The following is a 115343-nucleotide window of genomic DNA, read 5'->3' as shown; positions in this document are numbered from 1 at the left end:
TGCAATTGGTATCGGCCGTGAGGTGAATGAGGATTATCTGCGTTTCTTTGATAATACGAATGTCTCTGGCATAGGGAGTGAACAGTTTGTAGTAGGAAGAGAATGGGTTCCGACGTGGGCTGGCGGCTATTGGCGTGATGTCACTAAAACAGTGTCAGGGCCTACTGGCGAAGCTTTAAAAGTCACTCAAGCTGATCAGTTGAAGGCAGCATTAGAAGGCGGTTCTACTAGTTATGATCCAGCAGTAGTGGGCGCAGATATTATTGATGCTACGGCAGGAGGCGACAATATCATCTTCGGTGATGCTATCAATGTGCAAAATCTTGATTGGAATGTAATCAGTGGTGGTAAACCCGGCGACGTATCCGATAAAGGGCTGGATGCATTGAAGCATTATCTATTCTTGTTGCATGGTTTAGATAACCAGTCCGATGTCACGTTAAATCATATTTATGATTTTATTCGTGAAAATCCTGATGTATTTAACGTTGTGGGTGAAACTCAAGGCGGTAATGATGTGATTACAACGGGTGATGGTAATGACATTATTTATGCTGGTGGTGGTAATGACATTATTCATGCTGGTGCTGGGGATGATGTGATTTATGCCCAGTCTGGTACTAATCTTATCGTTGGTGGTAAGGGCAATGATGTGATGTACAGCGGGTCGGGTGATGATACTTTTGCGTGGTTGCTTGGCGATGAAGGTACTGTGGACGTCCCGGCGCATGATGTGATTTACGACTTTGGTACTGGTTCCGGTAGTGAGTTCGGTAGTGATGTAGTGGATCTAAGTGGCATGTTAAAAGGATCAGGTATTAGCCCAGACAACCTAGAGCATTATTTGCAGGTGAGTTTTGATAGTGCAACAAACAAAACTATCATGAACATTAATACTAAGGGTGACTTAGATGTAGACGGTGGTAATGCTAACCAGATTATCGAACTTGATGGCGTGGATCTTGTTGGTGCTGCTGGACAATCTCAGGCTGATTTGATTAATAGCTTGATTCAGCAAGGTAAGTTGAATATAGACTTATGATAGATATTTAAGAACAAACCCCGCATTTCCAAAAGAAATGTGGGGTTTTTTTATATTCAACCTGTCGTCTCCGCCAATAGGCTAGCAATGTTATTACTAGCTATCATATTGATATGCTAGGCTAAATGTAGCCCTGCAATGGGAGCTTTTTTTTGCTGGTGTGAACAGAAATTTATGTACAACCAACCATAAAAAATAGACTTAGATAGTCGTTAAGAATTATTTAGCCATCTGTTGTTATAGTCATGTTGTCCTGCTTAACACGTCGCATCATTGTTGTGCTGTTTGCCTTGCTGGCAGGCATGATGCTGTGTTTTGCACCGTGGGTGCAGGGGAGACTGACTTTTGATGAGGCAAAAGTACGTCAATCCATACCGCATCAGTACGGTGCGGCAGGGGTACGGAACGCAGAAAAATGGCTAGATTTGTTGACGCAGTTAGATGGGCTACCTGATCAACAATTGTTAAGAGTCGTTAACGATTTCTGGAACACCCATGTAATGGGCGGTGAGGATATTACAATCTGGGGCAGACCAGATTATTGGGCAACCCCTCTGGAAAGCCTTACCAAACAAGCCGGAGACTGTGAAGACTACGTGATTGGGAAGTATTTTTCCCTGTTGCATGCAGGTATCCCTGCGAGCAAATTACGATTGATTTATGTGCGTGCTCAGGTGGGTACTAGCAGTATTGCGCATATGGTATTAGGCTATTATTCGACTCCCGACGCTGAACCACTGCTATTGGATAATTTGACCAGTATTATTCGTCCAGCGAGTCAGCGCCCGGATCTCACCCCCGTATTTAGTTTTAATTCGGAAGGGGTGTATGTAGCAGGTGCGCCAGCATCATCGGTAGACAAGATTAGTAATTGGCGCGGGTTGTTGGAAAAAATGCGGCGTGAGGGGTTTAATCCTTGAGGCATTCGTTCTCCAAGATAAATCCCACAGAAATATTGAAGACCACAGAAGGTGGAGTATGTCATTACTGAAGCATTTGCTGTTAAGCGTGAGTCTGGCCATTACGGTGATTCTGGTCGGGACGGTATGGCTGAGTGTGGATTCGGCAAGAGCGTATTTATCAGCGCAGTTGCAAGCACAAAGTGATTCCGCTGCAACGTCATTGGCATTGACGCTTTCACAGCCTTTCAACCAAGACCCTGTGACGCAAGAGTTATTAATTACGGCGCTTTACGATACGGGGCAGTTCTATCGCATTGAGTTGTATGGCACTAAAGGCGAACAAATCGTTTCTCGCGTAGGCGATGAAAGCCTGCCTACGATAGTGCGTGGCGCGCCAGCTTGGTTTACCGATATGCTGCCGCTGCGTCAGGCTGTGTCTATGGCTCAGGTGAGTGATGGGTGGCGTCAAACCGGTCGTCTAGTGATAGAGGCGGATGCTGGGCAGGCACGCGACACGCTGTGGGCCAGTTTCATGCAAATCCTGATGGTGGTGTTGATTGCCGGCTTGGTATGGGCGTGTTTTGTCTGGGTGCTAATGCGCTGGTTGCGCCAAGCGCTGCGTGAAGAAATAGAAATGCGCGTAGAAGGCATGCTGACCAATAAAGTACAGATAGGTAATTGGAAGCGAGCCCGTTTTAGCGAACTGCGCGAAGTCACCCGCACTATTGATGAGGTGCGTGAAAAAGTGATGGTGACGCAGCAGGAGCAAAATGCACGTATAGAGTCGCTGCAATTAGAGCTGCACCAAGACGAAGTGACTGGTCTTGCGAATCGTAAGTATTTCATCAATGAAATGCGCCGAGTGCTAGATGAAGACAAGAACGGCGGTTACGTACTGTTGTTCCGCCAGCGCGATTTGGCTGCGATCAATACGATCATGACGCGTGCTAATGTTGATAACTGGTTGCGTAATGTGGGTGAGCAGGTCAGCCAAGTCTTTTTGCAGGATCACAATCAGCCAGTGCAATTGGCGCGGCTGAATGGTTCTGATTTTGTCGTGCTATTGCCTAATCTGGAAGGTCCAGACATTGCGCCGCTTACCGATATGCTGCTGACGGTGTTGGCAAGATTGCGTGTGCAGCTACCCTCAGGGCAGTTTTGCCGATGGGCGTTGGCGCTGACTGACTATAGGTTTCAAGAAGATATTGCTACTGTATTGAGTCGTCTGGACAGGGCGCTGATGCGCGCCGAAAGCTCAGGCCATAATACGGTGGAGTTTGTGTCGGGTAGCGACGATGGTGGCGTTGGCTTGAATGCTGCGGGTGAAACACAGTGGCGTCAGTTGCTGCAAGAAGGGTTGGCGGAGCGCCGTTTCTTGTTATCGGTGCGTCAGCAGCCAGACCACTTGAAGCAGCATCCTTATACACGCTATGAAGCCACTTTGATGCTGCGACACACAGCTCACAGTGAAGGCCAAGACGAGAAACCGATTTCGGCGTATTTGTTTATGCCTGTGGCGGCAAGACTAGGGTTGTCGGCTGTGTGCGATTTGCGTGCAGTAGAGCTGGCGCTAGAGTGGTTGGCAGACAATCATGGTGACTTAGTGATACGTATGTCATTGCCTACCATTGTGCAGCCCCGTTTCTTGCAAGAGATTCAATCCTGCCTGTCGCGCAGCAATGTGGATTTATCACGCCTCTATATAGAGTTGGATGCTTATGGGGTAGAAGCGCATGGCGAAGAGCTAGAGGTGTTTTGTTCGGCCATGAAAGAAATGGGCGTGCGTGTGGGCTTACGTAGATTGTTAGAGCACATCGGTGTTTTACGTCATTTGCAGCCTTTGCAACTGTCGTACGTGAGCTTTTCGGCGGATGTGATCAAAGAGATGGTCGTCAGCCCCGGTGGGATGGAATTGCTGGTTGCAGCGTGCAATACCTGCGCAAGACTGGACATTCAAATACAGTTGAATGCACCGATTACTGAGATTCCGCTAGAGGCACAAAAAGTTCTACGAGCGTGAGTCTATGCCAACAGTAAGTGATTGATGTGCTTGTTGTAAAAGCAGTTTTTTGGTATTATTGAATGCTTACCTGTACATTTTCGCGAAGGTACAGGTAATAACACGTTTTGTATATCGCAAGATTTCAACCCAGGGTACGGTAAAAAACCTTTTAAGCACACAAGCTTGGTTGGAGGGTTACCGAACCTGACGGGACCAAAACTGGTTGCGTGCCTAGCAGGTTTTTTGCTTGTTGGGTTTATCGCGGTTAAGTTGGAACAGGAATAATCATGATTCAAATGCAGACCACGCTGGATGTGGCCGACAACACGGGTGCACGTTCCGTAATGTGTATCAAGGTGTTGGGCGGCTCCAAGCGCCGTTATGCCGCTATTGGTGACATTATTAAAGTCACTGTTAAAGAAGCGGCACCGCGCGGACGTGTCAAAAAAGGCGAGATTTATAACGCTGTGGTAGTTCGCACTGCCAAAGGCGTACGCCGTAAAGACGGTTCGCTGATCAAATTTGGTGGCAATGCCGCCGTTTTGCTGAACGCAAAACTGGAGCCAATCGGCACTCGTATCTTCGGACCCGTTACACGCGAATTGCGTGGCGATAAGTTCATGAAGATCGTGTCTTTGGCACCAGAAGTGCTGTAAGGAGCCGAGGATATGCAAAAAATCCGCAAAGGCGACGAAGTTATCGTACTGACAGGCCGTGACAAACGACGCCGTGGCACAGTACTAACCGTTGATGGCGACCGCGTAATCGTGGAAGGTATCAACGTGGTGAAAAAACACGTGCGACCCAACCCAATGGCTGGCTCTCAAGGTGGTATCGTAGACAAAACTATGCCTATCCACGTTTCTAACGTGGCGCTGTTTAACGCTGAGACCGAAAAGGCCGATCGCGTTAGCATTAGCGAAGTAGATGGCAAGAAAGTACGCGTGTACCGTTCCACTGGCAAAGTTGTTGGTGCGAAAGCTTAAGGGGCATAGACATGGCACGTTTACAAGATTTTTACCGTGAAAAAGTGCAGGCTGAGCTGCAAGGCAAATTCAATTACAACAGCGTAATGGAAGTGCCACGCATCACCAAGATCACTCTGAACATGGGTGTATCTGAAGCTGTTTCCGATCGTAAAGTGATCGAGCACGCTGCTGGTGACCTGGCTAAGATTTCTGGCCAGAAGCCTGTAATCACAAAAACCCGCAAAGCTATTGCTGGTTTCAAGATCCGCGAAGATTATCCAATTGGCTGCAAAGTAACTTTGCGTGGCCAACGCATGTATGAATTCCTGGACCGTCTGATCGCTGTGGCTCTGCCTCGCGTTCGTGACTTCCGTGGTATTTCAGGTCGTGCGTTTGATGGACGCGGTAACTTCAACCTTGGGGTGAAAGAGCAAATCATTTTCCCTGAGATTGAGTACGACAAAATTGACGCAGTGCGTGGTCTGAACATCAGCATCACAACTACTGCCAAGACTGACGACGAAGCTAAAGCGCTGTTGAAAGCCTTCAGTTTCCCGTTCCGTAACTAAGGGGTGATGACGTGGCTAAACTTTCACTCATCAATCGCGATATTAAACGCGCAAAACTGGTTGAGAAATTTGCAGCTAAGCGCGCAGCGCTGAAAGCAATCATCGATGACCAGTCCAAGTCCGACGAAGAGCGCTACGAAGCTCGTTTGCAGTTGCAGCAATTGCCTCGCAACGCAAACCCAACTCGTATGCGTAACCGTTGCGTTGTTACAGGCCGTTCACGCGGTGTGTACAAACAATTCGGCTTGACCCGTCACAAAGTCCGTGAAATGGCTATGCGTGGCGAGATTCCCGGTATGACCAAGGCTAGCTGGTAGGAGAAACATAAATGAGCATGAGCGATCCAATCGCCGACATGTTGACTCGCGTTCGTAACGCACAAATGGTCAACAAAACGTCGGTTAGCATGCCCTCCTCGAAGCTGAAAGTAGCTATTGCTGCTGTGCTGAAAGATGAAGGCTATATCGATAATTTCCAAATCGTTGGCGAAGCCGCGAAGCCAGTTCTGGAAATTCAATTGAAGTACTACGCAGGCCGTCCTGTGATCGAACGCATCGACCGCGTTTCGCGTCCAGGTTTGCGCGTCTACAAAGGCAGTAACCATATTCCTCAAGTGATGAATGGTTTGGGCGTTGCAATCGTGTCCACCTCTCGTGGTGTGATGACCGATCGCAAAGCTCGCGCAGCTGGCGTGGGTGGCGAAGTACTTTGCTACGTGGCGTAAGGAGAATCATCAATGTCACGTATTGCTAAATACCCCGTTACTTTGCCTAAAGGCGTAGAAGCGACTATTGCAGCAGATCAGATCACTGTTAAAGGTCCTTTGGGCACAATGACCCAAGAACTGACCGGTGATGTTGCTATCGAGCTGAATGACGGTCAACTGACATTTGCACCAGCTAATGACTCACGTCACGCTAACGCAATGTCCGGCACCATCCGCTCTTTGGTAAACAACATGGTTACTGGTGTGAGCGAAGGCTTTGCTCGCAAACTGAACTTGGTTGGTGTGGGTTTCCGCGCTCAAGTTCAAGGTAACGCTCTGAAACTGCAACTGGGTTTCTCTCACGACGTTATTCACAACCTGCCTGCTGGTGTTACAGCAGAGTGTGCAACTCCTACAGAAATCGTTCTGAAGGGTTCTAACAAGCAGGTTGTTGGTCAGTGTGCCGCTGAAATTCGCGGTTACCGTCCACCTGAGCCTTACAAAGGTAAAGGTGTTCGTTACGCTGACGAACGCGTCGTCTTGAAAGAAACCAAGAAGAAGTAATCGCACAGGCAAGGACGAATTATGGACAAGAAACAATCCCGTTTGCGTCGTGCAGTGGCAACCCGTCGAAAAATCGCCGAGTTGCGCGTTCATCGCTTGGCGGTGCATCGCACGAATTTGCATATTTATGCCAACATCATTTCGCCAGAAGGCGATCGCATTTTGGTCAGCGCTTCGTCGCTGGAACCAGAAGTACGCAAAGAACTGGCCAATGGCGGCAACGTCGCTGCAGCCAGTTTGATTGGCAAGCGCGTGGCCGAAAAAGCGAAAGCAGCCGGTATCGAATCCGTTGCTTTTGACCGCTCTGGCTTCCGTTATCATGGCCGCGTCAAGGCGTTGGCTGATGCCGCGCGTGAAGCCGGCTTGAAATTCTAAGCAAGGAATTGTCAAATGGCTAAAGCACAAGGCAGAAACAATGCCGAACAAGAGCGCGATGACGGCCTGCGTGAAAAAATGATTGCGGTTAACCGCGTCAGTAAAGTCGTTAAAGGTGGTCGCACCATGAGCTTCGCTGCATTGACAGTAGTAGGCGATGGTGATGGCCGTATCGGAATGGGCAAGGGTAAAGCCCGTGAAGTACCAGTTGCTGTTCAGAAAGCTATGGAACAAGCCCGTCGTGGTCTGTTCAAAGTTGCTCTGAAAGACGGTACTTTGCACCACACAGTTGTGGGCAAACACGGTGCTTCTACAGTGTTGATCTCTCCTGCTGCTGAAGGTACTGGCGTTATCGCTGGTGGTCCTATGCGTGCAGTGTTCGAAGCAATGGGCGTGCGTAACGTTGTTGCTAAGAGCTTGGGTTCTAGCAACCCTTACAACATGGTTCGCGCAACTTTGAACGGTTTGCGTGCTTGCTCCACACCATCTGAAATTGCTGCTAAACGTGGCAAGACAGTTGAAGAAATTCTGGGGTAAATCATGGCACAGAAGCAAATCAAGGTCACACTCGTGCGCTCTGTTATCGGTACTAAACAAGACCACCGCGACACAGTACGCGGCTTGGGCTTGCGCCGAGTAAACAGCAGTCGCGTTCTGGTTGATACGCCCGAAGTGCGCGGTATGATCCGTAAGGTTGATTACCTCGTTACGGTTTCGGAAGCCTAAAGGAATCGCGATGTCAGAATTGCAACTAAATTCGATCCAACCCGCAGAGGGCGCTAAACACGCTGCTCGTCGCGTTGGTCGCGGTCCAGGTTCCGGCCTGGGCAAGACCGCAGGTCGCGGTCACAAAGGTCAGAAATCACGTGCTGGTGGTTTTCATAAAGTCGGTTTTGAAGGCGGTCAAATGCCTTTGCAACGCCGTCTACCGAAGCGTGGTTTCACGACTCCTGGTGGTCACCTGCATGCTGAAATCCGTTTGTCCGACTTGCAAGCTTTGACTGTTGAAGAAGTTGATATCAACGTTCTGAAACAAGCAGGCGTAGTTGGTCAATTGGTACGTTTCGCCAAAGTCATCAAGTCTGGTGAGCTGTCTCGCAAAGTAGTGCTGAAAGGCATTCGTGCAACAGCTGGTGCCCGCGCTGCAATTGAAGCAGCGGGCGGCTCGTTGGCTGAATAAAAGGGGTTACGGTGGCAAAAGCACAGGCACAGAGTAAATCAGGTTCGGGCTACGGCGATTTACGTCGTCGTATCATTTTCCTGCTGCTCGCGCTGGTTGTTTATCGCTTGGGAACACACATTCCTGTGCCAGGTATTAATCCTGATGCACTGTCCGAGCTGTTTCAACAAAACCAAGAAGGTATCTTGGGCTTGTTCAACATGTTCTCGGGTGGTGCTCTGCAGCGTTTCTCCGTATTCGCGCTAGGGATTATGCCCTACATTTCTGCATCGATTATCATGCAGTTGGCATCGGCAGTGGTGCCCACGCTTGAAGCAATCAAGAAAGAGGGCGAGTCGGGTCGGCGTAAAATTACGCAGTACACCCGATATGGGACAGTGTTTCTGGCGTTATTCCAGGCAGTAGGTATTTCTATTGCATTGGAAACACAACCAGGTTTAGTCATTGATCCAGGTATGTTGTTCCGTTTCACTACAGTGGTAACACTAGTGACCGGTACGATGTTCTTGATGTGGCTAGGTGAGCAGATTACCGAACGAGGCATAGGGAATGGTATTTCCATTCTGATTTTTGCCGGGATTGTTGCAGGTCTGCCCAGTGCAATGGGTGGTTTGCTGGATCTGGTCCGTACCGATGCGATGTCTATTTTGTCGGCATTGTTCATCTTGGTGCTGGTTGCTGCCGTTACTTACTTTGTCGTGTTTGTTGAACGTGGGCAACGTCGTATCACGGTTAACTACGCAAAACGTCAAGTGGGTAACCGCATTTACGGTGGACAAAGTTCGCACTTGCCGCTGAAACTGAATATGGCTGGGGTGATTCCTCCAATCTTCGCCTCCTCCATCATTTTGTTGCCAGCGACTATTGCTAGCTGGTTCTCTGCAACGCCAGGTTTGTCTTGGCTGCGCGATTTGGAAGCAGCGCTTTCACCTCGTCAACCGTTGTACATAACGCTGTTTTCAGCACTGATTATTCTGTTTTGTTTCTTCTATACGGCGTTGGTGTTTAACAGCCGTGAAACTGCAGACAATCTGAAGAAGAGCGGTGCGTTTGTGCCAGGTATTCGTCCAGGCGAACAGACAGCTCGTTATATTGATCGTATTTTGACTCGCTTAACGCTAGCCGGTGCTATCTATATCACGATCGTGTGTCTAGTACCTGAATTCCTGCAAATGCACTGGAACGTACCCTTCTACTTTGGTGGTACATCTTTGCTGATTATTGTGGTGGTTACTATGGACTTCATGGCACAGGCTCAGGCCTACATGATGTCTCAACAATATGACTCGTTGCTCAAGAAGGCCAACTTCAAGGGTGCGGGTTTGCCAATGCGATAAATAAACACGATGGCAAAGGACGACGTCATTCAGATGCAGGGGCAGGTTTTAGAAAACCTGCCGAACGCAACATTCCGTATCAAGCTAGAAAACGGCCATGTGGTGTTGGGCTATGTTTCGGGCAAGATGCGTATGCATTACATCCGGATTCTTCCGGGTGACAAGGTCACAGTGGAGCTCACGCCCTATGACTTGTCCCGAGGCAGAATTGTGTTCCGCTCCAAATAAGCGGCCCGGATAAAGGAACCTAGGAGTCAAACCATGAAGGTAATGGCATCAGTAAAGCGGATTTGCCGCAACTGCAAAATTATTAAACGTCATGGCGTGGTACGTGTAATTTGCACAGACCCCCGCCACAAGCAGCGTCAAGGCTGATACGCCGAAACGCAACCGATTTAACAAGGAAAAACCATGGCCCGTATTGCTGGCATTAATATTCCGCCGCATCAGCACGCCGAAATCGGTCTTACCGCGATTTTCGGTATCGGTCGTACTCGTGCTCGTCAGATTTGTGATGCTTCCGGTATCGCTCACGATAAAAAAGTGAAAGATCTGACAGATGAGGAACTCGAAAAAATCCGCGAGCAGATCTCTCAGTTTTTGGTTGAAGGCGACCTGCGTCGTGAAGTTCAACTGTCTGTGAAACGTCTGATCGACATGGGTAGCTACCGTGGCATGCGCCACCGTCGTGGCTTGCCTGTACGCGGTCAACGTACCCGTACCAATGCACGTACCCGTAAGGGACCACGTCGTGCAGCGCAGGCTCTGAAGAAATAATCGAGGATTAGAAGATGGCTAAAGCTTCTAGCGCATCGCGCGCTCGCAGAAAAGTTAAAAAGAACGTTTCGGACGGGATCGCTCACGTCCAAGCTACTTTTAACAACACAATCATTACCATCACCGATCGTCAAGGCAACGCGTTGTCTTGGGCGACCTCTGGTGGTGCGGGCTTTAAAGGCTCGCGTAAGTCCACTCCATTTGCTGCTCAGGTTGCTGCTGAAGCTGCCGGTCGTACAGCAATGGAATACGGTATCAAAAATCTAGAAGTTCGCATTAAAGGGCCCGGTCCTGGCCGTGATTCGTCGGTGCGTGCGTTGAATGCTCTTGGTATCAAAATCACCAGCATCGCTGACATCACGCCGATTCCGCACAACGGCTGCCGTCCGCCCAAGCGTCGTCGCATTTAAGGGGAAGCTACGTGGCTCGTTATATTGGACCTAAATGTAAGCTCTCGCGTCGCGAGGGTACTGATCTGTTCCTGAAGAGTGCTCGTCGCTCTTTGGATTCCAAATGCAAACTGGACTCTCGTCCAGGTCAGCACGGTCGCACTTCTGGTGCCCGTACATCTGACTACGGTTTGCAGTTGCGTGAAAAGCAGAAACTGAAACGTATGTACGGCGTGCTGGAAAAACAGTTCCGTCGTTACTTTGCTGAAGCTGATCGCCGCCGTGGTAACACTGGTGAAACGCTGATTCAGTTGCTGGAATCCCGTCTGGACAACGTTGTATACCGTATGGGCTTCGGCTCCACACGTGCAGAAGCTCGTCAGCTGGTTACTCACCGTGCAATCGAAATCAACGGTCACACCGCTGATATCGCTTCCATGTTGGTTAAACCCGGTGATGTAGTTTCTATCCGTGAAAAATCTCGTGCACAAGGCCGTATCAAAGAATCTTTGGAATTGGCTTCCAGCACAGGTTTCCCACAATGGGTTGAAGTTGACAGCAGCAAACTGAGTGGTGTGTTCAAACAAGTTCCGGACCGCGCTGACGTGGCTCGTGACGTGAACGAATCACTGGTTGTTGAGTTGTACTCCCGTTAATCAGCTACATTACGTATCTGATTTAAGCACCCATTATTGGTTTCGTACTGATAATGGGTGTTGCTGGTTTTTAGAGCTGGAATTTCCAGCGTTTTCCCATCAGCCTTATCGGTGTAACGAGCCGAGGGTATTGAAAAGGAATTTACATGTCTCAAGCTTTTTTGAAGCCTCGTTCCATTGAAGTTGAAGCAGTCAGCAAAAATCACGCTCGCGTGATTATGGAGCCTTTCGAGCGCGGCTACGGCCACACTCTGGGTAACGCACTGCGTCGCATCTTGCTGTCTTCCATGACTGGTTTTGCACCTACAGAAGTGCAGATCACAGGCGTGGTACATGAATACTCCACACTGCCAGGCGTACAAGAAGATGTCGTAGACATCATGTTGAACCTGAAAGGTATTGTGTTCAAACTGCACGGTCGCGAAGAAGTGACACTGACGCTGAGCAAATCCGGTCTGGGCCAAGTTTTGGCTAGCGACATCGATTTGCCACATGACGTGGAAATCCTGAACCCCGATCACGTTATTGCCAACCTGACCGACGACGGTAAGTTGGAAATGACGATTCGTGTGGAAGAAGGTCGTGGCTACGTTCCTGGTAACGTGCGTGCGTTGTCTGATGATCGTCAACATACGATTGGTCGTATTGTTTTGGATGCATCTTACAGCCCAGTTCGCCGTGTTAGCTATGCAGTTGAAAGCGCACGTGTGGAACAGCGTACTGACTTGGACAAATTGGTTCTGGACATCGAAACCAACGGCGTGTTGAACCCAGAAGAAGCTGTACGTCAGGCTGCTCGCATCCTGATGGATCAGATCTCTGTGTTTGCTGCTTTGGAAGGTGCTGAAGAAGCACAAGAAACTCCAGAGCGCGCTACACCTCCAATCGATCCAGTATTGTTGCGTCCTGTGGACGATCTGGAATTGACTGTTCGTTCCGCAAACTGCCTGAAAGCCGAAAATATTTACTACATCGGCGATCTGATCCAGCGTACGGAAAACGAACTGCTCAAGACACCAAACTTGGGCCGCAAATCTTTGAACGAAATCAAAGAAGTGTTGGCTTCCCGTGGTTTGACCTTGGGTATGAAACTGGAAAACTGGCCTCCTCTGGGGCTAGAGCGTCCATAAATAGTTGTAACTGGGGCTTTAGCAGCGTATAAAAACGTGCTAAAGTCCCATGTCTCAGTTGGCCCGCAGCAATACCGATAGAAGAGCCAACGCAGATGAAATCCTTTCATCTGATTTAAGATTTATTTTTTAGGAAGAAATATCATGCGTCATCGTCATGGTTTACGTAAGCTGAATCGTACCAGCAGCCATCGTTTGGCTATGTTCCGCAACATGTCCGTATCGTTGATTACTCACGAAGCAATCAAAACAACTTTGCCTAAAGCTAAAGAGCTGCGTCGTGTAATCGAGCCTCTGATCACTTTGGCTAAAGATGACACTGTTGCAAACCGTCGTTTGGCTTTTGCACGTCTGCGCGATCGCGACGCTGTGACCAAACTGTTCAACGACTTGGGTCCTCGTTTCCAAGTACGTAACGGTGGTTACACACGTATTCTGAAAATGGGCTTCCGCCAAGGCGATAACGCTCCCATGGCTTTCATGGAATTGGTAGACCGTCCTGACGCTGTTGCTGACGAAGCAGCTGCTGAATAATACGGCACACAGAATAAGAAAAACGGACCTAATCAGGTCCGTTTTTTTATGCGTGTTGACTTGCTGTATATAGAGCAGCGTTAGCCTAGTCCAAATCTAAAGTCACTAACACGCAAGCTTGATGTATAACTTCAGCGTGTGTTGTGATGCGTGTGAACAGTGGGCTTACACAGAATAGTAGTAATACATTATCTGGCTAGCCTGGCATCGTGCCTGATACTATAGGCCGACTCTATCGATTAACAGGAAAAGGGAAGCTCATGATCCCCTTAACACAGGATGCTTTGTCGTCGTTTAGCCCTGATGCCGTCGTGTTGGTGCTGAGCAATGCCCCCGACGAGTTGTTGGCAAAACGTATTGCCCACTACGTAGTGGAAGAAGGTTTAGTCGCTTGTGCGAACCTTGGCGCACCTTTGTTGTCTATGTACATGTGGCAGGGTGAATTAGAAGGGGCGACTGAGGTGCCGTTGCAGTTTAAAACAACAGTGCGCCGCGTAGAAGCGTTGATTCAACGCATTACGTCTCTACACCCTTATGACGTACCAGAGGTGCTGGTGGTGCCAGTCGTGGCGGGGTTAGGCAGTTACATCAAGTGGGTTCAGGATGAAACCGCAGCCCCTCCTGTGTTGAAAAAATCATAACTGAGAGTGACACATGCAGTGTGTAGCGGCAAAGACGGGTAGAGAGCAAAGCAAACTAAGCGCAGTGGTAGGGTGGTTAATGCTGCTGGTCGTGGCTTGGGCCATGCTGATGCAGCCCGCACGCGCAGAAGAAGACTACCTAGACCCTGAAGACGCGTTTCAGTTCAGTGCTGCTATGCATAGCCCTACCGAGCTGGATATACACTTTGTCATTGCTCCTGAGTACTACATGTACAGGGATCGCTTTGTGTTTGAGGCGATCCCCAGTAGCGATTGGCTAGGTGAGGCGGCCTATCCGCCAGCGGCTATCGTCTATGATCCCACCTTTGAAAAAGACATGGCGATTTATCGCCGTGAAGTCACCATACGCTTGCCTGTCAAAGAAGGCTCTATGCTGCCTTTGCAGCTAGAGATCACGAGCCAAGGCTGTGCGGATGCTGGGTTGTGTTATTCACCCAGCACACACGAACTAACGCTGTCACCCACAGAGGGTGGCTATAAGGTAAGTGGTGAGGGCGTGGTGAAGAGTGTGCCGGCCCCACTCACCGAAGTTATAACTACGGACGCCGCCCTACCCGCAGACGCTGCGGTGGGTACGTCTACAACCAGTTTCTTGGATCTGAGTGATACAGGTCTAGCGGCTTACTTGCTCGATGCATCGTGGTGGCAGATTATGCTGCTGGCATTTGGTTTGGGTATGCTGCTGTCCTTCACGCCATGTGTGCTGCCGATGGTGCCTATTTTGTTGGGCATTATTGCAGGCCAGGGTACTCCGGTTAAAAGCGTATCGCGTAAACGCGGGTTGGGTTTGGCGGCCATCTATGTATTAGGTGTGTCGTTGGTCTATACCGCATTGGGCGTCGTGGCAGGGTTGCTTGGGGCCAGTTTGGCGGTATGGCTGCAGAATCCGTGGATACTGAGTACTTTTGCCGTCCTGTTATTCATCTTGGCGCTGTCCATGTTTGATGTGTACCAGTTGCAAGTACCGTCGGGTATGCAATCACGGTTGCAGGGTGTGTTGAGCCGTATTCCTGGTGGGCGTTACAGTGGCGTGTTCTTAATGGGCATGTTGTCTGCGTTGATCGTTGGCCCGTGCGTGGCCGCGCCACTTGCCGGTGTGCTGCTGTTTATTTCGCAAACGGGCAACGTACTGATTGGTGCGATGGCATTGTTTGCGATGGCATGGGGCTCTGGTGTGCTGCTGTTATTGGTAGGCGCTACTTCAGGTGTGTTGATGCCTAAAGCGGGCGCATGGATGAACACCGTGAAGCAGATCTTTGGTTGGCTGTTGATTGCTACCGCACTATGGATGCTGACGTCGGTGTTGCCTACGGTTTGGTTTATGTTGGGCTGGGCTGTATTGGCCGCTTGGCTAGGTTTGCTGTTGGGCGTAGGGCGCGCGCACGATGCCGCCGCGTCGGCAGGCAAACTGTTCTTGAAAGCCTTAGGATGGCTGTCGCTGTGTTGGGCGGTGTTGATTCTGGTGAGTGTAGCCAGCGGCGGGCGCAGCGTATTAGAACCCTTAGCGCATTGGCAAGGTGGCAGTGTAGGCACGGGTAGTGCCGTTACCGCACCTGCTTTTCAGAAAGTAGAAAACCTTGCTGAGCTGGAAGAGAAACTGGCTAACAGTGGTGGCAGAACCGTTATGTTAGATTTCTATGCCGATTGGTGTGTGTCGTGCATAGAGATGGAGAAATTTACCTTTAGTGATCCGGCGGTAGCGCAGAAGATGAGCACAATGCTGCTACTGCAGGCAGACGTGACAGCCAATACTGCCGAACACCGTGCGCTGCTTAAACGGTTTAACTTGTTTGGGCCGCCCGGCATTATTCTGTTTGATGCAGACGGTCGTGAGTTGAAGGATGCGCGTGTGGTTGGCTTTATGCCAGCAGAGCGTTTCTTGCAGGTACTAAACTCAGCACGTTAAGACATCATCGTGATAACAAAACAGGCCATGCTTCTGCATGGCCTGTTTGTTTTGGTGGACTACCTCTGTTAGTTTTGCAGTGTTTGGTAAATGGACTCAATCACTTCTGGCCCAATACGTGAGGCCATTTGTTCGTGTACAGGGCGCAGTGCTGCTACCCATTCACTCTGCTCTTCGGGGGAAAGTTCGTAGATGGTGGTGTGCCCAGCGGCGCGAATGGCGGCTAACGCCTCATCGTTTTCCAACTGCGAGATTTCGTTCGCGTACGTGGTGGCGTCTGCCATGGCACGTTCTAGCTGCTCGCGCAGTGTAGGGTCTAGCTCATCCCAGAACTTCTTGTTCACAATTACGGCATAGCCGATGTAACCGTGGTTGGATAAGGTGGCGTGTTTCTGTACCTCATGCATTTTCTGGGTGTAGAGGTTGGACGGTGTGTTCTCTGTACCGTCTACTACGCCAGTTTGTAGTGCTTGGTAGGACTCAGAAAATGCCATCACTTGTGGAATAGCCTCTAAGGCCTGCATTTGGGCCTCTAGCACTTTGGAGGACTGTATACGCATCTTCAAGCCCAGAAAATCATCTGGCGTGTGGAGCGGCGAGTTAGCGCTCATGATTTTGAAACCGTTATCCCAGTAGGCTAGGCCTTTAATGCCTTTGGGTTCTAGCATGGCCATCAGGTCTTTACCTACTTGGCCTTGGGTCACTTTGTTGAGGTCATCTTTATTTTGGAAGATGAATGGTAGGTCAAATACCTCGAAAGCACGTACTCCTAAGGGGCCAAACTTAGCCAGGGAGGGGGCCAGCATCTGTACAGCTCCTAGCTGTAGAGCTTCCAGTTCTTCTTTGTCTTTGTAAAGCTGGGAGTTAGGGTACACCTCTACCAGCACTTTGCCATCGGTATATTGTTCAGCCAATTCTTTGAATTTGTCAGCACCTTTGCCTTTGGGTGTGTCGGGTGAGACGACGTGGCTAAACTTGATGACCAGGGGGTTAGCCAGAGCAGGCAGACTGAAACAGGTGGCTGCCATAACGGCAGCGGCCAGTACTTTTTTCATAGGCATTGTTGTCTCCAGGAATAGTTATGATTGGAATAAGCCTCTGGTTAACTGTACTGAATGCCTAGCGCAGAATGAATTTTTATTTGACGAATCAATACTTAATCAGCTGTGAACCGGTGAGTGGAATGGGGTTATGGCAGGGGTGCAGTAGCGTTTAGTGCCATGTGCTGGCTGAGTAAGTCGTACACATGACGGGTGTGGTTATGCAGTGGGGCGCGCCGCATCCACAAAAAGTAGCTCACGTCAGGGAGAGGCGGTAGTTGTTCACTGGTCCCTAACACACGAAAATCCGTACTAATGAGCTCGATGTTGCGTGCTGTGATACCTAATCCAGCATGTAGGGCCGCTTTGATGCCTGACAGGTTTGGGGCTACATAATTGGTTTGCCATGTGGCGTGGGCCTGTTCTAGCGCCGTTAGGGCGATTTTTCGGTATAGGCTGGGCTCATCCGCCAAGATCAAGGGTACGGGCTTGCTAGGGTCGTGTACGTAACGTGCAGAGGCTAGCCAGACGGTAGGCGAGCGGCGTATGACAAAACCAGCGAGTTCTGAATCAAATCGGCTAGAGATGGTGAGGTCCAGTTCACCTCTGTGCAGAGCTTCCATTAATATAGGGCTGCGATCCACCTGTATTTCTAACTTGATGCGGGGCAAGTTACGTACCACATGCGCCAAAACGGTAGGGAAGATGGAGTCAGCCACATCGTGTGGCGCGCCTATGCGTACGATGCCTTCAGGGTCTGCGCTGTGTAGTGTGCGTACACATTCATCGTGTAAGGCCAGAATTTGTTGTGCATAACGTAGCAGTAGTTCGCCATGCTCTGTCAGCGTTTTGTTGCGGCCTTCTTTGGTGAAAATGGCTTTATGTGTCAGGCTTTCTAGTCGCTGCATCTGCTGCGTAATAGCAGATTGTGTGCGGCATACCGCTTCTGCTGCGTTGGCGAACGTGCCGTGTTTAGCAATGGCAACCAAGGTGCGTAAGAGTTCTATATCCAAATTAATCATATTAGTTTTTCTAATGTGTTTTCGTAAAACTCTGTATTGTTGATGGCCATATCTGTGCGTAAAGTAGCATTAATTTCGTTGAAAACAAACAATGCTGTAGGGGATAAGAATGGGTGTATCCGAGATTCGTGCCGACGCTGTAGGCCACCGCATAGAAAACATAAGAAATATTGTAGAAACAGAAGGGCTATCTACGGCCTCGTTAGAGCAGGTGTTGCAGCAGGTACTGGCATTAGCTGAGCATAAAGAATGGTGGTCTAACATCCATTTTCCTGCCCCTGAAGAGGGTGAGCTACAGGCTCGTTATTTGATTTCCGAAGAAGCGGATCAGTCGTATGCGTTGTACTTAAATGTGATGCGTCCGGGTAAGAAAATCGTGCCGCACAATCACACGACGTGGGCCTGTATTGCGGCTGTAGACGGGGTGGAATACAACTATTTATACACGCGAACGGATGATGCTCAGGTGCCTGGTGTTGGGCAGGTAGAGCGCACGGCGAAAGTTGTGGTTGAGCCGGGTACAGGCATTGCCTTAATGCCAGATGATATCCATGCCGTAGAAATCGAGGGTAATAACGTGATTCGCCATTTGCACATGTATGGGTTAGCGCTAGAAACCCTAGATCAGCGTTTGGCTTTTGATGTGGAACAGGGCACCTGCTCGGTGATGCCTGTGGGTGTAAAAACCAGACGGTAATCACGACTATGACGCAGTCTATACAGAGGAATGCAGAGGTATCGGTAGCGGTCTTGCGGCAGTGGTTGGCTGATGGTGCTGAGATTGCTTTGCTGGATGTGAGAGAGCATGGACAGTATGGCAGTGGTCATCTGTTTTATGCCGTGAATGTACCGTATAGCGTGTTAGAACACCGTGTGCAGCAACTGGTGCCAAGACGCAACGTGCGCATGGTGCTCTATGACCAAGGGGGCGGTATTGCAGAGCAAGCGCAACAGGTTTTGCAGGATATGGGTTACACGCAAGTCATGGTGTTGGCAGGTGGTGTAAAGACGTGGAGGCAAGCAGGGCATAACGTATTTGCTGGGGTAAATGTGCCTAGCAAAACCTTTGGTGAACTCGTAGAGCAGCTCTGCCACACACCACACATTAAGGCTGAAGACCTTGCTGCTAGCCAAGCGGCGGCAGAGCCGTGGTTGCTGCTGGATGGTCGTCCGTTTGAGGAGTATCAAAAGAAAACCATTCCGGGTGCTATATGTTGCCCAAATGGTGAGCTGGCGTTACGTGCTACTACCTTGCTGAGAGCAACAAGCTCTGCGCGCATTGTGGTGAACTGCGCGGGCCGTACTCGCAGTATTATTGGTGCTCAGACCTTGATTAATTTAGGGGTTCCGTATGAGGTAGTGGCACTAGAGAATGGCACGCAAGGCTGGTTTCTGGAAGGGTTCGTGCTAGAGCAGGGGGCTATGCGCGATGGGGAGGCTGTGCAGCCCGATAACGTAGACGTAGGGGCGTTGCAGCAGCAGGCTCAACGTATGGCGCAAGAGATGGGAGTGAAGCTGGTTACTGCAGCGCAGCTACAGCAGTGGTTAGCTGAAGCACATCGCACTACGTATGTGTGCGATGTGCGCACGACTGCAGAATATCAGCGTAATACCTTGCGTGTGGCAAAACATACGCCGGGAGGCCAGTTGGTACAGGCCACGGATCATTACATAGGTACACGGGGTGCCAGAATTGTTCTATGGGATGACCTGCATGTGCGCTCATGGGTGACAGCGAGCTGGTTGTTGCAAATGGGGTGGGACGTGACGGTGCTGGAACGCGATGCGGGTGTACTATTAGGGTGCGTGCCGGGCGTGGCAGCAGATGACCCTGTGGGGTTTGAGTTGCCGCACATGACAGTGGAGCAATTGGCAGCCAGCGTGCGCCTTAACGCTGCGCAACTGATCGATATACGTCCTAGTCAACAGTACCGTGCTGCACATTTGCGAGGTGCGCAGTGGTCTATCCGCTCACACTTACGGTACGCCACACTGAAGACCAATCAGTTGGTGGTGATCATCGCATCAGAGGGGCCTAGCGCAGCATTAGCCGCTAAAGAGTTGCAGAGTTTAGGTGTACAGCACGTGTGCTGGCACCATGGCACTACCGCACAGTGGCTAGAGGCTGGGCTGGTGCTTGAGAAGAGTCCTGATCAGCCCGCCGATAACGATTGCATTGATTATGTGTTCTTTGCGCATGATCGGCATGAGGGTAACCGACAGGCAGCGCTGCAATATCTGGCGTGGGAGACTAACCTGCTACAGCAGGTTGATGAATTGGAGCTGCAGTATTTTAAGGTGCATGTGGCCCCCTAACGGGATAGGGGGCCACACCTACACTGCTTAGTTGTTTTGCAGTTTCAGTTGCTTAGCAGCGTCAATCGCGAAGTAGGTCAAGATACCATCGCCACCGGCGCGTTTGAACGCCAACAGGGACTCCATCATGACTTTATCGTGATCTAACCAGCCATTGGCAGCCGCCGCTTTGATCATCGCGTATTCGCCGCTGACTTGGTAGGCAAAGGTAGGCATACCAAAGGCTTGCTTGATGTCGCGCAGTACGTCTAGGTAAGGCATACCAGGTTTCACCATGACCATGTCGGCACCTTCACGGATGTCGGCAGCTACTTCACGCAAGGCTTCGTCGCGGTTGGCAGGGTCCATTTGGTAGCTGGCTTTGTCGGATTTACCTAAGTTGCTAGCAGAACCTACCGCATCACGGAATGGGCCGTAGAAGGCACTGGCATATTTGGCAGAGTACGCCATGATACGTGTATCGATGTGGCCGTTTTCATCTAGGGTGTGACGAATCGCGCCTACACGGCCATCCATCATGTCACTAGGCGCAACGATGTCTACACCAGCGTTGGCTTGTGTCAGCGCTTGTTCACGCAGCACTTCCACTGTAGGGTCGTTCAGCACGTAACCATCTTCGTCGATGATGCCGTCTTGGCCGTGGCTGGTGTAAGGGTCTAGCGCCACGTCAGTCAGAATGCCCAGTTCAGGGAAGTTCTGTTTCAAGCTGCTCACTACACGAGGGATCAAGCCGTCGGGGTTAGCTGCTTCGCTACCATCCGGTGTTTTCAGGCTAGGGTCTATCACAGGGAACAGTGACAGTACCGGAATACCCAGTTTTACACACTCTTCAGCAATCGCCAGAATGGTATCAGGCGAGTAACGGTATACGCCGGGCATAGACTCTACAGCTTCGCGTATGTTGTTGCCTTCACGCACGAACACCGGGTAAATCAGGTCATTGACGCTTAATGCGTGCTCGCGTACCAAGCGGCGGGTAAAGTCGTCGCGGCGGTTACGGCGTGGGCGGCTAAGAGGGTAGTTAACGGGGGGTAAAAATTGAGTCATGGCACAACCTTTGGAGAGATCCAGTTTTCAATAAGTAATGTCGCTTCCTCAATGCCAATACGGTGCGTGGCCGAAAAAGGGATGGCTTGAATATTCCCCATGGCAGCGAGTTGTTTACGGGCTTCAGCAGCCGCTTGTATACGTTTACCATACGCGAATTTATCCGCTTTGGTGAGCAGTACCAGCAAGGGCTTGCCTGTGGGAGCGATCCAGCGCGCTAATTGCACGTCTAGGGCGGTAACGCCTCGTCGTATATCCAGCATCAATACAACACCAGCTAGCGAGCTGCGTTGGCGCAAGTAGCCGCCTAGCATTTCATCCCAGTCTTGTTTTTCTTGACGCCCTACCGCCGCATACCCATAGCCAGGTAAATCGACGAGGTAGCCTAACGATTCGTCAGGCTCTAACGGGTCAGGAATGCCGAACATGTTGATCAGACGTGTTCTACCCGGTGTTTTACTGGAAAACGCCAAACGTTTTTGGTTCGCCAGTACGTTAATAGAGGACGATTTCCCTGAGTTGGAGCGACCAACAAAACAGACCTCTGGTGGGCCGGGGGGCGGGAGCTGGTCCAGCTTTGCGGCAGAAATAGTGAAGCTCGCGCGATGTAAGATTGACATGATTAAGGCAATTTCCCGTTTAAATCCAAGCTCTATTGTATAATCTTGGGATTTGAAACAGTAACCGTCGTGTTCCGTGCAGATCCCTTACAGCAGAAATAATACGGTATACGACGACCAGTGACTTACAAATACTGCGGTATTTGTGTCTAAATCGCGATCGTCGAGGACTACATGAAGCTGAAGCGCGTGCTTTCCAGAATCGTTATTGCCAGCGGCCTTGTGGCAGCCTGTTCCACCTTCTCTTTGGCGCATGCTGCAGATACTGCTGCAAAACCTGATGCAGCTAAGGGTGAGCAACTCTACTTGAACGGTGAACTGTCCCGTGGCGTACTAGCCTGTGTGACCTGTCACGGTGCAGCAGGGAATAGTGTCATTGAAATGTACCCTAACATTGCTGCTCAACCCTTTGAGTATGTGGTGAAACAGCTGCACGACTTCCGCCCCGGTGCAGATAATACCCCTCCATTACGCAGTGCCGCTAATGGTACGCCTGCCGTGATGACCAGCATTGTGACTGGCATGACTGAGCAAGAAATGCGTGATGTGGCGTTTTACGTGTCCCAACAAAAAATGGATTGGGAATTGGCTGCTCGTGCAACCAACGAAGAAACATTCGAGCGTGGCCAACAAATTTGGCGCGGTGGTTTGCCTGACCGTAACGTAGCGGCCTGTGCGGCCTGTCACTCGCCTAACGGCGCAGGTTTACCCGGTAAATACCCACGTTTGGCTGGCCAACACGTTCCATACTTGCTAGAGCAGTTGAAATTGTTCCGCAATGGCGACCGTAACAACGAAGAAGCCATGCACGAGTTGGCAGATCGCATGAATGATGCGGATTTGTCTGCCGTAGCGGATTACGCTGCTGGCTTGCGCTAGAGCAAAACGCTTGTTTTTAGCGACTGCTATATTCAGTGTTGTGGCCTGTAATGCTTACAGGCTGCAGTGTTGATACCTAAGCTCCCCTCTTGGGGAGCTTTTGTTGTCTGGGCGGGAAACTTTAGTCTTAAAACAGACTCTAATAGCTCAGACTTATAAGACCCTGAATTTTCTGTTTAGTTTCTACCTGAGATTGTTGTGACTACCAAACGTCAATTTGGCGCTGCTGAACTGTTTGAGCTTCTAGGTTCCATGCGTTTCGCAGTGAGCCTGCTCATGTTCATCTGTGTGGCCAGTATCATTGGTACTGTGCTGGCGCAAAATCAGCCTATGAACATCTATGTGGACCAGTTTGGGCCATTTTGGGTAGATGTGTTTGATAGGTTCTCGATTTGGACCATCTATAACACGTGGTGGTTTTTGGTCATCATGGGGTTCCTGGTGGTGTCCACCACGGTCTGTGTGATCCGGCATGCACCCAAGATGCTGAAAGATGCACGCAATTTCAAAGAATACATGCGCGGCAATAGCTTGCGTGCCTTCCCTCATAAAGTAGAACTCAGCAACCACAATAATCCTGAGAAAAATGCTGACGATGTACAAGCGTGGTTGAAGGTCAAAGGCTACCAATACAAAGTACGTAAAGATGCCGATGGCAGCCTGATGTTGGCGGCTAAAAAAGGTAGTTCCAACCGATTAGGCTACATTTTTGCGCACGTTGCCATCGTGGTGATCTGTATTGGCGGGTTACTGGACAGCGAATTACCCACGCGATTACAGGTCTGGCTAGGTGGCAAAAAACCTATTACTGAAAACATTCTAATTTCCGAAGTTCCACCAGAGGGGCGTTTGCCAGCAGGCAACCCTAGCTTTAGAGCGAACCTTCTGGTGCCAGAAGGCGTGCGCACGGCGACTGCTGTTGTGAACGTGGATGAAGGCGTGTTGGTGCAACCCATGCCCTTTGTACTGGAACTCAAACGTTTTCTGATCGAATATTACTCTACGGGTATGCCTAGCAGCTTCAAGAGTGAAGTGCGCATTACTGACCCGGATACGGGTGATAGTTTTGACCGAGTGATTGAGGTAAACGAACCCCTACGCTACAAAGGCGTGACGGTGTATCAGTCGGGTTTTGATGATGGTGGCTCTACGGTTGAGCTGTTGGCATACCCATTGCACGGTACACAAAGCCGTCCGTTCCCGGTATCAGGCAAAATTGGTGAAAACACACGCTTTGTCGTGGATGACGCAGGTACCGAGGTTAGTGTGAATTTCACCGAACTACGTACCATCAACGTGGAAGATATGCGGGATGGTGCTGATCCACAGCCCAAAGCGTTGGCTGAACACGTGGCGGCAGTCTCTGGCAGTGCAGCTGGTAAGCGTAACGAGAATCTGGTTAACGTAGGCCCTAGCGTGCATTACAAACTGACGGACAGCAGTGGTCAGGCGCGTGAGTACACGCATTACATGTCCCCAGTGGTATTGGACGGTTTCCCCGTATTCTTGGCGGGTATGAATGTGTCGCCGCAAGTGGGCTTCCGTTATGTACGTATTCCTGCCGATGACCAGCTATCCATGCAAGAATTTATGCGCTTGCGCGCTGCACTAGAAGACCCCTCTTTAGTGCGGCTAGCGGCATTGCGCTTTGCGGAGCGTAACGGTGATGATTCACCCGACTCATTACTGCATACCGCTGCACAGAATGCGTTGACTAGCTTCGCTCGTGAAGGTTTTAACGGTTTGATCGGGCGTGTCCCCGAAGCAGAACGTGAGAAAATTTTGGGTTTCACGGTACCCATGATTCAGCTTTCGTTGATTGAGTTACGTGATATTCTGCGAGAACGAGCAGGCGAAAAAGAAATTGTGTATGAAGGCGAAGAAGGTATGCGTGCCCAACAATGGACACAGCTTGCCGTATTAGCCTTGGCCAATTTGCCCGAATACCCTGCACCAGTCATGTTGGGCCTGCGTTCGTTTGATCACGTACAGGCCAGTGTGTTCCAAGTGGCACGCAGCCCTGGTATGTATATTGTGTATACCGGTTCGCTGTTCTTGGTGATAGGCGTCTTTACGATGTTCTATGTTCGTGATCGACGTATTTGGGTGTGGATACGAACACAAGAGGGTGGCAGCTCTATGCAGGCTGCGATGACCTCACAACGGCGCAATTTGGATTTCAACCGCGAGTTTGACGAGTTCAAACAGAGTTTCCAGCGCTTGTCCGCATAGAGAGGAGTCTAAAAAATGTCTGAGTCAGCGATGCTTTCCCAGTCACAACAGTGGCAGGCTTCCATGGCAGCAAGCGGGGATTCCCGTGGTGTGCGTGGTCGCTTACAACTGAGTGACTATCTGTACTTTATTGTGTTGTCGCTTGGGGTGGCCTACTGTTTGACCGCCTATGCCGACTTTATGGATGGCTACGAGAAGCTTATTCTCTGTGGTGCCGTGCCACTACTGGTCTGGATGGGCTGGTTGTGGCGTCCACTACGTACATTAACTGTACTAAGTGGTTTAACCGCGATTTTGGCGATCTGGCTTTACAGCCCTGATGGCAGCTTATTAAGCGGTGATCTCTCCCGCGCAGACAGCGTATTTCTGTTGCGCTATTTGTTCTCGTCACAGTCCGCTATTTTGTGGATGTGCGCGCTGTTCATGATCGCCATGGTGTGCTACTGGATAGGCTATGTGAGTAAAACCGCTGCATGGCTGGGCACGGCTCTTACCTGGGCTGGTGTGTACGCTGGTACGGTAGGTATGTTTGTGCGCTGGCGCGAAGGCCACTTGTTGGGGCCAGGTTTGGGTCATATCCCCGTCAGTAACTTGTACGAAGTGTTTGTGATGTTTGCGTTGATCACCGCCATGTTCTACCTGTATTACGAGCGTCGTTATGCGACCCGTAGCTTGGGTGGTTTTGTGCTGATGGTGATTAACGCTTCGGTGATTTTCTTGCTGTGGTACTCGTTTGCCCGCGATGCGCACCAGATTCAACCGTTGGTTCCTGCGTTGAAAAGCTGGTGGATGAAGATTCACGTGCCTGCTAACTTTATTGGTTACGGTACCTTCGCCTTAGCAGCGATGGTGGGCTTTGCTTACCTGATCAAAGAAAACGGTCAAACGCGCTCGTGGAGCAAACTGTGGCCGGTATTTGTGCTGGGTATGCTGCTCTGTGCGGAGCCCATGATCTTTGGTTCACGCAGCGAGTTTTCAGTCACATGGATGCTGTTCTTCGGTATTAGTGCACTGATCGTCGGGGCCATTTTGGCGCTACGTGGCCCAATTTCTCGTCAGTTGCCAGACCTAGAAGTGCTGGATGACATCATGTACCGCGCGATTGCCATCGGTTTTGCGTTCTTCACTATTGCCACCATTTTGGGTGCGCTGTGGGCAGCAGATGCATGGGGTACATACTGGCAGTGGGACCCTAAAGAAACTTGGGCCTTGATCGTGTGGTTGAACTACGCAGCTTGGCTGCACATGCGCTTGATGAAAGGCATGCGCGGCACTATTGGTGCTTACTGGGCGTTGGGCGGCTTGCTGATCACCAGTTTTGCCTTCCTCGGTGTGAACATGTTCTTGTCCGGTTTGCACTCGTACGGCGAGTTGTAAGTACCCAGTACGTTTAGCTAGTCAGATTTACCGGGAGTGTTTGTCTATGAACGACAGCACTTCCGGCGATTTCACCAAGTCTCGTATATCGCGGGCGGCCAATATTTCGGTTGGTGCTCTAGCACCCGACACCACAAACCCCTGCACGTAATCTACGCCTATATCGCGCAGTATATGCAGCGTTTCTACGTCTTCCACCCATTCGGCAATACTCACCATGCCCAAGTTGCGTGCCAGTTCTACGATGGTGCGTACGATGGCCACATTGGTATTTTTCAACAGCATGTTGTGGATGAGCGAGCCGTCTATCTTAATCGCGTCCGTCGGTAGCTCTTGCAGGTACGAGAACGAGGTATAGCCGGCACCAAAGTCGTCCAGAGCTATGCGTACCCCTTTCTGCTGCAAACGCTGCATGAACAAGCGTGTGCGTTCTAAATCTTGCAGTGCCACACCTTCGGTGATTTCTACACACAGCCTGTTGGCGAGGTGATCGAAGTTTTCCAGAATGGTAAACAGTTCATCAATGAACTTGTCATCATTTAAGGACACGCCGCTTAGGTTGATATTGATTTGCTGGGTACGTGGCAGTTGTGTGTGATGCTTGTTTAGCCACTCTAAGGTCGCCGCAAACACCCATTTGTCGATAATAGATACTGTGCCGCTTTCTTCGGCTGCCGCAATAATCTTGCCCGAGGGCATCAAGTTGTTTTGCGAGTCACGCACCCGTAGCAGCACTTCTACGTTCAGCGAGTTTAAGGGGTTTTGCAGAGCCATTAACGGCTGCATCTCTAGGTACAAGCCACCCGATGCACCGTCTTCCAACTCTTTGAACAAGCGTAGTTCTTCAGCGTGTTGGTACATCTCAGTAGAGCCTTGTTTGTACAGCACGGATGGCAACTGTGTGCGGCGAGCATCTCGGCAGGCACGGTTAGCAGCGGCCAAGGCATCTTCGGCACGGGTGTCGGGGGACAGCTCTACCAACCCAATCGCACTTTGCAGGTTAAAGCTACGATTGCCAGCGTAGATACTGCCTTGATTGAGAGACTTAATGATCTTCTCGGCAGTGGCTTGGGCTTGTTCTGGTGTGGTGTCGTTAAACAGAATCAGGAACTCATCATTACCCAGTCTACCCAGCTCTTGGCCAGGATGCAGCGTGGTTTCAATGCGATGGCTAACCTCTTTGAGTAACGCGTCGCCTGCGGCGTGACCGTAGGCGTCATTCACGTGTTTGACGTAGTTGAGGTCCAGATAGGCCAAGATACAGTTATTGCCCTCACGTACCTTGTCCAGTGAGAAAGACAGGGCTTTCTCTATACCCCGCTTGTTGAGTACGTCAGTAATGGGGTCATGGTTAGCCATTTGTTTTAGTTTACGAATGGTTTCTGACCGCTTGCTGATGTCTTGCAGTGAGCCTTCAATGAGTTCGGCTTTGCGCAACGCACGTAAGCCAAATTGTTGTGGCAGTCCGGGGTGTGAGGCGGTTGATAAGCGGCTGATGTCAGTGTCTTCGCCGCTTAAGCTGGTTTGTATGATGGCTTCCCAGTCGGTGGTGCCGAAGAACTGCTCCCAATGGTAGTCTTCGATGTCATCGTGTTCAGAGAGTCCTAGAAAAGCGTAGAACACGCTATTTGCGTAGACAAACTGGCCGCTGTCATCCAGCGTAAAAATACCAAATGGGCTGATGCAGTGATTGGCGCGTAGGGTTTGTTCAGCTAAGGCACGGTTATAGCGCTCTTCGCGTAAGCGTTCACCCAATAAAATAGCCACCATCAGACCAGAGAGTGGCAGGGCCAGTACGCTGTGGAAAGTGTCCAGAAAATTGCTGGATAGTCCCAGCAACATCAGTAGCATCAAGACCAGCACACACAGCGATGCACTGAGCAACATGATGTGCCACAGCGATAGGGGGGCGGGTTGTTGTTCGGCATGCATCATGGCATAGCACACGACAACAATGCAGCTTACTAAACCTATGCCACTGAATAGCAGCATAGCGGGCATGAATAGGGCGCGCTCTAGGAGGAAGGCGGCTGGCAACAGGGCGAGCCCACCCCATTGCAGGGCACGTAATAGCGGCGTAAAAGGCAGCGGTTGTACGACGGTACGCAGTAACTGGGTAAAGAGGGTGTAGCTCACTACGAAGTAGGCAGCGAGGGTAGCGTGTCGGATAGTGGGGAGCCAGGCGGCGGGTAGTTCATGACCTAGCCAGAGGTTATCCCACCCCATGGCCATAGCACCCAACCGTAGGTTGCCTACCAGCCAGACCGCAACCAGTAAATACAGGCTTTGTTTATTGAGTAAGGCAATCACCAGCAACAAGGCGGCTAAGGTGAGTAGACCACCTTCTAGCAGAGCGATGTAACGCGTGTAGCGCTGGCTGGCTAGAGCCCATTCGGTGCTGGTCCAGTTTTGAATGCTGAATGGCCCAGCAACGCTAGGTAAGACATTGCAGTACACCGTGTCTAGTGGCGCTAGGCCATCGCTTTGCAAGGCATAACCGTGACTAGAGCCTAAGGCTGAGGTAGGCAGTAGGCTGAGTTCTTCTTGCTCGGGTTGAGTACCGTAGCAGTGCAGCCCTAGCAAGGGGCTGGTAGCAAAACGTATGTCGTGGGCGGTGCTGTCAAAGTCTTCTGGTAGAGAGAATCGCAGCCAAAAAGGATCGTGTGTAGAAAGGCGTAATTCAGAGGGCTGTTTTGCCAGTGCGGTTTGTATGGCTGATGATGGAGGCGTTTGCGCGTAGGAAGCCGGTAGCGTTTGCAGGCTTAACGAAAAACCCGCAGCACTGGGGTAGTGTGCGGGTAGTTGCAACAATGCCACCAGCGATAGCAGGCAAATACACAGCGGCAGCATATAGATGCTGAGTACTTCGGTGATACGTTGGCTTACGCCAGACCGTGTACGATCATTGGGTGTGATAGTGGAATCCATCATGAATTTAGACAGCCTTAATCACCACGACAGACACGGATCAGCTGTCGCGGTAAATTGTTATGCTTTGTTAACGGTGAGGCGTCTGCGTTCTTTAAAAACTAAGCCCTGATTTTCAGGGCTTAGTGGTGATGCTTAGGGTAGTAGGCGTTCTGAAGCAAAGAGGCTGTGTAGATCTTCGCGAGGACGTACTACATGCACTGTGCTGCCATCTACAATAATTTCGGCTGCACGTGGTCTGGTGTTGTAGTTGCTAGCCATGGTGAATCCGTACGCACCAGCTGACATAATTGCCAATAGATCGTGCTGTTCTAAGGCCAGTTTGCGGCCACGGGCTAACCAGTCACCGCTTTCGCAGATAGGGCCAACGATGTCGTATTCCAAGGCTGTAGTGCCGTCTTGGCGAGGGCGTACAGCTTCTACATCGTGCCACGCATCGTAGAGTGTGGGGCGAATAAGATCATTCATGGCCGCATCAACGATGGCGAAGTTTTTGGCTTCAGAGGGTTTCAGGTATTCCACTTTGGTCAGCAATACACCAGCGTTACCTACCATCGAGCGGCCAGGCTCCAACACCAACTGCAAGTGAGACAAGCCACGAGCATCCAGTGCTTTGAAGACTTCTGTCAGCAGCATGGTTGGGGTAGCAGGCGTTTCGTCGGTGTAACGAATACCCAAGCCGCCGCCCAAATCAAGGTGCGATAACTGCACGCCTTGCTGTGATAGGGTGTCAATCAGGTTTAGCAGTTTATCCAGCGCATCCAAGTAGGGGCTGATCTCAGTGATTTGAGAGCCGATGTGGCAGTCCACACCAACGATTTTCAGTTGTGGGTGCTGTTTGGCCAGCGCGTAGACGTCAGGCGCATCTTCGATTGCAATACCGAATTTGTTGTCTTTCAGGCCTGTGGAAATGTACGGGTGGGTGTGTGCATCCACGTCAGGGTTCACGCGCAGCGAAATCGGTGCCACACAGTTTTTGTCGGCAGCGATTTGTGCAATGTGTAGCAATTCGCTTTTGGATTCCACGTTAAAGCATTTGATTTGGGCATCCAGCGCGGCTTCAATTTCCCAACGCTGTTTGCCTACGCCAGAAAACACCACTTTGCGTGGATCGCCACCTGCGGCGATAACACGTGCTAACTCGCCGCCAGACACAATATCAAAGCCTGCACCGTGGTTGGCCAGTTCACGCAGAATAGCCAAATTGGAGTTGGCTTTCATGCCATAACATACTAAGACATCACGACCTTGTTTAGCCTTCTCATAGCTGTCCCAAGCGTCTTTCAGCGCTTGTCGCGAATAGACATATAAAGGGGTGCCGTGCTCTTTGGCTAAGTCTTCCAGAGAGCATTGTTCGGCATGCAGTACGCCATTATGAAATTGAAAATTCGGAGCTACGGTCATGATGGTAAATAGAGGTCATGAAAAAAAGCAGGGGACTGATCCAGTAACTGGGTCAGGCAGTAGGTGCAGCGTTAGTGTTGAGGCTAGTCGCTGCAGCTTGTTCGGGTAACACGAGGGGGCCTTTATAGCCACAGCCTCCAAGTACGACACTTGCACCCACTAAAAGGAGAAGCACCGCACGTTTAGGTGAGAGTTTTGGCTGCATGGTGTGGTATGAACAGTGTTAAGTTTGAAGTATGACAGCCTGTGTGTAGACGTCAAACCTCCAGACAACAATGGTGCCATCAGGCACCATTGTGTGTTGTTAATTACGGCTGAGCAAAGGTTTGCGGACTGTCGTCATAGACGTTGTCATCGTTTTGCAGGCCTTGTAGCAACGAGTTGATACCATCGTCAGGCACATCAGAAACGAAGTTGTCCATGGCGCTAGACAAGCCCACGCGCTCAATGGCTACCCCAGGCGGGAATTCGCTGTAGTAGTAATCCCCATTGGTTTTAGTCAGACCGCTAGGCATTGGGCCTAATGGCACGTTGGGTTTACCCGCCAGCGCTTCGCGCATGAAATTGATCCAGATAGGCATGGAGATCCCGCCACCCGTCTCACCAGAGCCTAGTGATTGCGGACGGTCAAAGCCCATCCAAGCAATGCTGACTAGATCCGGTGTGTAACCCGCAAACCAGGCATCCAACGAGTTGTTGGTGGTACCGGTTTTACCGCCAATGTCATTGCGTTTGAGTGTGGCTGAAGCACGGGCACCTGTACCCGATGTGGCTACACCGCGCAGCATGTCGTTCATGACATAGGCGGTACGTGGGTCTATAACTTGTGCTTTGGAATCGCCAGCGACTACGGGTTTGGCGCGCATAACCACTTGGTCATTGCTGTCAGTCACGTAATCAATCAGGTAAGGCTGTACTTTGTAGCCGCCATTTGCGAATACTGAGTACGCACCTGCCAATTGCAATGGCGTTACGCTACCGGCACCCAATGCCAACGGCAATACGGCAGGGTTACGTTCACGATCAAAACCAAAGCGGGTGATGTAATCCTGAACATATTGTGGGCCCACCGCTTGCATAATGCGGATAGAAACCATGTTCTTGGATTTGTACAAACCTTGACGCATGGTCAGCATAGGTTCGTAGCGGCCACCATAGTTTTTAGGATTCCACGCTCTGGAACCCGTTTGTTCGCGGGTGAGCTGGAACGGGGTATCTGCAATCTGTGTGCCAGGTGTTAAGCCTTTTTCTAGCGATGAGGCATAGATAAATGGCTTAAAGGCAGAACCAGGTTGACGCCATGCTTGGGTCACACGGTTGAACTTACCATCAGCAAAGTGGAAGCCACCGACCATGGCTTGAATCGCACCATCTTGAGGGCGGATTGCAACCAGTGCGGCTTGTACGGCAGGCATGTTCACGACTTCCCAAGACTCAGGGTTCTTGAACAGGTACACCACAGAGCCACGGCTTAGGCGTTGGCCTTCAGCAGCATTGGGAACTAGCGCGCGCGCTACAATACCCAGAGCACGTTTGTCGGTAATGTCGATGATGTTATCGGCACTACGGGCAACGGTGAGTTTGGTTGGGCTAGCCGACAACACCACACCAGTGAGTAGATCGCCGGTGTCAGGGTAGTTACGTTGTACGTCGTCCAGAATGTCGTTCAGTGCATCAGCATCTTGCTCAATACCCTCTGCCAAGCTGACTTGACCTTCAGGGCCTGGGAAAGGCTTTCTGCGGGTGTAGTTCAGAATGCCGTCACGTACGCTCAAGTACGCGGCTTCTTGGTCTTTGGAATTGATGGTGGTGTAGATATTGAAACCACGGCTGTAGATGTTGTCTTGGTACACGTTGTACAGCAGTTGGCGTGCCAATTCAGCGGCGTATTCACCGTGAATCGCGTAACCACCGGCTGGTGTGCCTAGTGCCGAGCGGATTTCAATTTTCTGTGCACGAGCAGTGTCGTATTCGTCTTGTGTGATGTAACCCAAATCCAGCATACGACGCAGCACACCCTGTTGTTGACGGGTAGATTCTGCGAAGTTAGTGATGGGGTTGTAGCGAGAAGGCGCACGCTGAATACCGGCTAACATGGCGGCCTCAGCCAGTGTGACTTCTGTCAGGCTTTTACCGAAGTACGTACGCGATGCAGCAGGGAAACCGTAAGAACGATGCCCCAGATAAATCTGGTTCATGTACAGATCGAGAATCTGGTCTTTGGTCAGCGTGGCTTCAATCTTGAACGTCAGCAACAGTTCGTAGAACTTACGTGTGTACGTTTTCTCGGACGATAGATAGAAGTTACGCGCCAGCTGCATGGTGATGGTACTGGCACCCTGCGACTTGCGCATGCTGACCATATTCATGATCGCAGCACGAGCAACCCCGCGCAGATCAATACCACCGTGCTGATAGAAACGATCGTCTTCAGCAGCCAGCAAGGCCGATTTCATGACGTCGGGGATTTCGTTGAACGGCATCACATTGCGCCGTTCTTCACCGAACTCACCAATCAACACCTTGTCTGCGGTATAAATGCGCAAGGGGATACGAGGACGATAATCTGTCATGGCTGTGAGGTCAGGCAGGTTAGGCCATGCCAAGGCAAGCGCTAGCACAACCAGCAGCACGCCACTGACGGCCAAGCCAGTCAGTACCACGATAGATTTCACGATGAACCGGCGTAGCCAGGATCCGGAACGTTTAGTAGAAGTTTGGGCGGAAGAACTCATTGCGGGTGATTTTTAGGCCCTAGGAACAGAATGTAGAGCGTGTGTACCAGTTTACTGTGTTAACAGACGCCATAAAACTCGGATAGTGTACTTTTTTTTGGGTGCGCTAATGGGATAATACACAAATGACAGACTCTTTACCCACAGAACTCATGCAAATTGACCCTTTACCCCCTTTGGGGGAAAGAGAACTGCAACATTTACGGCAACCCAATCAACGCCCTATTTTTCTGGTCGGTATGATGGGTGCTGGTAAAACAACTATAGGCAAACAACTGGCTCGCAGCCTGAATCGCAGTTTCACAGATTTGGATCACGAACTGGAAGCACGCTGCGGAGTACGCATCGCAGATATCTTTGACATAGAAGGTGAAGAAGGGTTCCGCAGACGTGAAGCAGCAGCACTAGACGCTTGCACTCGGTTACCAGGTATTGTGTTGGCAACGGGCGGGGGCGCCATTTTGTTGCCTGAAAACCGCAATTTTCTGAAACAGCGTGGCTTGGTTGTGTATTTGCGAGCGAGCGCAGAAGAACTTTTTAAGCGCGTTGCCAAAGATAAAAGTCGTCCTTTGTTGCAAACTCCGAATCCGCGCCAACGTTTGACAGAATTATTGGCTAAACGTGAGCCTATGTACGCCGAAGTGGCAGACATCGTGTTTGATACTGGAAGTGCGCCCATTTCTACAGCTGTGCGCGATTTGGCTGCTGAATTACTGAATAAATGTGAGGTCAAACAATGAGAGTAGTATCGGTGCAGACGCCTAGCGGCTCTTACCCCATACAGATTGCAGCGGGGCGTTTAGCCAAGTTGGCAGAAAGCATCCCTGCGGATGTGACCCGTATTGCGTTGATCAGCAATCCTACGGTGATGGGGTTGTACGGCGAGCAAGTGTTGGACGCCTTGAATCAAACCGGCAAACCGGTGCTAGAGGTGTCTATCCCAGATGGCGAAGCCTATAAAGACTGGAATACGCTGAACAGCATTTTTGACCGCTTATTGGGTGAGCGATTGGATCGCAAGGCGCTGATTGTGGCATTAGGCGGTGGCGTGGTGGGTGATATTGCTGGTTTTGCTGCTGCTTGCTTTATGCGTGGCATTCGCTTTATTCAAGTGCCCACAACCTTGTTGGCTCAGGTGGATTCCTCGGTAGGTGGTAAAACCGCTGTGAATCACCCCTTGGGTAAAAACATGATTGGTGCGTTCTACCAGCCTATAGCGGTTGAAGTAGACATCAATGTGCTGCAAAGCCTGCCAGACCGTGAAATTGCGGCGGGATTGGCAGAGGTGATCAAGTATGGCCTAATTGTAGATGAAGGCTTTTTCCAGTGGTGCGAGCAAAATGTAGAAGCACTGGTGAAGCGTGACCCAGACGCACTGGCGTATGCGGTGCAGCGTTCTTGCGAAGTGAAGGCCGAAGTGGTCTCTGCTGATGAGCGTGAGTCAGGGCTACGTGCTTTGCTGAATCTGGGTCATACCTTTGGGCATGCGATTGAGTCCGGTTTGGGCTACGGTAAGTGGCTGCACGGCGAAGCAGTAGGGTGCGGCATGATTATGGCTGCCGAGCTATCGGTGGCGTGTTGCGGCTTTCCTGCCGAAAAAGTGCAGCGCGTACGAGAGCTGGTGAAGAACATTGGTTGCCCCACTGTTCCTCCCTCTTGGCCTGCTGAGCGCTGGATCGAGTTGATGGGTATAGATAAAAAAGCCGAAGGCGGGCAACTGCGCTTTGTGCTGATGTCCGACATTGGTAAGAGTCATGTACAGGCCGTAGAGCCAGAGAAAGTGGCGGCGGTCTTGGAAGGTTTCAAATAACCGATAAATAAGGGGATCGTTATGGTGTCACTGGCCGTTTATGCATGTTTTCCAGAACATAGCCGAGGTAGACGCCACCCAGAAGATGGGCCGGAACGGCGTAATGAGTTTCAACGAGACCGTGATCGCATCATCCATTGCCAAGCGTTTAGGCGGCTGGAGTACAAAACGCAGGTTTTCATTAATCATGAAGGAGACCTGTTCCGTACCCGCCTCACGCACAGTATTGAAGTCGCACAAATTGCCCGCTCATTGGCAAGAAATCTACAGGTGCATGAAGACCTGGTAGAGGCGATTTCACTGGCGCACGATCTGGGACACACCCCTTTCGGGCATGCAGGCCAAGAAGAGCTTAACGCCTGCATGCGCGAGCTAGTACCGCAAGCAGGTGGCTTTGAGCACAACCTGCAAAGTCTGCGCATTGTCGACACTCTAGAAGAACGCTATGCCGCCTTTGATGGCCTGAATCTGTGCTTTGAAACCCGTGAGGGCATCTTGAAGCACTGTAATTTGCGTCATGCACATTTGTTGGGCGATGTGGGCGAGCGTTTTTTACTGCGTAGACAGCCCTCCTTAGAGGCGCAGGTGACCAATCTGGCCGACGAAATTGCCTATAACAATCACGATATTGATGATGGTCTGCGCTCAAAGTTGATCACACTAGAGCAACTGTGCGAAGTGCCTATTTTCTTCCAGCACTATGTGGCCGCGCGCCAAATGTACCCCTCTGTGTCGCAAAAGCGCTTGGTGGCTGAGACCATACGCACCATGATCAATACCTTTGTGCAAGATTTGACGCTGACGACGCAGCAGAATCTGGAGATGGCTAGGCCAGGTAGCGTAGACGAATTACGCCAAGCCGGGAAAATGGCAGCATTTTCGATGGAAATGCGGGTAGAAGCCGATCATTTGAAGAAATTCTTGCGCGAGAACCTCTACCGCCACCCACAAGTGCTGCGCATGATGAGCAAAGCACGTCGTATTATTCGTGAGTTGTTTGTGGCGTATATGGAAGATCCACGCTTGCTGACAGCCGAGCACCGACGTGAAAGCCCGCAAGCACAAGCCCGTGCGATTGCAGACTACATTGCTGGTATGACAGACCGCTACGCGATCCGTGAGCACCAGCAACTGTTTCACATGTAATGGTTAAGCGTTTAGGCAGGCACTGTGAGTAGTGCCTGCAAATAATGCCCAGTATGGCTTTCGGGGGTGGATGCAATCACCTCAGGCGTGCCTTGTGCGACGATCTGGCCGCCTGCAGCACCGCCTTCTGGCCCCATATCAATGACCCAATCGGCTGTTTTGATGACGTCTAGATTGTGCTCAATAATCACCACCGTATTGCCCGCATCCACCAGCTTATTCAATACATCCAGCAGTAGCGCGATGTCTTGGAAGTGCAGCCCAGTCGTGGGTTCATCCAATATGTAGAAGGTACGACCTGTGCTGCGTCGGGATAACTCCAGCGCCAGTTTCACACGTTGGGCTTCACCGCCCGATAGGGTGGTCGCACTTTGGCCTAAACGCAGGTACGACAGGCCCACATCCATCAAGGTGTCTAGTTTACGGGCAATGGCAGGCACAGCACCAAAGAAAGTCAGTGCTTGATCAACAGTCAGGTCTAGCACTTCGCTGATGTTTTTGCCGCGGTACTGAATGTCCAAGGTTTCGCGGTTGTAGCGTTTACCGTGACAAATATCGCAAGGTACGTAGATATCGGGCAGAAAGTGCATTTCTACCTTCATCACGCCGTCACCCTGGCACGCTTCGCAACGGCCACCTTTGACGTTAAACGAGAAACGACCTGGGTCGTAGCCACGCGCACGCGCTTCAGGAACGCCTGCAAACAGTTCACGAATGGTGGTGAACAGACCGGTGTAGGTGGCGGGGTTACTGCGTGGTGTGCGACCAATAGGGCTTTGGTCTACGTTAATCACTTTGTCGAAGTGTTCCAGCCCTTCCAAACCTAGGTAAGGGGCTGGTTCTGTTTGCGCGCGGTGATAATGCTGTGACAGCGCCGTCGCCAACGTATCGTTGATCAGCGTAGATTTACCCGAGCCAGACACGCCACTGATACACACAAACCGGCCGGCAGGAATATGCAGATCTACCGATTTTAGGTTGTTGCCACTGGCGCCGCGCAATACCAATTCAGGCATATCCGGCGTGACAGGGCGGCGCGCGGGGATAGCAATGCGCTTCTGGCCGCTTAGGTATTGTCCGGTAAGGGACTTGGGTGACTGCAAAATAACGTCTGGTGTGCCTGCAGCGACGATGTGACCACCGTGTTCACCGGCGCCGGGGCCCATATCCACGATGAAGTCAGCTTGGCGGATCATGTCTTCGTCATGCTCCACCACAATTACGCTATTACCCAGATCGCGCAAACGCTTGAGAGTATCAATCAAGCGATCGTTGTCGCGTTGGTGCAAACCAATGGATGGCTCATCCAGTACGTACATCACGCCGGTTAAGCCCGAACCAATTTGGCTGGCCAAACGAATGCGTTGCGATTCACCGCCAGAGATGGTGTCGGCGCTGCGGTCTAACGATAGGTAATTCAACCCCACGTTATTCAGGAACTGCAGTCGCGCCAAAATTTCTTGCACGATGCGTTCAGCGATTTCTTTTTTAGCGCCACTCAATTGCAACGCACCAAACCAGTGCTGGCAGTCGGCCAACGACATAGCTTCGACTTCGTAGATAGCGCGCGGGTCATTCTCGCCCAGCAGTACGTTACGAGCTTCGGTGCGTAGACGGGAGCCATGACACGACGGGCACTGTTGGGTGCGACGCAGCTTAGACAGCTCTTCACGCACGGCAGGCGAGTCGGTCTCGCGCCAACGGCGTTCTAAATTCGGGATTACGCCTTCAAACGCGTGGCGTTTGACGGTGGTTTTGCCTTTCTCATTTAAGTACAAGAAGGCGATTTCTTCGTTATTCGACCCGTACAAAATGCATTGGCGTATGGCTTCAGGCAGTTCTTCGAACGGAGTGTCCAGATCGAAGTCATAGTGAGCCGCTAAGCTAGTTAGCAGAGTGTGGGTAAAGGCATTACGTTTATCCCAACCGCTGATAGCTCCGCTTGCTAAGCTTAGGTCAGGAAACGCGACCACGCGTTGGGGATCAAAAAAGTCCACCAAACCTAAACCGCTGCAATCTGGGCAAGCACCCGCAGGGTTGTTAAAGCTGAATAAGCGTGGCTCTAACTCGTTTAGCTGGTAATCACACAACGGGCAGGCGTAGTGGTTACTGAACTGTAGTTCGTCTGAGGTATCTAGATTCAGAACGGTAACGCGGCCTTGGGATAACTCTAGGGCCGTGTCAAAACTTTCAGCCAATCGCTGTGCGCTGTCGGGTTTGACGCGCAAGCGGTCTACTACCACCTCTACCAGCGCAGAGCTGTCGGGGGCAGGGGCTTGAATGTCTTCAATAGCACCCATTTCACCGTTGACACGCAAACGCACAAAACCTTGGGCTTGCAGAGCACGACGTTGTTGTTCGAATTCGTCATGCGTTGCGCGCAATACCGGCGCCAAAATCGCAATACGCGTTTCTTCAGGCAACGCCAGTGTTTGGTCCACCATTTGGCTGACATTTTGCATTTGCAGCGGCAAGTGGTGTTCTGGACAATGAGGAGTGCCAGTACGAGCGTACAATAGGCGCAAATAATCGTGTATTTCGGTGGTAGTACCAACCGTAGAACGCGGATTGTGTCCGGCTGCTTTTTGCTCGATGGAGATCGCAGGGGATAAGCCTTCAATCAAATCAACATCAGGCTTGTCCATCAGTTGTAGAAATTGTCTGGCGTAGGCCGACAAGCTTTCTACATAGCGACGCTGGCCCTCCGCATACAACGTATCAAATGCCAAGGAAGACTTGCCTGAGCCGGACAAACCGGTAATCACCACCAGTTCATGGCGGGGCAAATCTACTGACAGGTTTTTGAGGTTATGCGTGCGCGCACCTCGGATACGTATTGCGTCCATCGTCGTGGGTCTAGGGCTTTAAAAGGGTAACTTGTTACTATAGCCTGTTAGGCCATTTTTGTGCCAAAAGTCTGGCATAGCACTGCACAAAGAAGTGTAAGAATAGAGTGTTGCATGAGTCATACAGAAAATAAAAAAATGGGTAGTCGCCCTGAGCGCTTAAGTTTGACCCCACAGGAACGTCGTACCAGCACCATGTTGGCGTGGTTGTTTGCCACACGCATGTTGGGATTGTTCTTGCTAACGCCTGTGTTTGCCGTCGCGGCAAGCAGTTTGGTGGGCGGGCAAGATGCCATGAAAGTGGGGATAGCCTTGGGGGCGTATGGGCTAACGCAAGCCCTTATGCAAATCCCGCTAGGCATGGCGTCGGATCGTTTTGGTCGCCGACCCGTGATCGTGGCGGGCATGCTGCTCTTTATCGTGGGGGGCATAGTCTGTGCGCTGTCCGAGAGCGTAGACGGCATCATTGTGGGTAGGGTACTGCAAGGGTTGGGTGCGGTGTCTGCCGCCATTACCGCTTGGGTAGCTGATGCGACACGCCCCGAGGTACGTACCCGAGCCATGGCGATGGTGGGGGCGTCGATTGGGTTGTCCTTTGCCTTGTCTCTGGTCTTGTCGCCTGTGTTGGTTGGGCAGTTCGGGTTATCAGGTTTATTCTGGGCAATCAGTATCTTGGGCTTTATCTGTATGTTGCTGGCAGCCTTTGTGGTGCCAGCGGCCGAGCAAGTCATCCCTGTACTGCAATCCGCCAAAGCCAGCGATGTGCTGTCAGACCGTAACCTGCTGCGCCTGAACTACGGTGTGTTTGTCTTGCACGCCATCTTGATGATGATGTTTATGGTGGTGCCAGGTTTGCTGGAGCAAACCGGCGGCTTACAGACAGCAACGTTGTGGAAAGTGTATTTACCGGTGATTCTGGTATCTTTCCTGTTTATGGTTCCGGTGGTGTTTTACACTGAAACGCGTAAGTGCCATCAAGCCATTCTGATGAAGATGGTGTTGTTGTTGGCATTGGTATTGTTAGTCATGCCTGTGGTGATCCACCACTTCTGGGGGCTGATGGCATTACTGGTGCTGTTTTTTGTCGCATTTAACGTGTTGGAAGCATTGCAACCTTCGTTGGTGTCGCGTCAGGCACCGGCTGAATATAAAGGCTTGGCACTAGGCTTTTACAACATGTCGCAGTCGTTAGGCGTATTTGGTGGTGGTGTAGTGGGCGGTATATTGGCTGCTCAACAAGGCCCCCAAATCGTATTGTGGTTAGGCGCCGCATTGGCCATCTCATGGTTGGTGCTGGGGCGTGGTCTGCAAACACCAGACTAAATAACAGATAGCAGGCCGCACGACTATGGCCATCCGTAAATATATGGTGTGGCATGGTCTAAGTGGGGACGATCGTAGATAATACGGGTTATAGATTTTTTGAACAGGATACAGTCATGGCATCGGTAAACAAGGTAATTTTGGTGGGCAACTTGGGTCGTGATCCCGAAGTACGTTATGGCGCAGAAGGCAATGCCATTTGCAACATCTCTATTGCCACTACCTCAAACTGGAAAGATCGAAACAGCGGCGAACGCCGTGAGGAAACCGAGTGGCACCGTGTGGTGTTTTACAACCGCCTGGCTGAAATCGCTGGCGAGTACCTGAAAAAAGGCCGTTCGGTTTACGTAGAAGGCCGTCTGCGCACACGCAAATGGCAAGGCCAAGACGGTAAAGATAACTACACCACTGAAATCATCGCTGACCAAATGCAAATGCTAGGTGGTCGTGATGGTGGTGGCGATGCTGATTTCGGTGGCGGTGACTACAGCGCTCCCCGTGCACCACAACAACAGCAACAACGTGCTGCGGCTCCTCAACAAGCCCCACGTCAGCAGCAAGCTGCGAACCCATACCAAGCTCCTGTGGATAACTTGGCTGATATGGATGACGATATTCCGTTCTAAGGTTTCGTCACCATCGCGCAGTACACAACGCCCAGCCGACTATGTCGCGCTGGGCTTTTTTTCGCAATTTATCAGCGGCAGTCTGTCAGAGGTGAATGTGTCTGGAAGGTTTTTAGCTACCCATTGAGTGAGCATTGTGACAGCACAATGCCGAGGGTGTGGCTGGGCAAGGTCGTTAATCCAGCCGCGTTAAGCCATCAAAATTTACGCAGAAGTTACGATCAGAAAAAAGGGGGCTGATTACTATTTGTGCATGGCAATTTCGCCATTCTGAAGCGAAAAGAACATGCGCCTTATATTTTCTACAAACCGAATAGGTGCCATCGCAGGTTGCGGTGGTGCATGGGTCGTTGTGCTACCGGCTAACGGGTATGCTCAGGCGACTCACTGCCCAGCTCTACGCGCGAGTGGAGGCAAATCATGACCGAATTTCTTCTGGTATTTGCCTTAGCCATTTCATTGGGTTGGCCGCTAGGTCGGTATTTGGCAGCGGTGATGCGTGGGGAGCCAATGCGTAGCGATGCGCTGTTTAGTTGGTTAGAGCGCCCCTTGTACGCACTGATAGGCACAAATCCCAAACGAGGGATGAGCTGGCGTGGTTACGCCGCTGCCTTTGTGTTGAGCAACGTGGTACTGGCCATCATTGTGTGGGTCATGTTGATGACGCAAGCGTGGTTACCGCTTAATCCCAATGATGCTCCCAATATGAGCTGGGATTTGGCACTGCACACCATGGTTTCCTTCTTAACCAATACCAACCAACAGCATTATGCGGGTCAGGCGCAGCTTTCGTACTTGAGCCATATGATGGGCATCATTGCATTGCAAGTCATCACGCCCATGATGGGGCTAGCCTTAGTGGCGGCAACATTGCGTGGGTTGTTTGGCGGGCGTAATGCCGAAGCACGTAAAGCGGACGCGCATAGCCACGAGCCTGTAGATATGGGTAATTACTGGGCTGACGTGATTCGCCCTACCTTCCGTTTCATGTTGCCGCTGTGTTTGGTGTGGTCGGTGTTGCTGACCAGTCAGGGTGTGCCGGCGACCTTTGAGGGTGGGCCAGTCGTCGCGCCGCTAGATAGCACCGTAGAAATGACAGAGCAGAAGATCCCATTGGGTCCGGTGGCTCCCATGGTGGCGATCAAACAGTTGGGTACTAATGGTGGTGGGTGGTATGGCCCAAACAGCACGGTGCCGTTAGAGAACCCTACACCGCTGTCTAACTTTCTCGAGACGCTGGCATTAATTTTGGTGCCGGTATCGGTGGTGTTCATGATTGGCCCTTTTACTGGCCGCAGAAAGTTTGCCGCCTTTGTGTTTGGGACGATGGTGTTGATGTCGCTGGTATCAGCAGGTGCGGCACTATGGTCCGAGGGCTATTCATCCACCAGCACCGATATAGCGTTGATGGAAGGTAAAGAGGTGCGGTTGGGTGCAGAGCCTTCGGCACTGTGGACGGCATTGACTACACAAACCTCAAACGGCTCGGTTAACTCTATGCATGACTCGGCGGCACCATTGACCGGTTTAGTCGCGCTAAGTGACATGCTCATTAACTCAATTTGGGGCGGGATTGGTAGCGGTTTACAGCAGTTCCTCGTGTATTTGATGTTGGGTGTGTTTTTAGCGGGGCTGATGACGGGCCGTACCCCAGAACTCTTTGGGCGCAAGATTGAAGCACCTGAAATTAAGTTGCTTGGTGTGTTGCTGCTGTGGCATCCCTTGGTGCTCTTAACATTGACCGCCATAACACTGTCGTTTCCCAGTTTGGCGGGTACGACCAACCCCGGCTTTCACGCCATTAGCCAAGTGTTTTACGAGTATGTGTCTGCCTTTGCCAATAACGGTTCTGGGTTTGAAGGCTTAAGCGATGGTTCAGTGTGGTGGAACACAACGTGTAGTTTCATGCTGGCGGCAGGGCGTTATCCGGCTTTTATTATTCCTTTGGCCATTGCTGCGATGTTGGCACGTAAACGTCAGTCGCCAGAAAGTAACGGCAGCCTGCAAATCGAAACACCGACGTTCTCGTTGACCTTGGTGGCTGTGATTGTGGTGCTGACATTGCTGCAATTTATGCCCGTGTTAGTGCTTGGCCCTGTGGCTGACCATTTGACTCTGATCGCTCGCTGAGGATTACATCATGAGCAATACAACCTCTCAACAACACACTAGCGCTGCGTCGTCACAGCAGGCATTGCAGAGTTTTGTCTCTACGTTAGGCGCGGCGTTTATTAAGTTGGCCCCGCATCACATTATTCAAAACCCGGTGATGGCAGTGGTATGGCTAGGCACAGTACTAACTGCCGTTGCCACCATGGCAGGGTGGGCGCAGCCTGGTTTTGGCTGGTCGGTAACGTTGATCTTATTGGTGACAGTGCTCTGCGGTAATTATGCCGAAGCCGTCGCCGAGTCTAGGGGACGAGGTCAGGCCGCCTCATTGCGTCGTACACGTCAAAACCTGATGGCAAGGAAAGTCGATGCATGTGGCAACGAGCAGCTTATTCCTGCCTCTGAGTTGCATGCCGGTGACGTTGTGGTCGTGGAAGCAGGGCAGCAGATACCCGCCGACGGTGAGGTAATCGAGGGTTTAGCAACGGTGAATGAAGCGGCGGTGACCGGTGAATCGGCCCCCGTGTTGCGTGAGGCCGGTACGGATCGTTCAGGGGTGATAGGCGGTACCAAAGTGTTGTCGGATCGCATTGTGGTGCGTATCACCGCTGAACCTGGCCATAGTTTCCTAGACCGGATGATTGCGTTGGTGGAAGGTGCTAATAGGCAAAAAACGCCTAACGAAGTGGCCTTGGGTTTGCTGTTGGGAGTAATGACCATTACCTTTTTGATTGTCGTGACTACCTTGCCATTCATCGGTGCATTTGTAGGCATAGAAATCAATATCGTGTTGCTGGTCGCGCTGTTGGTGTGCCTGATTCCTACGACTATTGGCGGTTTGTTGCCAGCCATTGGTATTGCGGGGATGAATCGAGCCCTACAGGCCAATGTATTGGCGAAATCTGGTAAAGCAGTAGAGGTGGCAGGCGATGTAGACGTGCTGTTATTGGATAAAACAGGCACGATCACCTATGGCGATAGGCAAGCCACAGCCTTTCATCCGTTATCGGGCGTGGGTATTTCGCAGTTGAGCCATGCGGCGTTAATGGCCTCCTTGGCTGACCCCACTCCAGAAGGGAAGTCCATCGTTCAGTTGGCGCAAGGCGAAAACGGCGAGCAGATGAAACCCGTAGGTGCGACTTTCGTCCCTTTTTCGGCGCAGTCCCGCATGTCGGGTGTAGACCTGCCTAATGGTCACATCATTCGCAAGGGGGCTATAGATGCCATTACTCAACACGTGCGGCAATTGGGTGGTGCTATTACGTCTGAGCTGGAAGAAAAAGTCACCAAAGTGGCGCGTAAAGGGGCAACCCCATTAGTAGTGTGTGACGGTAAGTTTGTGCTGGGCGTTATTGAGCTATCGGACGTGATCAAACACGGTATTAAGGAACGATTCGCTCGCTTGCGTGAGATGGGTATTAAAACGGTGATGATCACCGGAGATAACCCACTCACGGCGGCCAGTATCGCTGCAGAAGCAGGGGTGGATGATTACATTGCCGAGGCCAGACCAGAAGACAAGTTGGCACGTATACGAGCCGAGCAGGCGGGTGGGCGTTTAGTGGCGATGGTGGGCGATGGCACCAATGATGCCCCTGCTTTGGCACAGGCCGATATAGGGCTAGCCATGAATTCGGGCACTCAGGCGGCAAAAGAGGCCGGCAATATGGTGGATTTAGATAGTGACCCTACGAAGTTGTTGTCAGTAGTGGAAATTGGTAAGCAGCAGCTCATTACACGGGGTGCTTTGACCACCTTTTCGCTGGCAAATGACATCTCCAAGTATTTTGCGATTTTGCCAGCGCTATTTGCTGCCGCCATTCCGCAAATGGCCGTACTGAATGTCATGAATTTGGCTAGCCCAACCAGTGCCATATTGTCGGCGCTGATTTTTAATGCGCTGATCATTCCGTTGTTGATTCCGTTGGCCTTGCGAGGGGTGCGTTTTAAACCCTCCAGTGCGACGCAACTGTTGCGCAACAATATGCTGGTGTATGGCGTGGGTGGTGTGGTATTGCCGTTTATTGCGATTAAGGCAATTGATGTGGCGATTACGTATTTGTTTGTGGTGTAAGGGGTAGAGTATGTTGAGTAAAAACACATCAGTAGTAGCAGATACACAGCAGTCGCTGCCGCCCTCTGATAAAGGGGTAGTACGTGGTGCACTCGGTTTAGCTGCCATTGCGTTGGTAGGCGTTGGTTTGATCTATCCACTGGCTGCTGTGGGTGTGGGGCAACTCGCATTTCCTGACACGGCAAACGGCAGTTTGGTGATGCAAGGCGGGAAGATAGTGGGCTCATCGCTAGTGGCGCAGCCTTTTGAGGATGCGCGTTATTTCCAGTCCCGGGCATCGGCCGCAGAATATGACACGATGGCGCTGTCTGGGAGTAATCTAGCTCGTACAAACCCAGAGTTAAGACAACGCATTGCTGAGACAACCACAGCAGTTGCACAGCGGGAAGGTGTGGATCCAGCCTTGATACCTAGTGATATGGTGACGCAATCCGGTGGAGGTATTGATCCGCACATTAGTCCGTTGTCGGCCGCAATACAGGTCAAGCGTGTGGCGCAAGCGCGTGGTGTTGAGCCTAGTGTGGTTGAGGCTTTGGTTGCACAGCATACCGCCGGTAAGCAATTGGGTGTATTGGGGCAACCGCGCGTTAATGTGTTGGAACTGAATGTGGCCTTGGATGCGCTGTCGCACTAGTGCTGACAACCTAAAAGTCCGTATTTCAAACGTCGTATTGTGAGGATTAGCCTTGTTATGGGAACAGAACAGGCAGATGCCATTCTAGGAGAGCTTCAACGGCAGCATGCCGGGCGCTTAACCGTCTTTTTGGGGGCGGCGCCTGGTGTGGGTAAAACCTATGCCATGTTGTTGCGTGCGCATGAACTGCACCGACAAGGTGTGGATGTGACCATAGGCATTGTCGAGACACATGGGCGTAGCGAGACTCAAGCGATGACCGAAGGGCTGCCTTTATTGCCACGTAAGACAGTGGAATACCAAGGGCGACAGCTAGAAGAGATGGACCTAGACGGGATTCTCAGCCGTAAGCCCGCCATTGTTCTGGTGGATGAACTGGCCCATCGGAACGTACCCGGTAGTCGCCACGAAAGACGGTGGCAGGATGTAGTGGAGCTGCTGGATGCGGGCATTGATGTATACACCACGGTGAATATTCAGCACTTGGAAAGTGTGAATGATGTGGTGCATCAAATCACCGGTATACGTGTGAGTGAAACCGTGCCCGATGCCGTATTTGATAGGCTGCGTGACATACGGCTCATCGATTTGCCGGCTCAAGAACTTATTGAACGGTTGAATCAGGGCAAAGTGTATTTGCCTGAGCAAGCGGCACAGGCATTACAAGCCTTTTTCTCCCCAGCCAACCTGACTGCATTGCGAGAGCTGGCGATGCAAACCGTTGCTGAGTATGTGGATGCCGACCTGAGAGAGAAAAGGGCAGCCCGAGGTTTAGAGGGCGTTTCTATCCAATGCCAAGTGTTGATTGCTATTGATGGTCGCGGGCAATCGGAGTATTTGGTTAGGGCCGGAGCACGAATTGCTGAGCGTCGCGGGGTACCGTGGGCAGTGGTGACAGTGGAAACCGGACGTTCGGCAGATGCGTCTACAACTCATGCGCGTATGGCGTCTATGTTTAGTAAACGTATGCACATAGAGCGGCAGCGGCTACTAGAAATCGATAAAGCCTTTGCCTTAGCGCGTAGCTTGGGTGGTGAAGCCGAGGTACTGCACAACACCGATGTGACGCAGGCGTTATTGGATATGGCCGCCACACGCGGCGTGAAATCTATAGTGATTGGGCGTACCCGCGAGCGACCTATTGCACGTATGTTTAATCGCACGTTAACGCAGCAATTGTTGCTGCGTGGTGCGCATTACGAACTGACCATCGTGAGTACGCCGCTAGTGTCGCAACGAGAATCACAGTGGTCAGATTTGAGCCAAGCGGAGTTTCCCAAGCAAGAACTGGGGCTGATTCTGTTAGCTAGCGTGGGGGCGATTGTCACGGCTGCCGTGGCAGAACGTGTCTTGGGCTTGCAAGATCTCTCCATGGTCTTTCTGGTGGCGGTGATGCTGGTCGCTTCGCGCGCACGCATGACGTCCTCGGTGATTACCGCTGTACTGTGTTTTGTTGCGTATAACTTCTTTTTTATTGAGCCGCGTTACACCCTGCTGATTAGTGCGCATCGTGGGTTGGTGTCGGTACTGCTGTTCCTAGCCGCAGCGCTGATTGCAGGGCGGTTGGCATCACGATTGCGGATGCAGGTCATGGCGCTGCGCGCGGCGAATGCACATGCAACGGCAATGCAAAGCTTAGGGCGTAAGCTGGCTAAAGCGGCTGATCTGGGGCAGGTGATTGCGGCAGGCACGTCGGTGTTGCAAACCTCGCTACATGTGCAAGCGTGGATGCGTATTCAGACAGAGCATGGTCCTAAAACGCTGGTGGGGCAGTTGTCCGAGAAAGACATGATGGCGGCAGACTGGACGCAGCAACACGGCCAAGCCAGTGGACGGTACACCGATACGTTGACGCAATCTGCCTGGTGGTTTTTGCCTATACGTTCTAGTGAGCTAAATGTAGGGGTGATCGCACTGAAGTTTCCTGCCGAGATGGAACGCTTGTCGTTTGAGCAGCGACGCTTAGCGGAAAGTATGGCAGACGATATTGCGCAAGCAGCACTGCGTACAAGGCTAGTGTCAGAGCTTGAAGTGGCAAGAGTCACCAGTGAAACAGAGCGCTTACGATCCGCCTTACTGTCCAGCGTGTCTCATGATTTACGTTCACCATTGTCTTCCATGATTGGTGCGGCGGACAGTCTGACCCGCTATGGCAAAGACATGAGTGCAGCAGACCGTAGCAGTTTGCTGGAAACCATCAGCGTAGAAGGGGAGCGTTTAGACCGCTATATTCAAAACTTGTTGGATATGACGCGATTGGGGCAGCATGGCTTGTCACTCAGCCGAGACTGGATAGGTGTTGATGAGTTAGTGGGCTCTGCCGTACGCCGATTACAGCGTTACGAACCTAAGGTGCTGGTGAGCACGAATATTGCTGCTGGCGTGGGTTTTATACACGTACATCCGGCGTTAATCGAGCAGGCAATCTTTAATGTGATGGAGAATGCCGCAAAATTCTCCCCCGAAGCTGTGCCCATTACGCTGAGTGTTGCGCTGGTGGATGATAAGACCGTACAGATTGATGTTGCTGATCAAGGCCCCGGTATTCCAGAGGATGAGCGTAGTCGCATCTTCGATATGTTTTACAGCGTAGAGCGGGGCGACAGAGGGCAACAAGGTACAGGGCTGGGGTTGACCATTGTGCAGGGCATCGTGGGTGCGCACATGGGTAAAGTAGAAGCATTGTTAGGGCCAAACGGGCGGGGCACATGCATACGTTTAAGCTTGCCAGTCGGCGAACAACCCCCTAGCCATGAATTTGAGGATGACTAATATGTTGGATTCTGCGCCTGCTGCACGCGTGCTGATCATTGATGACGAGCCGCATATACGCAAGCTCATTGATATCAGCTTGCGGTCACAGGGCTATGCAACACTGCTGGCTGAAAATGGTCATGAAGGCTTAAGTCTATTGGCTGGTAAGGGTGCTGACATCGTGGTGCTGGATTTAGGCCTACCCGATAAAGATGGGCAAGAGGTGCTGCGTGAGCTACGCCAATGGTCACGCGTTCCGGTAATCATTTTGACAGTGCGCTCTGATGAGACAGAAAAGGTCGCTTTATTGGATGCTGGTGCCAATGATTATGTGACCAAACCCTTTGGCATTGAAGAACTCATGGCCCGTATACGTGCTTTTTTGCGTGTAGCAGAGATACGCAGTCCTACAGGGCCTATTTATGACGATGGCAACTTATATATTGATGTGAGCCAGCGCGAGGTTCAGCTACGTGGGGACGTGGTGCCGCTCACGCGTAAAGAGTTTGCGCTATTGGTTTTACTGGTAGAACAGGCTGGTAGATTGATTGCGCAAACGCAAATACTCAAAGAACTGTGGGGGCCTACTCATGAAGAAGATGCCCACTATTTGCGCATACTAGTAGGAAAGCTGAGGCACAAATTGGGCGATGAAGCCGCGAATCCCCGCTACATTATGACGGAGCCCGGTGTAGGCCTTAGGTTCATAGGAAAGTGAACCGCCATTCTGCACATGGTAGAATTTTGGTCTTTAGTGGCTAAAAATACGACTATTCAGGGCGGAAGAGAATCATGGCTTTATCCAAAAAGCTGGTCGTCGCAACGCTAATTGGTGCGTTGGGCGTATCGGGTTGCGCCAACATGGGCGAGTGGGGCAGTAAGCAAACTTGGGGCACAGTGATTGGTACTGTAGGTGGTGCATTAGTAGGTAGTCAGATAGGCGGTGGTAGCGGGCGCACCATCGCTATTATTTTGGGTGCGTTGGCCGGTGGCGCACTCGGTAACTGGATTGGTGACAACCTTGATGAGCGCGATCGCGAGGCCTTGGCGGCCAGTACGCAGCAGTCGCTAGAAACGGGTAGAGCCGTCAATTGGGAATCCGATCACAGTGGTGCATCGGCGATGATTCGTCCTGTAGCGAGTACAACCGTGACGCAAGAAGCGCAGGTGAAACGCGCGCCAGTGATTGCTAAAGCCGAGAATCTGGCCGTGTTGAACCAGTCTTACCACGCCTTGCGTTCGGTGAACTTGCGCGCAGCACCTGATACGAAAGCAGACAAAGTGGGTGGTTTCCAAGCAGGTCAAACCTTTACCGCTTTGGGTAAAACCCCGAATAACTGGATTGCCGTGGGCCGTAAAGGTGTATTGGTGGGCTATGTGCATGCGCCGTTGACGGCTCCTGTGACGGTAGCCAAAGCCGATCAAGCCACTGACTTAGACAGCATTACCGTGGCGCAAGCAGGGCAGCAAGGCTTTGATCTGGATACGTTTGAGCCTGCTAGTCCAGTGACGGAAACAGTAGCGGTACAAACTACATGTCGCACCATGAACTACGAGCTGAAAACCGAGAAGGGTACGGAAAGCAAAACGGTGGATGCGTGTCAGTCTGTTGATGGCGCTTGGCAAATAGGATAATCATGTTCAAACAACGATTGATGAGTGCTGCTATCGTGGCAGTGGGGGCGGGGCTGTATGCGTCTAGCGCAGCTGCTGAAGATTTCCGTTTGGCGTATTCCAAAGCTGAAGATATTGAGATCTTTGTAGAGAATGCGTCGGCCGATAACTGGTGCAAACCAGAACTGGCATTGAGAGCGGTGTACGGCGCATCGGGCGATACCGAAGCATTGGGGCGTTTGCTGCCTAAACTGGGGGCGCTATTTGCCCAGCAATGTCCTCAGGCGCAAAGTGCGACGTGGCGTGCAATCAATAACCAAGGCACACAAGTAGCGGATGGTATCAGCCAAGGCGCTACGGGTTGGGCGTTGCTGCTACAAACGGCAGAAGCGCCTGAAGCGCCAGTAGTACAGGCGGCTGAACCTGAGGCGACAGAAACTCCTGAGTCAACTACGGCGGCACCTACCGAAGCGGTAGAAGACAGTACGTCTACATCGGATACTACCGCTGTGGTTGATGCGCCTGCCACTCCTACTGTCGCAGCACCCAAAGTAGCGGCAGACGGGGCTAAGCCCGAAGCAGCATCCACTGCTGCTGACACTACACCGGAGGCTGCGCCAGTAGCGACCAGCGCAACAGAACCTACACCGGAAGCGGCAACTCCTGCTGCGCCCGAGATTCAACCTGAGGTAAAACCTGCGATTGTTGAGTCTGAGCCTGTAGAGATCAACAAAGACAAGGCCGCCGCTACGCCTGCTAAGGCTGCAGAAGCTAGACCTGAGGCAGCTGCTACAGCGGCACCTGTTGAAAAAACAGAGCCTGACACAGTCGCAGACACCACCGTAGCAACAGAAGCGGTAGTCACCCCAACAGTGGGTTTGGCTGAGTTTGCAGTGGGCGATTGGGAAGTGCCTACGGCAGCGCAGCGTACTGAGTTGTCTGCTTTCTTGAGTACCTTAAAAGACCAGAATGGTTGCAAACTGGTATCCCAGTTTGATTTGGGTACAGATGCGGCGTATTTGAATCTGGTAACAGAGGGCGTGAGCTGCAATGCTGAAGGTTATGCACAAGGCAAAGGCAGATTGACGCTAGAACGCTCGGACGGCGCACAGATCATGCGCACGGGCGACCTGTGGTTCAGCAACGGTTTGATTTTTAATAAGCCAGTACAAGGGCTGAAGCCAGCAGATTTGGTGGCATTTAACGGCAATAATACGGGTTGGTTTGGTGTTGCGAGTGATGCCGATACGGGTAGCCATTACTTGTTGAAAGCCTCATTGGGCCAATTCCGAGGGGGTATTGGTGCGTGGCAAATTGGGCCAGAAGTGGCTGTGCTCACACCCAAAACAGAATCCTTCCGTCAGGCAGTACAAATTCGCCAAGAAGTAGACAAAGCGTTGGACCGTTTAGCGTTGGTTATGCCGAATGCAACGGACGTGCGCTTGGTGTTTAGCGATATGCCACAAGGGATATGGAATAACAATGCCGCAGAGTTGTTGTACAGCGTGAGTGCATCGCGTCGCTATAACTACCGTACTGGCCAGCCTCAAGGTGATTGGCAGTACAACTTGCAGCATGCACAAAACTATTTGTTCCAACGAGAAGCGCGCGCTGCTGAGCAGAAGCGTTACGAGGAAGAACGTATAGAGCGTGAACGCCAGAATCAGTTGCGTCAGCAAGCCCGTATAGAGCGCAATAACCTGAGCCATTATCAGCGTTTGCAAGAGCGTGTAGAGGCTGAGGGCAAGGAAGCATTGCTGCCTATGTTGGAAGAAGACATACAGTACCGAGCTGCTTCAGGTGCACACGCTTATGCACGTTTGGTGGCGGGGCAATCGGATGACTTCGCCCGTATTGTGCGCGTCGATGGTTCTAAAAAGGATGATGCGACCGTAGATTGGCCGTACCCCATGCGCCTCGTTGGGCAGTCTGATCTGAAGAAGGGGTGGTACTGGGTTAAGGGTACACGTTCTTTGGATGCCGGTATTTTGGATGGTGACGACTTACCGATGACGATGGTGCAGTTGGGTTCAACACCCGTTCAACAGTGCGAGAAAGAAGGTTGTGCTGAGTTGCTGGAACCACTAGCGGTGATACGTATGCAATTGGGTAATCCTGACTGGACTCCAGAAGCAGCACAAGCCGTGATAGACAGTGCGCCCGACGGTGGCGGCCTTTTTTGGTAAGGGATGACAATGGATAAGCAAAAAATGAAGTGGATTATCCCTGCCGCCGTTGCAGGGGTAGCAGTGGTGTGGTGGGGGGCGTCTAGCTACGCCAGCAGTAAAGCTGAAGCGTCTTTACACAAAAAGCTGGCAGCAATGGGCATGCAAGACCAAGTGCATTGGGCGGATCTTAGTGCTTCGCCGTTTGGTACAGTGACCTTGAAAGATGTGACCGTCACTATGTCGCCGCGTGATCAGTTGCAAGCCAAGGAAGTGCAAATTAGCGATGTGATTGAAGATGCCAAACGTCAGCGCATTGCCCTGTCGGTGAAAGGCTTGGTACTGCCTGATGGTAAGTCACACTCCATGATGGGTAACAGCTTAGGCTTGGCCTCTGGGCGGGCAGAGTTGCCTCCTATGGATGTGGTGCTGAAAGCAGATGTACGTTTTGATGATAACCAGGCAGACATTGCGCTGTCGGTAGAGCAAAAAGACATGGCTGACCTGGATTTCAAGGTGAGCATGACGGAAGTTGGGGCATTGCAAAGCTTAGCGAATGGGCAGTTACCCGCCGATGCCATGATGGGCTTTGGCATTATGGGGCCGCTGCAGATGTTGTCACGCATCAGCATTAAAGAGCTGGATATCAAGGTCAAAGATAGAGGCATGATGGAGCGTGGTATTGCTTTGTACAAGCGCTATAACCTGCCTGTGCAGGTAGGCGAGGGCAGTGCAAAATCGCAGCGTGAAAAAGCCTTTGAAAAAGAGGCGGAAGAAATGACGCTTCAGTGTCGTGAAGAGAGCTTTGCTCTGATGACACAAGACCCCGAAGCGGCATGTAAAGCGATAGTGCGTTTTGCCACCGGCGATAAAAGCACGTTGCGCATTACGATGGACCCTAAAACACCCGTGTCCATTGAGCGTATAGCCAGTGCGTTTGTAGGTAGACCTAATCCGTCTGTGACCTCTGCATTGAATGCAGAAATCCGGTCATAAGGCCTAGGCACCAATAAAAAAAGGGGATCACTTGATCCCCTTTTTTGCCCTCATAGGGTTTTATATTAAACAGAGCAGTAAAGACTTTAGGGGAGTCTAGCGAAAATGACGTTCGATAAGGAGGGTATTACAACGTTTCGCTAGGTTTCCAAAGAACCAAATTTTCACACCTAGCGCACCAATAATTGTAAACATGACGGTTCCGATCCATGTCAGCCCATGTTGGTTGGTGAGGTCTATGAGTGTTGGTAGAATTTTGTAGACAGCTAGCACCCAATACCCAGCAATGAGAAATGAACTTGCTCCCAGTAGCGCTAATATCCAGTCGCTCATTTCGTGAAATTCTTTTCTTGGGCGTGACTGAAATTTGTGGAATAGGCGTTTAAAGAGTTGCATAGATGTTTACCTCCTCGTTCGGTAGAAAAGAACATACAAACACTTAGTCCATGTGTAGAGTACATGATAGGTCGCTGCACTCTCAATTAGCGTGGAATGAGGAATAGTCTTAGACGCGCGATTTCCTCGTCTAGCGCATTCCTAAAGGCAGCATCCGTTGGGGCTTCGCCCGCGACATAACCAAAGGTGGTCTCTACCTTGCCAGCATTGACCGACACATTAGCCCAACCTATAACGTGGTCACGCCAGAGCATGGGTAATGCGTAATAACCCAGTTGGCGTTGGGCTGGCGGCGTATAGGCTTCGAATTTATATGCCCAATTCCACAGCAGACTGAATCGGCGTCTATCCCAGACGATGGGGTCAAAGGGGGCGAGCAGTCGCAGTTGGTTATCCACAGTATGACGGCGCGAGGATGGGTTTTCATCCGCTGGCCAGTACCAGGTAATGCCATCAATACGGCAACTTGCTAGGTTGTCGCGTGCGAGTTTTAAGGCGATTTGGGTTTGTTCTGCCAGATGTGGGGCACCATAGCTGAGTAGTCGCACTAAATAAGTGAGGCTGGCTGCGGGCAGCGGTGCGTATTTGCGTACCACTAATTCTATTAAGGCGGCAGCTCGTCTGGCACAGCCTGCAGGTGTATCGTCCGCAGGCGGGTATGAGGCCATTTCATAAATGCGTATGCCTTTGTCGCGTTGCTTTACCCGTAACAGCCCGCGGTAATGTAAGCCGTCTAGCAAGCGCGAACTGGCATTACTGGAGCCGCCCCAGCCATTCATGACACGACCGTGTTTGAAATGTTGCTCCACATCGCGTGGGTGTGTAGCCCCGTGTTCACGTACAAAGGCTAAAACATTGTCGGCTTTGCGCTGTGTATCGGCATCCCAGATTTTTTTTGCTTGGCGCGGATGCATCAGAGTCACGTGCTCACGGGGCATAAAGCCGTAGTTCACCAAGCAATCTTCGTCTATGGACAGGCGTGGATAACGCTGTTCTAGGTCTCCAGCTCGGTAGTCTTTGACGCGGTGGCGTAGCGTCAGGTCTTGCGCACGCGCGGGTGCACGAATGGGATCGGCTTGCACAAAGCCTAGCCGCCGGATGGCAGCAGGCAAGGTGGTGGGTGTAAATAAGGTGCGTGCAATGGCGTAGCGGCGCAGATCGGCGAGGCTAGTGTCTGCGCGCATGGGTTACACCGCAGAGGGTGAAGGGCTGTGGTACCCCAACAGTTGAGATAACTCGGTCGCGGCGCTGCGCACCGTGTTGACCAACTGTGAGGTGTTCAGTTTGCCAGAGCGTAAATAACTCACCGGAATCGTCACCCCCAGCACAGCGACAATGTGGCCGTGCTTGTTGCGTACCGCCACAGCAGCGCTGCCTACCTCTGGTTCGAAATAGCCTTCATCGTAGCCATAACCGCGCTCTACGTCTTGACGTATCAGCTCGTAGAGCATAGCGGTGTTAGAGGGCGTGCGTTCTGAGAATTTGGGCAGCGTATCGTCGGGGTATAGCGCCAACAAATCTGCTGGTTTCATATCACTTAATAGCACGCGTCCCAATAGCGTGGCGTGCAAGGGTAAGCGTGTGCCCACATGCACCGTACTGACAAAAGGCGTGGGGGCAGCGACTTTGCTAATCACCACCACGCTGTGTTCATCTTGTATGGCTAAGTTGCACGATAACCCCGTTTCATCGCGTACCCGTTCCAGAATGGGCGTACCCAGTTCGGTGAGCTCCAGCGACGCCAGATACTCAAAACCCAAACGCAAAATGGCCATGCCCAATTTGTAGGCGTGGCCACCTTCTACGCGTTGCACAAACCCCATGCTTTCCAGTGTGGCCAACAGCCTGAAGGTAGTGGTGCGAGGTAGATCTAGTCTTTTTGCGAGCTCTGGAGCCGTTAGGGTTTGCTCATTACGGTTGAATTCAAATAACAAACGCAGGCCGCGTTCCAGTCCTGGAACTGTGTAGTTTTGTTGTGCCGGCAAAGTTGTACTCATAAGGTCTCTTCGATGTTGGTCACAGCAGTTTGTTTGATGTGACTAAGTATAAGAGGGGGGACGAAATTGTGACAGATAGCGATTCAGATCGCACCAGTAATTGATGCCTAAAGGGTTTCTACTCATTTATTTGAAAGTTTAAATGATTTTATACTTCGTGTTCCTAATATAAAACATGGTTTCGCTAGTGGAACAAAAAGGAATGGGGATGAGCAAAAGACAACGAGGAGCAGTCGCCGGTGTATTGGCTATGGCATGTGCCTGGTCAGGTGCCGCACTGGCACAGCAGTCCAACGTGCAACTGTATGGGTTGCTGGACACCGGTATGCTGGCAGAAAAACGACTAGACGGTGGAAAGCGCTTTGGTGTGGTCAGTGGTATTTCTGGCCAATCACGTTTTGGCGTGCGCGGTAGCGAGGATTTAGGCAACGGGTATTCCGTGACCTTCCAATTGGAAGGCGGTTTGCTGACTACTACGGGTAGTTCTACGCAAGGCCGTTTGTTTGGTCGACAAGCAACCTTGGGGCTAAAAGGAGGTTTTGGTGAGCTGAAAATGGGCCGTCAAACCGTCTTTGGTTACTCCTGGACTCCATTTATTGCCAGCCCCTTTGGTGTGGCATGGTCGGGTAACTCCATTGGTTCTACCTTCGGCTATAAAAGCGGTGATTTCGGTGCGGATGGCCGTTTGAGCAACGCCTTCACCTACCAAACCCCTATCGTGGGTGGTTTTGAGGCTGGTGTGGGTTACAGCTTCTCTACTGCAGACGAACAGTCCTTCGGTGCATCCAACAACAACCGTGTGTTGACAGCAGGTTTGCGTTACACCAATGGTCCGTTGAAAGCAGCGCTGACCTACGAACGTTTGGATCCTATTAAAGACAGTAATAAACGCAAAGCCCAGAACTATCAGTTCGCGTTGTCCTACGACTTCGGCATGGTGCGTTTGTTCAGTGGCTATAACGAGCAGCGCAATATCAACCTGAACCCAGCGCCTGGCTATGTAGAAACTGGTAGAGATAAAGACCGTGCTTTCACTGTAGGTGCATCGATTCCTACCGGTAAAAGTGGCTCGATCATGCTGAGCTACCAGCGCGCCATGATGTCGAACAACGGCGGTTTTGCCGCAGGTTACCGTTATCAACTTTCTAAACGCACCAACGTTTACGTCATGGGTAACGTGTACAGCGTGCGTAACCACTTTATTGATGAGAACCAGCACAAACACCAGTTTGGTGTAGGTCTGCAGCACTCATTTTGATTGATCTGATGTTATTGAAGTAGAAAAAGGAAAAGCCATGAGTGATATGACAACTGAAAAAGTCGTACCGATTCCCGATCAGAAATCTCCCCTGTTTGCCAGCTGGAAACGTCCACAAGACAAAAGCCTGCAAGAGTGGATTGAGTCACGCATTGCACGCCGTAAAACCCGTCAGTACGACTGGAACGCACTGGGTTGGCAAGCAGAAGTGAACCCAACTTACCGTCGTGCGCAAACGCGTTACGTGGGTACAGGTGCTGCGGGTGTGACCCATGATGACAACGTCATTCCGGCTGAGCATTTCACTTTTTCTACGATGATTTTGCCGGCTGGCTGTGAAGGCCCGCTGCACGTACACCACGACGTAGAAGAAGCTTTTTTCATTTTACGTGGCGACAGTATCCGTCTGTTCTTAGAATATAACGGTGAGCGTTGCGAGGTGGTGCTGAACGAACGCGATGTAATTTCTGTGCCACCAGGTGTGTACCGCGGCTTGCGTAATGAAGGCCAAGAAGAGTCTTTGATGTGCGTAATGTTGGGCGCTAACCGCCCAGATCTGCCTGATTATCCAGAAGATCACCCGCTGACTGCCGCCAAAAAGCTGCGTATGCAGGCTAAGGCCGCCGCGCAAAACAATCAGTCTAAATAAGTCCTATCCAGGAGACATCCCATATGAACCGCAGAAAATTTCTGGTTTATAGTGCCGGCGCAATAGGGGCGATGAGCTTACCCCTGACGTCTAGTGTTGCATTTGCCAAGGCGACGGGTACATACACATATCTCACTCCTTTCACGCTGTCGTTGGCGTTTGCCCCCGTGTTGTACGCCAGTGCATCCGGTGATTACGACAAACTGGGCGTGAACGTCAAAGTTGAAGTAGGTCGTGGTGCAGGCCAAGCAATCCAATTGGTTGCGGCTAAACAAGTAGAGGCAGGCCGTACTGGCGGTGCTAACTATTTGGCGACGCGTGCTCAAGACAACTCTGATGTATTGGCCTTTGCTACCGTGTCACAGATTTCACCTTTTGTGGTGATCTCATCCGAAAGCCACCCTATACGCGATGTAAAAGAGCTAGAAGGAAAAGTGGTGGGTGTGGCGTCGTTTGGCGGCTCTATGGAAGCCACACTGAATTTGATGCTGGCTAAAGCTGGGGTGAATCCTGAATCCGTACGTCGCGAACGCGTGGCTGATGGCCCAGCGTCATTTGCGATGGTAGAAGCCGGTCGTATTGCTGCATTCTTTGGTAACGCCAGTACTGTATCTCGCCTGCGTGCTGAAAACCTGCCATTGGTGTCCATGCATGTGGATGATGGTGTGCCAGGTCAGGTGTACGTAGCCCGTGAAGAAGACTTGGAAGCTAACCGTGAGCAGCACGTGGCCTTCTTGCAAGGCGCACGCAATGCCATTTTGGCCATGGCCGATATGGATGATGCACAGTTGCTGGAAGTGATTCGCACCATTGCGCGTCGCTACGATGTACCGGGTATTGAAAAAGAAGATATTGCGCTGAGCGACCTGAAAGGGAACCGCGAGTTGTGGTTGGCGCATGGCAAAGAAAATGTACTGCGTAACGTACCTGAACAGTGGGAAGAAGCAACTCAGCTGTTACAGGGAGCAGGTCTGATGAAGGCAACCTCCAGACAGCTTTACACCAATGCAATCTGGGAGTCTACCGTTGTCTGAGTTCGTAAAAACCTCGCCATCTGACGCACAGCCTATAGTTCGTTTTGACAATGTCTCTAAGCATTTCGAGACACCTACAGGCACCACCATCGCGTTGCAAAGTATCAATCAGCACATCATGGCTGGTGAGTTTGTGGCGGTGATTGGGCCTTCAGGCTGCGGTAAGTCCACGTTGTTGCGTTTGTTGTGTGGTTTGGAGCAGCCCACCTCGGGAGAGGTGAGCTGGCCTTCCAGCGCCGATAAAAGCACACCCGATATTGGGGTGGCATTCCAAGAACACCGCTTGCTGCCATGGATGAATATCCAGAAAAACATCTTGCTGCCAACGCTGATGCAAAAAGGTCGTTACAGCGCTGAAGATGAAAAACGTGCGCTGTTGCTGTGCGAGATGGTGGGTTTGAAAGGTTTTGAAAGCAGACGCCCCGCCGAGCTGTCTGGCGGTATGCGTCAACGTGCGTCGTTTGCGCGTGCGCTGTTTTCACAGCCAAGTTTGTTATTGCTGGATGAGCCATTCGGGGCATTGGATGCGTTGACCCGAGAAAAAATCATCGCCGATGCAGAGCGTATTTGGATGGACCAAAAATTTGGTGCGTTCTTGATTACGCACTCTATCAGTGAGGCCGTGCATTTGGCCGATAGAGTCATTGTGATGTCTGCGCGCCCAGGGCGTGTAGTGGCAGAAATTCCTATTACGCTGGAGCGTCCACGTACGAACTTTCTGGGTGATCCAGAGTTTGCCCGTTTATGTGATGAGCTGCGTCAGCATCTGGAGTTGTAAGTGAATCGTTTTCTTATTCAATTGATTTCCGTGCTGGTGTTTTTCCTGCTGTGGAAAGGGTATGTCGTTGCGTTCGAGGTGTCTCCGTTGGTGTTGCCACCACCTGAAGACGTGTTGCACGCTTTAGTACGACTGATGCAGCGTGATGACACCTACTACCATATCTACACCACGCTGGTGGAGTGTTTGGGTGGTTTCTGTATCGCTGTGATCGTGGGTACTATCCTCGGCCAGTTGCTGGGTAGAGTGGCTCTTCTGGACACCATTTTCAAACCTTTCGTGATTGCGTTGCAATTGACGCCTAAAGTGGCGCTGATTCCGCTGTTCATCTTGTGGTTTGGCTTTGGTATTGAGTCCAAAATCATTATTTCTGCCTTGTTAGGTTTCTTCCCAGTGTTCTCCAACAGTTACTTGGGTGCGAAGTCCGTCGATAAAGGCATGGTAGAAGTGTTTCAGGTGGGTAAGGCGAGCACCTGGCAACGTTTCAAACTGCTGGTGATTCCTTCTTCGTTGCCGTACATCCTGACCGGGATGGAAATGGCGATTGTGTTGGCCATTATTGGTGCTGTGGTGTCAGAGTTCGTGGCGGGTTCACGTGGTCTGGGGTATTTGGCCACCATCAAGCTGCAAGATTTGGAAGTAGACACTTTGTTTGCGGTAGTGATCTTGTTGGCCATGATTGGTTTCGTGCTGTATTTCGCAGTGGGTTCATTACGCAAAGTTGTGATTCCATGGCACGAGTCAGCACAAAGCACCAAGAAATAAGTCATTGCACGAGCGTAGGAGGCAAAACATGTCACACAGTACGATGCGCCAGACTGCATGCGGTTTAGCGTACTGGGACAACGGGGTGCAGCAGGGCAATACCTATGTGTTGCTGCACGGTATTAGTTCGGGTGCGGGGTTGTGGGCCAAGCAGTTTGCCAGCCAAGCCGGTCAGCACCGACTGATAGCGTGGGATGCGCCAGGCTACGGTGGCAGTGTTGCCTTAGCTTCGGCCACCCCAACGGCCGCCGATTACGCTCGTGCCTTAAAAGCGTTAGTTGATGAAGCCGAGTTAGGTACGTTTACCTTGGTAGGGCATTCGTTGGGGGCATTGATGGCGAGTGCGTATGCCTCGTTGTACCCAGAGGATGTGTCGCGTTTGGTATTGGCGAGTGTGGCGCAAGGCTATGGCCAAACCACAGCCGAGCAACAGCAACAAGTCTACGAGAAGCGACCACGCTTATTGGCCAAGCTAGGGCCAGAAGGCATGGCACGCGAACGTGGGCCATTTTTGTTGGGGCAGCCTACGCCGTCCAACATGATGCTGGTGACGCAAGCCATGCAGCGGTTAACACTAGGTGGTTTTACGGCGGCGTCTTACCTGTTGGCCTATGACAGCATTGACTATTACCTACCGGCGATACACCAAGCAATAGACGTCCTTTACGGTGAAGATGACGGCATTACGCCGCCAGCCGGTATGCAAGCGCTGCAACAGCGTTATGCGCAAATCAGCTTACATGCCGTGCAAGAAGCGGGGCATTTGCTGTACGTGGATCAGCCACAGGCTTTTGATCAGTTGGTGTTTGGTCAAACGCAGCAGGGCAACAAGGAGAACAACACATGAGTTTTCAGGTAAGCGGCAAAGTCGCTGTGGTGACTGGGGGCTCTGCAGGTATTGGGCTGGAAACAGTACGGCTATTACTTGAACAAGGGGCAAACGTAGCGTGGTGTGGTAGAGATGCCGCGAGACTACAAGATTCGTGGCATGCAATGGCGGCTTCATTTGAGCCAGACCGTCTGCACATTCAGTGTTGCGACGTGTTGGATGCCACAGCGGTGAAAAGTTTTATTGACGATGTGGCACAGCGTTTTGGTGGTCTAGATATGCTGATCAACAATGCGGGCCAAGGCAAAGTCGCTAATTTTGAAGACACTACTGACGACGAGTGGATGACCGAGGTGCAACTGAAGTACTTCAGTGTCTTAAACCCTGTACGGGCGGCATTGCCGTATTTGCGTCAGTCGTCCATTGCCTCTATTGCCAATGTTAATTCGCTATTGGCGTATAAACCTGAGCCGCACATGATTGCGACCTCGGCAGCCAGAGCAGGGTTGCTGAATCTGAGCAAAGGCTTATCCAAAGAGTTTGTGGGTGCAGGTATACGCGTGAATTCTATTCTGATTGGCATGGTGGAATCCGGTCAGTGGCAGCGCCGTTACCAAGACCGTTCAGACCCTGATCAAAGTTGGGAAGATTGGTTGGCAGGTATTGCACGTAAGCGCGGTATCCCGATGGCACGTTTGGGCAAGCCTATAGAGGCAGCGCGTGCGTTGGTGTTCTTGGCTTCACCGTTATCCTCGTATACAACGGGGTCGGTGATTGATGTGTCTGGCGGGTTTAGTCAGGAAATTTAGGGCAGAACAATGAAGAAAGTTGCGTTTATAGGCTATGGGGCGATGGCAAAAACAGTACATGCACTGTTGCCGGAGTCTATTCAGTTGGCGTGGGTGGTCGTCACCGAAGCCGGTATCGCTGCGACACAGCAAGAGTTGGGTGCTGAGGTACAGGTAGTGAGTAGCGTGGATGCCATTACGGGTACGCCAGATTTGGTGTTAGAGATGGCAGGCCAGCCTGGTTTGAAAGCCCATGCCAAAGCTGTTTTGCAGCGCAAATTACCGCTGGCGGTAATTTCGGTGGGTGCATTTGCCGATGGCGAGTTTGAGCAAGACATACGTGCCTTTGCCAGCGCACAGGGTGCGCAACTGCAAATCTTGCCGGGAGCCATTGCCGGCATAGATGGTATTGCCGCCGCGCGCACCATGGGGCTAGATAAAGTGGTGTATCAGGGCCGTAAACAGCCAGCTAGCTGGAAGGGTAGTTATGCCGAACAGTTGGTGGATTTGGATGCGCTCACCGAAGCGACGGTGTTTTTCCGTGGCTCGGCGCGTGAAGCCGCACAACGATTTCCTGCCAATGCCAACGTGGCAGCGACCATTGCATTAGCAGGCGTGGGTATGGATAAAACAGAGGTAGAACTTATCGCTGATCCTGCCATGACGCGCAACCAACACCGCATCCGCGCCGAAGGGGCTTTTGGCGAGATGCAAATAGAGATGCAGGGGGTGGCGTTGGCCAGCAACCCTAAAACCTCTACCTTGGCGGCACTGAGTGTGGTGCGCGCTTGCTATCAATTGGGTGACGCCCTAGTCATCTAGGCGGAGAACAAACATGAAAGCATTATTTTTGGCCGGCCAATGGCGGCAAGGCCGGGGGACAGCTGCGCGCAGCATTTTCCCCGCAGACGGTAGCGTGAACGCTGAGTTCTCCACAGCCAGTGTGGATGATGTGAACGAGGCTATTCAAGCGGCACATCAGGCATGGCAGGACCAGCTGTGGCGTAGCAGCTTACCGGTAGAGCGTGCTCGCGTACTGTACAAAGTGGCGGAACTGATAGAAAAAAATGCAGCCGAATTGGCCGCATTGCAAACACGCGATAACGGCAAACCCTTGGCGGAAACACGTGGCTTGGTGATGAGCGCTGCGTCTACCGCACGTTACACCGCTGCCTGTTTGGAAACCTTGGATACCGAACTGACCAATGCTCGTTCACGCGAATGGCTGACCATGAGTGTGCACGAACCCTTGGGTGTGGTGGCGGCTATTACGCCATGGAATTCGCCCATTGCATCTGAAATGCAGAAGTTGGCGCCGGCGTTAGCTGCGGGTAATGCCGTGATTCTGAAACCGGCTGAAGCCACGTCCTTAATCGCGTTGGAATTGGCGCGATTGTTTGAAGAGGCTGGTTTGCCTAAAGGCTTGTTAAGCGTACTGCCAGGCAAAGGTTCGGTAGTGGGTAATGCGATTGTGCAGCATTCCTTGGTGAAGAAGATTTCGTTCACTGGTGGTACGAATACGGGTCGTCAATTGGCGCATATTGCCGCAGAGCGTTTGATTGGGACGTCGCTGGAATTAGGCGGCAAATCGCCCACCATAGTATTCGCGGATGCCGATCTGGATTTAGCGGTAAATGGCGTGATTTACGGTATTTTCAGCTCGTCAGGCCAAGCTTGTATTGCAGGTGCACGTTTGTTTGTGCACGCCAGCGTCTACGACAGCTTCATGCAGCGTTTGGTCGCTAAGACACAAGCCTTGCGCGTGGGGCATCCTGAGCATGCCAGCACCCAGGTGGGTCCATTGATTGACGAAAAGCACCTGAATTCCGTAGACGCTTATGTGCGTAAAGCCGAGGCAGAAGGCGGGCAGATTCTTGCGGGTGGCCATAGGCTAACAGAAGGTGAGTTGGCACAGGGCACCTATTACGCACCTACCATTATTGCGGGGTTGCACAACCACGCTACCGTTTGCCAAGAAGAAATCTTTGGCCCGGTCTTGGTGGTACTGCCATTTGAAGATGAGCAAGACTTACTGCAGCAAGCCAATGACAGTGTGTATGGGTTGGCGGCTGGTATTTGGACTGAAAACTACCGCAAAGCATGGCAACTGGCTAGGGCGCTAGAGGTAGGCACAGTCTGGATCAACACCTACAAGAAGTTTTCCATTTCTACGCCGTTTGGTGGGTTCAAAGAAAGTGGTGTGGGTAGAGAAAAAGGCCGACTGAGCATTTTGTCTTACATGCAGCAAAAAAGTATTTATATGGGGCTGAGTTCACAGCCTGATCCGTGGTGCGAAGGATGAGAGAAGCAGAGATGACAGAAACCATTACCGTGGGTGAAGCAATTGCCCGTGTATTAGAGATCCATCAGGTACGTAATGTGTACGGTGTGATTTCCATCCACAACTTGCCTATTGCTGATGCTCTAGGTCGCCGCAATACGGTGCAGTTTGTGTGTGCCCGAGGCGAAGCTGGCAGCGTCACCATGGCCGATGCCGAATCCCGTTTTACGGGCTTAGGTGTGGCCTTAACCAGCACTGGTGCAGGGGCAGGTAATGCCGTAGGGTCGTTGATCGAGGCCTACAACGCTGCTAGTCCAGTACTGCATTTAACGGGTCAGGTAGAGCGCGAGTATTTGGATAGAGACGCCAGTTTCATCCACGAAGCCAAAGATCAATTGGGTTTCTTGCGTGCGTCTAGCAAAGCCGCGTACCGCATTAGTAGCCCAGAAAATGCTGTAGGCATGATTCAGGAAGCCATTCGTGTGGCCACCACGGTGCCTATGGGGCCAGTGAGTGTAGAAATCCCTATTGATGTGCAAGCTGCCAAGATTGCGTGGCCTATGTCTTTAGAGCCTGTTGCACCACTACAGTTACCCGCGTTGCAAGAGAAGGATAGAATCCGTTTGGCGTCGGCCTTGAAAGCTGCTAAGCGTCCTATGTTGTGGATAGGTGGAGGCACCTTACAAGCAGGGGAAGCGGTACGTCAGTTGGCCGATATGGGTATCCCGGTGGTGTCGTCTACGCATGCGCGCGGTGTGCTGCCAGATAGCCATCCACGTAGTCTGGCGGCCTTCCATAATGCAGCAGAAGTAGAAACGCTGTTGGCAGAGGCTGATTTGGTGTTGGTGGTAGGCTCGCGCTTACGCAGTAACGAGACCAAAACCTATTCCATCCGTTTCCCAGAAAACACCATTCAGATTGATGCCAACCCTGCAGCACAACAGCGTAACTACGCCATAGGTCAATTTGTGTGTGCCGATGCGAACGAAGCATTAACGGCGCTGGTGGCAGACCTGCAAGGCCATAGTTTTGTGGATGCAGACTACGATGCCGCTATTGCACAGGCACGAACAGCAGCGGTGGCGCAGTTAACAGAGCAATTGGGTCCTTACGCTGAATTGTGTTTTGCCTTACGCGCCGCGTTGCCGGAAGACGGTATTTTGGTGCGTGATATCACCATGTCTGGCAGTACGTGGGGCAGCCGTTTGTTCCCCGTCGAAGCGCCATTGCGCAACATCCATTCCTTAGCGGGTGCTATTGGTTTGGGGTTGGCTCATGCGATTGGTACTGCCAAAGCGAATCCCGACAAAAAAGTGGTCGCGTTGGTGGGTGACGGTGGCTTGATGTTGGGCATAGGAGAAATGGCCACCATGGTGCAAGAGCAAAGCAACTTGGTCTTGCTGGTGATGAACGATGGCGGTTACGGTGTGATGCGCGGCATTCAGAAGCGCTACTTTGATGACCGACAGTACTACAATGAATTGCACACCCCTAGCTACCGCGATGTGGGTAGTGCCATGGGCTGCCAAAGCCATTTGGTGTCGTCATTAGACGAGTTCAAAACGGTGATGCAGCAAGCGATTGCGCATCAAGGCCCATCGGTAGTGGAAGTGGATATGAACAGTATTGGCCCACTGAACTTTGCAGGCCCACCACAGAAAAAACTGTACTAACAGTGTTCCCTAAAGGGAGGCACGCCGCGCAATGCCGTGCCTCCCTTGCTACGTTCCTGCCCACGTTAAATCGGTTGTTTTTCCACGCAACCTAACAGTTCCCCAAACAGATTTTTGGGGTTCTGTAGATCAGGCACCAACTCAATAGTCTCGCCCAAACCGTGTTGCTGTGCGTATTCCTGCATCAGGCGCAAAGCAGTGTAGTCTTCTAGCGCGAAACCTACGGAATCAAATACCGTAATTTCTTCATTGCTGTGGCGACCAGTTTGCTCGCCTGCCAGCACTTTCCACAGTAGCTTCACAGGGTAGTCGGCGGGCATATGCTGAATCTCGCCTTCTATACGTGACTGCTCTTCAAACTCTACAAAGGTAGTGGCACTGAGTAACACATCGGTGGCTAATTCTGTTTTGCCTGGGCAGTCGCCACCAACGGCATTAATGTGCATGCCGGGTTCCAGCATGTGTTTTTCTAGAATGATGGCGTTGGTTTTGTCGGCGGTAACGGTAGTGACAATGTCAGCCCCTGTTACCGCTTCGGCAGTGCTATGGCACACGGTGGTGCGTAGGCCCGAGATGGCTGATAGGTTTTGCACTAATTTTTGGGTGGCGGCGGGGTCTACATCGTATAAACGCAGCTCATCAATGCCCAGCAGATAGTGGAACGCCAGCGCTTGAAATTCGCTTTGGGAGCCATTGCCTATCAGCGCCATGGTGCGAGAGTTGGGTCTGGCCAGTGTTCTAGCCGCCAAGACAGACGTGGCTGCCGTGCGCAGGGCTGTGGTTAGTGTGAGTTCGCTGAGCACAATGGGCTTACCTGTTAATACCTCAGCCAGCGCACCAAAAGCCATGACCGTAGGTAAGCCCAGCTTTGGGTTGCCAGGGTGGCCGTTCACATATTTGAAGGCATACAGCGAGTCATCGGCAACGGGCATCAACTCAATGACCCCTACGGATGAGTGTGTCGCCACGCGGGCAGTTTTATCAAACTCTTCCCAGCGTAGAAAATCATCGCGTAGGCAGGACTCTAGTTTGCCCAACACGGCAGCGAGGCCGACTTGCTGAACAATATGGCGTATATCGTGTGGGCGTAAGAGAATAGTCATGTTTGGCTCCGTTGTGATTACTGTTTTATTCATTATTGAAAAACGGCTGCCTAATTCATAGCGACAATATTTTATAAAAAACGCTATATTTCTAGCAAAGTGGCAGAGAAGATTAGCGAAAAGGCAGAATATGGATGATTTAGACCGAAAAATCTTAGCCTTGCTGCGTGCCGATGCAAGGCTTTCCGTGGCGACATTGGCAAAGAAATTGGATGTGTCGCGCGGCACAATCAGCAACCGTATTACCAAGCTAGAACGTGATGGTGTGATCTTGGGGTATTCCGTACGTGTACGCCCCGATTCGCAGCCCGAGCGCATTGTGGCGTGGATCAGCATTGCGGTAGAAGGGCACGAAACCCCACGTATTATTCAACTGCTGACGGGTGAAACCGCCATCGTGGCATTGCACGACACCAATGGTCGCTGGGATTTGTTGGCCGAGTTATCGGTGTCAGACTTAAATGAACTGGGCGATGTGTTGGGGCGTATACGATTAATCAGAGGTATATCGGCCACCGAAACCAGCATCCATTTGAATACGCTAAAGCTGAATTAGCATAATGATAAAAACAGCTAATCAAACTGCTAAATTTATGGCGTTTTGTGCATAGTTTTGTGCATTTACATTGAATGCGTGGCGGGCGACACTGGTGCTACTGAATGTTGAGGTGAGCGCATGAATCATAACGAGCAAAAATCCCCCCTAAATGCGGTGCATTTAATCGGTGTACCTTCCGATAGCGGCGCAGGTAGGTTAGGTGCTGCGATGGGGCCAGACGCGTTGCGTGTGGCCGGTTTGCAGCCAGCTTTGCAGGGCATGGGGTTGTCGGTGTCAGATCGTGGCAACTTAGCAGGGCCGCCGAATCTACGCACTGAGCGCGATCCTGCGCATGCTGGCCTACGTAACTTCGACACCAATTTGCTCTGGAACCAACGCGTGCACGACGCTGTGTTTCAAAGTTTAGAAGCGGGTCAGTTGCCCATCATGATGGGCGGCGATCATGCGTTTGCGTTGGGGTCCATCAGTGCGGTTGCGCGTCACTGCCGTCAGGCAGGCAAAACCTTGCGTGTGCTGTGGTTAGACGCACATGCAGACTGCAATACGCCAGAAAGCTCACCCAGCGGTAATGTGCACGGTATTCCTGTGGCGAGCTTATGTGGGTTGGGGCCAGAGGCTTTCATCTCATTAGGAGGCCATACACCTGCCGTACAACCTCGCGAGCTGTGTCTGATAGGGCTGCGCAGTGTGGATGACCAAGAAAAGCGTATTTTGGATTCCCTGCATATAGAAGCCTACGACATGCGTGCGATAGATGAGCTGGGTATGCGCGAAGTCATGCAACGAGCCTTACGAGGCTTAGATGGGCCAGACGCCGAATCTATACATTTACACGTGAGTTTTGATGTGGATTTTTTAGACCCCAGCATTGCGCCCGGTACAGGTACCACGGTGCGTGGCGGCCCCGATTACCGCGAGGCTCAGTTGTGCATGGAAATGATCGCCGACACGGGTTTGTTGAGTTCGTTGGACGTGGTTGAGCTAAATCCCGCCTTGGATAGCCATAATCAAACGGCAGAACTAGTCGTGGATTTACTGCAAAGTCTTTTTGGAAAGAGCACCTTGCTGCGTCACTCTGCGAAACCACGTTAAGTGTGGTGTAGTGTGTACTTGCCACGTCATACACAGTGTTAAAAAGTGGTAAGTAGCAGGTTTTAATAGGCGTATGGCGAGTAGGGGGTTATACTAATTGATTCGCCGCATTTATAAGTGGCGTCTTATCATCGCTTTCTGACCCCACGCCCTATAGCTTGCACACTGAGCGGCAATTCTTCAGGTTGATTGGTCGGCACGATGTTTCCAATCAACCCGTGCCACCGCCTTATGTGAGTGGTTGGCGCATAGTGGGTCGCCTCAGAGCGACGATTTTTCATGTCTTTTGATACTTTAGCCTTGCATCCCGCGTTATTGTCGGCGGTGAACAAGGCCGGCTTTACTGAGCCTACTCCTGTGCAGTTACAAGCTATTCCTGCTGCGCTGGAAGGTTCAGATTTAATGGTTTCCGCACAAACAGGTAGCGGTAAAACAGCAGCCTTCATGCTGCCATCTTTGCACCGTTTGTTGGAAAACCCACCTGCAGCAAAAAGCTCTGGTGTTTCCATTCTGGTACTGACTCCTACCCGTGAATTGGCCCTGCAAGTTGCACAAAACGTGAAACTGCTGGGTACTGGCATGCGCGATTTGCGCGTGGCGGTGGTAGTGGGCGGTATGCCTTACGGCGCACAAATCAAATCCTTGTCCCGCCGTGTAGACGTGCTGGTGGCAACACCTGGCCGTTTGATCGATCACCTGCAATCTGGTCGCGTTAAGCTGAACACCGTGCAAACACTGGTGTTGGACGAAGCTGACCGTATGTTGGACATGGGTTTCATCGATGACATCCATGCCATCGTTGCTAAAACTCCTCGTACACGTCAAACACTGTTGTTCTCTGCGACATTGGAAGACACAGTAAGTCGTTTGGCTAAAGATATGCTGAACGAACCTAAGCGTATCGAAGTGTCTGGTCATAAGAGCCGTCACGAGAACATTTCTCAAACCTTGTTGTACGCGGATGATGATTCCCACAAACGTCGTTTGTTGGATCACCTGTTGCGCGACGCCGATATGAACCAAGCGATTGTGTTCACCGCTACAAAACGTGGTGCTGAATTGCTGGCTGATGATCTGCGTGACGAAGGTTTTGCAGCGCGTTCTTTGCACGGTGACATGAACCAACGTCAACGTAACCACACATTGGGTCTGTTGCAGCGCGGCGGTATTCGTGTGTTGGTAGCCACTGACGTAGCGGCTCGTGGTATTGACGTTAAAGGCATCAGCCACGCGATTAACTACGACTTGCCTATGCAAGCTGAAGACTACACCCACCGTATCGGTCGTACAGGCCGTGCAGGTCAACAAGGTGCAGCGTTCACACTGGCTACACACTCCGAACACCACAAAGTGCGTCGTATCGAGCGCTTTACTGAGCAAACGATTGATGTGGCAGAAATTCCTGGTTTGGAACCAGTGAAAAAACTGTCACCCAAGAAAAAACGCCCAGGTTCCAGCTCACGTCGTCCAGGCGGTTTCTCTGGCAAACCACGTAAACCAAACGGCGCAGCGGGTGCATCCGCAGGCCGTGGTGATAGCCGTCCATCCCGTGGTGGCGACCGCCCAGCACGTGGCGATCGTAGCGATCGTGGTGACCGTCACGCCCCAGCTGGTGCAAATGGTCGTCCATCTTCACGTCCAAGCTCACGCGGTGATCGCAAACCACGTCCAGCAAATCACGCTGGCGCAGGCATGCGTTAACTCACCGTCGCGTGAATGAAGAATCCCCCTCTAGCAGGGGGATTTTTTTTGCCTATACAGAGCTGGTCTGCAAGGTAGTCTAGATGTTGGCGTAACGCGTAACCTTATTTGCTCAGGGTGGTGGATCGACTGTGCTTTAAGCGGCTCGCAGCGGCAGCTTTAAGCAAGCGCTGAAACGTCGGGCACTGTGCATGGTTAGGCGCTGGGCAGTGGGCGGCGTGACGTAAGCCTTCACTCATGGCTTGTAGGCGCTTGATGGTGCCGTCTATTTCTTCGGCTTTGGCGAGCAACACTTGTTTATCCACCTGTGGCGTACCGTCGGGTGATAACATCGCTTGTATTTCATCCAACGACAGCCCACCGGCTTGGCCCAACGCGATCAAAGCAAGTTGATCAATCACAGTCGGCGAAAACCTACGTCGCACCCCAGAAGGGCTAGTGGCGCTAATCAGCCCTTTTTTCTCGTAAAAACGCAGGGTAGACGAGGGCACACCAGTACGTTTTGCGACTTCGGATATATCCATTTCATGCCCCTTGACTTGAAGTTGACTTCAACTTCTATCATATCCACAAATAATGGTGACTTCAAAGGGCTTAAGGGTATGGACATGATGAACAACCTAGTAACAATACTGTGCCTAGGCATAGGGGCTACGCTGGTGATGGACATCTGGACGATGATCCTAAAAGCCGCTGGCATGCCTACGTTGAATTACGCCTTGGTGGGCAGATGGATAGGGCATTGGAGTAGTGGCACCTTCTTCCACTCGCCCATAGGCAAAGCCGCTCCCGTACGCGGTGAAACGCTGATGGGATGGTTAGTGCACTATGCCGTGGGCATTGTGTTTGCCGCAGCGCTGGTACTGCTGTACGGCACAGCATGGGTGCAACAGCCTACCTTGTGGCCTGCCGTCAAAGTGGGTCTGGTAACCGTGGTCATGCCATGGCTGATTATGCAGCCCGCGTTTGGGGCTGGTATTGCGGCATCTCGTACGCCAGCTCCGTGGAAAAGCCGCCTACAAAGCGTGGCAACACACGCAGTGTTTGGTGTGGGGCTGTATGTGGCAGCGGTAGTGCTTCAGTCGCTGTAGTCGGTGATGGAGCAGGAGAAATGTGATGAAAACGCACACATCAACAACCGGTAGAGCTATGCCTACTGCCGTTTATTTATTGGCCCTAAGCTTGTTTGCGATGGGCAGTGCTGAGTTTCTAATGGGGGGGATTCTCCCCATGATCGCAGCCGACTTAACCATCAGTTTGCCTACCGCAGGCACCTTAATTTCAGCTTTTGCCATAGGGGCGTTGATAGGTGGACCACCGTTTGCCATTCTGGCGATGCGTTGGCCTAAGCGTGCCACCTTATTGGCGAGCCAAGTGGCCTTTATTGTGGCCACAGCCGTGAGTTTGTTGGCAGCAGGTTATTGGTCTATTTTGATTGCGCGCTTTGCCATGGGTTTGGCGTATGCCTGTTTTTGGTCCGTGGCGGCAGCAACAGCGGTGCAAGTATCGCCGGCTGGCACACATGCCAAGGCCTTGTCCATTGTGGTGAGTGGGCTTACCGCCGCCATGGTGTTGGGCGGCCCCGCTGGTACGTTGATCAGTGATATCACCGGCTGGCGAGGTGGGTTCTGGGCAGTTGTGGCGGTAACGGCTATATCAACAATTGCAGGCTGGTTAGCCATTCCTAAAACCTCGAATGAAGGGGTTGAGGAGCCAGACCTGAAAACCGAGTTACGCGCAATGAAACGTCCGGTGTTGTGGGTAGCGTATGCCACCACCATGACCACCACGGCAGCTTATATGGGGATCTTTGGGTACTTGGCGGCACTGCTGTTAGACGTCAGTGGCCTGTCGGTAGAGTGGCTACCCGCTGTGCTGACTTTGTTTGGCGTAGGTGCTTTTATAGGCTTAAGCATTGGCGGTCGCACGGCAGATAAGCACCAGTTTGCTACCTTGTTGGTGGGGATCATCGGTTTAATCGTGATCTCTGCAGCTATCGCGTTGTTGGCGAGCAGTATGTGGGCAACGGTGCTGTTGGTGTTCGTGCTGGGTATAGCGGGTTTCTTGCTGAATCCTGCCGTGTGGGGGCGGGTGTATGTGATCGCGCCAGATGCGCCTATGTTGGCTGGGGCTACAAATTCGTCAGCCTTCCAAGCGGGTTTAACCATTGCGCCATTGTTAGCCGGTTTGCCCATTGGTTTGGGGATGGGTTTGCCAGCAGTAGGTTGGGTAGGTGTAGCCATTGCTGTAGTGTCGTTAGGCTTGGCGTTGTTGGATAGGAGACTTAGTCATACGTCGGCCAGCGCTACGTCGGCGACGAATAGGGTGGAACCTAGCGCCTAATCACTCTAGTCACATGCTGACAACACACGCTGCAATGTCTTTGTGCTTGCGGCGTTTTGTTGGGGGGCACATCTACCACGCTTTTGTGCATAGGCCGCTTCTTTTAGCTTCAGGAACTCGCGCAGAAGCCTTACGGGCGCTTCTTTACTTGTGATTCGTGTGCGCTTCGCAGAAAATAATGGATTGATCTGGATGTGTTGCGTACCAGCAAGAATGCTGTCGCACCGTACCGTGTTTAGATGATGGAGAAACATATGATGCAGTCGGGTAAAACGGAATCTTTGGATTTGCTGGCCCAACAGTTGTCAGCAATTAGGGATCCCGAAGGGCTGCAACGTTATGAGCAGGATTTCAGTGGTTGGAAAAGTGCCAGACCAGACATGGTGTTTAGACCGCAAACCACAGATGAAGTGGCCGCTATTTTGCGTGCGTGTTCGGCTGAGCAGCGTCAGGTAACCGTACAAGGCGGTTTGACCGGTTTGGCGGGTGGCGCATCCCCAGATACCGGTGATGTAGCTATCTCCATGGAACGCATGAACCAGGTGCTGGAGTTCGATGAAATTGGCGGCACCATCACCGTACAACCCGGCATGGTGCTGGAAAAACTGTGTGAGCACGTAGAGGCAGCAGGCTGGTATTTCCCATTGGATTTTGGTGCGCGTGGTTCGTGCCAAGTAGGTGGTAACGTCTCTACCAATGCTGGCGGTAACCGCGTACTGCGTTACGGCACCACCCGTATGTTGGTGTTGGGTATGGAAGTGGTACTGGCCGATGGCCGTGTATTGTCTATGCTGAACAAAGGTTTAAAGAACAATACTGGCCTAGACCTTAAACACTTGTTTATTGGTGCAGAAGGCACATTGGGTGTGGTCACCAAACTGGTGCTGCGCTTGTTCCCCAAACCCCAAGCTCGTTACAGTGCGTTGGTGGCTGCGCCTTCTTTCTCGGCCGTCACACAACTGTTGAAAGCTGCCCGTGCTGCCTTTGCCAACTTGTCGTCTTTCGAGTTGATGTGGCACGAGTATTTGAGCATGGCTTGCAAAACCATTGGTAGATCCGAGCCTTTTGACCAAGCTTATCCACTGTATGTATTGCTGGAAACCGAAGGCGACTTAGATGTGCGCGCCGAAGAAGCGCTGCAAGAGTGGTTAGAAGCACAACTGGAAAAAGAACTGATCAGCGACGTGATCTTGCCGCAAAGCAGCGAGCAAGCCGCGCAACTGTGGCACATGCGCGATGCTAGTGGCGAAATCCTTAAAGAGCTGACACCCTATGTGGCGTTTGATGTGGGCCTGCCCATGCAGCATAGTGAAGCCTTTGTGCAGCGTGTCACGCAGCGTCTGGAACAAACTTATCCACAAGCGCATAATTTATTCTTTGGACACTTGGGCGACGGCAATTTGCACCTAACCACAGGACCATTCGCGGAAGAAGACCTGCTGGCTGTAGAAGAGCTGGTTTATGAAGAAGTGGCTGCGGTAGGTGGTAGCATCTCGGCCGAGCATGGTATTGGCCGCATTAAAAAGCCATTCTTGCATTTCAGCCGTAACGAAGAAGAACTGGCACTGATGTGTCAGCTTAAAGAGCTGCTGGATCCTCAAAATATCTTGAACGCCGGGCGTGTGTACCCGAACTAGCGTAAAAGGCCTGCCACGGCAGGCTATTTACTCACTGACTGAATAGAAAACGAGCTAAGCATGTTTTTGCGTAATACCTGGTATGTAGGAGCGTTGTCATCGGAATTGGGGCAAGCGCTTCATGCGGTGAAAATGCTGAATGAGAACATTGTGATGTACCGCAAGCAGGACGGCACTCCCGTGGCCTTGGAAGACTCCTGTCCGCACCGTCGTCTGCCGTTGTCCAAAGGCCGTCTGATTAACGACGAAGTGGAATGCGGTTATCACGGTTTGACCTTTGATTGTTCTGGTCAATGCGTTAAAGCACCGGGCGTTGCGCAAATTCCGCGTGCAGCCGTTGTGCGTCAGTACCCCTGTGCGGAGCGTTACGGCATGGTGTGGGTATGGATGGGCGATGCCGCGCTGGCCGATGAAAGCCAAATCATCGACATTCCAGAATGGGGGCGTGAGGGCTGGGGCGTCAACAGTGGTGACGCCATGACCATTGACTGCAACTACCTGTACGTAACTGATAACTTGCTAGACCCTTCCCACGTATCGTGGGTACACCAGACCTCGTTTGGTAGTGCTTCTATGATCGGCAAACCACTGAAAGTGGACATGGCTAAAAACGGCGTGACGGTATCCCGCTGGTTAGAAGACGTAGACGTCGCACCGTTCTACAAGAAATTTGTGAAATTTGACGGCAACTGCGATAGAAAGCAGCAATACGAAGTGCGTTTCCCATCGTTGGCCGTGATCAAGGCCATCTTTGTACCTGCTGGCAGCGGTGGCGAAGAGGCTGTGAACCATCCAGATGTGTTTTTGATGGATTCCTATAACTTCCTGACACCAGTAGACGACAAGCACACTCGTTATTTCTGGTTCCAACTGCGTAACTTCAGCCCTGACGACGAAGAAGTATCGCGTGAGTTCAACGAAGATGTGCGCTTTGCATTCAGTGAAGACAAAGCTATTTTGGAACTGGTGCAAGTAGGCATGGATGCCCGCCCAGCGGCGTTGGATCTACCTATTGATTCCGGTCCTATGCGTTTCCGTCGTCGTTTGCAGCAACGCATAGAGGCTGAGCAAGCAGAAGTAGAGGTTGGTGTCTAAGATGTCAGCAAGCGATGCACGTCAGTTCAAGCGGTATAAGGTCGTTGCTAAAGCAGCTGAAAGTGCCTGTATTACGTCTTTTGTGTTGGAACCTGAAGATGGCTCCGCATTGCCAGTGTGGCAGCCAGGCCAGTATTTGATCTTCAAGTTTGATCTGAATGGTCAATCGTACCTACGTCATTACAGTATTGCGGCGGCACCGGGGCAACCGGCGGGGCTACGCATTGCCGTGAAACGTGAAAGAGCGCCTGAGGGCCTAGATGTATCTGCAGGCGTGATTTCGCAGCACATGCACGATGCCGTGCACGTAGGCGATACGCTGGTAGCAGCAGGCCCGTTGGGTGATTTTGTCTTAGATCAGAACAGCCAGCGCCCCGTATTACTGCTTAGTGGTGGTGTAGGCGTAACGCCTGTATTGGCCATGCTGCAGCAGTTAGTGTTGTGCTCTGATAGACGTGTGGATTTCATACACGGCTGCCAAGACGGTGAGTTGCACGCGTTCGCTGATGAAGTTCAGGCACTGGTGGCGCAGCGCGCCAATGTGTACAGCCATCTTTGTTACTTGAACCCTACCGATGCCGACCGCCAGCAAGGTGCATTCAAGGTAGAAGGGCTGCTCACACGCGAACATCTACAAAGCTGGCTGCCGTTAGACGACTACGAATGCTACGTATGCGGCCCTACGCCATTCATGCAGGCGGTATGGCAGATGTTGCGTAGCCTAGGCATTGCGCAAGATCGCATCCACTACGAGTTCTTTGGTACAGCTACCGTGTTGGAAAAACAGCCCGTCAGTAGCGATCTTGAGGCACCGAAGGCGGTTGGTACGGCAACATCTACCGTGTCGGCGACAGAGCCTGTAGTTGCTACAGGCGAGACCGTAGAGTTCGTTGGGAAAACGGCAGCGCTGGCGTGGGACCCTGCGCAAGCATCGTTGTTGGACTTTGCTGAAGCCCAAGGCTTAGAACCGTATTTCAACTGCCGATCAGGTCTGTGCAATAGTTGCATGTGCACCTTGGTGTCGGGCGACGTGGTCTATGTAGAAGAGCCGCTGGACATGCCACCAGAGGGCAAAGTACTGCTGTGCTGTTCCAAGCCACGTGGTGCCGTGGTGATTGAACTGGCGGAGTAAATGGCTACTGCATAAGAAAGGGCCGTAAACCTACCAATATCCAGACCCCGGGGGGACGGAGAGGAAACTTTTTTGATTTGGTGTCTCAAATCACAAAAAGTATTCCTGCAGTTCCCCAGCGCGTGCGATGAATACAGCCTTCCTATTTAAAATACTTCCCTCCGCCTTCCCTTCATCGCTTGCCATGGCCTTTGCTTGGATAACTGCTGACAGTAAGCCGTCTTTCTGTAGTAGTTCATGGGAAGTGTTAGTAGCGTTGTAGTCCTACTCCTGCCAACATCCAGAAGCTTCGGGGGGACGGAGAGGAAACTTTTTTGATTTGGTGTACAAATCACAAAAAGTATTCCTGCAGTTCCCCAGCGCGTGCAATGAATGTGCTGTTCAGCGGATATACCCACCATTACATAAAAACACTACAGCCCCATGCAGCTAGACGAGAAAACCGTAGCAGTTACACCGTCATCCTGCACCTCAAAAACAACCTCCAAAATCCCGCCCATAATCACCGGCAATCAGGTACATGCTTTAAGTATGTACCTTTTTTCTTGGTGAATACCCTTGCTTTACCGCCAGTGTGCCCAATAGCACAAATGCTCATGCACAACGGCACAAGTAGCCTAAATAGGGGTAGATATACTCAGGCCGTGAAAATTACCCTCTACAGGAGACTTGGGCATGGCCGTACAACAGGTGAAGGGCATTCGTGAGCACATGATTATCGCAGGCAAGGCGGTAGAGCAAAGTCATGGAGATCGCATCCCCGTCTATAACCCCGCGACCGGAGACGTCATTGCAATGCAGCCTGAGGCTGGCGTAGAAGGTGTGGATTTGGCAGTGAAGTCTGCGCATCACACATTAACGGAGTCTGCGTGGACGACCATGCTACCAGCTCAGCGTGAACGCTTGTTGTTGAAACTGGCCGATGTCGTGGAAGCACATGCCGATGAACTGGCCAGTTTGGAGACGTTGAATAACGGCAAGCTGCTGCGCTTTTCATTGGGAATGGAAGTGTCTTTTGCGGTGCAGTGGCTGCGTTATATGGCGGGCTGGGCGACCAAAGTGTCGGGTGATGTGTTGAGCCTGTCTATTCCGTTTCCTGAGCACACACGTTATCACGCGTATACCCGTTTGGAACCTATTGGGGTGGTCGCAGCCATTGTGCCGTGGAATTTCCCGCTACTCATGGCTGTATGGAAAATCGCACCCGCATTGGCCGCAGGCTGCACAGTGGTACTGAAACCTGCAGAAGAAACACCGTTGACGGCCATACGACTGGCGGAGCTGGTGTTGGAAGCAGGTTTTCCGGAGGGTGTGCTGAACGTGATTACAGGTCGAGGGGACAGCACAGGAGCGGCTCTTACCGCCCATCCATTGGTTAACAAAATTTCGTTCACCGGTTCTACTGAGGTGGGCTACATCATTGCCCGTCAGGCAGCGCAAGACATGAAGAAAGTGGCGCTGGAACTAGGGGGGAAATCCCCTGTACTGATTTTTGATGACTGTGATGTAGAGCAAGCGATACAGGGGGCGGCAAACGCCATCTTCTTTAATCAAGGGCAAGTGTGTACAGCTGGCTCACGTCTATACATTCAGAGCGGTATTTATGAAGAAGTGGCTCAGGGTATTGCCAAGTTGGCCGATGAAATGGTGCTAGGGGATGGCTTTAGTGAGCATACCCAGATGGCACCACTGATCTCAGCACGGCAGCAAGAAAGGGTACAAAAATACATAAAAATTGGTCAGCAAGAAGGTAGGCAACTGACCAAAGCGCAAACGTGTCCAGAGCAAGGTTTCTTCGTACGCCCTACCGTCTTTGCGGATGTGGACATCATGGCGCGTGTGTCACAAGAGGAGATTTTTGGTCCGGTATTGGTGGCGAACCGTTTTGAGACAGAAGCTGATGCCATACGCTTGGCCAACCAAACCGAGTATGGCTTAGGGGCCAGCATATGGAGCAATGACTTAAGCCGTGTGCAGCGCCTAGTGGCGGCTGTGAAAGCCGGCACGGTATGGGTGAATACGCACAACGCTTTAGATCCACATATGCCTTTTGGAGGATTTAAACAGTCAGGATTGGGACGTGAGCATGGTAAAGCGGCAGTGGAGTCCTATTTGGATACCAAATCAGTGTGTATTGCCTATAGATCGTAAGGCAGTGCCCTAACGCAGCATCCAGAAAAAACACGGGAGGAGACATCATGAGTATTCCCAGTAAAACAATGAGGGTGTGGCTGTGTATAGCAGGGGTGGTAGCTAGTGGTAGTTGCGTGGCTGGTGATCCCAGTGCGCGGGACTGGTTGCCTGCGCCTGTAGGTACCGACATGGTGCTAGGCTATTTTGGTACCTTAAGCTCGCATGGTGTGTATGACGGGGGGAAACGCGTTTCTGGTGCGCCCGGGATGGATATGCAGATGGCTATTTACCGGCAAATGCATTATCGCGAGTTGGCCGGTAAAACGGTGCAGTATGAAGTGATTGTGCCGGTGATGCGTAAGAGTATTGGTACGCCACGCGAGCATATGCAAGGTGTGGGTGATATTAGCGTTGGCACAGCTGTTTGGTTTTTGAATAACGAGGAAAGTCGTACGTACTTTGCTTGGGAACCCTTCATTACGCTGCCCACTGGGCGCTATCACGGCTCACGTGCTGATCTTTCACCGGGTGCAAATCGCTGGGCGACGGTGCAGGATTTTGCATTTGTGCAGGGGTTTGGTGAAAGCAGTTATCTCGAACTGATGGCGGAGTTCGAGTTTTATGGCAGAAACACCAACTACTATGGCGCCACGTTGAAGAAAGATCCTTCGGTGAGGTTGATGACACTGCTGTCTACCAACCTCACTGAGTCCACCTATGTAGGAATGCGGTATCGCTACGAAACCGGCGGCAAAGAGAAACTGAACGGTGATACTGCTACAGGTTCGGCAAACAGCCATCAGTTGGCCGCCGAAATCACCTATCAATTTACGAATCAGCAACAACTACAACTGCAATATATCCATGATCTGGAGGTTCGTCATGGGCCTCGATTGGCGGGTGTGCAACTGCGGTATGGCTATGCGTTCTAGCGCATTTACTCAGGAGAAGACAATGCGATTAACTCGAAATATCATGCGAAATAGTGCCCGCTGGGTAGCGGCATTGGTGTTGGGGGGCGTGGCGCTGGGAGTGCAAGCCCAAGGTCAGTTCCAACCACTGGAAACCTTCAAAGACGGGACGCTGCTACCAGAAGATGCACAGGACCGTATTTATGTGATGGACTTTGTGTTCTCGCATATGACCGAAAGCCGTGTGAATGTATTTGATGGCAAAACTGGAAAGTTTCTGGGCATGGTTCCTGTCGGCATGATGGGGCATATGCAGTTGTCCAATGACGGCAAGAAAATCTACACCATGACAACCTACCACGAGCGTGTCACGCGCGGAAAACGTACCGACGTGGTTGAGGTGTGGGATGCACAAGGGTTGGCATTTGAGAAAGAAATTATCTTGCCCAATAACCGGGTGCAAGGGCTGAATTATCGCAACTTGTTCAGTCAGAGTACGGATGGGAAGCTCATCATCTTGCAAAATGCGACGCCAGCTATTTCGGTTGCTGTTGTGGATGTTGAGAAAGGTGAACACGTAGAAGAAATTACCGCCGTAGCTGGTTGTTGGAGTGTGAATCCATTACCAAATCGACCACGTAGTTTCATGACGGTGTGTGGTGATGGCTCGTTGTTGACCATTGATTTGGATGATAACGGTAAGGTGGCCTCACAGCACCGCAGTGAACGCATGTTTTCAGTGCAGGATGATCCAGTTTTCATTTTGCCTGCGATGGTGAATAACAAGGCGCACTACGTGTCATTCTACGGCACTATCTACACCGCTGATTTCAATGGTGAACAGGTGACTTTTGAGCCTACATGGTCTTTGCTAAGCGAGGAAGATAGAGCATCTGCTTGGACGCCGGGTGGGTACAACCTGATTGCTGCCCATGAAGGGAATCAGCGCTTATATGTGCTGATGCACGCCAATGGTGAAGAAGGTACGCATAAGGCGGCGGCAGACGAAATGTGGGTGTATGACCTGACTCAGAAAAAACGTGTGGCGCGTATTCCAGGGCTAGAAATGATTTCTTTAGCTGTGGATGAGCCTGCTCAGCGTTTGCTGGGAACGGACGGTAGCAAAGTGCATATTTTTGATATCAGTGGGGAAGAGCCTACCTTGATTCGCACGATTGAAGATGCTGCTGAAAGTGCGTTGCAAGTGGAGCCCCACATGGTGAAAACAGGAGGCTGATATGGACCCACTCTTAGGTTATGTGGCAGCGGCAAGTCTGTGTATTTTGCTATTGGCGAGTGCAATAGAAAAAATACGCTATTTCAGTGTGTTTGAGGGCGCTGTCGTCGCGTATCGCCTAGTACCAGACTGGTTCGCTCGTTTCGTGGCAAGTGGTTTTGTGGTTGTGGAACTCTTGGCTGCTGTCTTGCTGTTATGGCCTACCTTTCGTGTTATGGGTGGGTGGCTTGCTGTGGGGTTGCTGCTGGTGGCAACAGCGGCAATGACAATTAACTTGTTACGCGGGCATACCGACGTATCGTGTGGTTGCGGCAGTCTAAAGGAAAAGTCGGCGGGGCTGTCATGGTGGCTGGTGGTTCGCAACCTCTTGCTGTTAGTGGCACTAAGTGCCGTGGTATGGCCCGTAAACGCTACAGAGCGTGTATTGGGCTGGGTGGATGGGTTGACCTTCTTTGGTGCAACACTGGCATTCCTAGGCATGTATTACGCGCTGGATCACCTGATTGAGTCGCATAGCAAATTACAAAAACTCAAGGAGATATAAATGAGTGCACTGATGATTTCAAATATTGTGCTGTGGGCAGTAGTGCTCATGCTGGTGGTGCTGGTTTTGGCATTGTCCAGACAAATTGGCGTGCTGTATGAGCGTGTAGCGCCTATGGGGGCGCTGACGATGGATAAAGGTCCAGAGGTAGGAGAAAACGCCCCCACGTTTGAACTACTGGATATTTTGGGTAGAGCGCAAAGCATAGGTGTTCCAGGGCAGTACAGTCAGTTGCTGTTTTTCTTGTCACCCACCTGCCCAGTATGTAAGAAGCTGATGCCTATTTTGCGTTCTATAGCACAGGCCGAGAGGCAATGGCTGCGTGTGGTGCTGGCCAGTGACGGTGAAATGCCTGAGCACTTGGCTTTCTATAAACAAGCGGGTTTGGATCCTTTCCCCTACGTACTGTCCACCCCGCTGGGCATGAGTTTTCACATCAGTAAATTGCCGTATGCAGTCCTGATGGATGAAAACGGCGTGATTCGTGCCAAAGGCTTGATTAACTCGCGTGAGCAGTTGGAGAGTCTGTTTACTGCTAAAGAGTTGGGCGTGGCGTCAGTGCAGGATTATCTGCGTAACAACGAGATGAAAGACGTGAACATTTCACGTAAGGAGAAGGAAAATGCATTGGTTGGATAACTTAGGAGAGAAAGTGTCCAGGCGTCTGGCACATCATTCTTCACGTCGCAGCTTTTTAAATGGGTTGGGTAAGGTGATGGTGGCATCTGCTGCGCTGTTACCAGTATTGCCTGTAGCACGAGCAGGTAATACCCCCAAGCTGACTGGGTTAGATCCTAATGAGATTCCAGAAGATGAGTTCAACTCGTGCGATTACTGGCGACATTGTGCAGTAGATGGATTCTTGTGTTCTTGTTGCGGGGGGACAGCATCCTCGTGCCCACCGGGTACAACAGCATCGCCCATTTCGTGGGTGGGTACGTGTCACAACCCTTACGATGGCAAAGATTACTTGGTGAGTTACCACGATTGCTGCGGTAAAACTGCATGTAATCGTTGCGCATGTGTGTCTCAGACACGCGAGCGCCCAGGCTATGAGTTCTTCTTGCATAACGATGTGAACTGGTGCATGGCGAACGAAAATAGTACTTTCCACTGCACGGCGTCAGTGTTGGTGGGTTTAGCTAAAAACTAAGGAAAAAGGTCGGTGGCCGAAGGGCTGCCGACCTGCTTGGTTTGGAGTACAGGAATGAAAGCGTTGATACTGGTTCTACTGGGCTGTGTGTCAGTGTTGGGGATGAAGGCTGCCGAGGCAAAGCGACCTCTGCCAACAGATGGCAACACGCAGTTGTCGTATTTTCTGAATAGTGAAAGGGTGTACAAAGACTACATGCTTCAGTGTGCGGGCTGTCATCGTTATGATGGCCAAGGAGTAGAGAGTCGTGGAATCCCCAGTTTTGTAGATTCCATTGGGTTATTTAGCCGCATGGTGGATGGGCGTGCGTACATGATACGGGTGCCTGGTTCTGCGCAGTCTCAATTAAATAACGATGAATTAGCCATGGTGTTGAACTATATTGTGGCGCGCTTTAGTCCTGAGGAATTTGAGCGCAATGGCTTCAGGTTATTTAGCGCAGCAGAAGTCGGGGCATCACGTCCGTATAGGTTTGATGATGTGGCGGCGGCACGGAAAACCTTGGAAATGCAGATGGAAGAAAAAGGATGGCTGCCTGCTCCGTATTTGTTTGGACAGGCAGGTCGTTAGAGGATGCTGGCTGCAGTATGCGGGTTTATCTGTCTAGGCAGAGTATTAAAAAAGCGATAAACACAGTAAGGACAGAGGGGGACTAAAGCGGTAGCTTGAGGAGGGGACATGCTGTTACATGCTTCGCCGCTGCATTTTCAGGATGCAGGGTTATGGAGTGAGTTTCTATCGCAAACGTTTGTGCCACTAGCCGTCAGAGAGCAGGGCAATCAGCCGTTTTCTAATTTAGCGATTAATGAGCAACTAGGTTCATTGATGGTGACGGAAATGCGCTGTACAGCATTTCAAGTGGATCGTACTACGGCACTTGCCAATCGTACTGAAACAGCACTGTATAAAGCATCGTTGCAGTTGTCAGGCACCAGTGAGATTCAACAACGTAACCGTAAGGTAGTCTTACAAGCAGGGGAGTGGGCGTTTTATGACACTACCTGCCCTTATACGGTGAGTGTGGGGGCAGATGCTCATTTTCTGGTGTTACAGCTTGAGCTGGGTCATATGCAAACGTGGCTACCCTATTTGCAAGCAGCACTGGTTCGGCGTTTTGAGACACAAGCAGGTAGCGGTCAGTTGATGCGTCAGATGTTGTTGGGTGCTTTGAATCAGCGTCAGCATTTGTCTGATGTGGCAGCCGGTGGCGTGTCGGCAGCAATTATGCACCTGATAGGAGCACAATTAAGTGAATGTGCGGAGGTTGCTCCCGATCATGAGCAGGAGTCTGTGCAGCAGGTGCAGTTGTTAAAGCTGAAGCATTACATTGCAGAAAATCTCACCGATCCAGACTTAAAAGTAGAGCAGTTATGCGAATATTTCCGCTACTCCAGGCGCTATCTCTATAAACTATTTGCCCTACAGAACCTATCGCCTGCCGACTACATACAGCGTCAACGCTTAGAGGCGTGCAAGCAGTTACTGGCTAATCCACATTACCAACGTCCTGTGACTGAGCTGGCCTATCAGTATGGGTTTAGAGACGCCACGGCATTTAGCCATGCCTTTAGACGTCGTTATGGGTTGTCACCAACGGCGTGGCGTCAAACGCCAAACGACGCCAAAGATTGCAACATGTGTTGAGGGCTGGCAACTAGTGTTGCGATGAGGCTCTATGCCTATTTGGTTGAATACGATAATCTGTACTGTATCTAGCAGGAACTACCTGCATTCCCCTGATTTTGTGACTCTTGCGCCATGACTGCACATACGCCTCCTTTTGTTTTTTCCAAACGCGCCCAAAAATTGACGGGTTCGGCTATTAGAGAAATTCTGAAAATCACTACACGTTCTGAAGTGATTTCTTTTGCGGGTGGTTTGCCATCTGCTGATGGTTTTCCTATTGAGGAACTGCGTAAGGCGTATGACAACATCTTGTCCGAACACGGTAGGCAAGCGCTGCAGTACGGTCCTACCGAAGGGTACCAGCCGCTGCGTGAGTGGGTGGCCAACGATTTGAGCCGCGACGGCCTGACTGTTTCTGCGGATGAGGTGCTGATTGTGTCGGGTTCACAGCAAGCGCTAGATATGCTGGGCAAGCTGTTTATTGATCCCGGTAGTAAAGTGTTGGTGGAGTCTCCTACGTATTTGGGGGCGTTGCAGTCCTTTTCGATGTTTGAGCCTGAGTATGTGGCTATTGCGACAGACGATCAGGGTTTGCTGCCTGCCGAAGTGTCTGAAGCTAAGGCGCAAGGCGCACGCTTCATTTATACGCTGCCAAATTTCCAGAACCCTATGGGGGTCACACTGAACGCAGAGCGTCGCCAAGAGTTAGTAGAGCGCTGTGCCGCCGCAGGTATTCCTGTTGTGGAAGATGATCCTTATGGTGAGCTGCGCTATGCCGGTAAGCCTCAGCCTAGTTTGCTGGCGTTGGGTCGCAAAGCCGGTGCGACAGTGGTTCGTTTGGGCTCGTTCTCTAAGGTATTGGCGCCTGGGCTGCGTTTAGGTTACATCGTGGCGCCTGTAGAGATCATTAATAAGTTAGTGCAAATCAAACAAGCGACCGACTTACACACAGCCATTGTGACGCAGATGGCGGTGTACAACGCGGTGCAAGATGGCTTCTTAAGCCGCCACTTGCCCGTGGTGCGTGCGCTGTATCAGCGTCAGTGTGCATTTATGCTTGAAGCGCTGGAGCAGCATTTCCCAGCATCCGTGCAGTGGACTAAGCCAGAAGGCGGTATGTTCTTGTGGGTAACATTGCCCGAGCACATGGATGCTTCCCGTTTGCTAGAAAAAGCGATTGCTCGTAATGTGGCATTCGTGCCGGGCGCTCCGTTCTACGCGAGCGAGAATCCCCCACGTAACACGTTGCGCTTGAGCTTTGTGACGGTGTCCGAAGACAAAATCCGAAAGGGCATAGAAATTCTAGGTCAAGTCATACGCGAAGAGCTGCAGGCATAAGGCTGCAAGGCGATTTTCGCGTTATCATCACACAGCCGTGTTTTGCACGGCTGTACTTTTTTATACTGCCCACGGTTTGTCATGTCTGCCTCAAAAACGCCAGAACGCATTGATTTAAACGATATTCGCCACAACGATTGGGTGGCGCGTTGGTTGCCCGCCGCGTGGGGGCCTTATGCGAGGCTGTGTAGGCTAGATCGTCCTGTGGGTACATGGCTGACGTTGCTGCCTACTATTGCCGCCTTGGTGCAAGCTGCAGGTGGCGTGCCCGATTGGTGGCGTTTGCTGATTTTCTCGCTAGGTGCGTTGTTGATGCGTGGCGTAGGGTGCTGCTTCAACGATATTTTCGATAGAAACTTTGACCATCAGGTAGAACGTACACGTTTTAGACCGCTCACTAGCGGGCAACTGACGCTCAAAAAAGCCTTGTGGTTTGTGTTCGCACAGCTAGTCGTGGCAGCACTGTTTTTGTTTGCCATCAACAGCTACAGCCGATGGTTGGCGTTGGCGTTAGTGCCTATAGTGGTGATCTACCCGCTGTGCAAACGTTTTACCTATTGGCCTCAAGCCGTGCTGGGCATCGCCTTTAATTGGGGGATGTTGATGGCGTGGTCAGATACCCAGAATAGTGTGCCGTTGGCAGCGATTGCCATGTGGTGGGGCACAGTGTTGTGGCAGATAGGTTATGACGCTATTTACGGCTACATCGACATTGCCGATGATTTGAAATTGGGCTTGAAGTCTGCCGCCATCCGCTTTGGTGATAACGGTAAGCAATGGATTGGCGGGTTGTATATATTGTCCATGCTGTGCTGGCTGTGGGCGGGTTACAGCATGGGCATGGGTATAGGCTATTTTGTCGTGATGGCCGTGATTGCTGTGCACTTTGTGTGGCAAGTGGGCCGTTTTGATCCAAAACGTCCCGAATTTGGGTTGGGTCTTTTCCGTGCCAACATGACGGTTGGGGTGCTGATGATCGTGGCAGCACTGGCTGGGACGATTATAGGGTAAACCCTTATAAACACTAAAAAAACTCCTAAAAAGATCGTTCCTACGAAATTCGCTGTGTAAAATCAGTGGCTTTCATATCCATATCAGAACCTCAATTGCTTAGGCAGTCGGGTGAGTCTTTAGTAGGTTGATCATGCCCAGTACCATGGAAGTTGTCGCAACCGTATTGTTTGCGATCGCCATTGTCCATACGTTTTCCGTTCCCGTTTTTGCTCGCCTCGCTAATCGTGGTGGTACGCACGCGGGTTTATGGCATTTGCTCTCTGAAGTAGAGGCCGTTTTCGGTGTATGGGCCTGTGTGTTATTTGTGTACGTAGCAGTATTCATTGGTTTGGATACGGCTGTAGAGTACATGGATTCGCGTAATTTCACTGAACCAGCATTTGTGTTCGTGATTATGGTGATCGCAGCGAGTCGACCGATTCTAGAGCTGGTGTCGGTGGTTGTGCGCTTGCTGTCGCGTTTGGTGCCCGTGCGCCAAGAGTACGCCATGTTCTTCATCATCATGGCTTTTGTGCCGCTGTCTGGCTCGTTGATTACTGAGCCTGCAGCGATGACACTGGCTGCTCTGATGATCCGTGATCGCTACTTTTCTAAGTCCAATCTAGATGGTTTCAAATACCTGACCTTGGGCGTGTTGTTCGTGAACATTTCCATTGGTGGGGTGTTGACCGCCTACGCGGCACCTCCGGTATTGATGGTGGCCCAAACTTTTGGTTGGGATTCTGCTTACATGTTCTCGCATTTTGGCTGGCGTGCTGCGTTGGCAGTGATCATTAACGCGGCTATTTTGACCTGGTTATCGCGTGAAGCGTTGGTGATGCCTGAACCTGATCCAAGCACGGTAGTGACTAAAGCTAAACGTCCTCCTGTGCCACCTGTGGTCATGGTGATTCACATGTTGTTTTTGGCAGGTGTGGTTGTCTTTGCTCACCACCCTGTGATTTTCATGGCCTTGTTGATGATGTTCATCGGCTATGCCCACGCTTATGCACGTCACCAAAACCCACTGATGATTCGTGAAGGCCTAATGGTAGGTTTCTTCTTGGCTGGTTTGGTGGTGCTAGGCGGTTTGCAGAAATGGTGGTTGCAAGACTTGCTAGGCGGTTTGCCTCCGTTCGTTCTGTTCTGGGGTGCTACGGCCTTGACGGCTATTACCGATAATGCCGCACTGACCTATTTGGGTTCGTTAGTAGAAGGCACTAACGAGTTCTGGCGCTATATGTTGGTAGCGGGTGCGGTAACCGGTGGTGGGTTGACGGTAATTGCCAATGCACCAAACCCAGCAGGTTTCTCTATTTTGAAAGGTACATTCCCCGATGGCGCGATTTCGCCATTGCGTTTGTTGCTATCGGCAGCGATTCCTACCTTGATCGCAGCGGGTATGTTCTTGTTGCCTGTTTAAGGCAAAAAAGAACGCTGTAAAGCAGGCTGTTACGCATAAACAGTGCGGTATGGCAGTAAACGGGCTAAAATCAGGAATCTGAATTTAGCCCGTTTACGTTAGAATGGGCTAATTGTGTTTCGTCCTACTGTTTTAGAGTTGCGTCGTGCCTATTTATGCATATAAGTGCAGTAACTGCCATCACGAGCAGGATGTACTGCAGAAGATGTCTGATCCGGTTTTGGAAGTATGTCCAACCTGTGGTCAGCATACCTATCAGAAACAAGTCACTGCTGCGGGCTTTCAGTTGAAAGGTTCGGGCTGGTATGTGACCGACTTCCGCAATGGCGGAAAATCCTCTGATTCTGGAAGCTCGTCTTCTAGTGGTTCTTCAAGCGATAGTAGCGGTTCCTAACAGCTATGCGTTTTTTCAAGCGATTCTTCATTACTGGCTTATTGGTCTGGATCCCTCTGGTGATCACAGTCTGGGTCATTATGTTGTTGATCGATACGCTTGAAAGCTTTGTGCCGAAGTTTCTCTCTTCCGAGGCGTTATTCGGCGTTTCGGTGCCAGGTTTCAGTGTCATACTGGTATTGGCGGTTGTAGTGCTAACGGGTTTGGTGACGGCCAATTTGATAGGCCGTACCTTATTCGAGCAGTGGGAGAAACTATTGGGACGCATTCCGCTGGTGCGTTCCATTTATAATTCCGTTAAGCAGGTGAGCGATACGGTGCTGGCCCCAAATGGGCAGGCATTCCGTGAAGCGGTATTGGTTGAATACCCCCGAAAAGGGGCGTGGACCATCGCCTTTTTAACAGGTGCCCCAGGTGGTGAGGTGGTGGGCAAATTGCCCGTCGAGTGTGTGAGTGTGTATGTGCCCACTACGCCCAATCCTACCTCGGGGTTTTTTCTGATGTTGCCGCGGTCCGATGTGGTCAAGCTAGATATGACTGTGGATGCGGCGCTTAAATATATTGTTTCTATGGGGGTCGTGGTGCCTGCTGAGCGCCCGCCTCTCTGATTCGTTTACTGAGGGAGTCATCCTAGATGCGTACCTGCTATACCGGCGAGGTCAATACCCAACACTTGGGACAAACCGTTACGTTGTTCGGCTGGGTGCACCGCCGACGCGATCATGGTGGTGTCATTTTTATTGACCTGCGTGATCGTGCTGGTCTGGCACAGATCGTTGTGAATCCGGAAAATGCTGAGGTATTTGCCACAGCTGAGCGTATCCGTAACGAGTTCTGCTTGCGCGTAACGGGCGTTGTTCAAGCACGTCCAGAAGGCACAGCCAACCCAGACTTGGCGTCGGGTGCTATTGAGGTCGTGTGCCAAGAGCTGGAAATCCTGAACGCGTCGGTGACTCCTCCATTCCAATTGGATGACGATAACCTGTCCGAAACCACACGCCTGACACACCGCGTGCTGGATCTGCGCCGCCCACAAATGCAAAACAACTTGATGTTGCGTTACCGTGTGGCCATGGAAGTGCGTAAATACTTGGATAGCATGGGCTTTATCGATATCGAAACCCCAATGTTGACCAAGAGCACCCCAGAAGGCGCGCGCGACTACTTGGTGCCATCACGTGTGAACCCAGGTGAATTCTTTGCGTTGCCACAGTCTCCACAGCTGTTTAAACAGATGTTGATGGTGGCGGGTTTCGATCGCTACTACCAAATCACCAAATGCTTCCGCGACGAAGATTTGCGTGCTGACCGTCAGCCAGAATTTACCCAGATCGACTGCGAAATGTCGTTCATGGACGAGTTCCAAATCCGCGATATTTTCGAAAACATGGTGCGTCACGTGTTCTCCACAGTACAGAAAGTTGAGTTGCCTCAGCCTTTCCCTGTGATGAGCTGGACAGAAGCCATGCAGCGCTTCGGTTCCGATAAGCCAGATATGCGTGTGAAACTTGAGTTCACCGATGTAGCTGACTTGATGCGCGACGTGTCTTTCAAAGTGTTCTCCGGCCCAGCAAACGATCCTAGCTGCCGTGTTGTGGCGCTGCGTGTACCTGCTGGTGGTGAAATGCCACGTAGCGAAATCGATGCATACACCAAGTTCGTAGGCATCTATGGCGCTAAAGGCTTGGCGTACATCAAAGTGAACGATGTAGCGAACATCCCTGAAGGTTTGCAGTCCCCCATCGTGAAGAACATCGACAACGACGCACTGCGCGCTGTGATGGAGCGTACAGGCGCTCAAAACGGCGACTTGATCTTCTTTGGCGCAGACAAAACATCCGTCGTGAACGATGCTATTGGTGCGTTGCGTATCAAAATCGGTCACAGCGAGCATGGTCGCAAGCACGGTTTGGTTGAAGCGGGCTGGAAACCATTGTGGGTTGTAGATTTCCCAATGTTTGAGTACGACGAAGAAACCAAGCGTTACTACGCGGCTCACCACCCATTCACCAGCCCCAAAGATGGTCATGAAGACTTCTTGGAAACCGATCCAGCCAAAGTACAGGCCAAAGCCTACGACATGGTGTTGAACGGTTGGGAAATGGGCGGTGGCTCGGTACGTATCCACCGTGCTGACGTTCAAAGCAAAGTGTTCTCTGCGCTGAACATCAACGCCGAAGAAGCCCGCGAGAAATTCGGCTTCTTGCTGGATGCGCTGCAATACGGTGCGCCTCCACACGGTGGTATCGCCTTTGGTTTGGATCGCATGATCACAATGATGGCGGGTGCAGATTCCATCCGTGACGTGATTGCATTCCCCAAAACACAGCGTGCTCAGTGTTTGTTGACTCACGCCCCTTCCGGTGTAGACGAGAAGCAGTTGAAAGAGTTGCACATCCGCTTGCGTCCACAGGAAGCCAAGCCCGCCTAAGGCTATGGGAATCATACGAGTCGTTAGCTACAACATTCATAAGGGGCGCACGGCCACAGGTGGTCGTGAGTCCCTAGAAGAGTTGAAGCTTGGGCTGTATGGCTTGTCCCCGGACCTGCTGTTTCTACAGGAGGTTCAGGGGCGCAACGACCAGCAAGCAACGCTGGACGCGCAGCACGAATCATTAGCTGCGGTATTACGCATGCGTAATGCGTACGGGTGTAATGCCGTGCGCGAGTTTACCGATCACGGTAATGCACTGCTTTCCCGATATCCTATTTTGCACCACGAAAATGAAGACATCTCGGATCACCGCCTAGAGCAGCGTGGTTTGCTTCATGCCGTGGTGGACATTGAAGGTAGGCCAGTGCATTGTATTGTGGTGCACTTGGGCTTGTTCGGTGGCGGTAGAGCACGTCAGGCACAGGCGCTGGTGGACAGGATTCACCGTTTGGTGCCAGATGATGAGCCTTTGCTTATTGCAGGCGACTTCAATGATTGGAACAACAAGTTAGCGCCTATTTTTGTGAAGCAATTAAACTTGTACGAGGTGTTTTCCTTTGCCTCGACGGTCAAAGGGCGTACAGGGCAAAGCTTCAAGTTGCGACAACCTATGAACTGGTTGCGTGGCTGGTCCAGACAAGAGGGTAGCGAGATACATACCCCGCAACTGGGTGTGGGGGGTAATGCCCGTTTGACCTTGCCACCGCGTACCTTCCCAGCAGCGTTTCCTTTCTTGAGACTAGACCGTATTTATCAACGTGGCTTTGCTGTACGTACGGCTAAGGTGCTGCAGGGGTTGCCGTGGAAGCAAATCTCAGACCATGCTCCCATCCTGACTGAATTGGAACTTCCTTAAATGGCAGTGGATATCTACGCTCACATTACGCCAGTGATCATTGTGAAAAATGGGGCTGCGCATGTGCACCGTACTATCAGTGCCTTAAAACCATTCAGGCAAGTGGTGGTGTACGACAATGGTTCTACTGACGACACGATAAGTTTGTTAGGTGAGTATCCTAACGTCAAAGTGGTACAAGGCAGTTTTATGGGCTTTGGCCCTACAAAAAACGCAGCGGCGTCCCATGCAGAAACCGATTGGGTTCTGTCCTTAGATATTGATGAGCAGGTTAACCAGACGTTGCTAGATGCATTGGCAGACTGGCCCCTAGAAGAAGAAAGCAAAGTAGGGGAAGTGCTGCGCAATAACTATTTCTGCGGTAAACACATACGCACTAACGGTTGGGGCAAAGACTGGTTGTGCCGTTTGTATAACCGTCGCCAGCATTGTTTTACCGACAGTCAGGTACATGAGAAAGTGAAGCTGGATGGTCGCAGCCAAGTGGTGCGATTAAAAGGCGGGCTAGAGCATGAGGCCGTGACTGATGTAGGGCAGTTGCTGGTCAAAACACAGTATTACTCCGAACTGTATGCTAATTCGGAACGAGCACGTTTGTATGCTTTTCCTGTAGTGGTGTTCAAAGCTGCATTCCGGTTTTTTAGGTCGTATTTCTTGCAGTTGGGCATATTGTCAGGCTCGCGCGGCATGATGATTGCCGTGGGCGAGGCAACGGGTGTTTTCTTCCGCTATAGCAAAGTGTATCAGCGCAAGAAGTTCATACAGAAAATTGATAAAAACGCGTAAAAATACGGAACTTTCTGCGTATTTTGGCCTCTTATAATGTGTTTCCTTATTTAGCACTCAGTGTGCTAGAGTGCTAGAATAATAAACGGCTTATGCAGAAACTTTGTTATCACATCGTGGCTTTCACGAGACTGATAACCTTGATACAGGATTATTCATGACCCACACATCGCAATCTTTGGCTCTCGCGCCTGCCGCCCAGTTGGCTGCTGCCGTATCCAATCCAGGCGCGTTGGGTACGTTAGAGGCCTATATTTCCGCTGTGAATGCTCAGCCTGTGCTGACTCAAGAAGAGGAAGTGGCCCTCGGCCAGCGTCTACAACAAGAAAGTGATCTTGATGCTGCTCGTCAATTGATCATGTCCCATTTACGTCTGGTGGTGTCTATTTCACGCCAGTATTTAGGGTATGGCCTGCCTCAGGCTGACCTGATCCAAGAAGGCAATATTGGCCTGATGAAAGCGGTCAAACGTTTTGATCCAGAACGTGGTGTGCGTCTGGTGTCGTTTGCCGTGCATTGGATTAAAGCTGAAATCCACGAGTATGTGGTGCGCAATTGGCGCTTGGTAAAAATCGCGACCACCAAGGCGCAACGTAAACTGTTTTTTAACTTGCGTCGCATGCGCCCTGAAGATGGGCAAACGCTGAATCCTGCGGAAATTGACGATATCGCACGTGAATTGAATGTGCGTCCGCAAGATGTGAGCGAGATGGAAATACGCCTGACAGGTGGCGAAATGGCATTGGAGTCCTCTATGGACGACGATGACGAAGGTTTTGCGCCAATTAGCTATTTGTCAGATGAAGGTGCGTTTGAACCTACTCAGGTATTGGCAGAGCGAGCAGCTCAGTCGTTGCAAGGCGAAGGTTTGGAAAGCGCACTAGAAAAACTAGACCCCCGTTCTCGTCGCATTATCGAGGCTCGTTGGTTGCAAGACGATCAATCCTCTACGCTGCACGAGTTGGCCGCAGAGTTTGGCGTATCCGCAGAGCGTATCCGCCAAATTGAGGTAGCTGCTATGAAAAAAATGCGTACCTACCTGCAAGTGGCTGTGTAACAATTACTTACATAAAAGTTTCATCAGAAAGAGAACTAACCGGAAGAACAGTCATCAAAGTAGTATCTGCAGCGTTATTCATATCCCTGTGTGGCGCTGCGTGCATCTGCTTCGGCTTCTCCTCTTCCCCCTCTCTGATAGAAGTAGATGCTTTAAGGACACCTGCCCAGGTGTCCTTTTTTTGTTTTCACAAACAGGTGAGTGGCTAAAGAAAGTTATAGGGATACTCCACTATTAGCCGTAATTGATCTGAGGAAGTGTCTGAGCTGCCATTAATACGATGTGTGGCATAGCGTACGCGTAGCAGTAGATTTTTAGCGCGGCCAGAGGGGACGACATAACGCAATTCAAGGTCGCGTTCCCAGTGTTTTTCTCCATGGGCATAGTAAGAATAGGGGCTATGGGCAGGAAGGCGGTCCCCATTCGCTTTGCTACCACGTATATATCTAGCGTGGAAACTAAGCCCTGGGAGATTGTACGTAGTCATATCTACACTGTAGAACACCCCCCAAGATTGCTCACCGGGGCCGTTGAAGTCCGATAGTTGTGAGGAGTTGGCTAAGTAGATGGAGTCGTGGAAGGTACCGGGGCCTAGGCCTAGGTAATCAAAAGGTTGGGCGCCGTTGATCTTTTGAAAACTGACTTTAAACGTATGTGCACCAACGTTGTAGGCAGTGAGAAATGACCATGCTGTAACTCCTATAGCCCCCGCTAATTTCTTACCGGTAGAGTCTGACCGATAAATGTTGAAGTCCATGTTGAGGTTTTGGGCAGATGGTAACGGTATGGTGTAGTTCACATTGCCATAATACTGTCGCCAGATATCTCTGAACTTAGAGGCGTAGGCACTGACACTTAGTGCATCATTGATGGTATGGCGGCCACCTATAAATCCCGCCATATCAGTACTGACACCTGCATAAGAGGCATAGAACTGCCGATGAAAGTGGGTGCTATTGAAGTCACGTGAGGCAATAAAGTTACCTGCTTCTAGTGTGGTGTTCGGTATATCCTGACTTTGTAGCCACCAGCCTTGTACTGTGGCTGGCAAGATGCGGGTATCAGCGACGGCAAACACAGGGTTGTAAGGGCGCAAGTTATTTCCATAGCGTAGTTCGGTATTCGCTATACGTAGCTTGATCGCACCTCCCCCTGTAAACGCAGCATCTTTGGTTCCTCCCGTGCCTGTGGGTACTAGTACTCCTGCTTGACCTGAGTGTGTAGCATTACCTTGCAGCTTGAGTAGTGAATAAGCACCCAGCTCTACGCCTATACCTATAGTGCCGGGCGTATAACGTGAGCGGAAGTCTAGGCGTAATCCTTGCCCCCATTCGCGCTGGTCTAAGCCTCCTTGTTTGTGGTGATTCCAATATAAGTTTCGAGCTACTAGTTCTAGTTGATGAGGTTCCTCACCTTCTGCTGCTAATGTGGGTTGGTAACCTGCGAAAAACAGAGCAAATGCTATATAACATTTTCTGATGTGCACAACAGCGCTCCTCTAGACATGGATTGCTCCATGTCTATATGTTTGTTTTTGATGAGTTATTCGGCTATAGAGGCTATGGTGTTATCAAATTCTTTGTGGTGATTGGTAGGTACGGTATGGTTTGTGTTAGCGCTAACAGGTGCCGTTTTTTCTGCAGTTGGGTGCCTGTGTTTATAGTTGCTGCATACCAGAGCCTTCGGTCGTACGTGCTCAGCAAAGTCCGCATGGATCCAGCGTATAAAAGAAATAACCATTAGCACCAATATGGGGATCATGGGCAAAGCAACCAGTACTGTAGAGATCTGAGCAGCTTCTAAGCCACCTACCAGCAGTAAGGCAACACCGACAGCCGCGACCATGAGGGTCCATAAAATACGGTTCCAACGTGCAGGTTCTTGGTAACCTGTTAATTCTTTAGTGCAGATGGCGGCTAGCATGTAGGCGGAAGAGTCGACGGTAGTCGCCAGGAAAACAAAACATAGCAGGGTGAAGATGGGCAGTACCCATTCCCACAATGGCATGGTTTTCAGGATGGCCACAATGGTGGCTGGCGTGCCTTGCGTAGTGAGAATGCTTTGTAAGTCTACGACCCCGCGTATTTGTATATCCAGTGCGTAGCCACCCCAAATCGCAAAAAATGCCCAGCAACCTACGCTACCCCAGACAACACCGTTGAGTATGAGTTCACGTATGGTACGACCACGGGAAATGCGTGCTACAAACAGCCCCATCATCGGTGCATAGGCCACCCACCAAGCCCAGTAGAAAACGGTCCAGTTTTCCGGGAAATGACGATCTTGTATGGGGTCTGTCCAAAAGCTGATATGGAAAAAGTTATTGACCAGCATGCCAAAGCTATTGGTCCAGAGCTTCAGTAAAAAAACGGTAGGCCCAACAAGCAGCACAAAAAATAGCATGATGACGCCTAGAACGGCATTTACATTAGAGAGGGTTTTAATACCTTTTCGTAAACCGTTAAAGACGCTCCAAGCAATCATTGCCGTCCAGATAGCAAGAATACCCATCTGCAAAAGAAAACTGTCCTGTACGCCAAACATCACTTGTACTAGTTTTGATACCAGCGGCACGGAGAGCCCTAAAGACGTACCCACACCACCGATAATGGAGAACATCACAATGACATCGATGAGCTTTCCGATGAGGCCATCGACCCTGTCGCCTAACAAGCCTCGACATGCTTCACTCATACGTAGCACATTGACTTTGCGTACGTAGAGGGCGTAGGCGATAGGTAAAGCAGGGATTAGATATAAAGCCCAAGGCACCACACCCCAGTGAAACATGGGGTACATGGCAGCCCACTCCACAGCATCTGGTGAGTTGGCCTCAATACCCATAGGTGGTGAGTTCAGAAAATACAGGGGCTCAACAAAAGCCCAGTAGCAAATGGAAATGCCTATACCGGCACAAAACAGCATGACTACCCAGGTGACTTTGCCAAACTCAGGCTGGTCTTCCTTATCGCCTAGACGTATATGACCAAAGGGTCCAAAGGCCAGCCACATCATAATGAAAAAGCTACCTATACCTGCTAGTAGGTATAACCATCCTAAGGTGCTGGTGACCCAGCCCAACAGCATATTGACCACAATTTTCCCCGCATCAGGATACAACATGAGTGGGGTAATGATGGCGGCGAGAAGTATGATGGCGGGCCAGAATATCGATGGGTCAATCCGCAGGTTCTCCTGTTCCTTCATTTTGGTGTCTCCTGAATCGTTGTATTTATATGGTTTTTCAGGAAGGTGTAGTACACCTTCCTCTATGTAGCGCTCTCAGGCAGCGTGTAGATAGATCAATGCATCTACGGCAATCACGCCGGTTGAGGTAGGGCGTACGATAAGTGGGTTTACATCCAGCTCATGTACGCTGTCCCAGTGGTCTTGCACAAAGCGAGCAACAGCCATTACTGCGTTGATGACGGCATCTAGGTCGCCTTTCGCTTTATTTCTAAAGCCTTGTAATAGGGTGGTACCTTTTAATGACATTAAGGCACTACGTATCATCTCTGGTGAGGTAGGTAGCAAGATGATGGCGCTGTCATTGAGTAGGTTGACGAGTACACCTCCAGTTCCCAAGATAAGCGCCGGGCCAAACAAGGGGTCACGTTTGACGCCTATGATCAGCTCACCAACGCCATCCGATACCATTTGCTCTATGAGAAAATGCTCAATGGGAAGGTTCTGTGCTGCTAGCCGTTCAGCCATTGTGGTGGCAGCCGCAATGAGCTCTGTGGGTTGCGACAGGTTTAGCGACACAGCGCCCAACTCTGTTTTGTGGGCGATTTGGGCGCTAAGGGCTTTGAGTACCACGGGGTAATCTAACGTGTGTGCTTGCTCTATGAGTTGTTCTAACGTGACGACTACACTTTTGGGGACGCTGAGTCCGTACTGTGCTAACAAGTTCTTAGAGGCATGCTCATCCAGCATTCGTATGGGTTGATCCCGTGTTTGGGGAGAGTGCAGTGTTAGTGGCACAGCGTGTGCATAAGCCAGACTGCGTTGACGTTGTTGGTGATAGGTTACGAGTTTTGCTAACGCGGTAACACCGTCTTGCAGGCCTTGCAGGGGGGCAATACCTGCTTGCTCTAAACGTTGGCGTGCATTTTCCGGTAATAGCTCAACAAAATTACTAATCACGGCAATGGTTTTATTTGCCTCACGACTAGCGGCTATCAGCGCATTTACCTGACATTGCCACTCATCATCATGGCCAGTATTTGGCTGAGGGAAGTCAAGGGCAAGCACTACAGCATCAAAATCAGCATGCATCATCGTAGAGAACACGGCTGTGCTTGCTTCCAAATTTCCCCATACAGACGTGTTGTAATCCAGAGGGTTAGAGCGAGAAGCAAAACTGGGCAGCCATTTGTCTAACAACTGGTTGTGGTCGGTAGATAAGGCCGGCATGTGTAGCCCTTGCTGTTCTAAAGCATCGGCCAGGAGAGCGCTATCTCCTCCGGAGCATGTTAGAACTCCTATTTTATTGCCGTGAGGTATAGGCGTTAGCGCTGCGAGCTTTAAGGTTTCCACCATCGCGCTTAGAGATTCCACGCGTAGCAAGGCAAAGCGTTCAAACAAAGCCTGATACATATCGTCGCGTCCAGCCAATGAGCTGGTATGGCTTAAGGCTAGCTGTGCGCCGAGTTCGGATACTCCGGTTTTGAGTACAACCAGAGGAATACCCAAATGTAGGGCGCGTAATGCAACGTGACTAAATCGCGCCACATCTTTTAGGCCTTCGATGTAGAGCCCTATGGCAGATACACGTTTATCATCCAACAGTAGGTCAATATAGTCGCCTACTTCTAACGATGCTTGATTGCCTACGCTGATGACATGGGTGATCGGTAAGGACCTGTCGTGCATAGTGAGATTCAAGGCCACATTACCACTTTGGCTGATGATCGCTATGCCCTTATACACCCTTTCTCCACGTAAACGATCCGGCCATAGGGCGACTTTGTCTACGAAGTTAAGAATGCCATAGCAGTTTGGGCCCACCAATGCCATGTCTCCAGCGGCATCTACCAGCGCTTGCTGTAACTGTTCGCCGGTTTCTCCCATTTCGGCAAAGCCAGCTGCGTAGCACACTGCGCCTTTGCAGCCTAGCTCTCGCAAGGCTTGTACCACTTCTACCGTGACTTGTGCATTTACAGCGATAAAAGCAGCATCGGGGACCTCTGGTAGGTCGTGCAGTGAGGCCAAACAAGGCTCACCTGCGATAGTGCTGTGGTGGGGGTTGATGACCCACAGTTTGCCCTCATAGCCCATGTGTCGTATGTTTTGTATGGGGCGCTCCAGAGAGGAGCCACCCACCAAGACAATACTGCTAGGGTTCATAAGATGGCGTAGATTTTCTTTTTTTGCAGACATCGACGCTATCCTTTACCAACCCGTATACATGTCAAGACCACGTTTTTTAATTTGGCCTGCAATAATAACGCGCTGAATTTCAGAAGTTCCCTCCCAGATGCGGTCTACACGGGTATCACGCCATAACCGTTCCACAGGCTGTTCACGCATATAACCTCTACCACCGAGAATCTGAACGGCACGGTCGCAGACGCGCCCCACCATTTCGGAACAATACAGTTTTAAGGCAGCGGCGCGTGCGTGTTTGCGAATACGGTCAGAGGTCTGATCTATTTCCCAACTTAAGCGGTAAAGCATGGTTTTTGCCGCCATGATTTCTACTGCCATATCAGCAAGCATGAATTCAATCGCTTGGAAATCTCGTATCTTTTGTCCGAATTGCATGCGCTCAGCAGCAAATCGATTGGCTTCATCAGTAGCACGGATGGCTGCCCCCACGCAGCGGGCAGCAATACCCAAGCGTGCTTCTACAAACCAGTCTTTGGTCATTTTGTAGCCATCGCCGACGGCGCCTAGCATTTTGTCCTCGCCCACAATAACGTCTGTGAAGGTGAACTCAGGATGTTTGAATGCAAAATGGTGGGTGTAGAGAGGGGTGCGTTTGACTTCAACGCCTGGTAGGTTTTTATCTACAAAAAATACGGCAGACTTCTCTCGGTCTCCATCTACATGAGCGTGTACCAAAATATAGTCAGCAATGTCGCCTATGGTGACAAACCACTTCTCGCCATTGATGCGCCAGCCGCCTGCTACTTTGTCTGCTCGAGTGACACACTGGCTTGGATCTGATCCCGCATCGGCTTCAGTAATGGCATAGGCATCTCTGCGTTTACCTTGGCAGGTAGGGATAAGGTATTCCGCTTTTTGTTCTGGGCTTGCGAAGCGCATAGGATAAGAGGGGTACCAAAGAGCATCCCAGATCGCACCTGTAGCCATACCTAGTTGTTCATTGAGTAGCGTTTGCTCAAAGATACTGAAACCTTGCCCACCATCTTCTTTACTGTGATTAGGGGCATTGAACCCCCAATCCAGAACAGCTTGCGTAATGTGTTGATGAGTGGTTGTGCTAATGCCATCGTTTTGTTCACATTCCAACTCATGAGGGAATAGGACTTCTTCTGTAAAGGCTTTGGCTTTAGCTTGTAAATCTAGGTGTGCTTTGGAAAGGTTGAAATCCATTATTCGAACTCCGAAAAAGGTGCTAAGCACATATGAACGGTCAATGCATGGGCCTCATTCTAGGAGTGGCGGTGTTTTCTCAATTAACCATTAGCGACATAAAAATAATTAATTACGACAATCTGGATTTTTTTTCTTAGGAGTTTCCCTAACAAAAAATAGGGATGACGAAAAAAACCAAATTAAGGTCGCAAATGGTCAATCGTGGGTAATCTGCGCGCTGCTATGGTTTAGCCAACCCTGTGTTATGCGGGCTTATTTTTTTGTGAGTTATCCATGAGTCACTCTGTACAGACACGACAGGAAGGTGCTATTTGGTGGGTTACCTTAAATAGACCGTCTGCCAATGCGATTGATTGTGCAACGAGCCAACGGCTTTATGAGGCGTTTTATGAGTATGAAAATAATACGGAATTGCGTGTTGCCATTCTGACGGGCAGTGGACAACGTTTCTTCAGCGCGGGATGGGATTTAAAAGCGGCTGCGGAAGGAGAGGCCATAGATGCGAATCATGGCCCAGGAGGGTTTGGTGGGCTCACCGAGTATTTCAGTTTGAGTAAGCCGGTGATTGCTGCGGTGAATGGTTTAGCAGTAGGGGGAGGGTTTGAACTGGCACTGGCGTGTGATTTTGTGGTGGCGGCAGAGCATGCGGAATTCTTCTTGCCAGAGCTTAGCTTAGGCATTATTCCGGATTCTGGAGGGGTGTTTAGATTGCCGCGGCGCTTGCCACGTAGTGTGGCACTGGAGCTCATACTCACCGGGCGTCGTTTACGAGCACAAGAGGCCCTGCAATGGGGACTTCTAAGTAGGGTGACCAGTAGTGACAACTTACTGCAAGCCGCACAAGAGTTTGCTGAGCAGTTGTTGCATAGCGCACCGTTGGCGCAACAAGCCGTTAAAGAGTTATTGCAGGCTACAGAGCATGTGTCGCTGCCTGAAGCATATGCCTTACAACGGCAGGCTCCTTTACCTCATTATCGCAACATGTTGAGCTCCGATGATGCACAAGAGGGCATACAGGCGTTTAGTGAAAAACGTGCGCCAGTCTGGCGTGGGCAGTGATTCTCTTTTTAGGGATAGGATGATGACAGCTATTTTTTCTCCTCATTTGTTTAGTGGCAAGACCGTACTAGTAACAGGGGGCGGTAGTGGTATAGGTTTTGCCATTGCGCAATTGTTTGGCGAGTTGGGTGCTACGGTGCTGATTGCTGCACGGGATCAGGAAAGATTACAGGAAGCAAAGCAGGTGTTGCAGCAGCATGATATCTCTGTACACAGCTATGCAGTCAACATACGAGAGAATGACTCAGTGGAGCAGTTGTTTACTGCCATAGAATCGCAGTCGTTGCGTGTAGATGTATTGGTAAATAATGCAGGTGGACAGTTTGTGGCGCCTGCTCTGGATATTTCGCCTAATGGTTTTAAAGCGGTGGTGGAGCTGAATTTGCAAGGGACGTTTCAGATGTCTCAGCGCTTTGCGAGACACTGTCAGGAGGGCGGTCATGGCGGCAACATTATTAATGTGGTGCTATGTCAGGAAAGCGGTATCCCTGGTATGGCTCACGCTGCAGCCGCACGTGCAGGCGTGGTGAATCTTACCAAAACCCTAGCCTGGGAGTGGGCACCTTTGCAGATTAGGGTGAATGCTATTGCACCAGGCACTATAGAGACGGAAGGGTTGAAAAATTATGATGTGCAAGTGCTGCAACAAGGGCTGACGAAGCTACCTATTGCGAGAGTAGGTCAGGCGTCAGAAATAGCGTGTAGTGTGGCATATTTGGCGAGCCCAGCAGCGAGCTTCATCACAGGCATTTGTTTAGCTCAAGATGGTGGTGAGCATCTAACCGGTGCTACACCACAATATTAAAAACGTAGGAGTGAAATATGCCTTGCTATACCTTTGAAGGATTGACTCCCGTAGTGCATCCTAGCGCGTATGTACATCCTACTGCCGTGTTGATCGGTGATGTGATCATAGGAGCAAATGTATATGTGGCACCGTTTGCATCGCTGCGCGGCGATTTTGGTAGGTTGATTCTAGAGGAAGGGTCGAATCTTCAGGATCACTGCATGATGCATGGTTATTGCGAAATCGATACTGTAGTGCAGCGCAATGGCCATATAGGGCATGGTGCTATTTTGCACGGTTGTGTGGTGGGTGAGAACGCATTGATTGGTATGAACTCGGTCATTATGGACAATGCAGTGATTGGTCAAGATAGCTTAGTGGCTGCAATGAGTTTCGTGAAGGCTGGCTTTCAAGGCGAGCCTAGACAAGTACTGATGGGCTCACCAGCCAAAGTGGTACGGTCAGTGACTGAACACGACTTGCAGTGGAAGAACTTGAACACTCAGGAGTATCAGGCGTTAGTAGGGCGTAGTTTACGGGGTATGGTAGAGAGTGCACCGCTATCACAACCAGAGCCAAATCGCCGCCGTTTGCAAGGTGTGACTACCGTGTTGCCACATTAATGTCCTAGAGTGTCGCGTTTGTGGAGGGGGCGGTGGCTAGCAGGGGTGTGACCATACCATTTTCTATAGGTACGTGAAAAATGGGCAGCAGCGCTAAACCCACAGGCTAGTCCTACCTCTGCCACGCTTAATGTGGAGCCTTGTAATAAGGATTGGGCTCGTTGTAAGCGTAAGCCCATATAGTAGGCGGCTGGTGATTGCTGTAGGTGTTGACGAAATAGGCGCTCCAACTGGCGTGTGGAAACGCAGGCCCGTCTTGCTAACTCCTCCAAGGCAATAGGTTCTTCTAGGTGACTTTCCATCAGCTCTATCACCCGTAGCAAACGAGGATGATAGAGCTCTAGTCTTGCCGCTAAATTGATGCGTTGTTTATCGGATTTTTGTCGTATACCACTATTAATAAATTGTTCGCAGACTTGTATGGCTAGCTCATGCCCAAAAGCAGTTTGGATGACATAAAGCATGAGATCAATGGCAGCAGTGCCACCCGCGCAGGTGACAAGGTTGCGGTCTATTTCAAATAACTCGTTGGTGATTTCTAATTCGGGATAGTTTTCCTGAAAGGCGGGAATAGCCTCCCAGTGCATGGTGATGCGGTGGTTTTTCAATAGACCTGCTGCCTGTAATAAATGACAGCCTGTATCCATGGCGCCCAGTAATACACCTTGCCGTGCTTGTCGTTGCAGCCACGAAATAGTTTCTGAGCGTAGATGGCGCTCTGGATGAAAGCTAGAGCAAACAATGAGGTTGCGCAGATTCTCTGCTTCGTGCATAGGGATGCTTTGCTGAATGGCAAGTCCATTGCTAGCATGCACCACTTCGTTGGACTCAGAGATTAATTGCCAGCGGAAAATTTCACGTTTGGCAAAGCGATTTGCTACACGTAGCGGCTCTATGGCTGAAAGTAATGCCACCATGGCGTACTCAGGCAGCAAAAGAAAAGAAACCTTGATGATGCCGTCGGCGTCAGGCTTAAGAATCATAATCCACTCAGAGTATTACAGTACTAGGATTCTTGATCTTACCTGTTAGGCGTGCTTTAGCCTGCTACGTATCTTCCCTGATAAGACGGCCGTCCAACGATCTGTAGAGAATGCATTATGGTGCAGACGTTGCTAGCAGTTGCACATCGTGTGCAATGTCTTCAGCGCTGGCGTCTCCACGCATTAACACCCTAGTCTTTCCTTCACTGTCTATCAGATAAAAAGAAGATGAGTGATCCATCGTGTATTGCCCAATCTGTGGTGAGGGGACTTTGACATAAAAGGCTTTGAAGGATTGTGCGGTTTTGCGCACTTGCTCGGGCGTGCCAGTCAGTCCTATAAAGCGAGGGTCAAAGGCTTCTACATAGGCTTGCATGACATCGGGAGTGTCGCGCTCAGGGTCTACGGTAATAAGTAGTACTTGTACGTCTTTAGCCTGTTCCCCCAGCATTTCCATTGCGCTGGCTAATTGCACCATCGCGGTTGGGCATACATCAGGGCATTGGGTAAAACCAAAAAATACGACGACTGTTTTCCCTCTGAAGTCCTTCAAGCTACGAGGTTGTCCTTGGCCATCCACTAATGCCAGGGTTCGGCCTATGCCCGCTGTAGAAATATCATTACCGATAAAGGGCTGAGGTTCTGGTTCAGGGGAGCAGGCAGCTAACCCTAGACTGAATATAAGTAAGGAAAATACACGGAAGAAAGCAGGGAAACGAAATGGCATAGTGGTTCAAATAAGCAAGTCGGTGTGCAATGTAGTGTATCGTGACAGCAAAGTTATGAATGCAAGATTGCTAGTCTGCTGGGGACTAATGTAAAAAACTGCATAGTGTGGTGCTGCGGCGAGAGTGCATGCACTACAATTCTTACATGAAAATTCAAATATCTTCTTCCTTGCATAAGCCCATGCGGCAGCGTTTCAAGCTATTGCTGGCTCAGGCACAAGAGTTGCCCCCAGTAGGTAGTCGTCCACTGACCTTTTGTGGTCGTGTTTGCGGTTGGGTTTTAAAAGAAGTTATCCCTGAACTAGTAACCATAGACGGGGTAATTTGTGACGGTGACGCGGTGCATATCGGTGATATGCGACTGCCCACGGTACAAGCCAACCGGCTGTTAGAGCGTATTGCCAATAAATTGAATGAAGCGGGCTTTGTGAAAGCCTGGCGCGGCGAATTGTTAGACGTGTTTGCTGAAGGGCGCTGCTTAGGTGCTATAGAGCGTGGTGCGGTGCGTCCGTTAGGCATATTGACCCAAGCCGTGCACTTGAACGCCTGGACGCCAGAGGGCCGCTTGTGGGTGCAGAAACGTGCGGCCCATAAGTCTACCAATCCTAATATGTGGGATACCTTAGTCGGTGGTTTGGTGAGCGCACACGAAGACTTAGACGTGTCGCTGCTGCGTGAAAGCGAAGAAGAAGCCGGTTTATACGCCAAAGATTTGCACGCACTAGAGCCAATGAGGCTGATCACCCGTATGCATCGCCGTTTGCCTGAAGGTTATCAGGTAGAAAATGCGTGGGTGAACGATTGTGTATTGGCTCACGATGTACAACCGGAAAATCAAGATGGTGAAGTCAGCGAGATACGCCATATCAGCGTAGAAGAGTATTGGGAAATGTCGGTGGCGGGTGAATTTACCTTGGAAGCAGAACTGGTGAGTTTAGACAGCATCTGTCACCGTGCCTCAATACCGGATACCATAGCGTAGTAGTCATTAATAACGGCCTGCAAAAAGGGGTAAAGCCATGCGTAATCCTTTTGATATACCCGGAATGATGGGAAGTGGTATGAATGCGGATTCTGCTCAGAATCCATTGTTTGCGTCACTAGACATGATGCGCACTGCTTGGGAATCTATGGGGGGAGGTGCTGGCTTTGGCAGTTTTGCCGACGCGTCTGCTGCCATGTTGTCACCCGAGGAGCTGGAAAAGCGCCTACGTGATTTACGCGCTGTAGAAAACTGGCTGAAATTGAATCTGTCCATGTTGGAAGGCACGATTCAAGGTTTGGAAATTCAGAAAGCGACATTACGCACTGTACAAAACTTTGCTCAGCAAGCCACACAAATGGCGGGTGAGCGTATGGCCAGTGGTGCTGATGAAGGTCTAAAACAAGCAACCGAGCAAGGCATGCAAGATGCTGGTCAAGCGGTATGGGACTTGCTGCAAAAGCAGTTCAACGCCGTGGCATCTGCTACCGCAGCCTCCATGCAAAGCGCGCAGAGTATGGTGGATGGCATGACAGGCGTAGTACAACCCGTATCGGGCGACTCTACGATGCGTCGAGCTGCTAAACCTGCTGGCACTACACGCCCTGCGACGGCAAAGAAAGCTGCCAAGAAGGCAGTTAAAAAAGCCGCTAAAAAAGCTGTGAAGAAAGCCACTACTGCACCTGCCAGTGGTAGCACCGCGCGTAAAAGCGCACCCAAAAGTAGCAAGTAATAACTAGGTTGAGGAATACAGGAACATGATGCTGAATGTAGTAATACTGGCAGCGGGTATGGGCAAACGCATGCAGTCTGCATTGCCTAAGGTGTTGCACCCCATTGCGGGTAAACCTATGTTGATGCATGTCGTGGAAGCGGCGCGTCAACTAGAGCCTAGCCGTATCGTGGTAGTCGCAGGTCATGGTGCCGAGCAGTTACAGCAGTATTTGGCAGGCCAAACCGACATACACGTGGTGTTACAACAGCCCCAGCAGGGTACCGGTCATGCGGTCATGCAGGCAGAGCCTGTGCTGCTGGGTGAGCATCCTGATGACACAACCTTAGTGCTGTATGGCGATGTACCGTTAGTACAGAGCGATACCTTAAAAGCACTGCTAGAAGCTCGTCAAAATGGTTTGGCCATTTTGACGGAGTTTCTGGATGATCCTACCGGTTATGGCCGTATTGTTCGTAACGAACAAGGCACCATTAGCCGTATTGTGGAACACAAAGACGCCTCGGAAGCCGAGCACCAAATCCGTGAGGTCAACACCGGCATTATGGCTGCACCTACTGTGCGTCTGCGCGATTGGTTGTCACGCATTGATAACAAGAATGCACAAGGTGAGTACTACCTGACCGACATCGTAGGCTTGGCTGTCGCTGATGGCGTGGCGGTGAACGCTGCACACCCTTCTTTCCCTTGGGAAACCTTAGGTGTAAATAGCCGTGTGCAGCAGGCTCAGCTAGAGCGTGCATGGCAGGCAGAACAAGCGCGTCGCTTGCTTGAGCAAGGCGTGAGCATCATGGACCCTTCTCGTTTTGATGTACGCGGCAGCTTGCAGTGTGGCCGTGATGTGTACATTGATGTGGGTTGTGTGTTTGAGGGCACGGTAGTGTTGGGCGATGGCGTACGTGTGGGTCCGCATTGTGTACTGAAAAATGTAGAGCTGGGTGCAGGTACTGTCGTGCATGCGTTTAGCCATTTGGATCAAAGCCGTGCGGCAGAGCACACCAGTATTGGCCCTTACGCGCGTTTGCGTCCCGGAGCTGTGCTAGAGCGTGGTGCGGCGGTGGGTAACTTCGTAGAAGTGAAAAACAGTACCTTGGGTGCGGATACTAAAGCGAGCCACTTGTCGTATCTGGGTGATGCGCAGATAGGTGAGCGCGTCAACATAGGCGCGGGTACCATCACGTGCAATTACGATGGTGTGAACAAGTACCGCACCATCATTGAAGATGACGCGTTTATCGGTTCAGACACACAGTTGGTTGCTCCTGTACGGGTAGGCCGAGGGGCAACGGTGGGCGCAGGTACTACCTTAACGCGTGACGCTCCTGAAGAAGAACTGACCATTTCACGTACTCCACAAACTACCATTAGCAACTGGAAAAGGCCGGTCAAAAAATAACCAACGTGCCAAGCGAAAAATACTCTCCTCTTGAAGACGAGGTCATCAGCCCTGCTAATAACAGTGACGGGCCTGATGGCTTGCCATTGCGTGAACGCATTCCTGCGGTTATCACGTTGTTGCTGGCGATTGCAATCTCGGTGTTGGACGCGGCTATGTCTAACGTGGCGTTGCCGGTTATTGCTGAAGAGCTGCACATCAATGCGTCCAGAGTGGTGTGGATTCCCATTGCGTATAGCCTAACCATTGTGATGACCTTACTGCCCTTATCGGCGGTAGCTGAACGTATAGGGTTGCGGCGGTTATTTGTTGCGGGCACCGTTATTTTCTTAGTGGCATCGTGCAGTGCGGCATTCTCGCAATCCTTTGCTATGTTGCTGATGTCGCGCATTATGCAGGGTTTGGGCGCTTCGATGCTGATGTGTCTATTTGGCAGTTTAGTGCGGATGATTTATCCGCTAGAAAAACTGGCAGTAGGCATTAGTTTGAACGTCGTGGTGGTATCTACCGCAGCCGTATTGGCACCATCCATTGGTGCGTTTGTGCTAGATGTTGCATCATGGCGTTGGATATTTTTCATCACCGTACCGATTTGTGCGCTGACGTGGCTAGGGGTGCGATACCTGCCTGAAAGCCCACGTGTCTCCCGTGAGTTTGATTGGTTGGCGTGTTTGCTGAGTGCCACCGTCTTTGGTTTGGCGATTTTGGGTCTGGATTTACTCACCTCACACCCTATATGGTCGTTGGGCTGCTTGATTGTCGCTGCCTTTAGCGCCCGTATACTGCTGGCGCGTTCTTTGCAGCAAGAAGCCCCTGTGGTGCCAGTCGATATACTGCGCATCACCTCGGTAGGTTATGCCGTCTTGGCGTCGCTCTTTGCCTTCGCAACCCAAATGTCCGCGATGGTGAGCTTGCCGTTCTACTTTGTGCAGGTGATTGAAGCCAGCTATGCCGACATAGGTTTGTACATGGGGATGTGGCCCTTAGGTGTGGTGGTGATGGCACCGCTATCGGCCTATTTGTCTGGGCGTTTCCCTGTGGCCGTGCTGTGTATGGCGGGCATGATTGTGACGGCGATTGGTTTGTCTAGCCTTTTATGGTGGGGAGCAAACGCTGCCGACTGGCAAATCATGATGTCCATGATGCTATGTGGTATAGGTTTTGGCTTCTTCCAAACACCCAATAATAAAGCGATGCTAGCAGGAGTACCGAGACGCCGTAGTGGCGTGGCGGGCGGCTTGCAGGCAACTACGCGTGTGTTTGGCCAAAGTTTTGGTACGGCATTGGTAGCGCTGGTGTTTGGTGCTAGCCCAGAACACGGTGCCGTCTGGGGTATAGGGGCCGCAGTCGTGTGTGCTCTTGTAGCGTTGGGCATTAATATCGTACGCCAGCGTAACCCTGAAACAGACCCAGATTTTTTATAGTAGAACATCCATGCAGATTTTGATGGTAAACCTTGAGCGCGGATGGCGTGGCGGGGAGCGCCAGACGTTGTTGACCGCTATAGAGCTGCAACAGCGTGGGTATCACGTGACCGTCTTGGCCAGAAAAGGCGAAGCCCTATTCAAACGCGCGGCTCAAGCTAGCTTACGAGTGAAGGGAGTAGGCGGTAACGGCGGTTTGTTTTTCTTTTTGTTGTGCCATCGTAAAGCTTTTGATGTGGTACATGTGCAGACGGCGGGTGCCTTAACCGTCGTGGCCGCCATGAAGTCGTGGCTGCAAGCGCGTCTTGTCTACACTCGTCGCACCAGCTTTGAGGTAAAAGCCGCCAAAGCCGCACGAACTTTGGCAAAGTGGAAGCGGGTGGATACGTTTGTGGCGATTAGCCATGCTGCTGCGCAAGCACCTGTGGCTATGGGGTTAACGGTTAGCATTATCCCTAGTGCCGTAGAGTTTGTGCCTCCCGATCCGGACCAGATTATTGCGTTCTCGGAAGAGCAGCATTTAGCCGGCAAGTTTGTGATTGCCACCTGCGCTGCCTTTACGGCAGAAAAAGATCCGCTAACCTGTATACGTGCCGTGCATGCGTTGTGGCAGCAGCGGCAAGATTTCGTATTTCTGCATTTTGGCGCTGGGGGGAGCGAGTTAGCTGCCGCCCAACAGTTAATACAAGACCTAGGCTTAGGGCAGGTTTATAAAATCGTCGGCTTTAAGCGTGACATCGAAAACATGTATAGGTTGATGCATGTTTTTGTCCTGACCTCTAAACAAGAAGCCTTGGGCTCTAGTATTTTGGATGCGTTCTTGTATGAAGCCGCCGTTGTGGCTACCCGAGCAGGCGGTATCCCCGAGCTGCTGGATGACGGACGCGGTATTTTATGTGATGTAGGCGATGCCGATGCCATTGCTACAGCGTGCGATCAGTTATTGGAAAACGAATCACAGTGCAGAGACATGGTGGCTAAGGCGGAAGCGTGGGTAGTAGAACAACATGCTATTCCGTTGATGGTTGACCGTTATTGTGAGTTGTATAACCAGGGGCGGCAGCCGTAACGGTGACGGTTTAGACCAGCATATCGCTATTACTTTTCAGACGATTTTTATATAAAAAACCTATGGCAATAACAGAGCCACAAACCATTGTGGTGTTTGCTCGTAACCGCCCATTTTTTGGTGCTCAGGTCACTATGTTTGCCATGTTGTGGCAATTAAAACAGTTGTACCCCACGGCGACATTGAGAGTTGTAGCGCGCACTGGGGCGTTTGCTTTCTTAAAGCAGCTACCCTGGGTAGATCAGGTAGTACAAGCCGACTCGTTTAGGGACGAGCTAGCCGCCATTGATCCATCCTGTAGTCTGATGATGTCGTTGCACGCCAGTAGTCTGAAACATTGTTTATTGGCATTGTTGCGTAGGCCTGCAAAACGTTTAAGTTATGGCGGCAGGTTTGGCTTGGACTGGGTGTGGTCGCAATGCTGCAAACTAGACTTGAGCGAATATCGCACGGCAGGGCATATGGCGCTTGTAGATCTACTGCAACCTGCGGATGCTTATGCGGTTTCGTGTGCCTGTTTGGAGTCGTTGGCGAATGCCGAGCTGCGTACAACCTTGATGTCACAACGACGTTTGACCATCATGCCAGGGGCTGGCGAGGGCGAGTTCAAAAAATGGGGTATTGAGAGGTTCTTGGCCGCTGCCGAGGCCTGTTTGCAGCGTGGGCTCATAGATAAAGTGAGTTTTGTGCTGGGGCCTGATGAGCATAAAGAACGTGAGCGTCTGGCGCAGTGGCACTTGCTGGATCATGCTGAAATTTGGGATAAGCCACCACTGCCTGATTTATGTGCACTGGTGCAGGCATCTGTGCTGGTGCTGACGAATGATTGTGGGCCTTCACATATTGCACAGGGATGTAAAGTGCCTCTAGTGGCAGTTTTTGACGAAGCGAAGCCAGAGTGGTTCTGGGCACGCCCCAATGCCATATGTCTGACCCCAGAAGTGGGGCAGCCTATAAACACAGTTCCGGTAGAAACAGTTGTGAATGCCTGTTGTAGTCTGTTGGCAAAATAATCCAAGTGCGGTACGGTTGTTTGTGTACACAACCCAAAAAAAGATACACAACGGGCCTCAGGAAAATTAAAATTTCCGGATTATCTTACACCTTAGGTGGGCAAGTATTATGTGTGGAATTGTAGGTGCAGTAGCACAACGAAATGTTATCCCGGTATTGCTAGAAGGCTTGAAGCGCCTAGAGTACCGAGGCTACGACTCGTGCGGTATCGCTGTGTTTCATGGCGATGAATTGCAGCGCGTACGTAGTACAGAACGGGTGGCAGTGTTGGCAGAACAAGTACAGTCTCAGCAGCTAGAGGCAGTGACTGGTATTGCACACACACGTTGGGCCACACACGGCGCACCCGCGACACATAATGCACATCCCCACTTTTCGGGCCACACTGGTCAAACCCGTATTGCCTTGGTGCACAACGGCATTATCGAGAATCACGAAGCGCTGCGTGAGCGACTGACTAAAGCTGGTTATGTGTTCGAGAGCCAAACTGATACTGAAGTGGTCGCGCACTTAATTGACTCCTTGTACCAAGGCGATGTACTGCAAGCAGTTAAAGACGCCTGCGTACAGTTGCATGGTGCTTATGCGCTGGCTGTGATTGCTAAAGACGAACCTCATCGTTTGGTGGGTGCGCGTAATGGCTCACCATTGGTAGCTGGTTTGGGCGAAGGCGAGAACTTCTTGGCATCTGATGCGTTGGCATTGGCCGGCGAAACTAGCCAGATTATTTATCTGGAAGACGGCGATGTTGTCGACCTGCATTTGGATAGCCTGCAAGTCTACGATGTGCAGGGCGTGCCTTGCGATCGCGAAGTACACACCGTGCATCTGCATGCTGGCGAGGCCGATTTAGGCCCGTACCGCCATTACATGCAAAAAGAGATTTTCGAGCAGCCACGCGCCGTAGGTGACACCTTACAAGGCGTGGAAACCGTGAGTCCTGCATTGTTCGGTGAGGGCGCTAAAGAGATATTCCAGAACATTGATCAAGTATTGATCTTGGCATGTGGCACTAGCTTTTACGCTGGTCTGACAGCTAAATACTGGATAGAGTCCTTAGCTAAAGTGCCTGTGAGCGTAGAGATCGCGAGCGAATACCGCTATCGTGACAGCGTGCCTAATCCACGTACCTTGGTACTGACTATTTCTCAGTCTGGTGAAACCGCCGATACCTTGGCGGCATTGAAGCATGCCCGCAAGCTGGGTATGGAAAACACGCTGACCATTTGCAACGTGGCTTCTAGCGCGATGGTACGTGAAAGTAAATTGGCGTACATCACCCGTGCGGGTGTGGAAGTGGGTGTGGCATCCACTAAAGCTTTTACTACGCAGTTAACCGCGTTGTTCTTGTTGGCAATGGTAGTGGCGCAAGTGAAAGGCCAACTGTCTGCAGAGCAAGAAGCTGATCTATTGCGTAAGTTGCGTCATATGCCTGTGGCGATTTCTGCTGTGCTGGCGTTAGAGCCACAAGTGATTGCTTGGGCGAGTCGCTTTGCAAACAAAGAACATGCCTTGTTCTTGGGCCGTGGCATGCATTACCCCATCGCCTTGGAAGGTGCGCTGAAGCTTAAAGAAATCAGCTACATCCACGCTGAAGGCTACCCAGCTGGCGAATTGAAACACGGCCCCTTGGCTTTGGTCACGCAAGCCATGCCAGTGATTACCATTGCACCGCACGATGCGCTGTTGGAAAAACTGAAATCCAACATGCAAGAAGTACACGCGCGTGGTGGTGAACTGTATGTGTTTGCCGATGCCAATACTCACATCAACAGCAGCGACACCATCCATGTGATCCATATGCCTGAGCACTACGGGTTGTTGTCACCTGTATTGCACGCCGTGACACTACAGTTATTGGCGTATCACGTAGCGTGTGCGCGTGGTACTGACGTGGATAAACCGCGTAACTTAGCGAAGAGTGTGACGGTGGAGTAATGCCGCACACTAGTCGTTGAGCTATTGGTTATTGATGGTAGACACAACGCAATGATGATGAAAAAGCCCGGGCAGAACCACCCGGGCTTTTTGCTATCAGGCCAACTTAGCCACGGCGACTTCTGTTGCCTTTACAAAAGCCAGCACTTCACTGCCTATGGCCAGTTGCAGCTCATCAATAGAGCGAGTGGTGATGACGGATGTGACCAATCCAGACAGCGTGGTGACTTCGACTTCGGAGACCACAGGGCCACGGTTAATGGCAGAGATAGTGCCTTTGAATTGATTTCTGGCGTTGATGATAGGGGTGGTCATGAGGTGTTCCTTTATAAAATTAGACAGCAATGAAATGACGGTTAATCCAAGCATCAGGATTGGGATGCGAGAGGGCGCTGGCAGGTGCCAGTGTGTGATGTAGCTCTTTGATGCTGTGGTCCAAACGCGCTCGTACGTCCGGGTCGGGCTCATAAGAGTCGCCCTTGGAGGTGAGTTGGGTTTGGGCGGCATAGATACCTTTCAGGACTTTGGGTGTGCCTAAGGCGGCCAAAATGGGGCCCAAACTATAGTCCAGCGCTAGTAGATGCAAAGAGCTGCCAGCAGAGGCGAGGGGGACGACTGTTTTGTGCGCGAACGCATTTTCAGGCAGTACGTCCAGCAGCGCCTTAAGGCCGCCAGAAATAGTGGCTTTGTACACAGGGCTGGCGAGGATGATGGCCTTAGCACCGGCAATAGCGTCATGCACGGCGGTAATGGCTGGCGCATCGTATTTGCCCAGTATCAGGTCTTTGGCGGGCAGATCAGTGAGGCGTATGTGTTTCACCCTAGTACCTAGTTGCTCCAACGCCGAGGTGTAGTAGTTCAGAAGGCTGGTAGAGCGGGATTTCTCACTGGGACTGCCTGAGATGGCAATGACCTCATAAGGCTGGCTCATGCGACAGCTCCTTGAAGGCGCTGGTGGGGTTGAGCGACGGGTATGGGTAGCCCCAGATGTTCACGCAGGGTGCTGCCACTGTATTCCGTGCGGAACAGCCCGCGACGTCGCAATTCGGGCAAAACATGGTCGATGAACTCAATTAAGCCACCGGGTAGCCACGGTGCCATGATGTTGAAGCCATCCGCAGCATGACTCTCAAACCAGTGTTGCAGTTGGTCGGCAATGTCATTCGCCGTACCTACCAGTTGCCAATGGCCACGTGCGCCAGCAATTTTTAAGTACAGATCACGTATGCTGAGCTGTTCGCGGCCAGCCAAATCCACCAGCAGTTGTCGACGACTCTTAGCACCTTCAGTTTCGGGAATAGCAGGTAATGGGCTGTCTACATCTACGCCTGTTAGGTCTATACCCAATAGGCTGGACACCAAGGCGAGTCCTACTTCAGGGTGTATTAAGTTTTGCAGTTGCTCAAACTTCTCTTGGGCATGAGCACGGGACTCACCAATGACAGGAAAAGCGCCTGGCATGATTAAGGTGTGATCGGGGTTACGCCCGAATGCTGCAACGCGATTCTTAATGTCTTTGTAAAAGCTTTGCCCTTCTTCCAGCGTTTGGTGGGCGACAAAAATCACTTCTGCGGTCGCAGCAGCAAGGCTACGGCCTGCTTCAGAAGCACCCGCTTGCACCACAACGGGGTGGCCTTGGGCGGAGCGTGCAACGTTAAGCGGCCCAGCGACTGAGAAAAACTGACCACGATGATGCAAAGGGTGTAATGACTTGGGTTTGAAGTAAATACCTTGTTCTTTGTCGCCTACATAGGTGTCGTCATCCCACGAGCTCCATAAACGGGTGACTACATCGTGGAACTCCTGTGCGCGTTGATAGCGGGTTTGATGCGCATAATGCGTTTCTAGCCCGTAATTTTTTGCTTCTTCACCGCTGCTAGACGTCACTAGATTCCAGCCAGCACGCCCGTTGCTCAGTTGGTCCAGTGACGCGAATTGACGGGCTAGGGTGTAGGGCTCATTAAACGACGTGGAGGCTGTTCCGATAACGCCAATTTTTTCGGTGACGGCGGCTAAGCCTGATAGTAGGGTGAGAGGCTCAAAATGAAAGGATCTAGCGCTACGAAATAGGGCAGGATTATCCGGTTGGCGCACCCCAACGGAGTCAGCGAGAAAAACAGCGTCAAACTTGGCTGCTTCGGCACGTTTAGCCAATTCAGCATAGTGTTGAAAGCTAAAGCTGGCGTGCGCATCAGCGTCGGGGTGACGCCAGCCAGCAATGTGGTGGCCCGTTTGCATTAAGAAGGCACCTAGCTTTATTTGTTTTTTCTGTGATTTGCTCATGATCGTTCCTTAAAGAGTTACCACGCCACGTTAAGACCATTTAAGGTGGTCCAAAGTGGAGCTTGTGGCGTAGGAGGGGATGGCGGATGAGAAGCGGTGGTACTGGTAAAACTGCGTAAGATGTCATCGCGATACGCGATAAAGCGTGGGTCGCTGCGATTGCGGGGGCGTTCTAGATTGATGTCTACAATGCGTTGTATCTGGCCAGGGTTGGGCTGCATGATGACCACGCGATCACCCAGAAAAACAGCCTCATCCACATCGTGGGTGACCAAAATCATGGTGATCTGCTCGGTCTGCCAGATGTTTTGTATTTCTTGCTGCAGGCGCGTGCGGGTCAGTGCATCTAACGCACCCAAGGGCTCGTCC

Annotated in this window: 108 protein-coding genes and 1 pseudogene (2 of these 109 only partly in view); 86 read left to right on the top strand and 23 right to left on the bottom strand. The window is 51.2% G+C overall.

Going from position 1 to position 115343, the window contains the following annotated elements; all coding sequences use genetic code 11:
• The 23 genes from ACLPHM_RS11600 to dsbD all read left to right on the top strand — a co-directional run.
• Window positions 1-1042 carry part of the coding region annotated (locus tag ACLPHM_RS11600; RefSeq protein ID WP_430221377.1) for an Ig-like domain-containing protein on the top strand (this coding region is incomplete at its 5' end). 1027 nt of the annotated region lie to the left of the window's left edge, so 1042 of the 2069 annotated nt are shown.
• A 245-nt stretch (window positions 1043-1287) separates the two neighbouring features.
• The gene (locus ACLPHM_RS11595; RefSeq protein WP_430221376.1) at window positions 1288-1962 is read left to right on the top strand and encodes a transglutaminase-like cysteine peptidase; all 675 of its coding nucleotides are present in this window, start codon (window positions 1288-1290) and stop codon (window positions 1960-1962) included.
• A 58-nt stretch (window positions 1963-2020) separates the two neighbouring features.
• On the top strand, window positions 2021-3964 hold the full coding sequence (locus ACLPHM_RS11590; protein WP_430221375.1) for a bifunctional diguanylate cyclase/phosphodiesterase: 1944 nt from the start codon (window positions 2021-2023) through the stop codon (window positions 3962-3964).
• A 269-nt stretch (window positions 3965-4233) separates the two neighbouring features.
• Window positions 4234-4602 carry a 50S ribosomal protein L14 gene (gene rplN / locus ACLPHM_RS11585; RefSeq protein ID WP_135864124.1) on the top strand — a complete coding sequence of 123 codons (369 nt, stop codon included), beginning with the start codon at window positions 4234-4236 and terminating at the stop codon, window positions 4600-4602.
• 12 nt (window positions 4603-4614) lie between these two features.
• On the top strand, window positions 4615-4932 hold the full coding sequence (rplX, locus tag ACLPHM_RS11580) for a 50S ribosomal protein L24 (protein ID WP_135864122.1): 318 nt from the start codon (window positions 4615-4617) through the stop codon (window positions 4930-4932).
• Window positions 4933-4943: 11 nt separating this feature from the next.
• On the top strand, window positions 4944-5483 hold the full coding sequence (rplE, locus tag ACLPHM_RS11575; RefSeq protein WP_135864120.1) for a 50S ribosomal protein L5: 540 nt from the start codon (window positions 4944-4946) through the stop codon (window positions 5481-5483).
• Between the two features lie 11 nt (window positions 5484-5494).
• Entirely contained in the window at window positions 5495-5800 is a 306-nt protein-coding gene (gene rpsN, locus ACLPHM_RS11570; protein ID WP_135864118.1) for a 30S ribosomal protein S14, read from the top strand.
• An 11-nt stretch (window positions 5801-5811) separates the two neighbouring features.
• Window positions 5812-6207, top strand: a complete 396-nt coding sequence (rpsH, locus tag ACLPHM_RS11565) for a 30S ribosomal protein S8 (protein WP_135864117.1) — start codon at window positions 5812-5814, stop codon at window positions 6205-6207.
• A gap of 12 nt (window positions 6208-6219) precedes the next feature.
• Window positions 6220-6753, top strand: coding sequence for a 50S ribosomal protein L6 (gene rplF, locus ACLPHM_RS11560; protein WP_430221374.1), 534 nt, complete (start codon window positions 6220-6222; stop codon window positions 6751-6753).
• 21 nt (window positions 6754-6774) lie between these two features.
• Window positions 6775-7128 (top strand): 50S ribosomal protein L18, encoded by a 354-nt coding sequence (gene rplR, locus ACLPHM_RS11555; protein ID WP_135864113.1) that lies wholly within the window; start codon window positions 6775-6777, stop codon window positions 7126-7128.
• 15 nt (window positions 7129-7143) lie between these two features.
• The gene (rpsE, locus tag ACLPHM_RS11550) at window positions 7144-7665 is read left to right on the top strand and encodes a 30S ribosomal protein S5 (RefSeq protein WP_135864111.1); all 522 of its coding nucleotides are present in this window, start codon (window positions 7144-7146) and stop codon (window positions 7663-7665) included.
• Between the two features lie 3 nt (window positions 7666-7668).
• Entirely contained in the window at window positions 7669-7854 is a 186-nt protein-coding gene (gene rpmD, locus ACLPHM_RS11545) for a 50S ribosomal protein L30 (protein ID WP_135864109.1), read from the top strand.
• A 10-nt stretch (window positions 7855-7864) separates the two neighbouring features.
• Window positions 7865-8308 (top strand): 50S ribosomal protein L15, encoded by a 444-nt coding sequence (gene rplO, locus ACLPHM_RS11540; protein ID WP_430221373.1) that lies wholly within the window; start codon window positions 7865-7867, stop codon window positions 8306-8308.
• An 11-nt stretch (window positions 8309-8319) separates the two neighbouring features.
• Window positions 8320-9645 carry a preprotein translocase subunit SecY gene (gene secY, locus ACLPHM_RS11535; RefSeq protein ID WP_430221372.1) on the top strand — a complete coding sequence of 442 codons (1326 nt, stop codon included), beginning with the start codon at window positions 8320-8322 and terminating at the stop codon, window positions 9643-9645.
• 9 nt (window positions 9646-9654) lie between these two features.
• Window positions 9655-9873: a translation initiation factor IF-1 gene (gene infA, locus ACLPHM_RS11530; protein WP_135864103.1), complete on the top strand. Its 219-nt coding sequence runs from the start codon at window positions 9655-9657 to the stop codon at window positions 9871-9873.
• A 33-nt stretch (window positions 9874-9906) separates the two neighbouring features.
• The gene (gene rpmJ / locus ACLPHM_RS11525; RefSeq protein WP_003805360.1) at window positions 9907-10020 is read left to right on the top strand and encodes a 50S ribosomal protein L36; all 114 of its coding nucleotides are present in this window, start codon (window positions 9907-9909) and stop codon (window positions 10018-10020) included.
• Window positions 10021-10056: 36 nt separating this feature from the next.
• Complete coding sequence (gene rpsM, locus ACLPHM_RS11520; RefSeq protein ID WP_135864101.1) at window positions 10057-10422, top strand: 30S ribosomal protein S13; 366 nt, start codon at window positions 10057-10059, stop codon at window positions 10420-10422.
• Between the two features lie 14 nt (window positions 10423-10436).
• Window positions 10437-10832: a 30S ribosomal protein S11 gene (gene rpsK, locus ACLPHM_RS11515; RefSeq protein ID WP_135864099.1), complete on the top strand. Its 396-nt coding sequence runs from the start codon at window positions 10437-10439 to the stop codon at window positions 10830-10832.
• 11 nt (window positions 10833-10843) lie between these two features.
• Window positions 10844-11467, top strand: a complete 624-nt coding sequence (rpsD, locus tag ACLPHM_RS11510; protein ID WP_166408104.1) for a 30S ribosomal protein S4 — start codon at window positions 10844-10846, stop codon at window positions 11465-11467.
• 146 nt (window positions 11468-11613) lie between these two features.
• Window positions 11614-12597, top strand: a complete 984-nt coding sequence (locus ACLPHM_RS11505) for a DNA-directed RNA polymerase subunit alpha (RefSeq protein WP_166408103.1) — start codon at window positions 11614-11616, stop codon at window positions 12595-12597.
• Window positions 12598-12741: 144 nt separating this feature from the next.
• Entirely contained in the window at window positions 12742-13131 is a 390-nt protein-coding gene (gene rplQ / locus ACLPHM_RS11500) for a 50S ribosomal protein L17 (protein ID WP_135861550.1), read from the top strand.
• A gap of 260 nt (window positions 13132-13391) precedes the next feature.
• Complete coding sequence (gene cutA, locus ACLPHM_RS11495) at window positions 13392-13772, top strand: divalent-cation tolerance protein CutA (protein ID WP_430221371.1); 381 nt, start codon at window positions 13392-13394, stop codon at window positions 13770-13772.
• A 13-nt stretch (window positions 13773-13785) separates the two neighbouring features.
• Window positions 13786-15699, top strand: coding sequence for a protein-disulfide reductase DsbD (gene dsbD, locus ACLPHM_RS11490; RefSeq protein WP_430221370.1), 1914 nt, complete (start codon window positions 13786-13788; stop codon window positions 15697-15699).
• Window positions 15700-15767: 68 nt separating this feature from the next.
• On the opposite strand, the gene ACLPHM_RS11485 is transcribed toward dsbD, so the two are convergent.
• Both ACLPHM_RS11485 and ACLPHM_RS11480 read right to left on the bottom strand, forming a co-directional pair.
• On the bottom strand, window positions 15768-16760 hold the full coding sequence (locus ACLPHM_RS11485; protein WP_430221369.1) for a TRAP transporter substrate-binding protein: 993 nt from the start codon (window positions 16758-16760) through the stop codon (window positions 15768-15770).
• 128 nt (window positions 16761-16888) lie between these two features.
• Window positions 16889-17761: a LysR substrate-binding domain-containing protein gene (locus ACLPHM_RS11480; protein WP_430221368.1), complete on the bottom strand. Its 873-nt coding sequence runs from the start codon at window positions 17759-17761 to the stop codon at window positions 16889-16891.
• Window positions 17762-17870: 109 nt separating this feature from the next.
• On the opposite strand from ACLPHM_RS11480, the gene ACLPHM_RS11475 reads away from it, so the two are divergent.
• Together ACLPHM_RS11475 and ACLPHM_RS11470 are read left to right on the top strand one after the other, a co-directional pair.
• The gene (locus ACLPHM_RS11475) at window positions 17871-18458 is read left to right on the top strand and encodes a cysteine dioxygenase family protein (protein ID WP_430221367.1); all 588 of its coding nucleotides are present in this window, start codon (window positions 17871-17873) and stop codon (window positions 18456-18458) included.
• 8 nt (window positions 18459-18466) lie between these two features.
• Window positions 18467-20077 (top strand): rhodanese-like domain-containing protein, encoded by a 1611-nt coding sequence (locus ACLPHM_RS11470; RefSeq protein ID WP_430221365.1) that lies wholly within the window; start codon window positions 18467-18469, stop codon window positions 20075-20077.
• Between the two features lie 27 nt (window positions 20078-20104).
• Here the strand turns inward: ACLPHM_RS11470 and hemB are convergent, their stop codons facing one another.
• Both hemB and yihA read right to left on the bottom strand, forming a co-directional pair.
• On the bottom strand, window positions 20105-21124 hold the full coding sequence (gene hemB / locus ACLPHM_RS11465; RefSeq protein ID WP_430221364.1) for a porphobilinogen synthase: 1020 nt from the start codon (window positions 21122-21124) through the stop codon (window positions 20105-20107).
• A complete protein-coding gene (gene yihA / locus ACLPHM_RS11460; RefSeq protein ID WP_430221363.1) occupies window positions 21121-21744 on the bottom strand; it encodes a ribosome biogenesis GTP-binding protein YihA/YsxC in 624 nt (207 codons plus the stop codon). The genes hemB and yihA overlap by 4 nt, the downstream gene beginning before the upstream one ends.
• Window positions 21745-21924: 180 nt before the next feature.
• Here yihA and ACLPHM_RS11455 point away from each other — a divergent pair, with 180 nt between their 5' ends.
• The 3 genes from ACLPHM_RS11455 (at window position 21925) to ccsB (ending at window position 26232) form a co-directional block, all read left to right on the top strand.
• The gene (locus ACLPHM_RS11455; protein ID WP_430221402.1) at window positions 21925-22623 is read left to right on the top strand and encodes a c-type cytochrome; all 699 of its coding nucleotides are present in this window, start codon (window positions 21925-21927) and stop codon (window positions 22621-22623) included.
• Between the two features lie 252 nt (window positions 22624-22875).
• The gene (locus ACLPHM_RS11450) at window positions 22876-24855 is read left to right on the top strand and encodes a cytochrome c biogenesis protein ResB (RefSeq protein ID WP_430221401.1); all 1980 of its coding nucleotides are present in this window, start codon (window positions 22876-22878) and stop codon (window positions 24853-24855) included.
• A 15-nt stretch (window positions 24856-24870) separates the two neighbouring features.
• Window positions 24871-26232, top strand: coding sequence for a c-type cytochrome biogenesis protein CcsB (gene ccsB, locus ACLPHM_RS11445; protein ID WP_430221362.1), 1362 nt, complete (start codon window positions 24871-24873; stop codon window positions 26230-26232).
• 27 nt (window positions 26233-26259) lie between these two features.
• Here ccsB and ACLPHM_RS11440 read toward each other — a convergent pair whose 3' ends face one another.
• From ACLPHM_RS11440 to ACLPHM_RS11425, 4 genes are all read right to left on the bottom strand, one after another.
• Complete coding sequence (locus ACLPHM_RS11440) at window positions 26260-29163, bottom strand: putative bifunctional diguanylate cyclase/phosphodiesterase (protein ID WP_430221361.1); 2904 nt, start codon at window positions 29161-29163, stop codon at window positions 26260-26262.
• Window positions 29164-29295: 132 nt separating this feature from the next.
• On the bottom strand, window positions 29296-30564 hold the full coding sequence (lysA, locus tag ACLPHM_RS11435; RefSeq protein WP_430221360.1) for a diaminopimelate decarboxylase: 1269 nt from the start codon (window positions 30562-30564) through the stop codon (window positions 29296-29298).
• Window positions 30565-30616: 52 nt separating this feature from the next.
• Window positions 30617-30769 (bottom strand): LPS translocon maturation chaperone LptM, encoded by a 153-nt coding sequence (lptM, locus tag ACLPHM_RS11430; protein WP_430221359.1) that lies wholly within the window; start codon window positions 30767-30769, stop codon window positions 30617-30619.
• A gap of 103 nt (window positions 30770-30872) precedes the next feature.
• On the bottom strand, window positions 30873-33299 hold the full coding sequence (locus tag ACLPHM_RS11425) for a penicillin-binding protein 1A (RefSeq protein WP_430221358.1): 2427 nt from the start codon (window positions 33297-33299) through the stop codon (window positions 30873-30875).
• Between the two features lie 125 nt (window positions 33300-33424).
• Between ACLPHM_RS11425 and ACLPHM_RS11420 the strand changes: the two genes are divergently transcribed.
• The 3 genes from ACLPHM_RS11420 to ACLPHM_RS11410 are packed head-to-tail and all read left to right on the top strand — an operon-like array spanning window position 33425 to window position 36255.
• On the top strand, window positions 33425-34039 hold the full coding sequence (locus tag ACLPHM_RS11420) for a shikimate kinase (RefSeq protein ID WP_430221357.1): 615 nt from the start codon (window positions 33425-33427) through the stop codon (window positions 34037-34039).
• On the top strand, window positions 34036-35109 hold the full coding sequence (gene aroB, locus ACLPHM_RS11415; protein ID WP_430221356.1) for a 3-dehydroquinate synthase: 1074 nt from the start codon (window positions 34036-34038) through the stop codon (window positions 35107-35109). Before ACLPHM_RS11420 ends, aroB begins: the two co-directional genes overlap by 4 nt.
• A 3-nt stretch (window positions 35110-35112) precedes the next feature.
• Entirely contained in the window at window positions 35113-36255 is a 1143-nt protein-coding gene (locus ACLPHM_RS11410) for a deoxyguanosinetriphosphate triphosphohydrolase (protein ID WP_430221400.1), read from the top strand.
• A gap of 11 nt (window positions 36256-36266) precedes the next feature.
• On the opposite strand, the gene uvrA is transcribed toward ACLPHM_RS11410, so the two are convergent.
• Entirely contained in the window at window positions 36267-39101 is a 2835-nt protein-coding gene (gene uvrA / locus ACLPHM_RS11405; protein WP_430221355.1) for an excinuclease ABC subunit UvrA, read from the bottom strand.
• 114 nt (window positions 39102-39215) lie between these two features.
• Between uvrA and ACLPHM_RS11400 the strand changes: the two genes are divergently transcribed.
• From ACLPHM_RS11400 to ACLPHM_RS11355, 10 genes are all read left to right on the top strand, one after another.
• Window positions 39216-40424, top strand: a complete 1209-nt coding sequence (locus tag ACLPHM_RS11400) for an MFS transporter (RefSeq protein WP_430221354.1) — start codon at window positions 39216-39218, stop codon at window positions 40422-40424.
• 116 nt (window positions 40425-40540) lie between these two features.
• Window positions 40541-41050: a single-stranded DNA-binding protein gene (gene ssb, locus ACLPHM_RS11395; protein WP_430221353.1), complete on the top strand. Its 510-nt coding sequence runs from the start codon at window positions 40541-40543 to the stop codon at window positions 41048-41050.
• Between the two features lie 420 nt (window positions 41051-41470).
• A complete protein-coding gene (kdpA, locus tag ACLPHM_RS11390) occupies window positions 41471-43180 on the top strand; it encodes a potassium-transporting ATPase subunit KdpA (protein WP_430221352.1) in 1710 nt (569 codons plus the stop codon).
• 10 nt (window positions 43181-43190) lie between these two features.
• Window positions 43191-45233 carry a potassium-transporting ATPase subunit KdpB gene (gene kdpB / locus ACLPHM_RS11385; protein WP_430221351.1) on the top strand — a complete coding sequence of 681 codons (2043 nt, stop codon included), beginning with the start codon at window positions 43191-43193 and terminating at the stop codon, window positions 45231-45233.
• A gap of 10 nt (window positions 45234-45243) precedes the next feature.
• Window positions 45244-45867, top strand: a complete 624-nt coding sequence (gene kdpC / locus ACLPHM_RS11380; protein ID WP_430221350.1) for a potassium-transporting ATPase subunit KdpC — start codon at window positions 45244-45246, stop codon at window positions 45865-45867.
• A 57-nt stretch (window positions 45868-45924) separates the two neighbouring features.
• Window positions 45925-48639, top strand: a complete 2715-nt coding sequence (locus tag ACLPHM_RS11375) for an ATP-binding protein (protein WP_430221349.1) — start codon at window positions 45925-45927, stop codon at window positions 48637-48639.
• Between the two features lies 1 nt (window position 48640).
• Window positions 48641-49339 (top strand): response regulator, encoded by a 699-nt coding sequence (locus ACLPHM_RS11370; RefSeq protein WP_430221347.1) that lies wholly within the window; start codon window positions 48641-48643, stop codon window positions 49337-49339.
• 74 nt (window positions 49340-49413) lie between these two features.
• Entirely contained in the window at window positions 49414-50256 is an 843-nt protein-coding gene (locus tag ACLPHM_RS11365) for an SH3 domain-containing protein (protein ID WP_430221346.1), read from the top strand.
• A 2-nt stretch (window positions 50257-50258) separates the two neighbouring features.
• A complete protein-coding gene (locus ACLPHM_RS11360) occupies window positions 50259-52421 on the top strand; it encodes a hypothetical protein (RefSeq protein ID WP_430221345.1) in 2163 nt (720 codons plus the stop codon).
• A gap of 9 nt (window positions 52422-52430) precedes the next feature.
• The gene (locus ACLPHM_RS11355; protein WP_430221344.1) at window positions 52431-53396 is read left to right on the top strand and encodes a hypothetical protein; all 966 of its coding nucleotides are present in this window, start codon (window positions 52431-52433) and stop codon (window positions 53394-53396) included.
• Window positions 53397-53878: 482 nt separating this feature from the next.
• On the opposite strand, the gene ACLPHM_RS11350 is transcribed toward ACLPHM_RS11355, so the two are convergent.
• Together ACLPHM_RS11350 and ACLPHM_RS11345 are read right to left on the bottom strand one after the other, a co-directional pair.
• Entirely contained in the window at window positions 53879-54976 is a 1098-nt protein-coding gene (locus ACLPHM_RS11350; protein ID WP_430221343.1) for a DNA glycosylase AlkZ-like family protein, read from the bottom strand.
• A 3-nt stretch (window positions 54977-54979) separates the two neighbouring features.
• The gene (locus ACLPHM_RS11345; protein ID WP_430221342.1) at window positions 54980-55789 is read right to left on the bottom strand and encodes an IclR family transcriptional regulator; all 810 of its coding nucleotides are present in this window, start codon (window positions 55787-55789) and stop codon (window positions 54980-54982) included.
• 208 nt (window positions 55790-55997) lie between these two features.
• On the opposite strand from ACLPHM_RS11345, the gene ACLPHM_RS11340 reads away from it, so the two are divergent.
• The 10 genes from ACLPHM_RS11340 to ACLPHM_RS11295 are packed head-to-tail and all read left to right on the top strand — an operon-like array spanning window position 55998 to window position 65844.
• A complete protein-coding gene (locus tag ACLPHM_RS11340; RefSeq protein ID WP_430221341.1) occupies window positions 55998-57047 on the top strand; it encodes a porin in 1050 nt (349 codons plus the stop codon).
• 46 nt (window positions 57048-57093) lie between these two features.
• A complete protein-coding gene (locus ACLPHM_RS11335) occupies window positions 57094-57696 on the top strand; it encodes a cupin domain-containing protein (protein WP_430221399.1) in 603 nt (200 codons plus the stop codon).
• 23 nt (window positions 57697-57719) lie between these two features.
• Window positions 57720-58730, top strand: a complete 1011-nt coding sequence (locus tag ACLPHM_RS11330; RefSeq protein WP_430221340.1) for an ABC transporter substrate-binding protein — start codon at window positions 57720-57722, stop codon at window positions 58728-58730.
• On the top strand, window positions 58723-59508 hold the full coding sequence (locus ACLPHM_RS11325) for an ABC transporter ATP-binding protein (protein WP_430221339.1): 786 nt from the start codon (window positions 58723-58725) through the stop codon (window positions 59506-59508). Before ACLPHM_RS11330 ends, ACLPHM_RS11325 begins: the two co-directional genes overlap by 8 nt.
• Window positions 59509-60273 (top strand): ABC transporter permease, encoded by a 765-nt coding sequence (locus ACLPHM_RS11320; protein WP_430221338.1) that lies wholly within the window; start codon window positions 59509-59511, stop codon window positions 60271-60273.
• A 28-nt stretch (window positions 60274-60301) separates the two neighbouring features.
• A complete protein-coding gene (locus ACLPHM_RS11315; RefSeq protein WP_430221337.1) occupies window positions 60302-61120 on the top strand; it encodes an alpha/beta fold hydrolase in 819 nt (272 codons plus the stop codon).
• A complete protein-coding gene (locus tag ACLPHM_RS11310) occupies window positions 61117-61911 on the top strand; it encodes an SDR family oxidoreductase (RefSeq protein WP_430221336.1) in 795 nt (264 codons plus the stop codon). Before ACLPHM_RS11315 ends, ACLPHM_RS11310 begins: the two co-directional genes overlap by 4 nt.
• Window positions 61912-61920: 9 nt before the next feature.
• Window positions 61921-62712 carry an aspartate dehydrogenase gene (locus ACLPHM_RS11305; RefSeq protein WP_430221335.1) on the top strand — a complete coding sequence of 264 codons (792 nt, stop codon included), beginning with the start codon at window positions 61921-61923 and terminating at the stop codon, window positions 62710-62712.
• Between the two features lie 13 nt (window positions 62713-62725).
• Window positions 62726-64192, top strand: coding sequence for an aldehyde dehydrogenase (locus ACLPHM_RS11300; RefSeq protein ID WP_430221334.1), 1467 nt, complete (start codon window positions 62726-62728; stop codon window positions 64190-64192).
• The gene (locus ACLPHM_RS11295) at window positions 64189-65844 is read left to right on the top strand and encodes a thiamine pyrophosphate-binding protein (RefSeq protein WP_430221333.1); all 1656 of its coding nucleotides are present in this window, start codon (window positions 64189-64191) and stop codon (window positions 65842-65844) included. Before ACLPHM_RS11300 ends, ACLPHM_RS11295 begins: the two co-directional genes overlap by 4 nt.
• A gap of 65 nt (window positions 65845-65909) precedes the next feature.
• Here the strand turns inward: ACLPHM_RS11295 and ACLPHM_RS11290 are convergent, their stop codons facing one another.
• On the bottom strand, window positions 65910-66947 hold the full coding sequence (locus ACLPHM_RS11290; RefSeq protein ID WP_430221332.1) for an ornithine cyclodeaminase: 1038 nt from the start codon (window positions 66945-66947) through the stop codon (window positions 65910-65912).
• 130 nt (window positions 66948-67077) lie between these two features.
• Here ACLPHM_RS11290 and ACLPHM_RS11285 point away from each other — a divergent pair, with 130 nt between their 5' ends.
• From ACLPHM_RS11285 to ACLPHM_RS11275, 3 genes and pseudogenes are all read left to right on the top strand, one after another.
• Window positions 67078-67503, top strand: a complete 426-nt coding sequence (locus ACLPHM_RS11285; RefSeq protein ID WP_430221331.1) for an Lrp/AsnC family transcriptional regulator — start codon at window positions 67078-67080, stop codon at window positions 67501-67503.
• 120 nt (window positions 67504-67623) lie between these two features.
• On the top strand, window positions 67624-68598 hold the full coding sequence (gene rocF, locus ACLPHM_RS11280) for an arginase (protein ID WP_430221330.1): 975 nt from the start codon (window positions 67624-67626) through the stop codon (window positions 68596-68598).
• 279 nt (window positions 68599-68877) lie between these two features.
• A pseudogene (locus ACLPHM_RS11275) lies at window positions 68878-70269 on the top strand (DEAD/DEAH box helicase); the annotation flags it as partial.
• A gap of 134 nt (window positions 70270-70403) precedes the next feature.
• Here ACLPHM_RS11275 and ACLPHM_RS11270 read toward each other — a convergent pair.
• The gene (locus tag ACLPHM_RS11270) at window positions 70404-70823 is read right to left on the bottom strand and encodes a helix-turn-helix domain-containing protein (RefSeq protein WP_430221329.1); all 420 of its coding nucleotides are present in this window, start codon (window positions 70821-70823) and stop codon (window positions 70404-70406) included.
• Between the two features lie 84 nt (window positions 70824-70907).
• On the opposite strand from ACLPHM_RS11270, the gene ACLPHM_RS11265 reads away from it, so the two are divergent.
• From ACLPHM_RS11265 to rpoH, 22 genes are all read left to right on the top strand, one after another.
• Entirely contained in the window at window positions 70908-71390 is a 483-nt protein-coding gene (locus tag ACLPHM_RS11265; RefSeq protein WP_430221328.1) for a DUF2938 domain-containing protein, read from the top strand.
• A gap of 25 nt (window positions 71391-71415) precedes the next feature.
• On the top strand, window positions 71416-72642 hold the full coding sequence (locus ACLPHM_RS11260; protein ID WP_430221327.1) for an MFS transporter: 1227 nt from the start codon (window positions 71416-71418) through the stop codon (window positions 72640-72642).
• Between the two features lie 254 nt (window positions 72643-72896).
• Entirely contained in the window at window positions 72897-74279 is a 1383-nt protein-coding gene (locus ACLPHM_RS11255; RefSeq protein ID WP_430221326.1) for an FAD-binding oxidoreductase, read from the top strand.
• Window positions 74280-74339: 60 nt separating this feature from the next.
• On the top strand, window positions 74340-75374 hold the full coding sequence (locus ACLPHM_RS11250; RefSeq protein ID WP_430221325.1) for an aromatic ring-hydroxylating dioxygenase subunit alpha: 1035 nt from the start codon (window positions 74340-74342) through the stop codon (window positions 75372-75374).
• Window position 75375: 1 nt separating this feature from the next.
• Window positions 75376-76506: a 2Fe-2S iron-sulfur cluster-binding protein gene (locus ACLPHM_RS11245; protein ID WP_430221324.1), complete on the top strand. Its 1131-nt coding sequence runs from the start codon at window positions 75376-75378 to the stop codon at window positions 76504-76506.
• A 675-nt stretch (window positions 76507-77181) separates the two neighbouring features.
• Complete coding sequence (locus ACLPHM_RS11240; RefSeq protein WP_430221323.1) at window positions 77182-78657, top strand: aldehyde dehydrogenase family protein; 1476 nt, start codon at window positions 77182-77184, stop codon at window positions 78655-78657.
• 47 nt (window positions 78658-78704) lie between these two features.
• The gene (locus ACLPHM_RS11235; protein ID WP_430221322.1) at window positions 78705-79571 is read left to right on the top strand and encodes a transporter; all 867 of its coding nucleotides are present in this window, start codon (window positions 78705-78707) and stop codon (window positions 79569-79571) included.
• Window positions 79572-79614: 43 nt separating this feature from the next.
• Window positions 79615-80787 (top strand): amine dehydrogenase large subunit, encoded by a 1173-nt coding sequence (locus ACLPHM_RS11230; protein WP_430221321.1) that lies wholly within the window; start codon window positions 79615-79617, stop codon window positions 80785-80787.
• A gap of 1 nt (window position 80788) precedes the next feature.
• Complete coding sequence (locus ACLPHM_RS11225; protein ID WP_430221320.1) at window positions 80789-81331, top strand: MauE/DoxX family redox-associated membrane protein; 543 nt, start codon at window positions 80789-80791, stop codon at window positions 81329-81331.
• On the top strand, window positions 81332-81970 hold the full coding sequence (gene mauD, locus ACLPHM_RS11220; RefSeq protein ID WP_430221319.1) for a methylamine dehydrogenase accessory protein MauD: 639 nt from the start codon (window positions 81332-81334) through the stop codon (window positions 81968-81970). It begins immediately after the preceding gene.
• Complete coding sequence (locus ACLPHM_RS11215) at window positions 81954-82484, top strand: methylamine dehydrogenase light chain (RefSeq protein WP_430221318.1); 531 nt, start codon at window positions 81954-81956, stop codon at window positions 82482-82484. Before mauD ends, ACLPHM_RS11215 begins: the two co-directional genes overlap by 17 nt.
• A 54-nt stretch (window positions 82485-82538) precedes the next feature.
• On the top strand, window positions 82539-83054 hold the full coding sequence (locus tag ACLPHM_RS11210) for a c-type cytochrome (RefSeq protein WP_430221317.1): 516 nt from the start codon (window positions 82539-82541) through the stop codon (window positions 83052-83054).
• A 108-nt stretch (window positions 83055-83162) separates the two neighbouring features.
• Window positions 83163-84128 (top strand): helix-turn-helix domain-containing protein, encoded by a 966-nt coding sequence (locus ACLPHM_RS11205; RefSeq protein ID WP_430221316.1) that lies wholly within the window; start codon window positions 83163-83165, stop codon window positions 84126-84128.
• Window positions 84129-84242: 114 nt separating this feature from the next.
• On the top strand, window positions 84243-85448 hold the full coding sequence (locus ACLPHM_RS11200) for an aminotransferase-like domain-containing protein (RefSeq protein WP_430221315.1): 1206 nt from the start codon (window positions 84243-84245) through the stop codon (window positions 85446-85448).
• An 81-nt stretch (window positions 85449-85529) separates the two neighbouring features.
• The gene (gene ubiA / locus ACLPHM_RS11195) at window positions 85530-86459 is read left to right on the top strand and encodes a 4-hydroxybenzoate octaprenyltransferase (RefSeq protein ID WP_430221314.1); all 930 of its coding nucleotides are present in this window, start codon (window positions 85530-85532) and stop codon (window positions 86457-86459) included.
• Window positions 86460-86592: 133 nt separating this feature from the next.
• A complete protein-coding gene (locus ACLPHM_RS11190; protein ID WP_430221313.1) occupies window positions 86593-87864 on the top strand; it encodes a putative Na+/H+ antiporter in 1272 nt (423 codons plus the stop codon).
• Window positions 87865-88009: 145 nt separating this feature from the next.
• Window positions 88010-88258: an FmdB family zinc ribbon protein gene (locus ACLPHM_RS11185; RefSeq protein ID WP_430221312.1), complete on the top strand. Its 249-nt coding sequence runs from the start codon at window positions 88010-88012 to the stop codon at window positions 88256-88258.
• A gap of 5 nt (window positions 88259-88263) precedes the next feature.
• The gene (locus ACLPHM_RS11180; protein WP_430221311.1) at window positions 88264-88866 is read left to right on the top strand and encodes a DUF502 domain-containing protein; all 603 of its coding nucleotides are present in this window, start codon (window positions 88264-88266) and stop codon (window positions 88864-88866) included.
• Between the two features lie 26 nt (window positions 88867-88892).
• Window positions 88893-90689, top strand: coding sequence for an aspartate--tRNA ligase (gene aspS, locus ACLPHM_RS11175; RefSeq protein ID WP_430221310.1), 1797 nt, complete (start codon window positions 88893-88895; stop codon window positions 90687-90689).
• A gap of 4 nt (window positions 90690-90693) precedes the next feature.
• Window positions 90694-91548 carry an endonuclease/exonuclease/phosphatase family protein gene (locus tag ACLPHM_RS11170; RefSeq protein WP_430221309.1) on the top strand — a complete coding sequence of 285 codons (855 nt, stop codon included), beginning with the start codon at window positions 90694-90696 and terminating at the stop codon, window positions 91546-91548.
• Window positions 91549-92334 (top strand): glycosyltransferase family 2 protein, encoded by a 786-nt coding sequence (locus ACLPHM_RS11165; RefSeq protein WP_430221308.1) that lies wholly within the window; start codon window positions 91549-91551, stop codon window positions 92332-92334.
• 157 nt (window positions 92335-92491) lie between these two features.
• Window positions 92492-93391, top strand: a complete 900-nt coding sequence (gene rpoH, locus ACLPHM_RS11160; RefSeq protein WP_430221307.1) for an RNA polymerase sigma factor RpoH — start codon at window positions 92492-92494, stop codon at window positions 93389-93391.
• A 205-nt stretch (window positions 93392-93596) separates the two neighbouring features.
• Here rpoH and ACLPHM_RS11155 read toward each other — a convergent pair whose 3' ends face one another.
• The 4 genes from ACLPHM_RS11155 to ACLPHM_RS11140 all read right to left on the bottom strand — a co-directional run bounded on the left by ACLPHM_RS11155 (window position 93597) and on the right by ACLPHM_RS11140 (window position 99952).
• Window positions 93597-94877, bottom strand: coding sequence for an OprD family outer membrane porin (locus tag ACLPHM_RS11155; protein WP_430221306.1), 1281 nt, complete (start codon window positions 94875-94877; stop codon window positions 93597-93599).
• 56 nt (window positions 94878-94933) lie between these two features.
• Window positions 94934-96598 (bottom strand): BCCT family transporter, encoded by a 1665-nt coding sequence (locus ACLPHM_RS11150; RefSeq protein ID WP_430221305.1) that lies wholly within the window; start codon window positions 96596-96598, stop codon window positions 94934-94936.
• Window positions 96599-96673: 75 nt separating this feature from the next.
• Window positions 96674-98773: an acetate--CoA ligase family protein gene (locus ACLPHM_RS11145; RefSeq protein ID WP_430221304.1), complete on the bottom strand. Its 2100-nt coding sequence runs from the start codon at window positions 98771-98773 to the stop codon at window positions 96674-96676.
• A gap of 12 nt (window positions 98774-98785) precedes the next feature.
• Complete coding sequence (locus ACLPHM_RS11140) at window positions 98786-99952, bottom strand: acyl-CoA dehydrogenase family protein (RefSeq protein WP_430221303.1); 1167 nt, start codon at window positions 99950-99952, stop codon at window positions 98786-98788.
• 276 nt (window positions 99953-100228) lie between these two features.
• On the opposite strand from ACLPHM_RS11140, the gene ACLPHM_RS11135 reads away from it, so the two are divergent.
• Genes ACLPHM_RS11135 through caiE form a run of 3 tightly spaced genes read left to right on the top strand, consistent with a single transcriptional unit; the run spans window position 100229 to window position 102424 of the window.
• Window positions 100229-101014: an enoyl-CoA hydratase-related protein gene (locus tag ACLPHM_RS11135; protein WP_430221302.1), complete on the top strand. Its 786-nt coding sequence runs from the start codon at window positions 100229-100231 to the stop codon at window positions 101012-101014.
• A gap of 19 nt (window positions 101015-101033) precedes the next feature.
• On the top strand, window positions 101034-101819 hold the full coding sequence (locus ACLPHM_RS11130; protein ID WP_430221301.1) for an SDR family oxidoreductase: 786 nt from the start codon (window positions 101034-101036) through the stop codon (window positions 101817-101819).
• Between the two features lie 17 nt (window positions 101820-101836).
• Window positions 101837-102424 carry a carnitine operon protein CaiE gene (caiE, locus tag ACLPHM_RS11125; protein WP_430221300.1) on the top strand — a complete coding sequence of 196 codons (588 nt, stop codon included), beginning with the start codon at window positions 101837-101839 and terminating at the stop codon, window positions 102422-102424.
• On the opposite strand, the gene ACLPHM_RS11120 is transcribed toward caiE, so the two are convergent.
• Together ACLPHM_RS11120 and ACLPHM_RS11115 are read right to left on the bottom strand one after the other, a co-directional pair.
• Window positions 102421-103407: a GlxA family transcriptional regulator gene (locus ACLPHM_RS11120; RefSeq protein ID WP_430221299.1), complete on the bottom strand. Its 987-nt coding sequence runs from the start codon at window positions 103405-103407 to the stop codon at window positions 102421-102423. The genes caiE and ACLPHM_RS11120 overlap by 4 nt on opposite strands.
• Before the next feature lie 115 nt (window positions 103408-103522).
• Window positions 103523-104134: an SCO family protein gene (locus ACLPHM_RS11115; protein ID WP_430221298.1), complete on the bottom strand. Its 612-nt coding sequence runs from the start codon at window positions 104132-104134 to the stop codon at window positions 103523-103525.
• 146 nt (window positions 104135-104280) lie between these two features.
• On the opposite strand from ACLPHM_RS11115, the gene ACLPHM_RS11110 reads away from it, so the two are divergent.
• The 7 genes from ACLPHM_RS11110 to glmS all read left to right on the top strand — a co-directional run bounded on the left by ACLPHM_RS11110 (window position 104281) and on the right by glmS (window position 112691).
• Entirely contained in the window at window positions 104281-105117 is an 837-nt protein-coding gene (locus ACLPHM_RS11110; RefSeq protein WP_430221297.1) for an NUDIX hydrolase, read from the top strand.
• Between the two features lie 37 nt (window positions 105118-105154).
• On the top strand, window positions 105155-105850 hold the full coding sequence (locus tag ACLPHM_RS11105; RefSeq protein ID WP_430221296.1) for a PhaM family polyhydroxyalkanoate granule multifunctional regulatory protein: 696 nt from the start codon (window positions 105155-105157) through the stop codon (window positions 105848-105850).
• A gap of 28 nt (window positions 105851-105878) precedes the next feature.
• Window positions 105879-107246 (top strand): bifunctional UDP-N-acetylglucosamine diphosphorylase/glucosamine-1-phosphate N-acetyltransferase GlmU, encoded by a 1368-nt coding sequence (glmU, locus tag ACLPHM_RS11100; RefSeq protein ID WP_430221398.1) that lies wholly within the window; start codon window positions 105879-105881, stop codon window positions 107244-107246.
• Window positions 107247-107251: 5 nt separating this feature from the next.
• Complete coding sequence (locus tag ACLPHM_RS11095; protein ID WP_430221295.1) at window positions 107252-108670, top strand: MFS transporter; 1419 nt, start codon at window positions 107252-107254, stop codon at window positions 108668-108670.
• 10 nt (window positions 108671-108680) lie between these two features.
• Window positions 108681-109739 carry a glycosyltransferase family 4 protein gene (locus ACLPHM_RS11090; protein WP_430221294.1) on the top strand — a complete coding sequence of 353 codons (1059 nt, stop codon included), beginning with the start codon at window positions 108681-108683 and terminating at the stop codon, window positions 109737-109739.
• Window positions 109740-109801: 62 nt separating this feature from the next.
• Window positions 109802-110752: a glycosyltransferase family 9 protein gene (locus ACLPHM_RS11085; protein WP_430221293.1), complete on the top strand. Its 951-nt coding sequence runs from the start codon at window positions 109802-109804 to the stop codon at window positions 110750-110752.
• Between the two features lie 109 nt (window positions 110753-110861).
• The gene (gene glmS / locus ACLPHM_RS11080; RefSeq protein ID WP_430221292.1) at window positions 110862-112691 is read left to right on the top strand and encodes a glutamine--fructose-6-phosphate transaminase (isomerizing); all 1830 of its coding nucleotides are present in this window, start codon (window positions 110862-110864) and stop codon (window positions 112689-112691) included.
• Window positions 112692-112787: 96 nt separating this feature from the next.
• On the opposite strand, the gene ACLPHM_RS11075 is transcribed toward glmS, so the two are convergent.
• The 4 genes in view from ACLPHM_RS11075 to ACLPHM_RS11060 are tightly spaced (at most 19 nt apart) and all read right to left on the bottom strand, a layout consistent with a single transcriptional unit that may run on beyond the window.
• A complete protein-coding gene (locus tag ACLPHM_RS11075) occupies window positions 112788-113006 on the bottom strand; it encodes a TOBE domain-containing protein (RefSeq protein ID WP_430221291.1) in 219 nt (72 codons plus the stop codon).
• A 19-nt stretch (window positions 113007-113025) separates the two neighbouring features.
• Window positions 113026-113622, bottom strand: coding sequence for an NADPH-dependent FMN reductase (ssuE, locus tag ACLPHM_RS11070; RefSeq protein WP_430221290.1), 597 nt, complete (start codon window positions 113620-113622; stop codon window positions 113026-113028).
• Window positions 113619-114974 (bottom strand): LLM class flavin-dependent oxidoreductase, encoded by a 1356-nt coding sequence (locus tag ACLPHM_RS11065; RefSeq protein ID WP_430221289.1) that lies wholly within the window; start codon window positions 114972-114974, stop codon window positions 113619-113621. The genes ssuE and ACLPHM_RS11065 overlap by 4 nt, the downstream gene beginning before the upstream one ends.
• 17 nt (window positions 114975-114991) lie before the next feature.
• Window positions 114992-115343: the 3' portion of an ABC transporter ATP-binding protein gene (locus tag ACLPHM_RS11060; protein WP_430221288.1), read on the bottom strand. Its footprint extends 494 nt past the window's final position; the window shows 352 of its 846 coding nt (coding positions 495-846); its start codon lies beyond the right edge, outside the window — the gene reads right to left on this strand; its stop codon occupies window positions 114992-114994.

This window comes from Paenalcaligenes sp. Me131 (assembly GCF_050487225.1).
Taxonomy (GTDB): domain Bacteria; phylum Pseudomonadota; class Gammaproteobacteria; order Burkholderiales; family Burkholderiaceae_B; genus Paenalcaligenes.
This window is presented reverse-complemented; position numbering and strand designations above follow the sequence as displayed.

Bases quoted from the DNA above. Each gene is read 5' to 3' on its own strand.
- ACLPHM_RS11365 (WP_430221346.1), top strand. From the start codon at position 49,414: ATGGCTTTATCCAAAAAGCTGGTCGTCGCAACGCTAATTGGTGCGTTG.
- ACLPHM_RS11250 (WP_430221325.1), top strand. From the start codon at position 74,340: ATGTTTTTGCGTAATACCTGGTATGTAGGAGCGTTGTCATCGGAATTG.
- ACLPHM_RS11335 (WP_430221399.1), top strand. From the start codon at position 57,094: ATGACAACTGAAAAAGTCGTACCGATTCCCGATCAGAAATCTCCCCTG.
- ACLPHM_RS11260 (WP_430221327.1), top strand. From the start codon at position 71,416: ATGAAAACGCACACATCAACAACCGGTAGAGCTATGCCTACTGCCGTT.
- rpsK (WP_135864099.1), top strand. From the start codon at position 10,437: ATGGCTAAAGCTTCTAGCGCATCGCGCGCTCGCAGAAAAGTTAAAAAG.
- ssuE (WP_430221290.1), bottom strand. From the start codon at position 113,622: ATGAGCCAGCCTTATGAGGTCATTGCCATCTCAGGCAGTCCCAGTGAG.
- ACLPHM_RS11170 (WP_430221309.1), top strand. From the start codon at position 90,694: ATGGGAATCATACGAGTCGTTAGCTACAACATTCATAAGGGGCGCACG.
- ubiA (WP_430221314.1), top strand. From the start codon at position 85,530: ATGTCTGCCTCAAAAACGCCAGAACGCATTGATTTAAACGATATTCGC.
- uvrA (WP_430221355.1), bottom strand. From the start codon at position 39,101: ATGGACGCAATACGTATCCGAGGTGCGCGCACGCATAACCTCAAAAAC.
- ACLPHM_RS11370 (WP_430221347.1), top strand. From the start codon at position 48,641: ATGTTGGATTCTGCGCCTGCTGCACGCGTGCTGATCATTGATGACGAG.
- ACLPHM_RS11225 (WP_430221320.1), top strand. From the start codon at position 80,789: ATGGACCCACTCTTAGGTTATGTGGCAGCGGCAAGTCTGTGTATTTTG.
- ACLPHM_RS11265 (WP_430221328.1), top strand. From the start codon at position 70,908: ATGATGAACAACCTAGTAACAATACTGTGCCTAGGCATAGGGGCTACG.
- ACLPHM_RS11065 (WP_430221289.1), bottom strand. From the start codon at position 114,974: ATGAGCAAATCACAGAAAAAACAAATAAAGCTAGGTGCCTTCTTAATG.
- rpsE (WP_135864111.1), top strand. From the start codon at position 7,144: ATGGCTAAAGCACAAGGCAGAAACAATGCCGAACAAGAGCGCGATGAC.
- cutA (WP_430221371.1), top strand. From the start codon at position 13,392: ATGATCCCCTTAACACAGGATGCTTTGTCGTCGTTTAGCCCTGATGCC.
- ACLPHM_RS11315 (WP_430221337.1), top strand. From the start codon at position 60,302: ATGTCACACAGTACGATGCGCCAGACTGCATGCGGTTTAGCGTACTGG.
- rplN (WP_135864124.1), top strand. From the start codon at position 4,234: ATGATTCAAATGCAGACCACGCTGGATGTGGCCGACAACACGGGTGCA.
- kdpC (WP_430221350.1), top strand. From the start codon at position 45,244: ATGTTGAGTAAAAACACATCAGTAGTAGCAGATACACAGCAGTCGCTG.
- kdpA (WP_430221352.1), top strand. From the start codon at position 41,471: ATGACCGAATTTCTTCTGGTATTTGCCTTAGCCATTTCATTGGGTTGG.
- ACLPHM_RS11190 (WP_430221313.1), top strand. From the start codon at position 86,593: ATGCCCAGTACCATGGAAGTTGTCGCAACCGTATTGTTTGCGATCGCC.
- ACLPHM_RS11290 (WP_430221332.1), bottom strand. From the start codon at position 66,947: ATGACTATTCTCTTACGCCCACACGATATACGCCATATTGTTCAGCAA.
- ACLPHM_RS11105 (WP_430221296.1), top strand. From the start codon at position 105,155: ATGCGTAATCCTTTTGATATACCCGGAATGATGGGAAGTGGTATGAAT.
- ssb (WP_430221353.1), top strand. From the start codon at position 40,541: ATGGCATCGGTAAACAAGGTAATTTTGGTGGGCAACTTGGGTCGTGAT.
- ACLPHM_RS11180 (WP_430221311.1), top strand. From the start codon at position 88,264: ATGCGTTTTTTCAAGCGATTCTTCATTACTGGCTTATTGGTCTGGATC.
- aspS (WP_430221310.1), top strand. From the start codon at position 88,893: ATGCGTACCTGCTATACCGGCGAGGTCAATACCCAACACTTGGGACAA.
- ACLPHM_RS11330 (WP_430221340.1), top strand. From the start codon at position 57,720: ATGAACCGCAGAAAATTTCTGGTTTATAGTGCCGGCGCAATAGGGGCG.
- ACLPHM_RS11355 (WP_430221344.1), top strand. From the start codon at position 52,431: ATGGATAAGCAAAAAATGAAGTGGATTATCCCTGCCGCCGTTGCAGGG.
- ACLPHM_RS11480 (WP_430221368.1), bottom strand. From the start codon at position 17,761: ATGATTAATTTGGATATAGAACTCTTACGCACCTTGGTTGCCATTGCT.
- ACLPHM_RS11255 (WP_430221326.1), top strand. From the start codon at position 72,897: ATGATGCAGTCGGGTAAAACGGAATCTTTGGATTTGCTGGCCCAACAG.
- ACLPHM_RS11350 (WP_430221343.1), bottom strand. From the start codon at position 54,976: ATGCGCGCAGACACTAGCCTCGCCGATCTGCGCCGCTACGCCATTGCA.
- ACLPHM_RS11205 (WP_430221316.1), top strand. From the start codon at position 83,163: ATGCTGTTACATGCTTCGCCGCTGCATTTTCAGGATGCAGGGTTATGG.
- infA (WP_135864103.1), top strand. From the start codon at position 9,655: ATGGCAAAGGACGACGTCATTCAGATGCAGGGGCAGGTTTTAGAAAAC.
- ACLPHM_RS11270 (WP_430221329.1), bottom strand. From the start codon at position 70,823: ATGGATATATCCGAAGTCGCAAAACGTACTGGTGTGCCCTCGTCTACC.
- ACLPHM_RS11090 (WP_430221294.1), top strand. From the start codon at position 108,681: ATGCAGATTTTGATGGTAAACCTTGAGCGCGGATGGCGTGGCGGGGAG.
- rpmD (WP_135864109.1), top strand. From the start codon at position 7,669: ATGGCACAGAAGCAAATCAAGGTCACACTCGTGCGCTCTGTTATCGGT.
- rpmJ (WP_003805360.1), top strand. From the start codon at position 9,907: ATGAAGGTAATGGCATCAGTAAAGCGGATTTGCCGCAACTGCAAAATT.
- rplO (WP_430221373.1), top strand. From the start codon at position 7,865: ATGTCAGAATTGCAACTAAATTCGATCCAACCCGCAGAGGGCGCTAAA.
- ACLPHM_RS11115 (WP_430221298.1), bottom strand. From the start codon at position 104,134: ATGCCATTTCGTTTCCCTGCTTTCTTCCGTGTATTTTCCTTACTTATA.
- rplF (WP_430221374.1), top strand. From the start codon at position 6,220: ATGTCACGTATTGCTAAATACCCCGTTACTTTGCCTAAAGGCGTAGAA.
- ACLPHM_RS11240 (WP_430221323.1), top strand. From the start codon at position 77,182: ATGGCCGTACAACAGGTGAAGGGCATTCGTGAGCACATGATTATCGCA.
- lysA (WP_430221360.1), bottom strand. From the start codon at position 30,564: ATGACCGTAGCTCCGAATTTTCAATTTCATAATGGCGTACTGCATGCC.
- rplX (WP_135864122.1), top strand. From the start codon at position 4,615: ATGCAAAAAATCCGCAAAGGCGACGAAGTTATCGTACTGACAGGCCGT.
- ACLPHM_RS11470 (WP_430221365.1), top strand. From the start codon at position 18,467: ATGACGCAGTCTATACAGAGGAATGCAGAGGTATCGGTAGCGGTCTTG.
- ACLPHM_RS11235 (WP_430221322.1), top strand. From the start codon at position 78,705: ATGAGTATTCCCAGTAAAACAATGAGGGTGTGGCTGTGTATAGCAGGG.
- ACLPHM_RS11245 (WP_430221324.1), top strand. From the start codon at position 75,376: ATGTCAGCAAGCGATGCACGTCAGTTCAAGCGGTATAAGGTCGTTGCT.
- ACLPHM_RS11420 (WP_430221357.1), top strand. From the start codon at position 33,425: ATGACAGACTCTTTACCCACAGAACTCATGCAAATTGACCCTTTACCC.
- ACLPHM_RS11165 (WP_430221308.1), top strand. From the start codon at position 91,549: ATGGCAGTGGATATCTACGCTCACATTACGCCAGTGATCATTGTGAAA.
- ACLPHM_RS11210 (WP_430221317.1), top strand. From the start codon at position 82,539: ATGAAAGCGTTGATACTGGTTCTACTGGGCTGTGTGTCAGTGTTGGGG.
- ACLPHM_RS11440 (WP_430221361.1), bottom strand. From the start codon at position 29,163: ATGATGGATTCCACTATCACACCCAATGATCGTACACGGTCTGGCGTA.
- glmU (WP_430221398.1), top strand. From the start codon at position 105,879: ATGCTGAATGTAGTAATACTGGCAGCGGGTATGGGCAAACGCATGCAG.
- glmS (WP_430221292.1), top strand. From the start codon at position 110,862: ATGTGTGGAATTGTAGGTGCAGTAGCACAACGAAATGTTATCCCGGTA.
- caiE (WP_430221300.1), top strand. From the start codon at position 101,837: ATGCCTTGCTATACCTTTGAAGGATTGACTCCCGTAGTGCATCCTAGC.
- ACLPHM_RS11120 (WP_430221299.1), bottom strand. From the start codon at position 103,407: ATGATTCTTAAGCCTGACGCCGACGGCATCATCAAGGTTTCTTTTCTT.
- ACLPHM_RS11145 (WP_430221304.1), bottom strand. From the start codon at position 98,773: ATGTCTGCAAAAAAAGAAAATCTACGCCATCTTATGAACCCTAGCAGT.
- ACLPHM_RS11475 (WP_430221367.1), top strand. From the start codon at position 17,871: ATGGGTGTATCCGAGATTCGTGCCGACGCTGTAGGCCACCGCATAGAA.
- rplQ (WP_135861550.1), top strand. From the start codon at position 12,742: ATGCGTCATCGTCATGGTTTACGTAAGCTGAATCGTACCAGCAGCCAT.
- rpsH (WP_135864117.1), top strand. From the start codon at position 5,812: ATGAGCATGAGCGATCCAATCGCCGACATGTTGACTCGCGTTCGTAAC.
- ACLPHM_RS11590 (WP_430221375.1), top strand. From the start codon at position 2,021: ATGTCATTACTGAAGCATTTGCTGTTAAGCGTGAGTCTGGCCATTACG.
- mauD (WP_430221319.1), top strand. From the start codon at position 81,332: ATGAGTGCACTGATGATTTCAAATATTGTGCTGTGGGCAGTAGTGCTC.
- ACLPHM_RS11215 (WP_430221318.1), top strand. From the start codon at position 81,954: ATGCATTGGTTGGATAACTTAGGAGAGAAAGTGTCCAGGCGTCTGGCA.
- ACLPHM_RS11085 (WP_430221293.1), top strand. From the start codon at position 109,802: ATGGCAATAACAGAGCCACAAACCATTGTGGTGTTTGCTCGTAACCGC.
- rpsM (WP_135864101.1), top strand. From the start codon at position 10,057: ATGGCCCGTATTGCTGGCATTAATATTCCGCCGCATCAGCACGCCGAA.
- ACLPHM_RS11295 (WP_430221333.1), top strand. From the start codon at position 64,189: ATGAGAGAAGCAGAGATGACAGAAACCATTACCGTGGGTGAAGCAATT.
- aroB (WP_430221356.1), top strand. From the start codon at position 34,036: ATGAGAGTAGTATCGGTGCAGACGCCTAGCGGCTCTTACCCCATACAG.
- ACLPHM_RS11075 (WP_430221291.1), bottom strand. From the start codon at position 113,006: ATGACCACCCCTATCATCAACGCCAGAAATCAATTCAAAGGCACTATC.
- ACLPHM_RS11595 (WP_430221376.1), top strand. From the start codon at position 1,288: ATGTTGTCCTGCTTAACACGTCGCATCATTGTTGTGCTGTTTGCCTTG.
- ACLPHM_RS11300 (WP_430221334.1), top strand. From the start codon at position 62,726: ATGAAAGCATTATTTTTGGCCGGCCAATGGCGGCAAGGCCGGGGGACA.
- hemB (WP_430221364.1), bottom strand. From the start codon at position 21,124: ATGACTCAATTTTTACCCCCCGTTAACTACCCTCTTAGCCGCCCACGC.
- ACLPHM_RS11375 (WP_430221349.1), top strand. From the start codon at position 45,925: ATGGGAACAGAACAGGCAGATGCCATTCTAGGAGAGCTTCAACGGCAG.
- ACLPHM_RS11200 (WP_430221315.1), top strand. From the start codon at position 84,243: ATGACTGCACATACGCCTCCTTTTGTTTTTTCCAAACGCGCCCAAAAA.
- ACLPHM_RS11305 (WP_430221335.1), top strand. From the start codon at position 61,921: ATGAAGAAAGTTGCGTTTATAGGCTATGGGGCGATGGCAAAAACAGTA.
- yihA (WP_430221363.1), bottom strand. From the start codon at position 21,744: ATGTCAATCTTACATCGCGCGAGCTTCACTATTTCTGCCGCAAAGCTG.
- ACLPHM_RS11130 (WP_430221301.1), top strand. From the start codon at position 101,034: ATGATGACAGCTATTTTTTCTCCTCATTTGTTTAGTGGCAAGACCGTA.
- ACLPHM_RS11135 (WP_430221302.1), top strand. From the start codon at position 100,229: ATGAGTCACTCTGTACAGACACGACAGGAAGGTGCTATTTGGTGGGTT.
- kdpB (WP_430221351.1), top strand. From the start codon at position 43,191: ATGAGCAATACAACCTCTCAACAACACACTAGCGCTGCGTCGTCACAG.
- dsbD (WP_430221370.1), top strand. From the start codon at position 13,786: ATGCAGTGTGTAGCGGCAAAGACGGGTAGAGAGCAAAGCAAACTAAGC.
- rplR (WP_135864113.1), top strand. From the start codon at position 6,775: ATGGACAAGAAACAATCCCGTTTGCGTCGTGCAGTGGCAACCCGTCGA.
- rocF (WP_430221330.1), top strand. From the start codon at position 67,624: ATGAATCATAACGAGCAAAAATCCCCCCTAAATGCGGTGCATTTAATC.
- rplE (WP_135864120.1), top strand. From the start codon at position 4,944: ATGGCACGTTTACAAGATTTTTACCGTGAAAAAGTGCAGGCTGAGCTG.
- ACLPHM_RS11450 (WP_430221401.1), top strand. From the start codon at position 22,876: ATGCGTTTCGCAGTGAGCCTGCTCATGTTCATCTGTGTGGCCAGTATC.
- ACLPHM_RS11360 (WP_430221345.1), top strand. From the start codon at position 50,259: ATGTTCAAACAACGATTGATGAGTGCTGCTATCGTGGCAGTGGGGGCG.
- ccsB (WP_430221362.1), top strand. From the start codon at position 24,871: ATGTCTGAGTCAGCGATGCTTTCCCAGTCACAACAGTGGCAGGCTTCC.
- ACLPHM_RS11400 (WP_430221354.1), top strand. From the start codon at position 39,216: ATGAGTCATACAGAAAATAAAAAAATGGGTAGTCGCCCTGAGCGCTTA.
- lptM (WP_430221359.1), bottom strand. From the start codon at position 30,769: ATGCAGCCAAAACTCTCACCTAAACGTGCGGTGCTTCTCCTTTTAGTG.
- ACLPHM_RS11505 (WP_166408103.1), top strand. From the start codon at position 11,614: ATGTCTCAAGCTTTTTTGAAGCCTCGTTCCATTGAAGTTGAAGCAGTC.
- rpoH (WP_430221307.1), top strand. From the start codon at position 92,492: ATGACCCACACATCGCAATCTTTGGCTCTCGCGCCTGCCGCCCAGTTG.
- ACLPHM_RS11340 (WP_430221341.1), top strand. From the start codon at position 55,998: ATGAGCAAAAGACAACGAGGAGCAGTCGCCGGTGTATTGGCTATGGCA.
- ACLPHM_RS11285 (WP_430221331.1), top strand. From the start codon at position 67,078: ATGGATGATTTAGACCGAAAAATCTTAGCCTTGCTGCGTGCCGATGCA.
- ACLPHM_RS11150 (WP_430221305.1), bottom strand. From the start codon at position 96,598: ATGAAGGAACAGGAGAACCTGCGGATTGACCCATCGATATTCTGGCCC.
- ACLPHM_RS11310 (WP_430221336.1), top strand. From the start codon at position 61,117: ATGAGTTTTCAGGTAAGCGGCAAAGTCGCTGTGGTGACTGGGGGCTCT.
- ACLPHM_RS11110 (WP_430221297.1), top strand. From the start codon at position 104,281: ATGAAAATTCAAATATCTTCTTCCTTGCATAAGCCCATGCGGCAGCGT.
- ACLPHM_RS11425 (WP_430221358.1), bottom strand. From the start codon at position 33,299: ATGAGTTCTTCCGCCCAAACTTCTACTAAACGTTCCGGATCCTGGCTA.
- ACLPHM_RS11485 (WP_430221369.1), bottom strand. From the start codon at position 16,760: ATGCCTATGAAAAAAGTACTGGCCGCTGCCGTTATGGCAGCCACCTGT.
- ACLPHM_RS11140 (WP_430221303.1), bottom strand. From the start codon at position 99,952: ATGGATTTCAACCTTTCCAAAGCACACCTAGATTTACAAGCTAAAGCC.
- ACLPHM_RS11230 (WP_430221321.1), top strand. From the start codon at position 79,615: ATGCGAAATAGTGCCCGCTGGGTAGCGGCATTGGTGTTGGGGGGCGTG.
- ACLPHM_RS11345 (WP_430221342.1), bottom strand. From the start codon at position 55,789: ATGAGTACAACTTTGCCGGCACAACAAAACTACACAGTTCCAGGACTG.